The organism is Myxococcus sp. SDU36 (genome assembly GCF_030168875.1).
Lineage (GTDB): Bacteria > Myxococcota > Myxococcia > Myxococcales > Myxococcaceae > Myxococcus > Myxococcus vastator.
Genome location: NZ_CP077414.1, coordinates 3335001 through 3449550, shown reverse-complemented (window position 1 = coordinate 3449550; position 114550 = coordinate 3335001). Strand labels below are relative to the sequence as shown.

99 protein-coding genes and 1 tRNA gene (2 of these 100 only partly in view) are annotated in these 114550 nt (G+C 69.9%); 72 read left to right on the top strand and 28 right to left on the bottom strand.

Translation table 11 applies throughout. The features are described 5' to 3' along the window. Both tssJ and KGD87_RS13380 read right to left on the bottom strand, forming a co-directional pair. Nucleotides 1-551, bottom strand: the 5' portion of a protein-coding gene (gene tssJ / locus KGD87_RS13385) for a type VI secretion system lipoprotein TssJ (protein ID WP_284667818.1). The gene continues 34 nt to the left of window position 1, outside the view; only the first 551 of its 585 coding nucleotides appear in the window; the start codon lies at nucleotides 549-551; its stop codon lies beyond the left edge, outside the window. 179 nt (nucleotides 552-730) lie between these two features. Beyond that, nucleotides 731-2995, bottom strand: coding sequence for a type VI secretion system tip protein TssI/VgrG (locus tag KGD87_RS13380; RefSeq protein ID WP_284667817.1), 2265 nt, complete (start codon nucleotides 2993-2995; stop codon nucleotides 731-733). Between the two features lie 229 nt (nucleotides 2996-3224). Between KGD87_RS13380 and KGD87_RS13375 the strand changes: the two genes are divergently transcribed. The 4 genes from KGD87_RS13375 (at nucleotide 3225) to KGD87_RS13360 (ending at nucleotide 12445) form a co-directional block, all read left to right on the top strand. Next, nucleotides 3225-5072: an OmpA family protein gene (locus KGD87_RS13375; RefSeq protein WP_284667816.1), complete on the top strand. Its 1848-nt coding sequence runs from the start codon at nucleotides 3225-3227 to the stop codon at nucleotides 5070-5072. A 27-nt stretch (nucleotides 5073-5099) separates the two neighbouring features. Further along, nucleotides 5100-10826 carry an adventurous gliding motility protein AgmC gene (agmC, locus tag KGD87_RS13370; RefSeq protein WP_284667815.1) on the top strand — a complete coding sequence of 1909 codons (5727 nt, stop codon included), beginning with the start codon at nucleotides 5100-5102 and terminating at the stop codon, nucleotides 10824-10826. Nucleotides 10827-10953: 127 nt separating this feature from the next. Next, nucleotides 10954-11027: transfer RNA gene (locus KGD87_RS13365), tRNA-Arg, on the top strand. 200 nt (nucleotides 11028-11227) lie between these two features. Further along, on the top strand, nucleotides 11228-12445 hold the full coding sequence (locus KGD87_RS13360) for a fibronectin type III domain-containing protein (protein WP_284667814.1): 1218 nt from the start codon (nucleotides 11228-11230) through the stop codon (nucleotides 12443-12445). Nucleotides 12446-12468: 23 nt separating this feature from the next. On the opposite strand, the gene KGD87_RS13355 is transcribed toward KGD87_RS13360, so the two are convergent. The 9 genes from KGD87_RS13355 to KGD87_RS13315 form a co-directional block, all read right to left on the bottom strand. Further along, nucleotides 12469-13752 (bottom strand): hemolysin family protein, encoded by a 1284-nt coding sequence (locus KGD87_RS13355; protein ID WP_284667813.1) that lies wholly within the window; start codon nucleotides 13750-13752, stop codon nucleotides 12469-12471. A gap of 78 nt (nucleotides 13753-13830) precedes the next feature. Further along, complete coding sequence (locus KGD87_RS13350) at nucleotides 13831-14211, bottom strand: response regulator (RefSeq protein ID WP_176420384.1); 381 nt, start codon at nucleotides 14209-14211, stop codon at nucleotides 13831-13833. A 118-nt stretch (nucleotides 14212-14329) separates the two neighbouring features. Next, nucleotides 14330-15538 carry a ceramide glucosyltransferase gene (locus KGD87_RS13345; RefSeq protein ID WP_284667812.1) on the bottom strand — a complete coding sequence of 403 codons (1209 nt, stop codon included), beginning with the start codon at nucleotides 15536-15538 and terminating at the stop codon, nucleotides 14330-14332. 143 nt (nucleotides 15539-15681) lie between these two features. After that, the gene (gene phoU, locus KGD87_RS13340) at nucleotides 15682-16368 is read right to left on the bottom strand and encodes a phosphate signaling complex protein PhoU (RefSeq protein WP_163784444.1); all 687 of its coding nucleotides are present in this window, start codon (nucleotides 16366-16368) and stop codon (nucleotides 15682-15684) included. A gap of 25 nt (nucleotides 16369-16393) precedes the next feature. Then, nucleotides 16394-17137 carry a phosphate ABC transporter ATP-binding protein PstB gene (gene pstB, locus KGD87_RS13335; RefSeq protein WP_217917689.1) on the bottom strand — a complete coding sequence of 248 codons (744 nt, stop codon included), beginning with the start codon at nucleotides 17135-17137 and terminating at the stop codon, nucleotides 16394-16396. 46 nt (nucleotides 17138-17183) lie between these two features. After that, nucleotides 17184-18095 (bottom strand): phosphate ABC transporter permease PstA, encoded by a 912-nt coding sequence (pstA, locus tag KGD87_RS13330; RefSeq protein WP_284667811.1) that lies wholly within the window; start codon nucleotides 18093-18095, stop codon nucleotides 17184-17186. Next, nucleotides 18092-19072 carry a phosphate ABC transporter permease subunit PstC gene (pstC, locus tag KGD87_RS13325; RefSeq protein ID WP_284667810.1) on the bottom strand — a complete coding sequence of 327 codons (981 nt, stop codon included), beginning with the start codon at nucleotides 19070-19072 and terminating at the stop codon, nucleotides 18092-18094. The genes pstA and pstC overlap by 4 nt, the downstream gene beginning before the upstream one ends. Nucleotides 19073-19133: 61 nt before the next feature. Next, nucleotides 19134-19955 (bottom strand): phosphate ABC transporter substrate-binding protein, encoded by an 822-nt coding sequence (locus KGD87_RS13320; protein ID WP_284667809.1) that lies wholly within the window; start codon nucleotides 19953-19955, stop codon nucleotides 19134-19136. Nucleotides 19956-20088: 133 nt separating this feature from the next. Further along, a complete protein-coding gene (locus KGD87_RS13315) occupies nucleotides 20089-20778 on the bottom strand; it encodes a response regulator (RefSeq protein ID WP_284667808.1) in 690 nt (229 codons plus the stop codon). A 195-nt stretch (nucleotides 20779-20973) separates the two neighbouring features. On the opposite strand from KGD87_RS13315, the gene KGD87_RS13310 reads away from it, so the two are divergent. From KGD87_RS13310 to KGD87_RS13285, 6 genes are all read left to right on the top strand, one after another. After that, the gene (locus KGD87_RS13310) at nucleotides 20974-22623 is read left to right on the top strand and encodes a sensor histidine kinase (protein ID WP_284667807.1); all 1650 of its coding nucleotides are present in this window, start codon (nucleotides 20974-20976) and stop codon (nucleotides 22621-22623) included. Then, nucleotides 22620-23963: a sigma-54-dependent transcriptional regulator gene (locus tag KGD87_RS13305; RefSeq protein ID WP_284667806.1), complete on the top strand. Its 1344-nt coding sequence runs from the start codon at nucleotides 22620-22622 to the stop codon at nucleotides 23961-23963. The genes KGD87_RS13310 and KGD87_RS13305 overlap by 4 nt, the downstream gene beginning before the upstream one ends. Nucleotides 23964-24169: 206 nt before the next feature. Next, nucleotides 24170-25717, top strand: coding sequence for a SulP family inorganic anion transporter (locus tag KGD87_RS13300; RefSeq protein ID WP_284667805.1), 1548 nt, complete (start codon nucleotides 24170-24172; stop codon nucleotides 25715-25717). Next, complete coding sequence (locus KGD87_RS13295) at nucleotides 25714-26454, top strand: carbonic anhydrase (protein WP_284667804.1); 741 nt, start codon at nucleotides 25714-25716, stop codon at nucleotides 26452-26454. Before KGD87_RS13300 ends, KGD87_RS13295 begins: the two co-directional genes overlap by 4 nt. A 96-nt stretch (nucleotides 26455-26550) precedes the next feature. Then, entirely contained in the window at nucleotides 26551-27393 is an 843-nt protein-coding gene (locus tag KGD87_RS13290) for a sulfite exporter TauE/SafE family protein (protein WP_284667803.1), read from the top strand. Beyond that, on the top strand, nucleotides 27390-27845 hold the full coding sequence (locus tag KGD87_RS13285) for a DUF1634 domain-containing protein (protein WP_284667802.1): 456 nt from the start codon (nucleotides 27390-27392) through the stop codon (nucleotides 27843-27845). Before KGD87_RS13290 ends, KGD87_RS13285 begins: the two co-directional genes overlap by 4 nt. Nucleotides 27846-27851: 6 nt before the next feature. Here KGD87_RS13285 and KGD87_RS13280 read toward each other — a convergent pair whose 3' ends face one another. The 6 genes from KGD87_RS13280 to KGD87_RS13255 are packed head-to-tail and all read right to left on the bottom strand — an operon-like array spanning nucleotide 27852 to nucleotide 32882. After that, a complete protein-coding gene (locus KGD87_RS13280; protein WP_284667801.1) occupies nucleotides 27852-28346 on the bottom strand; it encodes a SixA phosphatase family protein in 495 nt (164 codons plus the stop codon). A gap of 59 nt (nucleotides 28347-28405) precedes the next feature. Further along, a complete protein-coding gene (locus tag KGD87_RS13275) occupies nucleotides 28406-29350 on the bottom strand; it encodes a metallophosphoesterase family protein (RefSeq protein WP_284667800.1) in 945 nt (314 codons plus the stop codon). 12 nt (nucleotides 29351-29362) lie between these two features. Then, nucleotides 29363-30727, bottom strand: coding sequence for a sensor histidine kinase (locus KGD87_RS13270; protein ID WP_284667799.1), 1365 nt, complete (start codon nucleotides 30725-30727; stop codon nucleotides 29363-29365). A 13-nt stretch (nucleotides 30728-30740) separates the two neighbouring features. Further along, nucleotides 30741-31421 (bottom strand): response regulator, encoded by a 681-nt coding sequence (locus KGD87_RS13265; protein WP_284667798.1) that lies wholly within the window; start codon nucleotides 31419-31421, stop codon nucleotides 30741-30743. 25 nt (nucleotides 31422-31446) lie between these two features. Then, complete coding sequence (locus KGD87_RS13260; protein ID WP_284667797.1) at nucleotides 31447-31950, bottom strand: hypothetical protein; 504 nt, start codon at nucleotides 31948-31950, stop codon at nucleotides 31447-31449. After that, nucleotides 31947-32882 carry a tetratricopeptide repeat protein gene (locus tag KGD87_RS13255; protein WP_284667796.1) on the bottom strand — a complete coding sequence of 312 codons (936 nt, stop codon included), beginning with the start codon at nucleotides 32880-32882 and terminating at the stop codon, nucleotides 31947-31949. Before KGD87_RS13255 ends, KGD87_RS13260 begins: the two co-directional genes overlap by 4 nt. 163 nt (nucleotides 32883-33045) lie before the next feature. On the opposite strand from KGD87_RS13255, the gene KGD87_RS13250 reads away from it, so the two are divergent. Beyond that, the gene (locus KGD87_RS13250) at nucleotides 33046-33648 is read left to right on the top strand and encodes a YceD family protein (RefSeq protein ID WP_284667795.1); all 603 of its coding nucleotides are present in this window, start codon (nucleotides 33046-33048) and stop codon (nucleotides 33646-33648) included. Nucleotides 33649-33780: 132 nt separating this feature from the next. Here KGD87_RS13250 and rpmF read toward each other — a convergent pair whose 3' ends face one another. Then, on the bottom strand, nucleotides 33781-33969 hold the full coding sequence (gene rpmF / locus KGD87_RS13245; RefSeq protein ID WP_011554760.1) for a 50S ribosomal protein L32: 189 nt from the start codon (nucleotides 33967-33969) through the stop codon (nucleotides 33781-33783). 444 nt (nucleotides 33970-34413) lie between these two features. Here rpmF and plsX point away from each other — a divergent pair, with 444 nt between their 5' ends. From plsX to KGD87_RS13120, 25 genes are all read left to right on the top strand, one after another. Continuing rightward, on the top strand, nucleotides 34414-35475 hold the full coding sequence (gene plsX / locus KGD87_RS13240; protein WP_284667794.1) for a phosphate acyltransferase PlsX: 1062 nt from the start codon (nucleotides 34414-34416) through the stop codon (nucleotides 35473-35475). 67 nt (nucleotides 35476-35542) lie between these two features. Beyond that, nucleotides 35543-36484, top strand: coding sequence for an ACP S-malonyltransferase (fabD, locus tag KGD87_RS13235; RefSeq protein ID WP_284667792.1), 942 nt, complete (start codon nucleotides 35543-35545; stop codon nucleotides 36482-36484). Continuing rightward, nucleotides 36481-37230, top strand: coding sequence for a 3-oxoacyl-[acyl-carrier-protein] reductase (fabG, locus tag KGD87_RS13230; protein WP_176410816.1), 750 nt, complete (start codon nucleotides 36481-36483; stop codon nucleotides 37228-37230). Before fabD ends, fabG begins: the two co-directional genes overlap by 4 nt. A 104-nt stretch (nucleotides 37231-37334) precedes the next feature. Then, complete coding sequence (gene acpP / locus KGD87_RS13225; protein ID WP_090495523.1) at nucleotides 37335-37577, top strand: acyl carrier protein; 243 nt, start codon at nucleotides 37335-37337, stop codon at nucleotides 37575-37577. A gap of 84 nt (nucleotides 37578-37661) precedes the next feature. Next, on the top strand, nucleotides 37662-38915 hold the full coding sequence (fabF, locus tag KGD87_RS13220; protein WP_176410815.1) for a beta-ketoacyl-ACP synthase II: 1254 nt from the start codon (nucleotides 37662-37664) through the stop codon (nucleotides 38913-38915). A 20-nt stretch (nucleotides 38916-38935) separates the two neighbouring features. Continuing rightward, nucleotides 38936-39379, top strand: a complete 444-nt coding sequence (gene rpiB, locus KGD87_RS13215) for a ribose 5-phosphate isomerase B (RefSeq protein ID WP_284667790.1) — start codon at nucleotides 38936-38938, stop codon at nucleotides 39377-39379. A 36-nt stretch (nucleotides 39380-39415) separates the two neighbouring features. Next, nucleotides 39416-40672: a serine hydroxymethyltransferase gene (gene glyA / locus KGD87_RS13210; RefSeq protein ID WP_284667788.1), complete on the top strand. Its 1257-nt coding sequence runs from the start codon at nucleotides 39416-39418 to the stop codon at nucleotides 40670-40672. A gap of 21 nt (nucleotides 40673-40693) precedes the next feature. Next, nucleotides 40694-41200 carry a transcriptional regulator NrdR gene (gene nrdR, locus KGD87_RS13205; RefSeq protein ID WP_163782124.1) on the top strand — a complete coding sequence of 169 codons (507 nt, stop codon included), beginning with the start codon at nucleotides 40694-40696 and terminating at the stop codon, nucleotides 41198-41200. A gap of 9 nt (nucleotides 41201-41209) precedes the next feature. Continuing rightward, a complete protein-coding gene (ribD, locus tag KGD87_RS13200; protein WP_284667787.1) occupies nucleotides 41210-42373 on the top strand; it encodes a bifunctional diaminohydroxyphosphoribosylaminopyrimidine deaminase/5-amino-6-(5-phosphoribosylamino)uracil reductase RibD in 1164 nt (387 codons plus the stop codon). A gap of 51 nt (nucleotides 42374-42424) precedes the next feature. Continuing rightward, nucleotides 42425-43087: a riboflavin synthase gene (locus KGD87_RS13195; RefSeq protein WP_176410814.1), complete on the top strand. Its 663-nt coding sequence runs from the start codon at nucleotides 42425-42427 to the stop codon at nucleotides 43085-43087. A gap of 40 nt (nucleotides 43088-43127) precedes the next feature. Then, nucleotides 43128-43631 (top strand): 6,7-dimethyl-8-ribityllumazine synthase, encoded by a 504-nt coding sequence (gene ribH, locus KGD87_RS13190; protein ID WP_163786472.1) that lies wholly within the window; start codon nucleotides 43128-43130, stop codon nucleotides 43629-43631. 3 nt (nucleotides 43632-43634) lie between these two features. Further along, a complete protein-coding gene (nusB, locus tag KGD87_RS13185; RefSeq protein WP_163786473.1) occupies nucleotides 43635-44057 on the top strand; it encodes a transcription antitermination factor NusB in 423 nt (140 codons plus the stop codon). Between the two features lie 30 nt (nucleotides 44058-44087). After that, complete coding sequence (locus KGD87_RS13180; RefSeq protein ID WP_176418414.1) at nucleotides 44088-44579, top strand: M17 family peptidase N-terminal domain-containing protein; 492 nt, start codon at nucleotides 44088-44090, stop codon at nucleotides 44577-44579. 55 nt (nucleotides 44580-44634) lie between these two features. Beyond that, on the top strand, nucleotides 44635-45009 hold the full coding sequence (locus tag KGD87_RS13175) for a response regulator (protein WP_176410813.1): 375 nt from the start codon (nucleotides 44635-44637) through the stop codon (nucleotides 45007-45009). Further along, a complete protein-coding gene (locus KGD87_RS13170; RefSeq protein WP_284667786.1) occupies nucleotides 45006-47360 on the top strand; it encodes a chemotaxis protein CheA in 2355 nt (784 codons plus the stop codon). The genes KGD87_RS13175 and KGD87_RS13170 overlap by 4 nt, the downstream gene beginning before the upstream one ends. Before the next feature lie 43 nt (nucleotides 47361-47403). Then, the gene (locus tag KGD87_RS13165; protein ID WP_284667785.1) at nucleotides 47404-47970 is read left to right on the top strand and encodes a chemotaxis protein CheW; all 567 of its coding nucleotides are present in this window, start codon (nucleotides 47404-47406) and stop codon (nucleotides 47968-47970) included. Further along, on the top strand, nucleotides 47967-48491 hold the full coding sequence (locus tag KGD87_RS13160; RefSeq protein ID WP_284667784.1) for a chemotaxis protein CheW: 525 nt from the start codon (nucleotides 47967-47969) through the stop codon (nucleotides 48489-48491). Before KGD87_RS13165 ends, KGD87_RS13160 begins: the two co-directional genes overlap by 4 nt. 21 nt (nucleotides 48492-48512) lie before the next feature. Beyond that, nucleotides 48513-48890: a hypothetical protein gene (locus tag KGD87_RS13155; RefSeq protein ID WP_284667782.1), complete on the top strand. Its 378-nt coding sequence runs from the start codon at nucleotides 48513-48515 to the stop codon at nucleotides 48888-48890. Continuing rightward, the gene (locus KGD87_RS13150) at nucleotides 48887-50866 is read left to right on the top strand and encodes a HEAT repeat domain-containing protein (RefSeq protein WP_284667780.1); all 1980 of its coding nucleotides are present in this window, start codon (nucleotides 48887-48889) and stop codon (nucleotides 50864-50866) included. The genes KGD87_RS13155 and KGD87_RS13150 overlap by 4 nt, the downstream gene beginning before the upstream one ends. A gap of 9 nt (nucleotides 50867-50875) precedes the next feature. After that, nucleotides 50876-51748 carry a CheR family methyltransferase gene (locus KGD87_RS13145; protein WP_284667779.1) on the top strand — a complete coding sequence of 291 codons (873 nt, stop codon included), beginning with the start codon at nucleotides 50876-50878 and terminating at the stop codon, nucleotides 51746-51748. Next, nucleotides 51745-52782: a protein-glutamate methylesterase/protein-glutamine glutaminase gene (locus KGD87_RS13140; protein WP_284667778.1), complete on the top strand. Its 1038-nt coding sequence runs from the start codon at nucleotides 51745-51747 to the stop codon at nucleotides 52780-52782. Before KGD87_RS13145 ends, KGD87_RS13140 begins: the two co-directional genes overlap by 4 nt. A gap of 41 nt (nucleotides 52783-52823) precedes the next feature. Then, complete coding sequence (locus KGD87_RS13135) at nucleotides 52824-53204, top strand: response regulator (RefSeq protein ID WP_011554738.1); 381 nt, start codon at nucleotides 52824-52826, stop codon at nucleotides 53202-53204. Nucleotides 53205-53220: 16 nt separating this feature from the next. Next, on the top strand, nucleotides 53221-53970 hold the full coding sequence (locus tag KGD87_RS13130; protein ID WP_284667777.1) for an ABC transporter ATP-binding protein: 750 nt from the start codon (nucleotides 53221-53223) through the stop codon (nucleotides 53968-53970). Further along, the gene (locus KGD87_RS13125) at nucleotides 53967-55697 is read left to right on the top strand and encodes a putative ABC exporter domain-containing protein (protein WP_284667776.1); all 1731 of its coding nucleotides are present in this window, start codon (nucleotides 53967-53969) and stop codon (nucleotides 55695-55697) included. Before KGD87_RS13130 ends, KGD87_RS13125 begins: the two co-directional genes overlap by 4 nt. A gap of 94 nt (nucleotides 55698-55791) precedes the next feature. Continuing rightward, entirely contained in the window at nucleotides 55792-56682 is an 891-nt protein-coding gene (locus KGD87_RS13120) for an NAD(P)-dependent oxidoreductase (protein ID WP_284667775.1), read from the top strand. 66 nt (nucleotides 56683-56748) lie between these two features. Here the strand turns inward: KGD87_RS13120 and KGD87_RS13115 are convergent, their stop codons facing one another. Continuing rightward, nucleotides 56749-58092, bottom strand: coding sequence for a RagB/SusD family nutrient uptake outer membrane protein (locus KGD87_RS13115; protein ID WP_284667774.1), 1344 nt, complete (start codon nucleotides 58090-58092; stop codon nucleotides 56749-56751). Between the two features lie 3 nt (nucleotides 58093-58095). After that, nucleotides 58096-60987 carry a SusC/RagA family TonB-linked outer membrane protein gene (locus tag KGD87_RS13110; RefSeq protein WP_284667773.1) on the bottom strand — a complete coding sequence of 964 codons (2892 nt, stop codon included), beginning with the start codon at nucleotides 60985-60987 and terminating at the stop codon, nucleotides 58096-58098. A gap of 467 nt (nucleotides 60988-61454) precedes the next feature. Here KGD87_RS13110 and leuS point away from each other — a divergent pair, with 467 nt between their 5' ends. The 3 genes from leuS to lptE all read left to right on the top strand — a co-directional run bounded on the left by leuS (nucleotide 61455) and on the right by lptE (nucleotide 65127). Next, nucleotides 61455-63956 carry a leucine--tRNA ligase gene (gene leuS / locus KGD87_RS13105; protein ID WP_284667772.1) on the top strand — a complete coding sequence of 834 codons (2502 nt, stop codon included), beginning with the start codon at nucleotides 61455-61457 and terminating at the stop codon, nucleotides 63954-63956. Between the two features lie 96 nt (nucleotides 63957-64052). Then, the gene (locus tag KGD87_RS13100) at nucleotides 64053-64565 is read left to right on the top strand and encodes a hypothetical protein (protein WP_284667771.1); all 513 of its coding nucleotides are present in this window, start codon (nucleotides 64053-64055) and stop codon (nucleotides 64563-64565) included. Between the two features lie 31 nt (nucleotides 64566-64596). Next, nucleotides 64597-65127, top strand: a complete 531-nt coding sequence (gene lptE / locus KGD87_RS13095; protein WP_284667770.1) for an LPS assembly lipoprotein LptE — start codon at nucleotides 64597-64599, stop codon at nucleotides 65125-65127. A 71-nt stretch (nucleotides 65128-65198) separates the two neighbouring features. Here lptE and rpsT read toward each other — a convergent pair whose 3' ends face one another. Both rpsT and mazG read right to left on the bottom strand, forming a co-directional pair. Beyond that, on the bottom strand, nucleotides 65199-65474 hold the full coding sequence (rpsT, locus tag KGD87_RS13090; RefSeq protein WP_163779232.1) for a 30S ribosomal protein S20: 276 nt from the start codon (nucleotides 65472-65474) through the stop codon (nucleotides 65199-65201). 139 nt (nucleotides 65475-65613) lie between these two features. After that, nucleotides 65614-66804, bottom strand: a complete 1191-nt coding sequence (gene mazG / locus KGD87_RS13085; RefSeq protein ID WP_284667769.1) for a nucleoside triphosphate pyrophosphohydrolase — start codon at nucleotides 66802-66804, stop codon at nucleotides 65614-65616. 116 nt (nucleotides 66805-66920) lie between these two features. Here mazG and KGD87_RS13080 point away from each other — a divergent pair, with 116 nt between their 5' ends. From KGD87_RS13080 to KGD87_RS12995, 18 genes are all read left to right on the top strand, one after another. Further along, nucleotides 66921-69119 carry a hypothetical protein gene (locus KGD87_RS13080; protein WP_284667768.1) on the top strand — a complete coding sequence of 733 codons (2199 nt, stop codon included), beginning with the start codon at nucleotides 66921-66923 and terminating at the stop codon, nucleotides 69117-69119. Between the two features lie 6 nt (nucleotides 69120-69125). Beyond that, complete coding sequence (locus KGD87_RS13075; RefSeq protein ID WP_284667767.1) at nucleotides 69126-70241, top strand: DUF4388 domain-containing protein; 1116 nt, start codon at nucleotides 69126-69128, stop codon at nucleotides 70239-70241. An 87-nt stretch (nucleotides 70242-70328) separates the two neighbouring features. Next, nucleotides 70329-71414 carry a PhoH family protein gene (locus KGD87_RS13070; protein ID WP_284667766.1) on the top strand — a complete coding sequence of 362 codons (1086 nt, stop codon included), beginning with the start codon at nucleotides 70329-70331 and terminating at the stop codon, nucleotides 71412-71414. A gap of 133 nt (nucleotides 71415-71547) precedes the next feature. After that, entirely contained in the window at nucleotides 71548-74052 is a 2505-nt protein-coding gene (locus tag KGD87_RS13065) for an HD family phosphohydrolase (protein ID WP_284667765.1), read from the top strand. Further along, nucleotides 74049-74933, top strand: a complete 885-nt coding sequence (ybeY, locus tag KGD87_RS13060) for an rRNA maturation RNase YbeY (RefSeq protein WP_284667764.1) — start codon at nucleotides 74049-74051, stop codon at nucleotides 74931-74933. Before KGD87_RS13065 ends, ybeY begins: the two co-directional genes overlap by 4 nt. 71 nt (nucleotides 74934-75004) lie before the next feature. Then, a complete protein-coding gene (locus tag KGD87_RS13055) occupies nucleotides 75005-76327 on the top strand; it encodes an Lnb N-terminal periplasmic domain-containing protein (protein WP_284667763.1) in 1323 nt (440 codons plus the stop codon). An 18-nt stretch (nucleotides 76328-76345) separates the two neighbouring features. Then, nucleotides 76346-77468, top strand: a protein-coding gene (gene prfB / locus KGD87_RS13050) for a peptide chain release factor 2 (protein WP_284667762.1) whose coding sequence is annotated in 2 segments (ribosomal slippage) — nucleotides 76346-76414 and nucleotides 76416-77468 — 1122 coding nt in all. Because the reading frame shifts where the segments join, the coding sequence is not laid out codon by codon here. 145 nt (nucleotides 77469-77613) lie between these two features. Beyond that, complete coding sequence (locus tag KGD87_RS13045; RefSeq protein WP_284667761.1) at nucleotides 77614-78243, top strand: RNA polymerase sigma factor; 630 nt, start codon at nucleotides 77614-77616, stop codon at nucleotides 78241-78243. Between the two features lie 38 nt (nucleotides 78244-78281). Beyond that, nucleotides 78282-78623 carry an anti-sigma factor family protein gene (locus tag KGD87_RS13040; RefSeq protein WP_163779252.1) on the top strand — a complete coding sequence of 114 codons (342 nt, stop codon included), beginning with the start codon at nucleotides 78282-78284 and terminating at the stop codon, nucleotides 78621-78623. A 74-nt stretch (nucleotides 78624-78697) separates the two neighbouring features. After that, nucleotides 78698-80251, top strand: a complete 1554-nt coding sequence (gene lysS, locus KGD87_RS13035; protein ID WP_284667760.1) for a lysine--tRNA ligase — start codon at nucleotides 78698-78700, stop codon at nucleotides 80249-80251. A gap of 12 nt (nucleotides 80252-80263) precedes the next feature. Then, on the top strand, nucleotides 80264-82636 hold the full coding sequence (locus KGD87_RS13030) for an FtsX-like permease family protein (RefSeq protein WP_284667759.1): 2373 nt from the start codon (nucleotides 80264-80266) through the stop codon (nucleotides 82634-82636). A 2-nt stretch (nucleotides 82637-82638) separates the two neighbouring features. After that, nucleotides 82639-83313, top strand: coding sequence for an ABC transporter ATP-binding protein (locus tag KGD87_RS13025; protein ID WP_163779258.1), 675 nt, complete (start codon nucleotides 82639-82641; stop codon nucleotides 83311-83313). A 130-nt stretch (nucleotides 83314-83443) separates the two neighbouring features. Then, nucleotides 83444-85846, top strand: coding sequence for an outer membrane protein assembly factor BamA (gene bamA / locus KGD87_RS13020; RefSeq protein ID WP_284668634.1), 2403 nt, complete (start codon nucleotides 83444-83446; stop codon nucleotides 85844-85846). A 107-nt stretch (nucleotides 85847-85953) separates the two neighbouring features. Then, entirely contained in the window at nucleotides 85954-86508 is a 555-nt protein-coding gene (locus tag KGD87_RS13015) for an OmpH/Skp family outer membrane protein (RefSeq protein WP_284667758.1), read from the top strand. 31 nt (nucleotides 86509-86539) lie between these two features. Next, nucleotides 86540-87589 carry a UDP-3-O-(3-hydroxymyristoyl)glucosamine N-acyltransferase gene (gene lpxD, locus KGD87_RS13010; protein WP_176410256.1) on the top strand — a complete coding sequence of 350 codons (1050 nt, stop codon included), beginning with the start codon at nucleotides 86540-86542 and terminating at the stop codon, nucleotides 87587-87589. After that, nucleotides 87589-88050, top strand: coding sequence for a 3-hydroxyacyl-ACP dehydratase FabZ (fabZ, locus tag KGD87_RS13005; protein WP_284668633.1), 462 nt, complete (start codon nucleotides 87589-87591; stop codon nucleotides 88048-88050). Before lpxD ends, fabZ begins: the two co-directional genes overlap by 1 nt. Nucleotides 88051-88079: 29 nt before the next feature. Further along, complete coding sequence (gene lpxA, locus KGD87_RS13000) at nucleotides 88080-88856, top strand: acyl-ACP--UDP-N-acetylglucosamine O-acyltransferase (RefSeq protein WP_284667757.1); 777 nt, start codon at nucleotides 88080-88082, stop codon at nucleotides 88854-88856. Between the two features lie 28 nt (nucleotides 88857-88884). After that, nucleotides 88885-89691 carry an LpxI family protein gene (locus KGD87_RS12995; RefSeq protein WP_176410257.1) on the top strand — a complete coding sequence of 269 codons (807 nt, stop codon included), beginning with the start codon at nucleotides 88885-88887 and terminating at the stop codon, nucleotides 89689-89691. Nucleotides 89692-89718: 27 nt separating this feature from the next. On the opposite strand, the gene KGD87_RS12990 is transcribed toward KGD87_RS12995, so the two are convergent. Then, nucleotides 89719-90498: a hypothetical protein gene (locus KGD87_RS12990; RefSeq protein ID WP_284667756.1), complete on the bottom strand. Its 780-nt coding sequence runs from the start codon at nucleotides 90496-90498 to the stop codon at nucleotides 89719-89721. Between the two features lie 238 nt (nucleotides 90499-90736). Here KGD87_RS12990 and KGD87_RS12985 point away from each other — a divergent pair, with 238 nt between their 5' ends. Next, complete coding sequence (locus KGD87_RS12985; RefSeq protein WP_284667755.1) at nucleotides 90737-93967, top strand: protein kinase domain-containing protein; 3231 nt, start codon at nucleotides 90737-90739, stop codon at nucleotides 93965-93967. Here the strand turns inward: KGD87_RS12985 and KGD87_RS12980 are convergent. Beyond that, a complete protein-coding gene (locus tag KGD87_RS12980) occupies nucleotides 93956-95080 on the bottom strand; it encodes an ADYC domain-containing protein (RefSeq protein ID WP_284667754.1) in 1125 nt (374 codons plus the stop codon). The genes KGD87_RS12985 and KGD87_RS12980 overlap by 12 nt on opposite strands. A gap of 185 nt (nucleotides 95081-95265) precedes the next feature. Between KGD87_RS12980 and KGD87_RS12975 the strand changes: the two genes are divergently transcribed. From KGD87_RS12975 to KGD87_RS12965, 3 genes are all read left to right on the top strand, one after another. Next, nucleotides 95266-96630, top strand: a complete 1365-nt coding sequence (locus tag KGD87_RS12975) for a sigma 54-interacting transcriptional regulator (RefSeq protein ID WP_284667753.1) — start codon at nucleotides 95266-95268, stop codon at nucleotides 96628-96630. Nucleotides 96631-96820: 190 nt separating this feature from the next. Beyond that, on the top strand, nucleotides 96821-97843 hold the full coding sequence (locus KGD87_RS12970) for an OmpA family protein (RefSeq protein ID WP_284667752.1): 1023 nt from the start codon (nucleotides 96821-96823) through the stop codon (nucleotides 97841-97843). A 29-nt stretch (nucleotides 97844-97872) separates the two neighbouring features. Continuing rightward, nucleotides 97873-98340 (top strand): hypothetical protein, encoded by a 468-nt coding sequence (locus tag KGD87_RS12965; RefSeq protein ID WP_284667751.1) that lies wholly within the window; start codon nucleotides 97873-97875, stop codon nucleotides 98338-98340. Here the strand turns inward: KGD87_RS12965 and KGD87_RS12960 are convergent. The 3 genes from KGD87_RS12960 to lpxB are packed head-to-tail and all read right to left on the bottom strand — an operon-like array spanning nucleotide 98333 to nucleotide 100845. Continuing rightward, on the bottom strand, nucleotides 98333-98959 hold the full coding sequence (locus KGD87_RS12960; protein ID WP_284667749.1) for a MarC family protein: 627 nt from the start codon (nucleotides 98957-98959) through the stop codon (nucleotides 98333-98335). The genes KGD87_RS12965 and KGD87_RS12960 overlap by 8 nt on opposite strands. 12 nt (nucleotides 98960-98971) lie before the next feature. Further along, complete coding sequence (locus KGD87_RS12955) at nucleotides 98972-99676, bottom strand: polyprenol monophosphomannose synthase (RefSeq protein WP_284667748.1); 705 nt, start codon at nucleotides 99674-99676, stop codon at nucleotides 98972-98974. 17 nt (nucleotides 99677-99693) lie between these two features. Then, on the bottom strand, nucleotides 99694-100845 hold the full coding sequence (gene lpxB / locus KGD87_RS12950) for a lipid-A-disaccharide synthase (RefSeq protein ID WP_284667747.1): 1152 nt from the start codon (nucleotides 100843-100845) through the stop codon (nucleotides 99694-99696). Between the two features lie 59 nt (nucleotides 100846-100904). Here lpxB and KGD87_RS12945 point away from each other — a divergent pair, with 59 nt between their 5' ends. Genes KGD87_RS12945 through KGD87_RS12905 form a run of 9 tightly spaced genes read left to right on the top strand, consistent with a single transcriptional unit; the run spans nucleotide 100905 to nucleotide 111734 of the window. Next, nucleotides 100905-102788 carry a DUF4388 domain-containing protein gene (locus tag KGD87_RS12945; protein ID WP_284667746.1) on the top strand — a complete coding sequence of 628 codons (1884 nt, stop codon included), beginning with the start codon at nucleotides 100905-100907 and terminating at the stop codon, nucleotides 102786-102788. Between the two features lie 2 nt (nucleotides 102789-102790). Beyond that, entirely contained in the window at nucleotides 102791-104575 is a 1785-nt protein-coding gene (locus tag KGD87_RS12940) for an ABC transporter ATP-binding protein (RefSeq protein WP_284667745.1), read from the top strand. A 5-nt stretch (nucleotides 104576-104580) separates the two neighbouring features. Beyond that, nucleotides 104581-105741, top strand: a complete 1161-nt coding sequence (locus KGD87_RS12935; protein WP_284668632.1) for a PHP domain-containing protein — start codon at nucleotides 104581-104583, stop codon at nucleotides 105739-105741. Nucleotides 105742-105762: 21 nt separating this feature from the next. Next, complete coding sequence (locus KGD87_RS12930) at nucleotides 105763-107046, top strand: 3-deoxy-D-manno-octulosonic acid transferase (RefSeq protein WP_284667744.1); 1284 nt, start codon at nucleotides 105763-105765, stop codon at nucleotides 107044-107046. Further along, nucleotides 107043-108050 carry a glycosyltransferase family 4 protein gene (locus tag KGD87_RS12925; RefSeq protein ID WP_284667743.1) on the top strand — a complete coding sequence of 336 codons (1008 nt, stop codon included), beginning with the start codon at nucleotides 107043-107045 and terminating at the stop codon, nucleotides 108048-108050. The genes KGD87_RS12930 and KGD87_RS12925 overlap by 4 nt, the downstream gene beginning before the upstream one ends. 4 nt (nucleotides 108051-108054) lie before the next feature. Continuing rightward, on the top strand, nucleotides 108055-109083 hold the full coding sequence (locus KGD87_RS12920; protein ID WP_284667742.1) for a glycosyltransferase: 1029 nt from the start codon (nucleotides 108055-108057) through the stop codon (nucleotides 109081-109083). Then, complete coding sequence (gene lpxK / locus KGD87_RS12915; protein WP_284667741.1) at nucleotides 109080-110204, top strand: tetraacyldisaccharide 4'-kinase; 1125 nt, start codon at nucleotides 109080-109082, stop codon at nucleotides 110202-110204. Before KGD87_RS12920 ends, lpxK begins: the two co-directional genes overlap by 4 nt. A 31-nt stretch (nucleotides 110205-110235) precedes the next feature. Continuing rightward, a complete protein-coding gene (locus tag KGD87_RS12910; RefSeq protein WP_284667739.1) occupies nucleotides 110236-111249 on the top strand; it encodes a bifunctional heptose 7-phosphate kinase/heptose 1-phosphate adenyltransferase in 1014 nt (337 codons plus the stop codon). Beyond that, on the top strand, nucleotides 111246-111734 hold the full coding sequence (locus KGD87_RS12905) for an adenylyltransferase/cytidyltransferase family protein (protein ID WP_284667738.1): 489 nt from the start codon (nucleotides 111246-111248) through the stop codon (nucleotides 111732-111734). The genes KGD87_RS12910 and KGD87_RS12905 overlap by 4 nt, the downstream gene beginning before the upstream one ends. A gap of 196 nt (nucleotides 111735-111930) precedes the next feature. On the opposite strand, the gene KGD87_RS12900 is transcribed toward KGD87_RS12905, so the two are convergent. After that, on the bottom strand, nucleotides 111931-113025 hold the full coding sequence (locus KGD87_RS12900; protein WP_284667737.1) for a glycosyltransferase family 9 protein: 1095 nt from the start codon (nucleotides 113023-113025) through the stop codon (nucleotides 111931-111933). Nucleotides 113026-113109: 84 nt separating this feature from the next. On the opposite strand from KGD87_RS12900, the gene KGD87_RS12895 reads away from it, so the two are divergent. Next, the gene (locus KGD87_RS12895; protein WP_284667736.1) at nucleotides 113110-113988 is read left to right on the top strand and encodes a YicC/YloC family endoribonuclease; all 879 of its coding nucleotides are present in this window, start codon (nucleotides 113110-113112) and stop codon (nucleotides 113986-113988) included. Continuing rightward, a protein-coding gene (gene gmk / locus KGD87_RS12890; protein ID WP_284667735.1) for a guanylate kinase crosses the window boundary here: on the top strand, nucleotides 113985-114550 show its 5' portion. The gene runs 64 nt beyond the window's last position; 566 of the gene's 630 nt are visible here — the first part of the coding sequence; its start codon is at nucleotides 113985-113987; its stop codon lies off the right edge, out of view. The genes KGD87_RS12895 and gmk overlap by 4 nt, the downstream gene beginning before the upstream one ends.

The following is a 114550-nucleotide window of genomic DNA, read 5'->3' as shown; positions in this document are numbered from 1 at the left end:
GCTTGGGGTTGGAGTCGAGGCCCCGGCGCCTGCGTCATGGGCCGGAACATCAGGTCAATCTGATAGCCTTGCAGCCGGTAGCGGAAGACCTCGTCTCCCGGCTTCGGGTCGCCCTGGTCACCCGCGGGGCGCTCCACGCAGCGCGCCTCCTCCACCACGGGGAGCGCCGCCACCGTCCGCCACGAATAGCCCAGCGGCTGCCGGAAGTGCCCCATGGCCAGGACGAAGCGGGCCTTGGGATCACGCTGCACCCAGCGCTTCACCTTGTTGCCGGGCGGAATCACCAGCTCGGCCACCTGGAGCAGGTCCTCCTTGAGGAGCTCCTCCGGCTTGCCCCACAAATCCTTGAAGCCCGCGCGCTCCAGGCGGACGCTGTCCTTGAGCTGGACGATCTGCACCACGGTAGGCAGCGAGCGCCCGCGCGCGTCGGGATTGAGCTGCTCCGACGCATCCACCACCACCTGGAACGGCGGCGGCGTCTCACACGCCTGCGACACGCGCTTCACGCAGCCCGCGCTCCCGCTCAAGGCGGCCGCGAGCGCGATGACCACACCCCACCGAAGGTTCCGGCCGGCACGCTTCACCCGACCGGCGCCTGTGTGTCCTAGCGCCAAGATTCGTATTCCTTGAAAGAACGCACGGGTCCTTACAACTTCCGTGCGAAGCGTAAACTGCCAGACAGGACGGACAGGATTCAAGCCACCCCCAGATGGCGGCTCCCTGCCTGCTCCTAGTTCTCGGAAATCTTGGAGCCCTTGATGATGACGTCGCCTGACGCGTTGACCTCAATCTTGGCGCCCTTGATGACCACGTCCCCGTTCTTCTTCACCTGGAGCGTGGCGGAGCCCACCTTGAGGGTGAACTGCTCCTGGGCAACCAGTGAGATTTCCTTGGCGGACAGCGTGTAGGCGTCCTTGGCGGCGTGGTTCACCTTGCCCGCCACGCTGACGAGCATGTCCTTGTCCACCTTGAGCGTGCGGGACTTCCCCACCTCTTCGGAGAGGTCCCCGCCCACCTGGAGGGTGCGGGCGCCCTTGACTGTCTCGGACTTCTTGGCGCCGACGACCTCCACCTTGGCGCCGCCCACCTGTTCGGACTTGAGGCCGCCCACCAGCTCGTTGAAGGCGGCGCCCACGGTGACGGCGAGCGCCCCGCCCACGTTGAGCATCTTCCCCAGGGCCACCGTCTCCGCGGAGGCCATGGCCACCGTGAGGGCCTGGTTGCCGCTGACGCTGATGGACTGGTCCCCGGCCACCGCCTCGGTGTGGTTGCCGCCCACGGTGGTGGAGCGGTTCTGCGTGACGGCCAGCGTCTGGTTGCCGGTGACGGTGCTGTCGTCGTTCTTCTTCACCAGCAGGGCCTGGTTGCCTTCAATGACGCGGGAGCGGTCCTTGCGCACCAGCAGCGTCTCGTTGCCGCGGACCTCCTGCGTCTTGTCGTTCTCCACGACGATGTTGAAGTCCTTCTGCGCGTGCAGGTAGACGAGCTCGCTGCCGGCCGCGTCCTCGAAGCGCAGCTCGTTGGAGCCCGCGCCGCCGGGGCTGGAGCTGGAGCGCAGCGTGCTCTGCGTCTTGTTGCCGGGCAGGTCGATGGGCGTCGGGTTCGCGCCGTTGTAGACGCTGCCGGTGACGATGGGCCGGTCCGGGTCGCCCTCGAGGAACTCGACGACGACCTCATGGCCGATGCGCGGCAGGTACAGGGCGCCCCAGCCCGGGCCCGCCCAGGCCTGGCTGACGCGAATCCAGCAGCTGCTCTTGTCGTTGTTCTTGCCCTCGCGGTCCCAGTGGAACTGGACCTTGATGCGGCCGTGCTCGTCGGTGTGGATCTCCTCGCCGCTGGGGCCCACGACGATGGCCGTCTGCGCGCCCGGAATCACCGGTCGGGGCGTCACGCGCGGCGGGCGGAAGGGCACCTCCGCGGGCTGGCAGAGGAATTCGTTGCGGTAGTCCTCCCGGCTGCGCAGCGAGCCCTGCTCGATGCTCAGCGCCTCCGACTGGTGGCCCAGGTGCCGCACGGAGACGGGCAGGTACTGGCGGTTGGCGGCTTCGTCCGGATGCTCCGCCAGCTCGAAGGAGTGGCCCACGCAGACGCGGCGGCTGTAGCTGGCGCCCGTCACCGTCTCCGCCCGCGCGCGCAGCTCCTCCAGGCGCACCTTCGCCAGGCTGCGGCCGGGCGCGGGCTCTTCGTAGCGGCCGGGGTAGTCGTAGATTTCGAGCGCGGCCTCGCCGTCCTCCGCCTCGGAGCTGGCGCCCAGGTCCTGGGCGGGGCGCAGGAAGTTGTAGTCGCGCAGGGCCACGGCGCCGGGCTGCACCTCCGTGCGGGAGACCAGCTCGTGGACGTACTCCTGCGAGGCGACCATCTGGCTGCGCTCGCGGAAGACGAGCTTGGACTCGCCCTGCATCGCGGGGTTGGCGGAGGCGCCGTCGCCAATCACCATCATGTGGGCGTCCTCGCCGTGCTCGAAGAAGTAGAAGATGCCTTCTTCCTCCAGGAGGCGGGACACGAAGTCGAGGTCGGACTCGCGGTACTGCACGCAGTAGTCGCGCTTGGGGTACTCGCCGGTGAGCGCCAGCCGGTGCTCCACCTTGGCCTCGTCCAGCACCTTGTGGACGATGTCCGGGACGGTCATCTCCTGGTAGATGCGGCTCTTGCGGCGGTGGCGGAGCGTCCACAGCCGCGGCACCACGGTGGCGCGGTAGCGGCGGCGCTCCGGGCCGCTGCCTTCGTCCCACCGTGACATGCGCGACACGATGCCGTGGAAGAAGCGCGCGGTGCCGTCTCCGAGCATGACGGTGAGCCGCGCGTCCTGGCCCAGGAGCGCCTTCTCATCCACGTCCACGTCCGGCCGGGCGGCCAGCGCCACCTCCACCGCGTAGGGCTGGGACAGCGTCTCCTCGGCTTCAAAGCCCAGGACGGCCAGCTCCCCGGCGGTGAAGGCCCCTGCCTGGAACTCGAACTCAGCCTGGTTGGCTTTCAAGGCGGCGTTCGCGATCATCCACAGACCCCCGGCGCTGGGCCTCGTCCAGAGGAGGAGGCCCGATAGTGGTGCGGCAGCATGCCACGAATTGCGTACCAGCGGGGCCTGACACGAAATTTTCATTGCCGGCGTGCGCTGACGCTGGGGCCATCCCATTCCAGGTCGGACTTCGGTGTAGAGTGGAAAAGGGGGGCTGGCTTGAAACTGCGGGTCTTCCCGGGGTACCCAGACGGCTTCGGGGAGAACCATGAGAAGAAATGAGCTCCTGCACCGCGGGCTCGCGCTGGCACTCGCGCTGACGTCCCTGTCCGCCGGGGGGCAGGAGGGGCCCGTGCTGCGAGGCTTCGACCTGGAGCGCCTGGAGCTGAATCCTGGCGCGGAGGGGTCGCTGCTCGTCGGCATGGGCGAGCTGCTTCCCGCGGGGGCCTTCCGCGCGACGGTGATGATGCATTACGCGCATCAGCCGCTCGTCTACATGGACAACCTCATCCGCGAGCAGCCCGAGGTGGCCGTCGTCTCTGGACGGACCACCGCGCACCTGGCCGCCGCGTACGCCCCGCTGGACTGGCTTCAGGTGGGGCTGCAGGTCCCCATGGTGGCGCTCCAGGGCGGAGACGACGTGGGCATGGGGCGTTATGGCATCGCCGTGCCCGCCAGCCAGGCGCTGTCCACCCCGATAGTGAGTGCGCGCTTCGGCGTGCTGACGCAGACGGACGCGGGGGGCGTGGATTTCGCGGTGGAGCTGGCCGCGGGGCTGCCGCTGGGAAGCCAGGGGGCCTTTACCCGGGATGACGGCGGACTTCGCCTGTCGCCCCGGGTGATGGTGGGGCGGCACTTCGGCTTCATCCGTGCGGGGCTGGAGGCGGGCTACGTGCAGCGCCCGCGCGTGCTGCTGACGGACCGGACGGGCGACACGGAGGATGAAGTGGGGCGCGAGCTGCGGCTGGGCGTGGCGTTGGCCACGACGGGCAAGCGGCTGCGCTGGGAGCTCAACGTCCGGGGCATGTTGCCGATGACGGACCAGCCGACTTCGGTGGAGCTGCTGCCGGGCGCGCGCTACCTGGCGGGCTCTTCGCTGGAGCTGTTCGCGCTGGCGGGCGTGGGCGTGGGCGCGGCGCCCGGCACGCCGCTGTTCCGGCTGATGGTGGGCGGAGCCTTCGGCAACGTGACGCCGCCGCGGGGACCGGGTGAGTCCTCGGTCCGCTGCGAGATGGGGTTGCCACCCGAGGCGAAGATTCAGGAGTGCCCCGACCTGGACGAGGACGGCGACGGCGTGCGCAACGCCGACGACAAGTGTCCGCTGGTGCCGGGCGACGTGGCACGGCAGGGGTGCTCGGCGCAGGACACGGATGGCGACGGCATCGAGGACATGCTGGACGCCTGCCCGCTGGAGCATGGCCCCGCGGCGCGCCAGGGCTGCCCCATCCCGGATCAGGATGGTGACGAGGTCCCCGACGAAATCGACAGCTGCCCCTCGGACCCGGGGCCCGCGGACAACCGGGGCTGCCCGGTGCGGGACACGGACGGCGACGGCATCGACAACGACAAGGACGAGTGCCCGAACGAGGCGGGTCCCCTCGAGCGCAATGGCTGCCCGGAGTCGGACACGGACAAGGATGGCGTGCCCAACCGCGCGGACAGTTGCGTGAACGAGCCGGGGGACGCCAAGAACCTGGGCTGCCCGCTGCACGTGCTGCCGCTGGTGGAGATTCGTCCGGACCGCCTGGTGGTGATGGGCAAGGTCTTCTTCGAGCCGACGCAGGCGCGCATCCAGAAGCGCTCCTTCGAGCTGCTGGACTGGGTGGCGCGCGTCATCCGGGAGCACCCGGAGATTCCGGTCGTCGTGGTGGGCGCGCACACGGATGACCGGGGCTTCCCGGACAGCAACCGCCGCCTGTCGCAGGCGCGTGCCGAGGCCGTGCGCCAGTACCTCATTGGCCGGGAGATTGCTCCCGAACGACTGAAGGCCCTGGGCTATGGCCAGGAGCGCCCCATTGACAGCAACGCGACGTCGAACGGCCGTGAGAACAACCGCCGCGTGGAGTTCCTGCTGGCGGACCCGCAGCAAGACAAGTCCGAGCGCGGCCAGCACTGACGTGCGCCTCCGCGGAGAACCATCTCGATGAGAACGAACGCTCTGACGAAGGCGCTGACGGCGGCGATGGTGCTCTGGGCCCTGCCGGCCCTACCGGGCCCGGATACCTATCTGGTGGGCAATGGGCAGGATGGCGCCCGGAACATCACCAACGTGAATGGTGGCACCGTCATCAACAACTACGCCCAGGTCCTGGAACCGCTGGCGCCGGGGGACACGACCCTCAGAACGTCGCTGGCCACCGACACGTCAACGACACCTGACATCCCAGACTTCAACGGTCCTGAGGGAGGCGGCGACATCCACGGTGACCTGGTGATGATCATCCAGACGACCGGACTGGTCCCCGCGGCGACCGCTGGCAGCGCTGCGCCCATCAACCTCGAGGGAAGCGCGGTCGGGCGGTGGGAACTGGCGCGAATCATCAACGTCGACCGCAGCGTGGAGGATGAGCTCACGCTGACGTTGGACCGGCCCCTGAAGCACTCCTACGCCGTGGAGGTGACCCAGGTTGTTCGCGTGCCGGAGTACACGACGCTGTCGCTCGCTGGGAACGCGGAGGTACGGGCGCGGACGTGGGATCCGGAAACGTATACCGGGGGCGTGCTGGCCTTCCTGGCGACGGGCAATGTGACGCTGGCGAATGGGAGCCGCCTGAGTGCGAAGGGCGCCGGCTTTCGTGGCGGAACGTACGCCCGGGATACGACGGTCGATGGTGATGACGAGCCGCTCAAGGGGTGTCCCGCGAGCGGGCGGCCCGATTCGACGCGGGCGTTGAGCGGCGAGGGCTTGAACGCCGCCACGAATTCGCCGCGCGGGGTGGACAATGTCGCCAACGGCGGCGGCGGTGGCGTCTGCCTGCAAGCAGGGGGCGGCGGTGGTGGCAATGGGGGCGCGGGAGGACGCGGGGGAAGTTCGGAGAGTGTGACAGACGATGGGCGGGGAGCGGCGGCGGGGAAGGGGGGCGCCGCGCTCAACGCCTCGCCTTTGATGCAACTGCTCATGGGGGGCGGCGGAGGCGCGGGTCATGGTCGGAGCGCGTCGCCCACGCCCCATGGTGGTCACGGAGGAGGAATCGTCTTCGTTCGGGCGCAAACCCTGTCAGGGGGCGTGATGGAGGCTTCTGGCAACGTGGGCGTGGCGAGCGACGAAGACGGAGCGGGAGGCGGTGGTGCCGGCGGCACCATCCACGCGCGTTTCCTGCAAGCCACGGCGTGCGGTACGAACAACTTCCTCGATGTCCGAGGCGGCGCTGGTGGGGCCACGACGCATAATGATGGGGAGGTTTTGCGAGGGCCGGGCGGCGGTGGTGGTGGCGGGCGGGTGCTCTTTCAATCCCAGAACACGGCGACGTGTGGGGTCAACACTTCAAGTGGTACCGCGGGGCTCGCCGTCACTGGGAACCGTCATGGCGCGGTGCCGTCCGCCAGCTCGTTTCCTCATACAGGCGTGGTGACCCTCATGGGCACGGAGTTCGTTGCCCCTGCGTCACCGACAATCACCGATCCCGCGGGCGCCATCGTGACGAGGAATCCTCTTCCGACGCTCAGTGGCACCGGCACTGCGAACGCGGAGGTGGTCATCTATGCGCTGAATGGCGGTGTCGTGTCGGGGCTGGAATTCGGACGCGGCGTCGTGGGAGCCAATGCGTCTTTCTCCGTCACGCTTTCCCGGCCGCTGCCGACGGGGCCCACGACGCTCGTGGCCGTAACAGAGGCGCAGGGGCTGCAAGGACCACCGAGCAACTCGCGTGTCTTGACGGTCGATACAGATGCCCCGGATACGTTCTTTGCCGAGGGAGGCGTTCCGGTGACTCCCACCAAGGAAGCCTCAGTGACGTTCACCTTCGCGTCGAACGAGGCGACGGGCATCACCTACCAATGCCAGGTCGTTCCTGGGAGCGGTACGACGGCGCCATCTTCGGGTTGGGCGACCTGCCTCAATCCGTACACGACGCCGAACCCGGATGACACCACCTACACGATCTGGGTCAAGGCCGTGGACGCGGCGCAGAACGAGGACCCGACGCCCGCCCGGTATACATGGCTCGTGGACCAGGCGCGGCCCGAGACGGCCTTCGCATCAGAAGGTACACCCGGAGCGTTCTCCAACCTTGTCAATCCGGTGTTCAGGTTTACCTCCGAGGCGAATGCCACGTTCGAATGCATTCTGGTTTCCCCTGGCTCGGAGACGGTTCCCGAGGAGACGGACGCCCGGTGGGCCGCGTGCACGAATCCCTATGTCGCGCCTGCGCGGACGCACGAAAGCACTAACACGCTTTGGGTTCGTGCGAAGGACCTGGCGGCCAATGTGGACGACACACCCGCCAGTCATCCCTGGACGGTGGACCTCGTGGACCCAGGCACGGACCTCGTGGAGCCCCTTCCCGCGCCGGTGAACAATCTGGGGTCGGTGAGCTTCACCTTCAGTTCGAACGAGTCGAACGTCGACTTCGAGTGCAGCCTGAACAATGGGCCCTTCGACGCCTGCCCGAGCGGAGGCAACTTCGCGACGCCGGACCTGGAAGCCTCCTTCTCGCTGCTGGTGAGGGCCAGGGACCGCGCAGGCAACGTGGACAAGACGCCCGCTCGGTTCGCGTGGAGGACGGACAAGTCCCGCCCGGACACGGAGTTGCAGACGACGATAGGCGGCTTGAGCGGCGCGCATGCGGGCTTCGACTTCAACTCGCCTGACGCGGACGTCGTGGGTTTCGAGTGCATCCTTTTGTCGTCCATGTCGGCCCCGGAGCCGGACGAAGAGGATGATGACTGGGCGTCCTGCGCGGCGTCGTACCTGACGCCTGCGTTGACGAACAGCACCTACCGGCTGTGGGTGCGGGCGGTGGATGCGGCGGGGAACGTGGACGACACGCCGGCGAGTCACGGCTGGGAAGCGGACGTGACTCCACCGAACACGAACTTCATGGGGCCCTTGCCAGCGCCGGTGAACAACCTGGCGTCGGTGATCATCGCGTTCAATTCGAACGAGTCGAACGTCGACTTCGAGTGCAGCCTGAACAATGAGCCCTTCGCCGAATGCACGAGTGGGAGCAGCATCGCGACGCCGGGGGTCGATGCGGAGTTCCGGTTCCTGGTGAGAGCCAAGGACCGCGCAGGCAACGTGGACCCGACGCCCGCCGCCTATGCGTGGAGGACGGACAAGTCCCGCCCGGACACGGAGTTGCAGACGACGATAGGCGGCTTGAGCGGCGCGCATGCGGGCTTCGACTTCAACTCGCCTGACGCGGACGTCGTGGGTTTCGAGTGCATCCTCTTGTCGCCCATGTCGGCCCCGGAGCCGGACGAAGAGGATGATGACTGGGCGTCCTGCGCGGCGTCGTACCTGACGCCTGAGTTGACGAACAGCACCTACCGGCTGTGGGTGCGGGCGGTGGATGCGGCGGGGAACGTGGACGACACGCCGGCGAGTCACGGCTGGGAAGCGGACGTGACTCCACCGAACACGAACTTCATGGGGCCCTTGCCAGCGCCGGTGAACAACCTGGCGTCGGTGATCATCGCGTTCAATTCGAACGAGTCGAACGTCGACTTCGAGTGCAGCCTGAACAATGAGCCCTTCGACGAATGCACGAGTGGAAGCAGCATCGCGACGCCGGGGGTCAATGCGGAGTTCCGTTTCCTGGTGAGAGCCAAGGACCGCGCAGGCAACGTGGACCCGACGCCCGCCGCCCATGCGTGGAGGACGGACAAGTCCCGCCCGGACACGCAGGTCGCGGCTCTGGTCGATGCGCTGAGCAACGTGCGCCACGCCCGGTTCAATCTGAGTTCGACCGACGGGGACGTGGTGGGCTTCCAGTGCATCCTGGTGGGCTTGTCGTCGACCACGCCGCCCGACGAAGGCGATGACGACTGGGAGGCCTGCGCGGCGTCGTACCTGACGCCCGAACTGACCACCAGCGCGTACACGCTCTGGGCGAGAGCCGTTGACGCCGCGGGGAACGTGGATGCTTCGCCCGCACGGCACGAATGGACGGTTGACCTGTTGTCTCCAGACACGAGGATTACGGCCAAGCCGGTGGCGCTGACGCGCGAGCAGACGGCGGTGTTCGAGTTCGATTCGCTCGACCCAGATACCGTGGGCTTTGAATGCAGCTACGACGGAACCCCATTCTCGCCGTGTGAGAGCCCCTACACCCTTCCGAATGAGGACATTTCGATCATCACGGAGGGTGAGCACACCATGCTCATCCGGGCCGTCGACGCGGCCGGGAACCGGGATGAGACCCCCTCCAACCACAATTGGCGAGTGGTGGTGGCGGAAGTGGAGACCGAGATTGTGGACGGGCCCACGACGGTGACACGGCAGACCACCGCGTCGTTCGCGTTCACCTCCAACCTGTCCAACGTGATTTATGCGTGCCAACTGGACAGTGAGCCGCGGGAGGATGACTGCGCGACGTCCGCCGACCCCACCAAGACGTATACCGACCTCTCCGAAGGGGCCCACACCCTGAGGGTGTGGGCTCGAGAAGGCGCGCGAGAGGACCCGTCGCCCGAGATATTCGACTGGACCATCGACCAGACGGGGCCGGTGGCTCCCGTCGTTACCAGTCCGTCGGCGAACGGGGCCTACGTCAACATCCGGCGGCCCACCATCGCGGGACAAGCCCCCGAGAGCGGGACCATCATCATCCGCATCAACGGCGACATCGTGGGGACGCTAGCGGGGGTGGTGTCGACGGTGGGGTGGACGTTCACCCGCCCGGTGGACATGGCGGATGGGACCTACGAGCTGGCTGTTTCGTTGACGGACGAAGTGGGCAATGCGGGGGCGCAGACCTTCCGGACGTTCACGCTCGACGCGACGAAGCCGGAGACGCAGCTGACCGTGATGCCGCCCACCCTGACGAATCAGCCGCGGGCGGTGTTTCAGTTCGAATCAAATGAGGAAGGCTCGACGTTCGAGTGCAGCCTGAATGGCGGTACCTTCGCGGCGTGTACTGGCGCCAACTCCCATGAAGTCACGGTGGGAGATGCAACTCACACGTTCGTCGTTCGCGCGAAGGACCGCGCTGGCAACGTCGCGGACGTACAGGGATCGCACACGTGGCGAGTGGACTCGCTGGCCCCGGTTACAAACATTGTCGAATTCCCCGCAGCGGACACGAACGTGCCGCAGGCGGTCTTCCGATTCGAATCCGATGAGGCGCCCGTCACTTTCCAGTGCAGCATCGACGGCGCGGCGTTCGACAACTGTCCCTCTGCGTACACCTGGGATGGCGTGCCCGAAGGCGAGCACCGCATCGAGGTTCGTGCTCACGATGAGGCGGGCAACGTGGATGCTACGCCCGCAGTGCATGTCTGGCGTCTGGACATGACGCCCCCCGCTGCGCCGGTGGTGAGTTCGCCCGCGCCCGATGCGGTGGTGGGCTCGCTCACGCCGACGTTCCAGGGGACGGCCGAGCCTGGGACTGAAGTGCTGCTCTTTATCGACGGGCTCGACTTCGGCAGTGTCCGTGTCGAGCCCTCTGGGCAGTGGCGCCTGACGTTGACCCGGGCCATCAGCGAGGGGGACCACACCGTCAGTGCCCGCACCCAGGATGCCGCGGGGAACATCGGCGAGCGCTCTGGCGAGAGCGCCTTCAAGGTAGACCCCTCCATCAACATTGTTCGGGAGGTCAGCTCTCGTGGTGGTGGCTTGAGCTGTGCCGCGGGCGGGCAGGGGAGTGCACCCCTGATGCTCCTGGGGTGGGGCGCCCTGGTGCTGATGGCTGCCCGGAGGCGACGCGTGTGAGCGAGCGGACGAGGCAGCTCCCGCTCTGAAAGGAGGGCACGTCGTCTGGCGTCCGTTGTAGGATTGCGTGCTTGCTTCGGCGGGGGAGTTCGGCTACTTGTGGCCCCGCTTCATCCGGAAGACGGTTGCGCGATTAGCTCAGCTGGATAGAGCGTTGGCCTCCGGAGCCAAAGGCCGCAGGTTCGAATCCTGCATCGCGCGCTGGTGGAAGTGCCCGGGATTCAAGGGGTTTTCCTCTCGAATCCCGGGCGCTGCCCCCCTTCTTTGAAGCGTGCCTCCCCATTGCCTGCCCCAGACGCAGGGTTGCTTCCTTTCGTAGGGCCGGGTCTCCACGGCCTCTTCACGGTCGCACGCCTCTTGCGGTACGGAGCGAATGCCCGGTTTCCGGGGGGAGGACTGTCATGATGAACGGACGAATCCGGCTGGTTGCCGCAGCGTGGTTGAGCATTGTTCTGGGGTGTGGTGGCTCCGACGAGAAGCCGCCACCGCAGGGGCCCCATGCGACGTTGCCGCAGGCGCCCTCACTCGTGATTGCGGTGCCGGGTGACGGGCAGGTCACCGTGACGTGGGACGCCCCTGGGGACGGAGGCAGCGCCCTGCTCGACTACGCTGTGCATGTCCATTCCGACGAGGCGGAGGTCCGCGTGGTGACGGTGCCCGCGTCGGAGCGCCGGGCCGTCATCACAGAGCTGGCGAATGGTGCCGGCTACGCGTTCAGCGTCGTCGCCAGGAATGCCCGTGGCAGGAGTGCCGCCTCGGAGCGCTCCGACCGTGTCGTGCCCCATGTGACGCCTGGTGCGGTGGGGAACCTGGTGGCCGTCGAGAGCGACCAACGTGTGACGCTGAGCTGGGATGCCGCGGATGACAAGGGCATGCCGCTGGACAGTTACTTCATCACGCCCTACTTCGGCGCGCAGGAAGGCGAGGCGGTGAGGGTGCCCGCGAGCGAACTGGGAATGACCTTCCACCCGATGACCAATGGGGCGGCGGTGAGGTTCGTTGTCGTTGCCTATAACGGGCACGCGAGGGGGCCCGAGGCCTCCATCGAGGCGACGCCCTTCACGACGCCCGGTGTGCCGGTCGTCACGGCCGTGCCCAGTGGTCAGCGCGTCCGTCTGTCCTGGAGCGTCGAGGACACCGGTGGCAACCCCATCACGTCCTACCGGGTGACGGTGTACCTGGGGGACGAGGTGATTCGCACCGTGGAAACCTCCGAGGCGCGCGCGCTCGTGGAAGAACTGGAGAACGCCACGACGTACCACTTCACCGTCGAGGCGGCGAACGCAGCGGGCTGGGGCGAGGCCTCGGAGCGCATCGCCGCGATGCCCACGCGGTACCCCTCCATGCCCCTCAACGCGATGTGCCAGGGAGGCGACGGGTGGATCTCCTTTTCATGGGAACCACCGGAGTTCGACTACGGCCACCCCGTGACGGAGTACCGCATCAGCACCGTCGTCAATGGGAACAGCACGGACTGGTACACCACTGACTTGAGCTACCACCTCACGGACATTCCCAACGACGGCAAGGCCCTCTCCTTCTTCATCTCCGCACGGAGTGCCGTTGGGTTCGGGGAGTCCGCCGACCTCACGTGCTTCACGCGGCCCGAGCGTCCGTAGAGCGGCGGGGCGTGGTACCGCCCTCACGCCTCCGCGGGCTCCTCGCGCTTGGGCATGTGGAAGCGCACGGAGTCCACGCGGCGGGGGGAGGACGCGACGACCTCCAGCACGAGGCCTCCCTCCGTCTTCACCTTGGTGCCCGGCTCGGGGATGGCGCCGCCGGACAGGGAGATGCACAGGCCGGCCACCGTGGCGTAGTCCTGGTCCTCGTCCAAGTCCAGGGACAGCTCCCGGTTGACGTCGCGGATGCTCGCCGTGCCGAGCACCAGGGCGGTGTCCGGGCCCTCGCGCTTGACGAACTCCTCCGGGACCTCGGACTCGCTGAGGATGTCGCCCACCAGCTCCTCCACGAGGTCCTCCACGGTGACGAGCCCCACCACGCCGCCGCGCTCGTCCACCACCACCGCCAGCTGCATGCGCCGCCGCTGCAGCTCCTTGAGCGCGTCCATGGCCCGCATCGTCTCCACGACGAAGAAGGGCGGACGCATCACGTCCTCCAGGATGATGAGGTTGCCCTCCCACGCCACCCCCAGCAGGTCCTTGGCGATGACGTAGCCGACGATGTTGTCCAGCGTGTCCTCGTACACCGGCATGCGGGAGTGGCCACCCTCCAGCAGGATGCGGCGAATCTCCTCCGGGCTGGAGTGCCGCCGCAGGGCCACCATCTCATCCCGGGCCACGGACAGCTCGCCCACCGTCACGTCGCCCATCTCGAAGGCGCGGGACGCAATCTCACCGGCGTGGGGATCCAACGTGCCCTGCTTCGCCGCCTCCTCCACCAACTGCTGGAGCTCCTCCGTGGACAGGCGGCCTTCCGTGAAGTTCGTCCGGTCGCCGAACAGACGCAGCACCACGTTGGAGCTGGCGGTGAGGAACCACACCACCGGCCGCATCAGCCAGGACAGCCCGCTCAGGGGCCGGCCGATGAGCAACGCGTAGCGCTCTCCGGCGCGCAGCGCGAGCGACTTGGGCACCAGCTCGCCCAGCACCAGCGAGAGGTAGGAGACGAAGGCCACCACCCCGGCGAGGGCCACCTCGTCCGCCTGCTGCTCGGGGACGCCGAATCCGGTGAGCACCCCGCCCAGGCGGGTGGCCATGCTGGCGCCACCGAACGCGGCCGCCGTGGCGCCGATGACGGTGATGCCAATCTGCACCGTGGCCAGGAAGCGCTCGGGGTTGCCGCGCAGGGCCTCCACCGCCTTCGCGGAGGTGCTGCCGTCTTCAATCAGTTCCCGCAGCCGCGTCCGACGGACAGAGATGATGGCCAGCTCCGCGCCGGCGAAGACGCCGTTGGCCAGGACCAGCAACAGGATGATGAGAAGCTCGGTGACGATGATGGCCCTCCTCTCAGGGGCCCCCTACCCTATACGCCAGCGGCGAGCCGCTCACTCACCAAGTGACTGCAAGAGGAGTGACAGTTGGTCGCGGCTCGCACCTTTTGGAAGGTAGTAGTGCGGCCCTGAGAGCAGGGCACTGCCTACATCCTGCGCCGCCGCGGACGTCAGGAAGACGATGCGGGGATGCGGCCCGCGCGGCAGATGCTCCACGACCTCCAGCCCGGACATGCCCGGCATGTTGAGGTCCAGCAGCATCACCCCGTAGCGTCCGCCGCGCCTCAGCGTCTCCAGGGCCTCTTGCCCATCCGAGGCCTCGGTCGTCTCGTAGCCAAGGTCCTCCAGGCTGAGGCGGAGGAACTCTCTCCAGTCCGCGTCGTCATCGACGACCAGGATCCTTCTTGCGCCGTTGTCCGTTGCCAGTCGCGCCAATCGTCCTCCCCCGACCTGAGATGAACGCTGCTGAAGGGCGCCATCATTCTCCGCGAGCGGTGACAAGGTGCTCGCCCAGCATGCGGGCAGGCGGGCCCTGGAAGGGCGCTTCGCCGGGTCAGCCCGCGAGGATGCGGTCGCCCTGGGGGAGCGCGGGCTCGGGCGGCAGGCCCGCGGTGGGCACTGGCATCAGCCGCGTGCCCCGGCCCACGCGCAGCCGGGTGCCGCGCCAGCGCACCGTGCGGGAGAAGAGCGCGTAGCTCCAGGCCGCGAAGAGCAGGGCGTCCTTGGCGAAGACGGCGGGCACCGCGTCCCACGACAGGGGCTGGGGCCGCAGGGCGCGCACGGTGGAGAGGTCCACCGCCACCTTGCCCAGCGCCACCACCAGGCAGAGCGCCGCGGTGTCGGGAGAAGGGGCCAGCATCGCGCCCAGCAAGGCCAGCGGCGTGGGGTTCAGCAGGGCCTGGGCCAGGTACGTGCTCGGAGACACCGCGGTCCGGTGAATCACGCTCCAGCGCAGATAGCGCTGGAAGAAGGACAGGACGCTCTTGCGCAGCGACACGTTGAACACGGGCGTGTGCGCCATCACCACGCGGCGGCCCAGCTTCCGCGTCACCCACTGGCCGATGACGTAGTCCTCCGCCAGCACGTCCTTCACGGAGAAGAAGCCGCCCAGCGCGTCCACGTCCGCGCGGCGCAGCGCCATGGACTTGCCCACCACGAGGTCCTGGCCCGCCAGCCGCTTGGCGGCAATCATCCCCGCCGCCGCGCTGGCGCCCAGGTGCAGGTTGTCCAGGAGCGAGCCGAAGGTGCGCTCGCCAATGCCCGACACCGGGTGGGTGACACAGCCCACCTCCGGGTCCGCGAAGGCCTGGGCAAGCTCCTCCAGGTAGCCCGGCGCCACCCGCGTGTTGCTGTCGCTGATGACCAGCACGTCGTGGCGCGCCCGGTCCGCCAGGGTGATGAGCTGGTTCACCTTCGGGTTGAGGCCCGGCTCGCCCTCCTGCACTTCCAGGCGCATGACGTGGGGCCAGCGGGCGACCGCCGCGCGGGCCACGGCGAAGGCCGGGTCCCTGGCATCCTTGACGCCGAGCACCACCTCGTACTCGCCCGCGTACTCCAACTCCGCGAACTGCGCCAGGTTGGCGTCCAGGTCGTCGTCCACGCCGCACAGCGGCTTGAGGATGGAGATGCCCGGGCGCGGTGTGCCCGGCTTCACGGCGACAGACGGCTCATGCCGGTGGCGCAGCACGAGCGCGAACTGGACGGTGAGGATGAACAGTCCGAGGCAGGCGGCAAGCAGCAGGACGGTGGAGGCGAGCAACATTCGCGGGCAATCCCCGGGGCCGGTGCGCCGTCATGGCGCGACCACGGTTGCCACGCTAGAGGCCTTCCACGTCAGCTCCGCGAAGCGCCCGGGGCGGGCCGGGCAATTCGCGGTGACAGGCCGGTGAAGCCCGCGCCCGCGGGCTACTCCGCCAGGTTGCGGCTCCGCGGGTGACGGATGTCCTTGCCGCGCACCATGTAGACGACCATCTCCGCCACGTTCAGCGCGTGGTCGCCAATGCGCTCCAGGTGCTTCGCGATGAACATCAGCGCCGTGGCGCGGCGGATGTTGCGCGAGTCCTCCATCATGTAGGCGAGGAGCTCGTTGAAGATTTTGAGGAAGAGGGCATCCAGCAAGTCATCGCCCCGGAGCACCTCCTCCGCCTTGGCGACGTCGCCGGAGACGAAGGCGTCCAGCGACATGCGCACCTGCCGCTGGGCCAGGTCGGCCAGCCGGGGCGTGTCCACGTAGGGCGCCAGCGGGGGGACCTGGTTCAGGTCCATGGAGCGCTCGGCGATGTTCACCGCCAGGTCGCCGATGCGCTCCAGGTCGGTGACGATCTTCAGCGCCGTGGTGATGAGCCGCAAGTCGCTGGCGGCGGGCTGGCGCAGCGCGAGAATCTTCCGGCACAGCTCGTCAATGTCCACCTCCAGGCGGTTGACGTCCTTGTCGGCGGCGACGACCTTCTCGGCCAGGGCGCTGTCGCGGTCGGTGAGCGCCTTCATGCTCTGGACGATGAGGGTCTCCACCTTCGCGCCCATCGCGAGCAGCTTCTCCCGCAAATCCCTCAGGTCGGCTTCGAAGGCCTTGTCCGTGTGCGTCGACGGCATGTGTCCGGTCCCCTTTTTCTTCCGCTCACCCGAACTTGCCGGTGACGTAGTCCTCGGTGCGCTTCTCTCGCGGGTTGGTGAAGATCTGCTCGGTGGGGCCGCATTCCACCAGCTCGCCCATGTAGAAGAAAGCGGTGCGGTCGCTGACGCGCGCGGCCTGCTGCATGTTGTGGGTGACGATGGCGATGGTGTACGTCGCCTTCAGCTCGTGGATGAGCTCCTCGATTTTCGCGGTGGCGATGGGGTCCAGCGCGCTGGCGGGCTCGTCCATCAGCAGCACCTCCGGCTCCACCGCCATCGCCCGGGCGATGCACAGCCGCTGCTGCTGGCCGCCAGACAGGCCCAGGGCGCTCTCGTCCAGCCGGTCCTTCACCTCGTCCCAGAGCGCGGCGCCACGCAGCGACTTCTCCACCCGCGAGGCCAGCTCCGCCTTGTCCTTCATCCCGCCCACGCGCAGGCCGTAGGCGACGTTCTCGAAGATGCTCTTGGGGAAGGGGTTGGACTTCTGGAAGACCATGCCCACGCGCCGGCGCAGGTCCACCACGTCCACGCCGCGGTCATGGATGTCCATGCCGTCCAGCAGGATGGTGCCCGAATGCGTGGTGCCGGAGATGAGGTCGTTCATCCGGTTGAGCGAGCGCAGGAAGGTGGACTTCCCGCAGCCGGAGGGGCCGATGAGCGCCGTCACCCGCCGGTCGAGGATGGCCAGGGACACCTTGTGGATGGCCGTCTTGGAGCCGTAGCGCAGGATGAGCTCCCGCGCTTCCATCTTCGCGCGGGGATTCTGGGGTTGGAGGGACATGGCAGGCGTACCGTCAGTGGGCGCTGGCGGCCTTGCGGCGCGTGCGCGTCCGGATGATGACCGCGACGAGGTTGAGGGCGAAGGTGAGCGCCAGCAGCACCAGCACCGTCGCATACAGCGGACCGCTGGCCTCCGTCACGTTCGGTGACTGGGTGGCCATGACATACGTGTGGTAGCCCAGATGCATGAACTGGGAGTTCAGCTGCGTGGGCAGGTCCGGCAGGAAGTAGGCGGCGCCGGTGAAGAGGATGGGCGCCACCTCGCCCGCGCCGCGGGAGATGGCCAGCACCGCGCCGGTGAGGATGCCGGGCAGGGCGCCGGGCAGCACCACTCGCGCCAGCGTCTGCGACTGGGTGGCCCCCAGCGCCAGGCTGGCGGTGCGCTGCTCCAGCGGCACCGCGCGCAGCGCCTCCTCCGTGGAGACGATGACCACCGGCAGCGTCAGCACCGCCAGCGTCAGCGAGGCCCAGAGGATGCTCGGCTGGGCCCAGTGCATCTCCTCGTAGCCCAGCAGCCGGTCCAGGTTGCCGCCGACGAAGAGGATGAAGAAGCCCAAGCCGAAGAGGCCGAAGACGATGGAGGGCACGCCCGCGAGGTTGACGACCGCTACGCGCACCCAGCGGGCGAAGCGGGACTCCGGCGGCGCGTACTCGTGGAGGTACACGGCGGTGAGCACGCCCACCGGCATCACCGCCAGCGTCATCAGCAGCGTGAGCGCGGCGGTGCCGAAGATGGCGGGGAAGATGCCGCCACCCATCATGCCGTCGCTGGGCGGCTGGGTGAGGAAGGTCCAGGAGAGGTGGCGGGCGCCGTTGCGAGCGACGTCCAGCAGGATGAGGGCCAGCATGCCCACGATGAAGAAGGCCGCGAGGGCCGTCAGTCCGGTGAGGCCCAGCCCCACCGCCCGGCGCGTGGTGTACTTCACGAGGCGCTCCCGGTCAGCCGCTGGAGGACCTTCTTCGTCCACGTGGAGGCGACCATGTTGAGGACGAAGGTGAAGATGAACAGCTCCACGCCAATGAAGAACAGCAGTGAGTAATGCGGGCTGCCCACCACGACCTCACCCATCTCCGCCGCGATGGTGGCCGACAGCGAGCGCGCCGAATCTCCCAGGTTCCAGGACACGATGTCCGCGTTGCCTGACGCCATGAGGACAATCATCGTCTCGCCAATGGCCCGGCCAAAGCCCAGCACGCACGCGGCGAGGATGCCGGGGGCCGCCGCGGGCAGCACCACCTTCCACGCCGTCTCCCAGAGCGTGGCGCCCAGCGCCAGCGAGGCCTCGCGGTAGCTGCGGGGCACCGCGGTGAGCGCGTCCTCGGACACGGTGAAGATGACCGGGACGATGGCCAGCGCCAGCGCCAGTCCCGCCAGCGTGCCGTTGAGCGGCCGGTCCAGGTGGAACAGGTTCTTCACCATGGGGGACAGCACCATCAGCGCGAAGAAGCCCAGCACCACGGAGGGGATGCCGGCGAGCAGCTCGATGACGGGCTTGAGCAGCTCGCGCAGGCGGCGCGGGGCGAACTCCGCGACGAAGAGCGCGCTGAAGACGCCCATGGGCACCGCCACCACCATGGAGACCAGGGTGATTTTCAGCGTGCCCACGAACAGCGGAATCATGCTGACCTTGGGCGTGTCCGACACGGGCTGCCACCGGAACGGGTAGCGGCCCTCCTGCGGCAGGAACATCTTGGAGAGGCTGGCCTCGTGGCGGGCCTCCGCGTCGGTGAAGAGCGTCAGCGCCTCCTTGGCCACGAAGACGATGATGAGGACGAGCGCGGCGATGCCGGTGAACGCCATCAGCGTGATGAAGCCCGCGACGGCCTTCTCCCGCAGCTGCCGCCTCCGCGCCGCCGCGGACAGGCGCGGCGCGGCCACGCGTTGCGTGAGACCCTGCTCCATGGTCGCCTGTCTATCCATTGTGACTCAGGGCCTCTTGTGACATTCGTGTGACGCTCCGCGGCTACTTCACGGGGAAGTAGCCGACCTGGGTGACGATGGCCTGACCTTCGGGGGAGAGCGCGAAGTCGATGAAGGTCTTGATGTCGCCCGTCGGCTCGGCGCGCAGGTAGAAGAAGAGGTCGCGCGCCAGCGGGTATTTGCCGCTCTTGATGTTGTCCGCGCTGGGGGCGATCTCCTCGGTGCCCTTCTTGACCTTCAGCTCCTTGATGCCCTCCGCGTAGGCGGCGCCGCCGTAGCCCAGGCTGTTCTTTTCCTTGGAGACGGCGTTCACCACCGCGGCGGTGCCGGGCAGCGTCTGGATGGCGGGCGCGAAGTCCTCGCCGTCCAGCACCATGTCCTTCACGAAGACGTAGGTGCCGGAGGAGTTCTCCCGGGAGTACGCGACGATGGGCGCGTCCGCGCCGCCCACCTGCTTCCAGGTGGTGATGTCGCCCATGTAGATCTTCATCAGCTGCTCATGGGTGAGCGCGCCCAGGGGGTTGGCCTGGTGGACGTAGAAGGTGACGCCGTCCTTGGCCACCGAGCGCTGCACGGGCGGCGCCTTGTAGCGCGCGCGGAGCTTGTCGGACTCCGCCTTCTTCATCTCCCGGCTGGACATGGCGATGTCCGTGGTGCCGTTCTGGAGCGCCGCCAGGCCCACGCCAGAGCCGCCGCCGGTGACCTGGACCTTGATGGTGGGGTGCTTCTTCATGAACGCCTCGGCCCAGCGCTGGCCGAGGATGACCATGGTGTCGGAGCCCTTGATGGTGACGGTGCCCGCCTGGGCAGCGGCGGGGAGCGCCAGGAGGAACACCGCGAGCAGGGGCTTGAGGAGCGATTTCATGGAGGACTTCTCCTGGCTGGAGTGATGCGGATCGGAATCTGGCCGCGGTGTGAGGCGTGCGCGAAGACGCCGCGCTTCTACGTGACGTGGGTGTCCGTTTCGCGTCCGCCGTGTGACATCGCCGTCACGACGCTCAGCCCGCGGTCGGGTCCAGCATCCGGTAGCCGACACCGCGGACCGTCTCCAGCAGCGCGCGCGCCGGGCCCAGCTTGTCGCGCAGGCGCATGACGTGGGTGTCGATGGTGCGCGTCTCCAGGGAGGAGGACAGGCCCCACACTTCTTCCAGCAGTTGCTCGCGCGTCTGCACCCGGCCCAGACGGGCGAGCAGGTGCTCCAGCAGCCGGAACTCCAGCGCGGTGAGGGCCACCTCGCGCTCCTCCACGAAGAAGCGGTGGGACGCCGCGTCCAGGCGCAGGGGCCCCAGCGCCAGCGGCGCCGTGCTCCCGGCCGTGGGCGCGCCGCGGCGGAGGATGGCCTTCAGGCGCAGCACCAGCTCCCGCACGCTGAAGGGCTTCACCACGTAGTCGTCCGCGCCCACCTCGAAGCCGCGGATGCGGTCGGGCTCCTCGCCCTTGGCGGTGAGCATGACGATGAGGACGCCCCGGGACTGGGGGTTTGCCCGCAGCTGCCGGCAGACGTCGATGCCGGACATGTCCGGCAGCATCAGGTCCAGCAGCACGAGGTCGGGGTTCTGCTCCCGGGCGGCCACCAGCGCTTCTTCGCCGGTGTGGGCCACGTGCGTGGTGAGACCAGAACCCCGCAGGTTGAAATCAATGAGCTCCGCGAGGTCGCGTTCGTCGTCGATGATGAGGACATGGGGCATGGCGGGCAGTCACTCTGCGCGCCCCCGTTTCCGAACGTGTGACTCGTGTGCAACAACTTCGTCAGGGCTGGAACACGCGCGGGAACGGGCGACACGGGGCGGTGGCCGGCCCTCCAGCGAGCGTGCCCCCGGCCAGGTGGCCCGTTTGAGCGTGAAGGCGCTGCCGTGCCGGGGTAAACCCCAGGGCGCCCTGTCATGACCTCCGCCCACCCGCCGCCGACCCCACCTCCGCTTCCCACGCTGACTCCCACGCCCGGCGAGCTGGCCCACGCGCAGCGGCGAGGGGGGCGCTCCGCGCTCGTCGGCCTGGGGCTGGTGGGGCTGGTGGCGCTGACGAGCCCCGTGCTGGGCTACGTGGAGGACGTGCGCAACGCGCGCGAGGAGCTGCTGAGCCGGCTGCTCAACCAGGCGCAGGTGCAGTCGGAGGCGCTGGGCGTCCACCTGGGGCTGCTGGAGGCGGAGCTGGCCCGCGTGGCCGGGCACCCCGCGCTGTATCCAGAGAACGGCATCTCCCCGGCGGAGCTGGCCCTGCTGGAGAGCGCCTTCTCTCATTCGTCCCTCTTCTCGGAAGGCGTGGCCCTGCTGACGCCCGCCGGCGAGCGCGTCTGGAGCGACCCTCCGGACATGCCGCTGGGGCGCTCGCCGCTGACGCTGCGGCCCTGGTTTCGCCGGATGGTGGAGGGGAGCCAGCCGGAAATCGACCTGCTGGAAGGGGAGGGGGGGCCCATCGTGGTCGCCGTCCCCATGCTCCAGGAGGGCCGCGTCAAGGGCGTGCTGTTGGGAGAGCTCCGCGCCAGCGCGCTGCCCACACGGCCCACCGCCCAGACGTCGCTGGTGTTGATGGATGACCACGGTCAGCTGTTGATGCCACTGGGGCTCAAGCTGGGCGCCGGGGACACCACGGGGCGGCTGCGCGCGCTGGCGAACATGCCGGGTCCGCTGACGCTGGATGACAAGCAGATGCTGGGCGCGGGCGCGTGGGTGGGCAAGAGCGACCTGCTGCTCGTCGTCCTGGAGGAGGAGACGGCCACCGCGGGCCTGCGGGCGCGCTTCCTGCGGCAGCTGGCGTTCCACATCGCCCTGCTGAGCAGCACGCTCATCATCTTCATCCTCCTGCTGCGGCACTCCTACCGTTCGCTGCTGGCGGCCGAGGAGCGGCTGAGACGCCAGGAGACCATGGCCGCGCTGGGGACGGCGGCCTCGCTCATCGCGCATGAGGTGAAGAACGCCCTCAACGGCATCCAGGCCGCGCTGTCCGTGCTCCGGCACACCCCCGCGGGCAGCGAGCTGCCCGTGGGCGCGCTGCGCTCGCAGGTGGAGCGCCTGAGCCACCTGGCGCGCTCGCTGCTGTCCTTCGGGGCGCCTCGTGCCGCGCTGCGCCGCAGCTGCGAGGTGCACCTGCTGGTGCAGGACGCGCTCCAGGGCGTGAAGCTGCTGCCGGAGTCAGAAACCGTGGCGCTGACGACGTCCCTGGAGGAGTCCCTGTGGGTCCAGGGGGATGCCGCGTTGCTGGTGTCCGCCATCGACAACCTGCTCCGCAACGCGGTGGAGGCGGGCGCGGTGGCGAAGGACACGGGGATGCAGCTGGCGCCGTGGGTGAGCGTGCGTCTGACGCGGGACGACCATGACGCCGTGCTCGTGGTGGAGGACAATGCGGGCGGCGTGGACCTGCGGCTCGAGCCCAGGTTGTGGGAACCTTTCGCCACCGGGCGGGCCAAGGGCGTGGGGCTGGGGCTGCCCATGGCGCGGGCCTCCGTGGAAGCCCACGGTGGCAGTCTGAACTATGTCCGGAGTCCGCTGGGGAGCCGCTTCACGCTGCGCCTTCCGTTGGAGGTGGCCAGATGAGCACCTATCTGCTGCTGGTGGATGACGACCGGACCTTCGCCTCGCTGGCGGCCTCCGTGCTGCGCCACGAGGGCTTCCGCGTCACGTTGGCGCATTCACTCCATGACGCGCGCGCGGCCATGTCCCGCGAGGCGCCCGACCTGGTGGTGTTGGACCGGCGCCTGCCGGACGGGGACGGCATCGACTTCCTGCCGGAGCTGCGCGCCCAGCTCCCGGACACACCCGTGTTGATGGTGACGGCGCACGGCGACATCGCCAGCGCGGTGGAGGCCATCCAGGCGGGCGCGCGCGACTACCTGTCCAAGCCGGTGGAGCTGGATGACCTGGTGCTGCGCGCCCGCCGCGCCGCCGCGGACCTGCAGCTCCAGGAGCGGCTGCGTCAGGCGGAGAGCGAGCTGGGCGGAAGGCGGCGCCTGTCGCGTCCGCACTCGCCGAAGATGCTCGCCGCGCTGCAGATGCTGGAGCGCATCGCCAAGGCGCCGCGCAGCCCGGTGCTGCTGCTGGGCGAGACGGGCGTGGGCAAGGAGGTCATCGCGCGCCACCTGCACGCGCTGCAGGGCGGGCAGGGCTCGTTCGTCCACGTCAACTGCGCCGCGCTGCCCGCCACCATGGTGGAGAGCGAGCTCTTCGGCCATGAGCGCGGCGCCTTCACCGACGCGCGCACCGCCCGCCGCGGCCTGGTGGAGGTGGCCGCGGGCGGCGTGCTCTTCCTGGACGAGGTGGGCGAGCTGCCTCTGCAGCTCCAGGCGAAGCTGCTCACCTTCCTGGACAAGGGCGCCTTCCGCCGCCTGGGTGGCACCGCCGAGCTGAGCAGCAGCGCGCGCGTGGTGACGGCCACCAACCGCGACCTGACGAAGGAGGTCGCCGAGGGCCGCTTCCGCGAGGACCTCTACTTCCGCCTGAGCGTGTTCCGGGTGGACATTCCGCCGCTGCGCGAGCGCCGCGAGGACCTGCTGCCGCTGGCGCAGTCCCTGGTGGCGGAGCTGTGCGCCGAGCTGGGGCGCCGGCCCGTGGGCTTCTCCAGCGCCGCGCGCGCCCGGCTGGAGGGCTATCCGTTCCCCGGCAACGTCCGCGAGCTGCGCAACGTGCTCGAGCGGGCCCTGGTGCTGGAGGCCGGACCCGAGCTGGAGCTCGCCTCCCTGGAGCCGCAGGGCGCCAGCGGCCCGCCCGCCGTGGACCCCGACGCCTTCGTCGTCCCCGGTGCGCCGCGGCCCTTGCAGGACGTGGAGCGGTTGTACGTCCGGCACGTCCTCGCCCGCCTGGAAGGGCGCCGCATGGAGGCCGCCCGGGTGCTGGGGCTCTCCTATCCCACCTTCCTCCGCCGGCTCGAGGAGGAGTAGGCGCGGGGCACTTCAAGATTCTTGAGGCCCGTGACCTCAAGAAACTTTAAGTCCGGGTCCGGGACTTAAAATCGCTTTCATATTCCCAGCCGCAATCAAAATGCGTTCCCTCTGAGCCAGGCGGAAGGGGGACGGCACGCTCTTTGCGGAGGGCCTCCACGTGATTCTGCGCGCGCGGCAGTCGCGGCGACTTGTGTGGAGGTGTGATGTCGACTTCGAAGAGCCCTGAGGGCGCTGCTTCCCCCTGGAAGACGCTGGGCGCGGACCTGCCTGCCTCCCTGGTGGTGTTCCTGGTGGCGTTGCCGTTGTGCATGGGTATCGCGTTGGCGTCGGGCGCGCCCATCGTCAGCGGACTCATCGCGGGTGTGGTTGGCGGCATCGTGGTGGGGCTCTTCGGCGGCGTGCCCCTCCAGGTGAGCGGTCCGGCGGCCGGCCTCGCGGTGATGGTGTTCGGCTTCATCCAGCAGATGGGGCTGGCCATGACGTGCGCGGCGGTGGCCGTCGCGGGCGTGCTTCAGATGATTCTCGGTGGGCTGAAGGTGGCGCGCGGCGCGCTGGCCATCTCCCCCGCCGTCATCCACGGGATGATGGCCGGTATCGGCATCCTCATCGTCCTGGGGCAGGTCCACATCGTGATGGGTGGCTCGCCCCAGTCGAGCGCGTGGCAGAACGTGAAGGAGCTGCCGGGGCAGATCGCGGACCTGCATGGCGCGGCGACGCTGCTGGGCCTGCTGACCCTCGGCCTGATGGTGGCGTGGCAGTTCGTTCCCGGGAGGCTGAAGAAGGTCCCCGGTCCGCTCGTGGCCGTGGTGGGCGCGACCGCGGCGGCGACCTTCCTGGGCGCGGACGTGGCGCGGGTGGAGCTGCCGGAGAACATCCTCTCCAGCATCCAGCTGCCCACCTTCCCCAAGGGGGACTGGGTGGCCTTCGGCACGGCGGTGCTGTCGCTGGCGCTGGTCGCGAGCGCGGAGTCGCTCTTGAGCGCGGTGGCCACGGACAAGATGCACACGGGCCCCCGGGCGAACCTGGACAAGGAGCTCTTCGGCCAGGGCCTGGCGAACACGATTTCGGGGCTGGCGGGCGGCCTGCCCATCACCGGCGTCATCGTCCGCAGCGCCACCAACATCACCGCCGGCGCGAAGACGCGGCTGTCGGGCACGCTGCACGGCGTGTGGCTGCTCCTGTTCATCACGCTGCTCGGCTCGGTGGCGGGGCTCGTTCCCCTCACGGTGCTGGCGGGTCTGCTCGTCTTCGTCGGCGCGAAGCTGGTGAACGTGCACCACATCCGTGAGCTCCATAAGCGCGGCGAGCTGGCGGTGTACCTGGTGACGGTGGCCGGCGTGGTGGGCGTCAACCTGCTGGCCGGCATCGGCATGGGCCTGGCGTTCGCGGTGCTGCGCCTGCTGTGGCACCTGGGCAGCGTCAAGGTGGACGTGCACCCGCAGGCGGACGCGTCCTATCTGGTGCGAATCTCGGGCGCGCTGACGTTCGTCGGTGTCCCCAGGCTGTCCGTCGCGCTGGCGCAGGTTCCTTCGGGCTCCAAGGTGGAGCTGGACCTGGCCGTGCAGACGCTGGACCACTCCGGGCACGAAGCCCTGGAGAGCTGGTGCGACACGCATCGCAAGACGGGTGGCACGGTGTTCACCGAGTCGCTCGAAGACGTCTGGAGCCGCAAGGGCACGCTCAAGTCGAGCAGCCCCGCGGTCGTCGAAGGTCCCAATCACAACTCGCTTGTCTCTGGAGGTGCGCAGTGAGGAAGCTCATCCGCGGTCTGTTGGACTTTCAGCTCAACGCCCGTTCCAAACACCGGGAGAAGTTCGAGCTGCTGGCGCAGGGGCAGACGCCGGATTGCCTCTTCATCGCCTGCGCGGACAGCCGCGTGGTGCCCAACCTGCTCGTGTCCACGGACCCGGGTGACCTGTTCGTGATCCGCAACGTCGGCAACATGGTGCCGCCGTCGGACTCCAAGGGGCAGTCCACGGGCGACCAGTCCGAGGCGGCCGCGCTGGAGTTCTCGCTCCGCAACCTGCCGGTGGAGGACATCGTCGTGTGCGGCCACTCGAGCTGCGGCGCGATGAAGGCCGTCCTCGCTGGCGGCGTGGGGCCGGAGAACCCGAACCTCAGCGGCTGGCTCGAGCACGGCAAGGCCGCGCTCCAGCGGATGGAGGCGAACCCGAAGCTGGGTGAGGGCCGGTCGGACTACGACCGCCTGTCCCAGAACAACGTGCTGCTGCAGATGGCGCACATCTCCAGCTATCCGTGGGTGAAGGCGCGTCTGGATGCGGGCACCCTGCGGCTGCACGGCTGGTGGTTCGACATTGGCACGGCGCAGGTCCACGCCTGGCGTCCGGCGCTGGGCCGCTTCGTCCCCATGGACGAACTGGTGGGCGAGGCCCTGCTGCGCGAGCTGGGCACGGACACCCACGACCACGGCGTGCTCGCCCACGGCAACGGTGCTCAGCGCCCGGCGGCGGCGGCCCGCGCGCAGTAGCCCGGTGGAAGCAGGCGACCAGGGGAGCGGCTCGAATCGAGCCATTCTCCTGGTGGCCAAAGGCCGGTGAGGGGGAGAGGATGGGGAGCGGCTTCAATGACTCCCTTCCTCTTCATGATTGTCGTCCTGGGGTTCTCCGTGGGCGCGGGACTGCTGGGCTCGCTGCTGGGTATCGGCGGCGGGCTCATCCTGATTCCCGTGCTCACGCTGCTCCTGAAAGTGGACATCCAGTACGCGGTGGGGGCGTCCATCGTCTCCGTCATCGCCACGTCCAGCGGCGCGGCGGCGGCCTACGTCCGCGACCGGATGGCCAACACCCGCGTGGCCATGTTCCTGGAGCTGGCGACCACGGCGGGCGCGCTCAGCGGCGCGTTCATGTCCGGGCTGGTGGGTGGGCGCGGGGTGTACCTCGTCTTTGGCTGCGTCATGGCGGGGTCGGCGCTGGTGATGTTGCGGCGGATGCGCGCGCGCGACGAGGCCCCGGTGCCCGCGGACGCGCTGGCGGACCGGCTGGCGCTGCACGGCAGCTACTGGGACGAGTCGCGGGGCCGTGAGGTGCCCTACCGCGTCACGCGGCCGCTGGCGGGCCTGGGGCTGATGTACGTGGCGGGCACGGTGAGCGGCCTGCTGGGCATCGGCTCGGGCGCGCTCAAGGTGCCGGCCATGGACCTGGCCATGCGGTTGCCGCTGAAGGTGTCCACGGCCACCAGCAACTTCATGATTGGCGTGACAGCGGCGGCCAGCGCGGGCGTCTACTTCGCGCGCGGCAACATCGACCCGTTCATCGCGGGGCCGGTGTGCGTGGGCGTCACGCTGGGCGCCTGGCTGGGCTCACGCCACCTGATGGCCCGGGTGAACAGCACGTGGCTGCGCGCGCTCTTCGTGGGCGTGCTGCTGTGGGCGGCCTTCGAGATGCTGCGCAAGGGGTGGGCGCCATGAGCGAGGCCCCGAAGCCGGAGCCGCGAAGCCCCGACGCCGCCACCGTGGCGGTGCAGGACGGCGGCGAGGACGCCTCGCTGCTCCAGCCGGAGCTGCTCATCAGCGACCTGCTGCGGTACGGCGTGGCCGCCAGCCTGGCGCTGGTGACGCTGGGCACCGTCGTGACGTTCTTCCGCCACCCGGACTACCTCGTCTCATCCGAGGCCTTGCAGCGCCTCACCTCACCGCACCCGGTGCCGCACACGCTGGGGGACGTCGTGACGGGGGCGCTGGCCGCCCGGGGCCAGGCGTTCGTCATGGCGGGGCTGCTGGTGATGATGGCCGTGCCGGTGATGCGGGTGGCCCTGTCGCTGCTCATCTTCCGCCAGCAGAAGGACCGGCTCTACATGGGCATCACCGCCACGGTGCTGGCCATGCTCATCCTGTCCTTCCTGCTGGGCGCGGTGCACTGAGGCGCGTCAGCGCAGGTCGCCGGGGCGCTTCACGGGCTTGCCCTGCATGGCCCACCACGCGAGCGTGAAGCCGCCGTTCTTCAGGGGATGGAGCGCCAGCGCCGCGCCCTTGCGCAGCTTGTCCGGCAGCTCATGCTCCAGGGCGCGAATGGCCGCGCGCTCCAGCGAGGGGTTGTGGCCCACCAGGGCCCAGCCCGCGCCGCGCTCGCGGCCCAGGTCGACGATGCGCTTGTGCGCGCCGCGCTGGGGGAGCAGGGCGGGGTGGACCTCCACGCCGGACACGCCGAAGGCCTCGGCGAGCAGCTCCGCCGTCTGGACGGCGCGCACCAGCGGACTGGTGATGATGCCGCGCAGGGGCGTGAGGCGTGCCAGCTTGCGTGCGTGGTGGCGGAAGGCGGCGCGGCCTTCCGGGGTGAGGGCGCGCGCCTCATCGCCCAGGACGTGAGAGTCCTCCGCGACGGCGTGGCGGATGAACAGCAGCGGCAGCTCGCGTGAAGACATGGTGAGCGCCGTGAATCACCCCTGGCGGCCTCGCGCAAGCAACGGACTGGCGACAACGTCTACCCTTCAAAGTCGTTGAGCGCGTCCGGGGGCAGCGGCGCCGCGCCCGTCACGGTGCCGTCCATGTCCGTGGGCAACGAGGCGGGGTCGACCGCCGGGGAGGGGCGACTGTCCATGGGCGTGGCCGCGGCGCGCGAGGCGGCCCCCGGCGGCGGACGGAGCACCGGGCCCGGCGGCGGCAGCCCGGAGTGGCGCCGCGCGGCCTCCAGCAGCGCGTTGTGGTGGCGGTAGCGCGCCTCCACCAGCTTGTGGACCAGCAGCGGCCCGCCGGGGACGCGGCGCGCGGTGAGGGCCTGGGTGGCCTTGCGCACCGGGTAGCGCACCCGGCGAATCTGCACCCGCCAGCCCTTGGGCGTGAAGGTGAAGACGCCGTAGGCGGGGCGCAAGTCTCCGTCCCGGGGGATGCCCGCGCTGGCCACGTCCGCGATGAGCATGCGACCCACGCGGCGGCGGTAGGGGAAGTGCAGGTGCCCGAAGGCGCAGGCCGCCGCGTCCAGGTGGCTGAAGAAGCGGCGCACCGCGACGTCATCCAGCGTGGGGTCCAGCGACTCCTCGAGGTTGCGCGGGTTGGCGTGGCAGACGAAGAGGTCCTGGCCCTTGCGCGGCGTGTAGCGCACGGAGAAGGGCAGGGCGCCCAGCTTCTCCAGCAGCGCGCCGCCCAACTGGTCCCTCGTCCAGCGCAGCAGCTCCGTCTTCCAGTGGTCCTTCTCCCGGTAGGCCCCGCCCAGGTAGTTGCCCGCCAGGTAGCAGTCGGTGTTGCCCATCAGGATGGAGTCACACCGGTCGAAGAGCAGGTCCACCGTCTCCCGGGGATGGGCGCCACGCAGCGCCAGGTCACCGGCCGCGACGATGTAGTCGGGCGCCACAGAGCGCGCGATGTCCTCGAGGACGGCCTCGCAGGCAGGAAGATTGCCGTGGATGTCCGCGAGGATGGCGACCCGCATGGTGCCGCCATCCTACCCTGTCGCCGCGCCTGATGAAGCCGCCAGGGGCAGAAAAATGGTGAAGGTGCTCCCCTCGTTGGGTTGGCTCTCCACCTTGACCTCGCCATCCATGGCCTGCAGCAGATGCTTGACGATGGACAGCCCCAGGCCGGTGCCGCCCATGTCCCGGCTGCGGCCCTTGTCCACCCGGTAGAAGCGCTCGAAGATGCGCGACAGGTGCTTGGGCTCGATGCCCACCCCCGTGTCCTTCACCCGCACCACGCAGCGGCCTTGCTCGCACGCACCGTAAACCTCCACCCGGCCACCCGCGGGCGTGTACTTCACCGCGTTGTCCAGCAGGTTGAGCAGCACCTGCTCCACGGCCCGGGTGTCACCCACCGCGAGGAGCCCTTGGGGGACATGGAGTGAAACGACCTGGCCCTTGCTCTCGGCCTTGGGGCGCACGGTGTCGGCTGCGCGGGCGGCGGCGTCGGCCAGGGGGACGTGGGCGAGCTTCAGGCTCACCTCGCGCGACTCCAGGCGGGACAGCTCCAGCAGGTCCTCGACCAGCTCGGACAGGCGTTCGGACTGACGGTGGATGATTTCCACCATCTTCGGCGCCATGACGGGGTCATTGAGGGCGCCGCCCTGGAGCGTCTCCGCGTAGCCGCGGACGGCGGTAATCGGCGTGCGCAGCTCGTGCGACACGTTGGCCACGAAGTCCTTGCGCACCTTCTCCAGCCGGCGCAGCTCGGTGACGTCGTGGAAGACGGCGGCGCTGCCCGGCAAATCCTTGGCCAGCGGCGTCACCCGGATGGAGAGCGTGCGCGGGAAGAGGCCGTCCAGCGTGAGCTCCAGGTGGCTGGACGCGCTCTCCCGGCAGGCGCGCATCACGGCGTCGTGCAGCGCCTCGTTCCGGATGAGGGCCAGGGGGCGCTGGCCGGTGAGCGGGTTGCTCGTGGAGTCCAGCATGGCCCGGAGGGCGTCGTTGTGGCGCACCACCGTGCCCTCTTCGTCCGTCACCCAGATGCCCTCCGCCATGCCGTCCAGGACGGCGGTGAGGGTGCGCGCGTCCTGGTTGAGCACCGTGTTTCGCGCGGACAACTGGGCGTGCAGCGAGTCAATGGCGCCTTCGAGCCCGGCCACCTCGTCCAGCCGCTCGGGGACGACGGGGGTCGACGTGGGGGGGCCGCCATCGGCGCGGTCTCGGGTGTGGCGGGCCAGCAGGTCGAGCTGCCGCTGCAGCGTTCCGCGGCTCACGCCCAGGGACATGAGAGAGCCGGCGAGCGCGACGAGCGCCGCGGCGACGACCTCCTTCGGCCCGTCGAGGAGGGCGACGAGCGTCGCGACGACGACGGCGGGCAGCAGGAGCGGGAGGAGCGTGGCGCGCAGGGGCATGGGCGGGGCGGCCTTACGCGGGGCTGAGCTTGTAGCCCACGCCGCGCACCGTCTCGATGATGTCTCCGGCGGGGCCCAGCTTCTCGCGCAGCCGCTTGATGTGCGTGTCCACGGTGCGGGTGTGAATCTCCGCCTGGATGCCCCAGACGTCCGACAGCAGCACCTCCCGCGTCTGCACCCGGTCCGAGCGCTCCAGCAGCGTGCGCAGCAGGCGGAACTCCAGCGCGGTGAGGAGGACCTCCTCGCCCTTCACGCGCACCTGGTGGCGGGTGGTGTCCAGGCTGATGTCGCCGGAGGCGAGCACCGCGGCGGGTCCGTCCTCCGCGTCCGCCCGGCGCAGCACGGCCTTGACGCGCAGGAGGAGCTCCCGGACGGAGAAGGGCTTCACCACGTAGTCGTCCGCGCCCAGCTCCAGGCCCTGCACCCGGTCGGTCTCCTGGCCCTTCGCGCTGACGATGATGACGGACGCCTTGCGCAGCTCGGTGTCCGCCTTGAGCATGCGCAGCACCTCGCTGCCCGCCACGTCCGGCAGCATCAAGTCCAGCAGCACCAGGTCCGGCGGATGCGCGCGCGCCTTGGCGAGCCCGCTCGCGCCGGTGTTGGCCGTCTCCGTCTCGAAGCCCGCGGCCCGCAGGTTGTAGTCGACGAGGCCCGCCAGGTCCTGCTCGTCCTCGATAATCAGGATGCGCGACATGAAGTCCTCTTGAGTCCCGCCGCGCTCAGGGCGCGATGGACGGATTGCAATCTCCACCGGTCAGCGTCAGGGGCGCGGCAATCACCGGGGCGTTGTCGCCCGCGTTGACCTCGCGGAGGTAGTTGCAGGAGCTCCCCAGGAAGCCGGGCGGGGTCCCCGTGGTGATGGCCTCGATGACGAGCGCGTAATCTCGGCCCACCGGCACGTCCACCGCCAGCTCCAGGCTTCCACCCGACTGCAGGGTCGCCAGGTCCACCGGGAAGCGGAGGGCCCGGCCCTCGCGGCCCTGGGTGTCCTTCAGCACCACCAGGTCATCACGCCGCACCTGGGTGCCCAGGCACGTGCGCTGAATCTCGGTGCAGCTGCGGCTGGAGCCCCGCGTCACCACGGCCACCTGCAGCGCCTGGACGTCGTTGGCCACCGCGCGCTCCATCGTCAGGGCGAGCGGAAAGCGGCCTGAGGGCTCGGCGTCGGGGCCACACGCGGCAAGGCCGAGCAGCAACAGCGCAGGCAGGAGGCGCAGGCTCATGGGACGGGGGGCTCCACGCGGATGGTGATGGGGACGCGGCCTCGCTCCTCGGAGGAGGTCAACGCCACGATGCCGGCGGTGGCGCCAATGGCCACCGCGCCCACGCCCACCCAGAGCCAGGGGCTCTTGTACCAGGGGCGGGAGGACGCGGCGTCGGCGGCGCCGGCGCGCACGGCCTGGGGCGCCACCTGGAAGATGAGCGGCTGGAAGGAGTCCCCCCGGCCCGCGAGCCGGCGCTGCGCCGCGTCCGCGACCTCGATGTAGTACTCCATCTCGTAGGCCTCGGCCTCGGTGGGGACCTCGTAGGCCGGCAGCACCGCGCGGTAGCGCTCGCGGGGGCGGCCGTCGGGACCTCGCTCGCGCGCGAAGTCCACCGAGTTGTAGGCCTCGTCACCGGCGCGCCGGTAGAAGAGGCGCGCGCGGGCGCCCAGCGCCAGGTCCTGGATGTCGGCCTCCACGACGACGGGCTCGCCACCCGGCGGATCCGGAATGGGGTCCACGTCCAGGGTGACGGGGCGGACGCGCCGGCTCTTGATGTCCTCGCGGATGCGGGCGTAGAGCGCGCGCAGCTTGGGCGGGGAGCTGCGGGGGAGCTCGTACTCCGGCCGGGCCTGGAGCAGCTTCTCGTAGGCGTCGCGCGCCTGGGGCTCGTCCCCCAGGTAGAGCGCCGTGAGGCCCAGCAGCCGGTACATCTCCACCAGTTGATCATCCGTCAGGTCCGGCGCGTCCAGGCCTTCCAGGAGGGTGCGCCGCGCCTCTTCGAAGTCGCCCTGGTCGAACTGCTCGCGGGCCTCGGTGATGGCCGGACTGGCCGGGCCGAGCTGCGAGAGAACAGGCTCAGGAAAGAGGGGCCGGCTCCAGCCCGGTCGGGCTCCCAGGCCCAGCACCAGGAGGAGGGCCCACCCGCGCAACCGCCAGCCGTGTCCGTGCATCGATTCGAACCTATCAAAACGTTATCGAGAGAATCCACGACGGCCGGCCCATTGGGGGTGACGGCGCGGTGACATCTTCGTGGCGGTGTTGCACGAGGGCGTGTTGACGCTGGAGGGGCCGCCCTCTATGTTGCGCGCCCCTTTTTGCCTGGAAGCAGCGTAAATGCTCGTAAAGGTTGATCAAATCAAGGACGCAGGGCTGAAGCTCGAGGAGCCCGTCAATCTCGAGCTGCTCGGTGAGACGCTGGGAGGCGCGGCCTCCGGCGAGGATACCGGATTCCGGGCCACGGCCCCGGCGACATTGAAGGCGTCGCTGCGCAAGCTGAGCGGCGGCGTGCTGCTGGAGGGGCGCTTCACGGTGGACGTCACCAGCCCCTGCAAGCGCTGCCTCGCCGACGTGGCCACGCAGGTCCCCGTGGAGTTCACCCTCAACCTGGTGCCGGAGTCGGTGGCGCGCGGCGACGACTTCAAGAATGACGACGAGAAGGCCATGGAGAAGAAGGAGCGCAGCCAGGGAGAGGCTGGCGGCTCCTTCGGGCTGGACGACGCGGATCAGGAGCTCTTCGACGGGAAGGTCATCAACCTGGACCCCATCGTCCGCGAGCAGCTCCTGCTGGCCCTGCCGATGAGCGCCGTGTGCCGGGACGACTGCAAGGGCCTGTGCTCGCAGTGCGGCGCGAACCGCAACGACGTCGCCTGCGCCTGCGAAACCCGGCCCGTGGACCCGCGGCTGGCGCCGCTGAAGAACATCAAGCTCAGCAACTGAAGTGCGCCTGGCACGCGGGGCCGCCTCGTGAGAGGGGGCTCCGGAACGACAAGGGCCGCGGCCTCCACAGGATGGAGACGCGGCCCGTCGTGTTTCACAGCACCCGGGAAGGGCGCTGTCTTCGGCAGTGCGTCAGGCCTCGGCCTGAGCCACGACTTCACGGCCCTTATACTGGCCGCAGGACGTGCAGGCGCGGTGAGGCATCACCGGCTCCTTGCAGTTCGGGCACTTGGTCACCTGCACGGCGCTCCGCAGGTTGTTGTTGGCCGCACGGCGGCGGTCACGACGCATCTTCGAAGTACGCTTCTTGGGGACACCCACGGCTCACCTCTATATTCGACTCCGACCCGGAGCGTTCGCGCCGGTCCGGACCGGTTGAGTCCAAAGTCTTTCGCGCTGTGCCGGGGTCCCCGGCTCCGTGCGCAACACTCTCTCTGCTCGAAACCGGCCTGGGGCGGTCGCACGAAGGCTCCCGTACTCCATGTCCGGCTTCGGAAGGCGGCGGACCCTAGCGGCTCGAAGCCCCCGAGTCAATGCGGCAACGCGGGAGGGCCCGACAACTCCCGGGCACCGTCTATCCCGGACGGTGCCCGGTGACAACGCCCATGGCGCGGAGGCCATTCTTCTGGCCCTGCCCCAAGGCGTGTCAGCCAGTCGTTGCCCCCCTGGAGGGTTCCTGCTGTGCTGCGCGCCGCCCGCCCCCGGCGGGTGGGATACCGACACCAACAGCCGCCGGGACGCCTGGCGGGCAAGGAGAGGGTGGGGATGAGGCTGGTGCTGGATGCCATGGGCGGCGATCACGCGCCCGCCGCACCCGTGGAGGGTGGGGTGCTCTTCGCGCGGGCCCACCCCGGCCATGAGGTGCTCCTGGTGGGGGACGAGGCGAAGTTGGCGCCCCTGCTGGGCAAGCTGAGGCCTCCGGCCAACCTCCAGGTCCACCACGCCTCGGAGGTCGTGGAGATGGACGAGCACGCCTCGGCCGCCTTCCGCCGCAAGCGGGACTCCTCCCTCCGGGTGGGCTTCGAGTTGGTGCGGGACGGCCGGGCGGAGGCGCTCGTCTCGGCGGGCAACTCCGGCGCCGTCATGGCCGGGGGGCTGCTCTCGCTGGGGCGGCTGCCGGGCGTGGAGCGTCCGGCCATCGCCGCGCTCTTCCCCGCGCTCAAGGGCGGCGGCCGCTGCCTGCTGCTGGACGCGGGCGCCAACGTGGACTGCCGCCCGTCGCACCTGGCCCAGTTCGCCGTCATGGGAGAGGCCTACGTGCGCGCGCGCATGGGCGTGGCCCGGCCCCGGGTGGCCGTGCTCTCCAATGGAGAGGAGTCCTCCAAGGGGACGCCGCTCACCCGGGAGGCCAGCGAGCTGCTGCGGCGCTCGGACCTGGACTTCGTGGGTTACGTGGAGGGCAAGGACCTCTTCTCCGGGGAGGTGCAGGTGGTGGTGACGGACGGCTTCACCGGAAACGTCGTCCTGAAGACATCCGAGGGCGTGGGCATGGGCGTCATTGGTCTGCTGCGTCAGGCCATCGAGCGGCGCGGAGGGCTGGCGGAGAAGGTGGGGGCGATGCTGCTCCAGCCCGCGCTGGCCGGGCTGCGCCGGGTGGTGGACTACGCCGAATACGGCGGGGCGCCCCTGCTGGGCATCCAGGGGGTGGGCATCGTCGCGCATGGGCGCTCCACGCCCCGGGCCCTCTTCAACGCGCTGGGCGCGGCGCTGGCCATGGCGGAGGGCGGCGTGCAGGCGGAGTTGACGCGTTGCATCGAGCGCGCGGGGGCGTGGCTTCCGACCCACCCGAAGGGAAAAAGGGCGACAGACGCGGGCGTTTCCGATTAGAGGCTGCGGCCCCGGCCGCTGAATTAGAGGCTGCGGCCCCGGCCGCTGAAGAGGAGGCAGAGTCCGCATGTCGAAGGTCGCGTTCGTGTTCCCCGGGCAGGGCAGCCAGGCCGTGGGGATGGGCAAGGACCTGTATGAGAAGTTCCCCGAGGCCCGGGCCGTGTTCGACGCGGTCGACGCCGCCCTGGGGGAGACGCTCTCCACCCTCTGCTTCGAGGGCCCGGACGAGGCCTTGAAGCTCACGGCCAACACCCAGCCGGCCATCCTCACGGTGTCGCTGGCGGCGCACGCGGTGTTCGCGAAGCGGGGGCCGGCGCCGTCCTTCGTGGCGGGGCACTCGCTGGGCGAGTACTCGGCGCTGGTGGCGGCGGGCGCCATGGACCTGGGCGACGCGGCCCGGGCGGTTCGCGCGCGTGGCACCTTCATGCAGGAGGCGGTGCCCGCGGGCGTGGGCGCCATGGCCGCGGTGCTGGGCCTGGCTCCGGAGAAGGTGAAGGCGGCCTGCGACGCGGCGGCCGAGGGGCAGGTGGTGTCGCCGGCGAACTACAACTCGCCCGAGCAGACGGTCATCGCCGGTGACGCCGCGGCGGTGGAGCGCGCCGGGGTGAAGTGCAAGGAGGCGGGTGCCAAGCGCGTGATGCCCCTGCCCGTGTCCGCCCCCTTCCACTGCGCGCTGATGTCGCCGGTGCAGCCCCGGCTGGCGGAGGTGCTGGGCCGCATCCCGGTGTCCGCGCCGTCCGTGCCGGTGGTGACCAACGTGGAGGCCCGCCCCAACGCGGACGTGTCGCGGGTGGTGCCGCTGCTCCTGGAGCAGGTGAGCTCGCCGGTGCGCTGGATTGAGTGCGTGGAGGCGCTGAAGGCCGAAGGCGTCACCCGCATCATCGAGCTGGGGCCGGGCAAGGTGCTGGTGGGGCTGGTCAAGCGCATCACCAAGGACATCGAGCTGTTCAACGTCGAGGACTCCGCGAGCCTGGACAAGGCGCTCGCGGCACTGGGGGTGGCACCATGAGCGGCTTCAAGGACAAGGTCGTGCTCGTGACGGGTGGCTCGCGCGGCATCGGCCGGGCGTGCGCGGTGGCCTTCGCCAAGGCGGGGGCCTCCACCGTGGTCATCAGCTACGCGGGCAATGAGGCGGCGGCCCAGGAGACGGTGGCCCTGCTCCAGGCGGAGGGCGCCAAGGCGGAGGCCATCCGCTTCGACGTGTCCGACAGCGCCGCCTGCGCCAGCGCCGTGGACGGCATCGTCAAGGGCCACGGCCGGCTGGACGTGCTCGTCAACAACGCGGGCGTCGCGGTGGACGGCCTGGTGATGCGGGTGAAGGACGAGGACTGGGACAAGCAACTGGACACCAACCTCAAGGGCGCCTTCTCGCTCATCCGCGCCGTCAGCCGGCCCATGATGAAGCAGAAGGGCGGCGCCATCATCAACATCACCTCCGTGGTGGGGGAGATGGGCAACGGCGGTCAGGCGGCCTACTCGGCGTCCAAGGCGGGGCTCATCGGCCTGACGAAGTCCGTGGCCCGCGAGCTGTCCAGCCGGAACATCCGCGTCAACGCCGTGTCCCCCGGCTTCATCGGGACGGACATGACGCATCAGATCAATGACGAGATGCGCCAGAAGATGCTGGAGGGCATTCCCCTGGGGCGGCTGGGGAACCCGGAGGAGGTCGCCGGCGCCGTCGTCTTCCTGGCCGGGGACGCCGCGTCCTACATCACCGGCGAGGTCCTGAAGGTCAACGGCGGCATGTACATGTAACCCACGGTTGGATTGCCGCCGGGCGTGGGATATACCGCGCCCGCTTTCGACATGGTCCGGGAAGCCAGCCGGGCCACATCTGGTTCCTGGAGGGTTCTACACTTATGTCGACGTCAACCATTGAGGCCAAGGTCAAGTCCATCATCGCCGACCAGCTCGGTGTCGGAGAGGATGAGATCAAGCCGGAGTCCTCCTTCATCGAGGACCTGGGCGCGGACAGCCTCGACATCGTGGAGCTCGTCATGGCGATGGAAGAGGAGTTCGAGGTCGAGATTCCCGACGAAGAGGCGGAGAACATCAAGACCGTCGCCGACGCCACCAACTACATCAACACCCACAAGAAGTAGGTAGCACCACGGCGTGCCGGGGTGCGGGGCGACGCCGCGTGATGCGCGGCGTCCCCGGTGTCCCAGGCGCCACCGGAGAGGACCGTGTCACAACGTCGAGTCGTCGTCACCGGAACCGGGCTCGTTTCGGCTCTGGGAACCGGAACCGAGAAGAACTGGCAGGCGTTGATCGCCGGCACGTCGGGTATTGCCCAGGTCACGCGCTTTGACGTTGGGAAAATCGACACGCGCATCGCGGGTGAGGTGAAGGACTTCGAGCCCGAGAAGTTCATCGAGAAGCGCGAAGTGCGCCGGATGGACCTCTATGCGCAGTTCTCGCTCGCCGCCGCGCAGATGGCGGTGGAGGAGTCAGGGCTGCCCGTTGGTCCAGACAAGCCGCACGGCTACATTCCCGAGAAGGTCGGCGTCATCGTCGGCTCGGGCATCGGCGGTATCTCTTCGCTGGAAGAGCAGCACCGCAAGGGGCTGGAGAAGGGGTTCGACCGGTTGTCGCCCTTCTTCATCATCCAGATGATCATCAACATGGCGCCGGGCCTCATCTCCATGCGGTACAACTGCAAGGGGCCGAACTGGGCGCCGGTGTCCGCATGCGCCACCAGCGCCCACGCCATTGGCGAGGCCTGGAAGTCCATCCGCCTGGGTGAGACGGACGCGGTCATCGCCGGCGGCGCCGAGGCGGCCATCACCCCGCTGGGGCTGGGTGGCTTCTCGGTGATGAAGGCGCTGTCCACGCGCAATGATGATCCGGCCGGAGCCAGCCGTCCCTTCGACAAGGAGCGTGACGGCTTCGTCATGGGCGAGGGCGCGGGCATCCTGGTGCTGGAGGAGATGGAGGCCGCGAAGAAGCGCGGCGCCAACATCCTGGCGGAGGTGGTGGGGTACGGCGCCAACTCGGACGCGTACCACGTCACCCAGCCGGCGCCGGAAGGCGAGGGCGCGGCGCGCTGCATGCGGCTGGCGCTCCAGTCCGCGGGGATGAACCCGGAGGACGTGGGCTACATCAATGCCCACGGCACCTCGACGCCGTTCAACGACGCGAACGAGACGAAGGCCATCAAGGCGGTCTTCGGTGACCACGCGCGCAAGGTCGCCGTGTCGTCGACCAAGTCGATGACGGGCCACATGCTCGGCGCGGCGGGGGGCTTCGAGGCCGTGGTCAGCGCGCTGGCGCTGACGCGCAACCTCCTGCCGCCCACCATCAACCAGACGTCGCCCGATCCGGACTGCGACCTGGACTACGTGCCCAACCAGGCGCGTGAGGCCCGGGTGGACGCGGTGATGAGCAACTCGTTTGGCTTCGGCGGCACCAACGCCGTGCTGGTGTTCAAGCGCTTCTAGCCGTCCCAGGAGAACCCCGCGTGAAAGTCATCCTCGCTTCAGACCACGCGGGCCTGGAGCTCCGGCAGGAGCTGGTGTCGGCGCTCACCGCGCGGGGCGTGGCCCACGAAGACGTGGGTCCCGTCACGCGGGACTCGGTGGATTATCCGGACTTCGCCGCGCGGGTGTCCCGCGCCGTGGCGTCCGGGCAGGCCACCCTGGGCGTGCTGGTGTGTGGCACCGGCATTGGCATGAGCATCGTCGCCAACAAGCACCCGGGCATCCGGGCGGCCCTGTGCACCACGGAGTTCGAGGCCCGTATGGCCCGGGCCCACAATGACGCCAACGTGCTGTGCCTGGGCCAGCGCGTGGTGGGGGCCGGCGTGGGCCGCGCCATCCTGGAGGCGTTCCTCAGCACTGCTTTCGAAGGCGGCCGCCACGAGCGGCGCGTCCAGATGATTCGCGAGGCCGAGTCCCAGGGCTAGCGGCCCCGCCGTACCCGTCGTTCGAGGGAATCCGCCATGGAGAACATCCGTACGCTGGCCGAAGTGGACCCGGAGATTGCCCGCGTCCTCCGCGAGGAGACCCAGCGCCAGGAGGAGGGGCTGGAGCTCATCGCCTCGGAGAACTTCGTCTCTCCGGCGGTGATGGAGGCGGTGGGCTCGGTGCTCACCAACAAGTACGCGGAGGGCTACCCCGGCAAGCGCTACTACGGCGGCTGCGAGGTGGTGGACGTCGCGGAGGGCCTGGCCATCGCCCGCGCCCGGGACTTGTTCGGCGCGGACGCGGTCAACGTGCAGGCGCACTCCGGCAGCCAGGCCAACATGGGCGCCTTCATGGCGCTGATGAAGCCGGGCGACACCATGCTGTCGCTGGACCTCAACTCCGGCGGCCACCTCACCCACGGCGCCACGTTCAACTTCTCCGGCAAGCTCTACAAGGTCGTCCACTACGGCCTGACGCGTGACACGGAGACCATCGACTTCGCGCAGGTGGAGTCGCTGGCCCGGGAGCACAAGCCGAAGGTCCTCGTCGTGGGCGCCAGCGCGTACCCGCGCACGCTGGACTTCGCGAGGTTCCGCGAGATTGCCGACGCGGTGGGCGCGGCCATGCTGGTGGACATGGCGCACATCGCCGGCCTGGTGGCCGCGGGCGTGCATCCCTCGCCGGTGCCGGTGGCGGACATCGTCACCAGCACCACGCACAAGACGCTGCGCGGCCCGCGCGGCGGCCTGGTGCTGAGCCGCGAGCAATACGCCAAGAGCATCAACAGCCAGATCTTCCCCGGCATCCAGGGCGGCCCGCTGATGCACGTCATCGCTGGCAAGGCGGTGGCCTTCAAGGAGGCCCTGTCGCCGGAGTTCAAGGCGTACCAGCAGCAGACGGTCGCCAACGCGAAGGCGCTGGCGGAGGCGCTCCAGCGCGCGGGCCTGCGGCTGACGTCCGGCGGCACGGACAACCACCTGATGCTGGTGGACCTGCGCCCCAAGCAGCTCACGGGCAAGGTGGCCGAAGAGGTGCTCGGCAAGGCCGGCATCACCGTGAACAAGAACATGATTCCGTTCGACCCGGAGAAGCCGATGACCACCTCCGGCGTCCGGGTGGGCACGCCGGCCATCACCACGCGCGGCATGCGCGAGGCGGAGATGGCGGTGGTGGGGCGGCTCATCGGCGAGGCGCTGGACGCCGCGCGGGACGACGCCGCGCTGGCCCGCATCAAGGGGCAGGTGAAGGAGCTCGCGCAGGGCTTCCCGCTCTACGCCTCGCGGTTGAAGTAGACTGGCGGGCCGTCCCCTTCCATGCGCTGCCCCTTCTGTCAGGACGCCGAGAACAAGGTCATCGACTCCCGCGAGTCACACGAGGGCTCCGTCATCCGGCGGCGCCGCGAGTGCCTGGCCTGCAAGCGCCGCTTCACCACGTATGAGCGGGTGGAGGAGCTCTACCCGCTCATCGTGAAGAAGGACGGGCGGCGCGAGGCGTTCGACCGGGAGAAGATCGTCAACGGGCTGAAGAAGGCCTGTGAGAAGCGGCCCGTGTCCGCGGATCAGCTCGAGGAGACGGTGGTCGCCATCGAGCGGCAGCTTCAGGGCATGGGCGAGAAGGAAGTGCCTTCGTCCGTCATCGGCGAGGAGATCATGCGCCGGCTGCGGCAGCTGGACGAGGTGGCCTATGTCCGCTTCGCGTCCGTGTACCGCAGCTTCCGTGACATCGCGGAGTTCATGGACGAGCTGAAGGCCCTGCGCGAGGCCGAGGCGCTCGAGCAGCGCCAGGCGCCGCCCACGGCACCGGTGGACAAGGGCGGTTAGAGAAAGCACATGCGGCTGCTGACACGGGCAAGGTTGGAAGCGACACGGGCGCCCCGGGCGAAGCGCGCGGCGGACTTCGACCAGGCGGTGGCTGAGTTCTTCATGCGCATCGCGCTGGAGGAAGCCGCCAAGGGCCTGGGCCGCACCAGCCCCAACCCCGTCGTGGGCGCGGTGCTGGTGAAGGGCGGGCGCATCATCGCCCGCGGCTACCACAAGAAGGCGGGCACCGCGCACGCGGAGGTCGTGGCGCTGGAGGCCGCCGGCGCGCGCGCGAAGGGCGCGGACCTCTACACCACGCTGGAGCCGTGCGACCACTACGGGCGCACCCCGCCGTGCAGCATGGCCATCATCGAGGCGGGCGTCCGGCGCGTCATCTGCGCGTCGGCGGACCCCAACCCGAAGGTGAGCGGCAAGGGCGTGACGCGGATGCGGCGCGCGGGCCTGAAGGTCCTCACGGGCGTGCTCGCGGAGGAGGCGGACCGCCTCAACCGGCCCTTCTTCAAGATGATTCGCACCGGCCTGCCCTGGGTGACGCTCAAGGCGGCGGTGACGCTGGACGGAAAGCTGGCCACCGCCACCGGTGACTCGCGCTGGGTGACGGGGGCGCCGGCGCGCGCCTGGGTCCACCGGCTGCGTGACTCGGTGGACGTCATCCTGGTGGGCGCCAACACCGTCCGGAAGGACGACCCGAAGCTGACCACGCGGCTGCCCGGAGGCGGCGGGAAGGACCCGCTGCGCGTGGTGGTGGACAGCCATCTGCGCCTGTCCCCGGGCTACACCGTCTTCACGCAGCGCAGCCCGGCGCGCACCGTGGTGGCCACGCTGGAGGACCCGGAGGGCCGCAAGGCGCGGCGCTTCCTGGCCCAGGGCGTGGACGTCTGGCAGCTGCGCCAGAAGGTGGGGCAGGTGGACCTCAAGGCCCTGCTGCGGCGGCTGGCGAAGGGGGGCCACAACCACGTCATGGTGGAGGGCGGCGCGGAGATGTACGGCTCCTTCCTGCGCGGGCACCTGGCGGACTCGCTGTCGCTGTTCCTGGCGCCCAAGCTGATTGGCAGCCCGGGCCTGTCCTGGGCCGGCGACCTGGGCGTGAAGGAGATGGCCCAGGCCCTGGCGGTGAAGGACCTCACCTTCGAACGCCACGGTGACGACATCCTGCTCCAGGCGCTGCTGTAGGACACGCGCGGCCGTGGGCGCGGGCGGGGCGGGTCCGTTATAAGCGGCCCCATGTTTACCGGCCTCATTCAGGACCTCGGCAGGGTGGAGCGCGTCATCCCCGGCGGGATGACCGACCTGTGGATTCACACCTCGTTGGGCGCGGCGGCCTTCGAGCTGGGCGAGTCGATTGCCGTCAACGGCGCCTGCCTCACGGTGGTGGAGCGCACGGGTGACAGCTTCCGCGTGCAGGCCGCGCCGGAGACGCTGCGGCGGACGACGCTCGGCGCCGTGAAGCCGGGGGACGGGGTGAACCTGGAGCGGGCCCTGGCGCTGGGGGACCGGCTGGGCGGGCACCTGGTCTCTGGCCACGTGGACGCCGTCAGTGAGGTGCTGGAGACGTACCCGGAGGGTGGCTCCTGGGTGATGGGGTTCCGGCTGCCGGAGGCGCTGGCGCCGTACTTCATCGAAAAGGGCTCGGTGGCCATCGACGGCATCAGCCTCACCGTCAACACGCTGGAGGCGGACCGGTTCCGGGTGCAGCTCATCCCGGAGACGCAGGAGCGCACCACCTTGAAGGCGCGAGGCGTGGGGGCGAAGGTGAACCTGGAGGCGGACCAGATAGGGAAGTACGTGGCGCGGCTGTTCGCGCTCCAGCGGGGCCCGGGGGCCCCCGGGGGCGGAGGCGGGCTGACGGCGGCGGCCATCGCGGCCGCGGGGTTTGGCACGCCGTAGCAGGCGACGCCGGGCCCCGGGGTGGTGTAGGAAGCGCGGCATGCCTCGCTACTTCGACGGTGACTTTCTACCCCCCAAGGGCCGCTTCGCCATCTGCGTGGCCCGCTTCAACGGCTTCATCACCGAGGAGCTGGCCAAGGGCGCCGTGGACACGCTGGTGCGCCACGGCGTGGCGGACGCGGACATCGACGTGTACCGCTGCCCCGGAACGTATGAGCTGCCCGGGCTGGTCCGGCGCGTGACGGAGACGCGGCAGTACGTGGGCGTCATCACCCTGGGCGCCGTCATCCGGGGCGGGACGCCGCACTTCGACTACGTGGCCGGCGAGTGCGCCAAGGGCATTGGCGCGGTGGCCTTCGAGGCCGCCGCGGCCACACCGGCGACGACGGTGACCTTCGGCGTGCTGACGACGGACACGGTGGAGCAGGCCATCGACCGGGCGGGCGTGAAGGCGGGGAACAAGGGAGCGGAGGCCACGCTGGCCTGCATCGAAATGGTCAATCTGTACGCGAAGCTGTCGGCGACGGACGGAAGGAAGGCGTAGGCCATGGGCGCGCGAAGAACGGGACGTGAGCGTGCGCTGCAGGCGCTCTACCAGTTGGAGATGGCCACGGCGACGACGGCGGAGGCGCTGGAGTCGGCCTGGTCGGCCGCCGAGGAGAGCGACAAACGGGACCCGGACGCGGTGAAGTTCGCCCGGGAGCTGGTGGAGGGTGTGCAGTCCCACCGGGATGAAATCGACCAGCTCATCGAACGGCACAGCCACAACTGGCGCCTGGACCGCATGTCGCGCATTGACCGGAACGTGCTGCGCCTGGGCATCTTCGAGCTGAAGTACCGCCCGGACATCCCCCGCAAGGTGTCCATCAACGAGGCGGTGGAGCTGGGCAAGAACTTCGGCAACGAAGAATCGAGCGCGTTCGTCAACGGGCTCCTGGACCGCGTCGCGGTCGCCTTGAACAAGCCGTGATTCGCTGACGCCAGCCGCGAGGGACGCGCCGTGAGCCAGACGACGACGCACGATATCGGATTGGAGGGCCTGGACTCGCTCGGCGGGGTGGACGCGCTCTGCCTCTTCATCGCCGAGGATGACCGGCCCCTGCCGTCCTCCGCGGGCTTCGTGGACTGGCGGCTGTGTGGCTCGCTCTCGCGGGTGCTCAAGGCCGGCTTCTTCACGGGCGCGAAGGATGACTGGCTGCTGCTGCCCTCGGACGGGAAGCTGGCGGTGCCCCGCATCTTCGTCGTGGGGCTGGGCGCGCGTCAGCGGCTGGACGCGGGCTCGCTGAACGACGCGCTCGCGGAAGCGGGCCGGGTGCTGTCCAAGGCCCGAGTGGAGTCCGTGGCGCTGGAGGTGCCCGCCGGGGGCCAGGTGGAGGACGCCGCGCGGGCGGAGGCTTTCCAGAAGGGCTTCTTGCCCGCGTTCAAGGGCGGACGGGTGGCCGTCCTGGCGGACAAGGGACTCGTCAAGTCGCTGCCTGCACGCAAGGGCTGACGCTCGGCGGGCGGGCGGGCCTTCTGCTAGCATGCCTCGCCCGGGGCGAGCGCACATGCGTGTCAAGGTCTTGATTGTCGAGGACTCGAAAGCATCGCGCGAGTACATCGCCGCGATGGTCGAGGCCGTGGAGGGCGTCGAGGTGGTGGTGACCTCGAGCGGCTTCGAGGCCCTGAAGCTGCTGCCGCGTCACCGCTTCGAGCTCATCATCACCGACATCAACATGCCCGACATCAACGGGCTGGAGCTCATCAACTTCGTCAAGAAGAACCCCAACTACCGCGACGTGCCGCTCTTCATCATCACCACGGAGGGGCGAGAGCAGGACCGCGAGCGCGGGCTCGCGTTGGGCGCCGTGGAGTACCTGGTCAAGCCCTTCATCCCCGGGAGCCTCGAAGCGCTCCTGCGGCGCTACCTGAAGCTGCCGTGAGTCCGGGAAGCAAGGCGCTGGCGGAGTTCGTCGCCGAGGCGACCGAGATTCTCGACGCCCTGGCCAGGGATTTGCTCGTGCTCGACGAGCGCCGGGGCCACGAGGCGGATCCGGACCTGGTCAACGGCATCTTCCGCGCGGCGCACTCGCTCAAGGGGTTGTCCGGGCTGTTCGGCCAGGAGCGCATCTCCCGGCTGGCGCATGGGACGGAGGACCTGCTGGACCGGTTGCGGCTGGGGAAGCTGCTGCTGGACGGCGCCGTCCTGGATGCGCTGATTGAAGTCCTGGATGCGTTCCAGGCGCTGTTGGGCGAGGCCGCGCACGGCACGGAGAGCGAAGGCCTGTCCGCCCGTGTGGAGACGATGGCCGCGCGGATGGCGTCGATGGGCGCTCCGGCGGAGGTCGCGGAGGACGACCCGCTGGACCGGTTGGAGCTGGAGGCGCAGGTCCGCTCCGTCTTCACGGAGTACGAGGAGCACCGGCTGCGGGAGAACGTGCGGCGGGGCGTGGCGCTGTGGCGCGTGCGGGCCGCCTTTGATTTGTCCGACTTCGACAAGGGACTGGCGGAGCTCAACGCGAGGCTCAAGCCCCTGGGCGAGGTCATCAGCACGCTGCCGTCCGCGCAGCCGGGTGGCGCGCATGGCATCGCGTTCGACCTGATTTTCGGTGCGCAGGTGGACCCTGCGTCCCTGGAGACGGGGTTGAAGGGGACGCCCGCGGAGCTGTCCGCGCTGACGGTGCGACCGGCCGCGGCGGCTGCGACGAGCGCGCTGCTTCAGGCCGCGCAGCCCGTCGCGGCGGGGCGCTCGACGTCGCCCAAAAGCGGCGGCAAGAAGAAGAAGGGGGTGCGCGCAACGCCCGCCGCGCTGCCTCCCGAGGCGCAGCAGCCGCTGCTTCCGCAAGGGGCGGAAGACAGGGAGTCCGGGCCCCTGGAGTGGCCCACGTCGGACGCCGACCTGCCCGCCGATGCTGGCGGCGCGCCTTCACCGCCTCACGTGCCTGGGCCCTCCAGCGTGCCGGTCGTCGCCTACCTCCAGGGCGCCGCCAAGGCCACACCCAAGGGGCTCTCGGTGGCCCCAGCGCTACCGGCCGGGGCTCCCGTGGGTCCCCAGGCGACGCTGACGGCGGACACGTCGCTGCGCTCCCTGACGCAGACGGTGCGCGTGGACATCGGGCGCCTGGATGGCCTCATCAACATGGTGGGCGAGCTCTTGCTCATCAAGGCCAACCTCCAGCGGCTCGCGGAGTCCGCGAGGCAGGACGGCGCGGTGGCGCTCTCCAAGCTGTTCGGCCAGGAGCTGGCGCGCGAGACGCGAGGCCTGGAGCGCAAGCTGGAGGCCCTCCAGGAAGGGCTCCTCGAAGCGCGGATGGTCCCCGTCGGCCAGGTGTTCGACAAGCTGGCACGGCTGGTGCGCCGCATCACCCGCGAGGCGGGGAAGGAAATCGAGCTCGCCATCAGCGGCGGCGAGGTGGAGCTGGACAAGCTCATCGTCGAGGAGCTCAGCGACCCGCTGATGCACCTCATCCGCAACGCCATCGACCACGGCGTCGAGTCCCCCGACGCCCGTCTGGCCGCTGGCAAGCCCCGCCGCGCGGTGGTGGGCCTGCGCGCCGAGCAGAAGGGCAACCACGTCGTCATCGAGGTGAGTGACGACGGCGCCGGCATCGACGAGGTGCGCGTGCGTGAGGTGGCCATCACGCGAGGCGTCATCACCTTCTCGCAGGCCCAGGAGCTGAGCCGGCGGGAGCTGCTCAACCTCATCTTCCAGCCCGGCTTCTCCACCGCCCGCAGCGTGTCCGAGCTCTCCGGCCGGGGCGTCGGCCTGGACGTGGTGAAGAACAACCTGGGGAACCTGTCGGGCATCATCGACGTGTGGAGCGAGCGCGGAAGGGGCACCGCCTTCCACCTCACGCTCCCCGTCACGCTGGCCATCATCCGCGCGCTGCTGGTGGGCGTCAGTGGCCGCACCTACGCGGTGCCGCTCAACAGCGTGCTGGAAATCATCTCCGTCCAGCCCAGGGACATCCGCACCGTGGAGCGGCGCGAGGTCCTGGACCTGCGCGGCCAGACGCTGCCCTTCGTGCGGCTGGCGCGCATGTTCGCCCTGCCGGAGCGTCCGGTGAGCCGCCACTTCGTGGTGGTGGTGGGCCTGGCCCAGGAGCGCCTGGGAATCGCCGTGGACGAGCTGCACGGCCAGCAGGACATCGTCACCAAGCCCCTGGGGGGCCGGCTCCAGTCCGTCCGGGGCATCTCCGGCGCCACCGACCTGGGCAACCGGCGCACCGTCCTGGTGCTGGACGTGGCGGCGCTCATGGAAGAGGGCATGGCCGTGGAGCGGCGTCGCGCCTGACCCTCGCTGCGGACAGGCGCGCCGGCTGCTATCCTTCGTCGCTGTGTCCCGGTTCTCGGAGCTGCTCGACGACTTCTTCTACCGTCCTGACGAGGACGTCTCCGGGCTCCAGGATTTCGCGGCGGGCAGCGACGGCGTATTGCCCTTGGTTCCGGAGGAGGTGCCCGAGGAGTACCTGGCCTTCCGCCTGGAAGGGGAGTGCTACGCGGTCCCCATCCGAGGGGTGCGTGAAATCTCCAAGGTTCCGCCGCTGACGGAGATTCCCCGGGCCGAGCCCCAGCTCCTGGGCGTGATGAACCTGCGCGGCGAGCTGCTGCCCGTGTACGACGTCAAGATGCGGCTTCGGCTGGCGGAACGGGCGCCCCTGGTCGCCGGTCCCGACGCGCCTGCTCCGCCCCGGAGCGCTCGCATCCTCGTGCTGCGCACGGAAACGGGGCCCGCGGGAGTGTGGGTGGATGGCGTGGTGGGCGTGGTGAAGCTCAAGCCGTCCATGCTGGAGGCCCCGCCGCCGGGGATGCGCTCGGGTGACAGGGATTGCGTGGTGGGCATGGGCCGGCGAGGCCCCATGCTCTACATCCTCTTGGACGCCGAACAGGCGCTCGCCCCATGAAGGACTCCGTCAACCTGCTGCCGCGGCGTCCTCACGCGCTCCCGGATGAAGCGGCCTCGGCCGCGGACACGGTGGTGCAGCTCTGTGCCTTCTTCATCGGCGCGGAGGAGTACGTGTTGGACATCATGCGGGTGGAGGAAATCCTCCCGCTCCAGCGCATCACCTCCATCCCGCACGCCCCGGCGTTCGTGGAGGGCGTGCTCCACCTGCGTGGCCTCATCCTTCCCGTGGTGGACCTGCGGAACAGGCTCATGGGGGCACCGGGCCTCCAGACGCCGAAGACGCGGCTCCTGGTCTGCAAGCTGGGCACGCGGCGCATGGCGGTGAAGGTGGACCGGGTGGCGGAGGTGCTGCGCGTGCGGCGCGGCGACATCAAGCCCGCGCCCGCGTTGGTGGTGGCCGGACACACGCCCTTCGTCGTTGGCGTCTGCGGGCCACCAGACCGGCTCCGGCTGCTGCTGGACCTCAAGGCCTTGCTGCGCGTGGAGTTGGAGCGCGAGTCTTCAAGGAACACGACGTAGGCACACACATGGGGGATTGCAGTGGGCCATCAAGGACTGGAGCAGCACCGGAGAATCCTCGGCATCCTCTTCATCGCCATCAACGGGCTGTCGGTGCTCGTCGCCGTGGGCGTGATGCTGTTCCTCGGGGTGATGGGCGGGCTGTTGCCAGGCGCGAAGCCCGAGGAGCGGGCGCTGATTGTCGCAGTGGGCATGGGCGTGGGCGGGTGCCTCGCGCTGCTGGGGCTGCCAGGTGTCATCACCGGCTTCGGGTTGCTGAACCGCAAGGCCTGGTCGAGGACGCTGACCCTGGTGCTGGGCATCCTCGCCATTCCCAACGTTCCGCTGGGCACGGCGCTGGGGGCCTACGCCCTCTGGTTCTATCTCCAGCCAGGCTCTGACCAGGTCTTCGACACATGAGCCCCCACGCCGAGCCCCCGGTCGCCGAAGAGGCGCGCTACCTCGCGCTCCAGTCGCTGGACCCGTGCGCGGCGGGCGTTCTGGAGGTTCTCGTCGTCGGCTTGCATGACGAGAGCTGGCGCGTGCGCCATGTCGCGGCGGAGGCGCTCAAGCGGATGCCCGCCTCCAGCGAGCTCGCGGCCCGGCTCATCTCCGTGCTGGGGGAGCGAGGGGAGACGGGGGCTCGGAACGCGGCGGCGGAGGCGCTCGCGGGGCTGGGCGGCGCCGCGTTGGGCCCGTTGGTGGGCCTGCTGGCCCATCCAGACCCGGACCAGCGCAAGTTCGCCGCGGACATCCTTGGACAGCTGGGGCATCGCGAGGCGGAGCTCCCCCTGGTGCGGTCGCTCTCGGACGCGGACCTCAACGTGCGCGTGTCCGCGGCGGAGGCCCTGGGGCGCATCGGCGGCGCGCAGGCCGTCACCGCGCTGGAGTCGCTGCTGGCGGAGCCGGAGCCGCTGCTTCGCCTGTCCGCCCTGGAAGGGCTGACGCTCCTTCAACACGCGGCGCCCCTGCCGGTGGTGAAGTCCTTGCTGGCGGACCCTCGGCTGCAGCGGAGCGCCTACCGGATGCTGGGCCTCATTCCGGAGGCGGACGCCACGGTGCGCATCTGCCTGGGCCTCACGTCGGAGCCGCGCTCGGTGCGAGAGGCGGCGCTGTCCGCGCTGGGGACCCAGGCCGCGCGAGTCGACGGTGCGCGGCGCGGGGACCTCGAAGCGGTGGTTCGTGAAGCGCTCTTGTCCCTGCCCGGCGTGACGCAGCGACTGGCGGAGGCGCTGGCGTCCGAGGACGTCCTGGTGCGCGCGGGCTCGCTGGTGGCGGTGGCCTCGCTGGGTGATGCGTCGCTGGCCGTGCCCGTGGCGGAGTGCGCGCGCGAGGCGCGGCTCCTGCGGGAGGTGCTGCACACGCTGGGCAGGCTGGGGCCGGATGGCGGGCGCACCTTGCTTCAGTGCCTGCAGGACCTGTCTCTACCGGGGCGGGCCGCCGCGGTCGAAGCGCTGGTGGACCTGGTCGACGCCTCGGCGGTGGCGCCGCTGTGCGCGTTGCTGGAGTGGGTGGAGGACGAGCTCCGCGCGGTGGTGGTGCGTGCCTTGGGGCGCACGGGCGCGGCCTTGGCGGTGCCGCCGCTCGTCGCCCTCCTGGAAGAGCCGTCCCTCGCGGGAGCGGCGACGCGCTCCCTGGCGGGGCTGGCGGAGTCGTGTCGGCCGGCGGTGCTGGCGGCGTTGGAGGACGCGGTGGCGCGCAGGGCCACGCCCGCGGCGGTCGCCGCCCTGGCCCGCGTGGGCGGCGTGCCGGCCCTGCCCACGTTGAAGCGGCTGGCGCGGGACGAAGAGCCTCGATGGCGCGCGGCGGCGGTGGTGGCGGCGTGTGAGCTGGAGGGTGACGTCGGCCGGGAGTGGGTGCGCGCGGCGCTCGCGGATGAGTCCGTGCCGGTGCGCATCGCGGGTACGCGGGCCCTGGCGCGGCTGGGCGGGCTGGACGTGGGCGCGCTGCTTTCACCGGTGCTGAGGGACGAGGACCCCTCCGTGCGGGTGGCCGCGGTGGAGGCGGCGGGGGACTGCGGTGCGTTGGACCGGGTGCCGGACCTGGTGGCGCTGACGCGGGACGCGGACGGCGCGTTGGCGGTGGCCGCGGTGCGGGCCCTGGCGCGGCTGGGCGCGGCGGGCCCAGGGGTGCTGCGGGAGGCCGCGGGCCATCCGGACGTGGAGGTGGTGAAGGCGGCGCTGGATGCGGGGGCGGAGTCGTCGGCCGGGGTGACGCTGGCCCTGTCCCTGCTGCGTCATGCGCGCTGGGACGTCCGCGCGGCGGCCGCGCGGGTGCTGGGAGAGTCGGCGGGGCCAGAGTGTCTGTCCGCCGCCCGGGAGGCGCTGGAGGCGGAGTCGGACGCCCTGGCGCTGCGAGCCCTCACCGACGCCGTGGAGCGCCTGCTCCGGCGCTGAGAGGCCTCCATGGCACGCTTCGACGACGGACGTCCGGAGATGTCAGCGGAGGAGTTCCGTCTCCTCCGGGACCACGTGTATTCGCACTGCGGCATCCTGGTGCACGAGGACATGAAGTTCGTGATGGAGCGCCGGCTGTGGCCCCGGCTGGAGCTGCTGGGGCTGCCGGACTACGGCGCGTACCACCGCTACCTGCGCTACGACGCCAACCGGCACGCCGAACTGGAGGCGGCCGTCGAATCCCTCACCACCCACGAGACGTACTTCTTCCGCGAGCCCACGCAGCTCAAGGCCTTCACGGACGAGCTGCTCCCGGTGGTGGAGCAGCGCAACGCGCGGCTGCGGCGGCTGCGGGTGTGGTCCGCGGGGTGCTCGTCCGGGGAGGAGGCCTACACGCTGGCGATGCTCCTCAAGGACAGCCGCCGCTTCGACGACTGGGACGTGGAGGTCCTGGGCACGGACATCTCCCGGCGCGTGCTGGCCATGGCGCGGCGGGCGGAGTACGGGCCCTCCGCGCTGCGCGCCACCTCGCCGGAGTTGCTGGAGCGCCACTTCGTTTCGCTGGGCAACCACCGCGTGCGCGTCCGGGACGAAGTGCGCGCCTGGGTGTCCTTTGGCCACCACAACCTGCTGGACGAGGTGGGGAGCCAACTGGTGCCCCGCATGGACGTGGTGTTCTGCCGCAACGTGCTCATCTACTTCGACCTGGCGGCGCGCCGGAAGTTCCTGAGCATCGTTCGGGACCGGCTGGTGCCAGGGGGGCACCTGCTACTGGGACACTCAGAGAACCTGCTGAACCTGGGCTCGGACTTCGAGTTCGTTCACCTGCGCGGGGACCTGGTGTACCGGAGGCCGGAGCTGGACGAAGGAGCGCGTCGATGAGCAGCAAGGGCGTCATCTCCGTACTCGTGATTGACGACTCGGCCCACAACCGGCGCACCCTCTCCACGATGCTGGAGTCGGAGCCGGATGTGCGGGTGGTGGACCGCGCGGCGGATGGCGAAGAGGGGCTGAAGAAGGTCGTGGACCTGAAGCCGGACGTGGTGACGTTGGACCTGGAGATGCCGAAGCTCGGGGGCTACACGTTCCTCCGCCTGCTGATGCGCACGGCGCCCACACCCGTCATCGTCATCTCCAGCTATTCGCACCGCTCGGACGTCTTCAAGGCGCTGGAGCTGGGGGCGTTCGACTTCATCGCCAAGCCGCAGCACCCGACGTTCGAGGCCATGGAGGCGCTTCGGGGGGAGCTGCTGGAGAAGGTCCGGGCGGCGCGGCACGTGCGCCCCGGGTACCGGCACGCGGCGCCAGGGGCCCGCGCCATGGCGGTGGCGGGCGAGCCGCCGCTGGTGGTGGCCGTGGGCGCCTCCACGGGCGGTCCCCCCGCGGTGCAGCGGGTGCTGGAGGGGCTGGCCGTGGAGCCCACGCCGTGCGTGTTGGTCTGCCAGCACATGCCGCCGCAGTTCACCCGCGCCTTCGCGGACCGGTTGGACCGCATTGGCCCCTTCACCGTGACGGAGGCCCGTGACGGAGACCTGGTGCAGCCAGGGCATGTGTACATCGCTCCGGGAGGGCGGCACCTGGTGGTGGCGGAGCGGGGCTCCCGGCTGGAGCTGCACACGCCGCCGTCCACGCCCGTGGACAAGTACGCGCCCAGCGTGGACCGCCTCTTCGCCAGCATGGCGCAGGTGCTGGGCGCCAAGGCCCTGGGGGTGGTGCTGACAGGCATGGGCGCGGACGGCGCGGAGGGCGCGCGCGAGGTGCACCGCGCGGGCGGCGAGGTCTGGGCGCAGTCGGAGGAGACCTCGGTGGTGTTCGGCATGCCGGGCGAGGCCATCGCCACCGGGGCGGTGAAGCGGGTGATTCCACTGGGTGACATCGGCCCGGCGCTCGCGGCCCTGGCGCGGCGGCGGCGCTGAAACTCCGGCACCGGGCGCACGGGTGCTAACGTCCGCGGCCCATGACGCAGCAGATTCGAGCCTTGGTGGTGGATGACTCGCAGGCCATGCGGCGCAGCATCATGTACGCGCTGCAGCGCCTGTCCGGCGTGGTGTGTACCGAGGCGCAGGACGGCGCCGAGGGCCTGAAGAAGCTGACGCAGGGCCGCTTCGACCTGGTGCTCACGGACATCAACATGCCGCTGATGGACGGGCTGAAGCTCATCAGCCACATCCGGCAGGCGACCGAGTACCGCAACGTCCCCATCATCGTCGTCACCACGGAGGGCGCGGCGGCGGACCGGGAGCGCGCGATGAAGCTGGGCGCCAGCGCGTACCTGGTGAAACCCGTGCAGGCGAAGGTCGTGCTGGATACCGTTCGGGACCTGCTGAAGCTGGACTGAAGGCGAGCGCGCACGAATGGATTCCGTCCTGCGGGTGGAGGGCCTGGAGAAGGCGTATGGCGAGGTGAAGGCCGTGCAGGGGCTCGCCTTCGAGGTGGCGCCTGGCGAGGTGCTCGGGCTCGTGGGGCCCAACGGCGCGGGGAAGACGTCCACGTTGCGGTGCCTGGCGGGCATCCTGCCGCCCAGTTCGGGCCGCATCCTGGTCGCGGGGCATGACTTGTCGCGCACGCCGGTGGATGCGAAGCGCGCGCTGGCCTTCCTGCCCGACGAGCCGCGCTTCTTCGAATACCTTACGGTGTGGGAGCACCTGAACTTCACGGCGCGGCTTTATGGCGTGGAGGACTGGGAGGAGCGGGGCCGCGCGCTGCTGGAGGAGATGGAGCTGACGGGCAAGGAGAAGTCCCTGCCGGGCGAGCTGTCGCGAGGCATGAAGCAGAAGCTGTCCATCGCCTGTGGCTTCCTGCACTCGCCCAAGCTCATCCTCCTGGACGAGCCGCTCACCGGCCTGGACCCCATCGGCATCCGGCGGATGAAGGCGTCGCTGCGGCGCCGCGCGGAGGAGGGCGCGGCCCTGGTGTTGTCCTCGCATCTGCTGCCGCTGGTGGAGGAGCTGTGCCACCGGCTGCTCGTCATCGCTGGCGGCAAGGCCATGGCGCTGGGCAGCCTGGACGACATCCGCGCGAGGCTGAGCGGCGCGGAGGGGGAGCACGCCTCGCTGGAGGAGCTCTTCGTCCGCATCACCAGCGCGGGGACGCAGGCGCCGTGAGCTTCCCTCGCGCGGTGGCCTTCCTCTGGGCCGCGACGTGGCGCAACCGCATCCGGCGGCAACTGGAGCGACTGCGCAAGCCGCGCTACCTCCTGGGCGCGCTGGTGGGCGTGGCGTATCTCTATTCCGTCTTCTTCCGGCGCCTGGACTTCCGGGGGCCGGTGGGCACGGTGTCCGAGGGCGTGCGCCTGTTCGCCGAGCTGTCGCTGGTCGGCTCCGCGCTGGGGACGCTGTTCGCCGCGTGGGCGCTGGGCAGGGACCGGCCGTCGCTGAGCTTCTCGGAGACGGAGGTGGTGCAGCTCTTCCCCGCGCCCGTCGCTCGCCGGGCCTTGCTGCAATACAAGCTGGTGCGCGGGCTCGTGGGCACGTCACTGGGCGCGCTGTTCGCCACGTTGTTCCTCGGGCGGACCGTCAGCCCGCATCCCGTCCTCTTCTTCGTGGGGGCGTGTCTGGCATTGGGCACGCTCTATCTGCACTCGACGGCGGCGTCCTTCGTGCGCACGCGGCTGGCGGCGTGGGGCCCCTGGGGCCAGGGGGTCCGCTGGGGCGTAGTGGGCGGCGTCCTGGCGCTCGTGGCGCTGGCGGTGTTGACGTCGCTGCGTGAGCACCCGGTGCCCGAGGACCTGTCGTCCGGCCGGGACCTGCGCGCGTGGTTGCAGGCGCTGATGGCGTCACCTGGCGTGGAGGCCGTGTTGTGGCCGGGCCGGCTGCTGGTGGCGCCCGCGCTGGCGCGGAGCGTGGGCGACTTCCTGCGGGCCCTGCCACCGGTGTTGGCGCTGATGGTGGCGCACTACGGCTGGGTGCTCTGGGCCGAAGTCCCGTTCGAGGAGACGGCGGTGGTGCGCGCGGAGTCCCGCTCACGGGAGCGCATGCTGCGGGCCTCGGGGCGGATGACGCGTGTGGGTTCGCTCACGTTGCGCCGCCCGCCGTTCCGGCTGATGCCGCGAGGCCGTCCGGAGGTGGCGCTCATCTGGAAGAACCTGATTGCGCGCAAGCGGATGGGCGGCGGGTTCGCGGTGTTCCTCGCCTTCATCATCCTGGGCGGTGCCATCGCGGCGATGATGGGCGACACGCGCCTGTTCACGGACACGCGGCGGGTGCTCGGGCCGGTGGCGCTGACGTTGTCAGTGATGCTGACGGTGGTGGGGCCGAGCGCCTTCCGCATGGACCTGCGGATGGACCTGCCCAAGCTGGACCTGCTGCGCGCCATGCCGCTGACGGGGCGGCAGATGGTGAGCGCGCAGCTGGCGGCGTCCTCCCTGGCCCTGGCTTCGTTCCAGCTCGCGCTGTTGGCGGTGGCGCTCGTCCTGGGGCCGGGGGTGGAGGCCTCGCGCCTCGGCGGTTGGTGGTGGCCAGGAGGGTTGGCGCTGGCGTTCCTGCTCCCGGCCGTGTCGCTGTCGGGCCTCTTCGTGCAGAACGCCGCGGTGGTCCTCTTTCCTTCGTGGGTGCCGGCGGACACGGGCGAGCGGGCGCGCGGCATCGAGGCGATGGGCCAGCGCCTGCTGGCCGTCGTGGGCACGTTGGTGGTGATGCTGGTGGGGTTGATTCCCGCGGGGCTGGTGGCGCTCGTGGTGGGCCTCCCGGTGTCGACGCTGCTGGGCCCCTGGGCCCTGCCCGTGGCGGGCTTCGTCGCGGCGGCGGTGCTGGTGGGGGAGGTGTGGCTGGGCGTCATGGCGCTGGGCCACGCCTTCGAGCTCCTGGATGTCTCCGAGGACCGGCCGGAGTAGGTCGCGCCGCGTTCGCTCCTGGACGTGCGCGTGCTTTGCGATGGTGGGGCTCCTGGGCGCGGATTATCCGGGCCGCTTTCGGGAGGAGACGCGCATGAAGGTGGGATTCATTGGCCTGGGCAACATGGGACTGCCCATGGCGGCGAGCCTGGCGGCGGCCGGGCACGAGCTGGCGGTGTGGAACCGCACCGAGTCCAAGGCCGCGCCGTTGAAGGAGCAGGGGGCGCGCGTCGCCCGCAGCCCCGCGGAGGTGGCGCGCGGCGCGGAGGTCGTCTTCAGCATGCTGGCGGACGATGCGGCGGTGACGTCGGCGGTGTTCGGTCAGGACGGGCTCCAGGCGGGACTGGCGCCAGGGGCCGTGCACGTCTCTTCGAGCACGCTCTCCGTGGCGCTTTCCGAACGGCTGGCAAAGACGCATGCGAGCGCCGGTCAGCGGTATCTCTCCGCGCCGGTGTTCGGCCGTCCCACCGCGGCGGCATCGAAGCAGCTGTGGGTGGTGGCCGCCGGCCCGAAGCAGGACGTGGACCGCTGCCGCCCGCTGCTGGAGACGCTGGGGCGCGGCCTGACCGTGCTGGGGGACAGTGCGCCGGCGGCCAACGTCGTGAAGCTGTCGGGCAACTTCCTCATCGCGTCGATGATGGAGGCGCTCGCCGAGTCCTTCGCCCTGACGCGCAAGTCTGGCATCGAGCCGAAGGTGTTCCTGGAGGTCTTCCAGTCCGTCTTCGCGCGCTCGCCCATCTTCGAGGGGTACGCGCAGCTCATCGCGGAGGAGAAGTACAGCCCGGCGGGCTTCAAGATGAGGCTGGGGCTCAAGGACGTGGAGCTCGTCCTGGGCGCGGCGCGTACGGCCGAAGTGCCCATGCCGCTGGCCAGTCTGGTGAAGGACCAGTTCCTGGGAGGCGTCGCGCAGGGCCATGGCGACTTGGACTGGTCCGCGCTGGGGGCGCTCGTCGCCGAACGGGCCGGGTTGAAGCAGGGCGGCTGAGCGCCCTCGCACCAGGTGCACGCCCGACTGCCGTGCACCTGGAGCTTCAGGGATTGCGAAGAGCGCCTACTGCCGCGCGTTCATCTCCGCGGCGGGGATGGGGAAGTACTCGTGGGGCTCGATGTCCGGGCCCAGCACGCGGGGGAGCGTGTCGAGCCGTCCATAGCGCCGCAGGTCAATCCAGCGGTGGCCGCCCTCGAACAGGAGCGAGTACCGCTTCTGCTTCAGCAGCTCGTCCAAGGCATTGTTCTCATCGATGTCCAGGCGCGGGGGCAGCCGGCCAGAGGTGGTGCGGATGAAGTTGAGGTCGTCCGCGGCCGGGCCGAAGTTCCGAGCCCCGATGTTGGCCTCGGCGCGCAGGAGGATGAGCTCCTCGTTGCGGATGATGGGCACGGGCGAGTTGTTCGCGGGGTAGATGCGGAAGCGCCACTCCGTCGACACCTTCCCTTCCGCCGCGGTCCTGGCCTCGGGCAGGCGCGTGAGCTTCCGGACCACGCGGTCATCCACGGTGCCGTTCTCCTGGAACTCCGCGTCGGCGACGATCGACGGGTGCGCGTAGACGTTGACGCTGATGAGGCCGTTGTCGGTGTCGCCGGAGTTCGTCCCAAAGGAGTGGTAGACGCCCAGGTCCAATGACGCGCTCGGGTTGAGGAAGGACTGGCTCAGGGCGGTGAGCGCCTCGGGGTAGCGTCCCCGGTACACCGCCACCCGCGCGGCGAGCGCGCGGTTGAACTGCCGGAACGTCGTGGGCGTGTTGAAGCCGGTGAAGCCCGGGCTGAGCTGGAAGGGGAAGGTCTCCCCCGCGCTCCCCAGGTGGGCGTGGCCCTCGTCGAGCAGCGCGGCGATGCGCTCGAACACCGCCTCCTTGCCCACGATGGGGGCCAGTTGGCCAATGGGCAGGTTGACGTCGATGGGGGCCCCTTCGGTGTCCCGCGTGTTGATGACCACGAGGAAGTCCAGGGCTTGGATCGTCTTCGCGAAGCCGCGGATGCCTTCCTTCTCGGCGTCAGGCGTGTTGGGGACCCTGTCCAGGGCGTCCTGCAGCGCGTTGGCGTTGCGGATGTTCAGGTAAGGGTTGGTCCAGTGATTGCCGCCGAACGCCGGGCCGCCGGGGTCCAGCGTGGGTCCCAGCAACTCGTCGATGGAGCGCGGGTCCGCGGGGTCGATGACGTACGCCTCGCGCCCGATGATGCCCAACTGGGCCACGTAGCCGTTGGGCGCAGCGACGCCCGCGCGGTGGCCGACGAGCAGCCCCGTGGCGGCGGTGAGCACCGCGGGGCGCGTGGGCCGCTCGCGGAAGCTGTCCAGGCTGGGGTTGTTGAGGTCCGGGACGTCCAGGCTCCCGCAGCCGCTCAGGCCCAGGACGGTGACGAGCCCCACGAACGTCTTCTTGGTCAATTGGATGGTCATGGCTCAGAACCCGACGTCGATGGAGGTCCAGAAGCTGCGGCTGGGAGGGAAGGGGGCCACGTCGATGTTTCGGGCGATGGCCTGGTTGCCGAAGTTGCTCACCTCCGGATCCAGCCCGGAGTACCCGGTGAACATGAGGAGGTTGCGTCCGCTCAGGCTCAGCCGGGCGGACTTCACCGCTGGGACCATGGACACCCAGTCCTTGGGCAACTGGTACATGAAGGTCACCTCACGCAGCTTGAGGAAGCTGGCGTCTTCGAGGTACGCGTCCGCGTGCGCGCTGCGCCGTGCGATCCGCTCGCGCCCGCCCGTCGTGTAGTCCGGTGACGTCCCGGCGCCGTCGTAGATGTACCGCGTCAGGTTGATGACGTCGCTGCCCTGCTGCCAGTCGAACAGGAAGGACAGGCTGAAGTCCCGGTACTTGAGGCTGTTGGTGAAGGACATGCGGAAGGTGGGCTCGGTGTCGCCAATCTTCCGGACAATCGGGCGGCCGTTCTCATCGACGCCGTCGTTGCCGACAATCTGTGTCGCCGTCGCGCCTTCCTCGATGCGGAAGGCGCCCAGGCTGGTGCCGAACCCGCCGGCGAGGAACGCGGGTACGGGCAGGTCCGTCACCCGGCTGCGGTTGAGAGCGAACGTGGCGCCGCTGGTCCACTCGAAGCCGCCGCGCACGGGCGTCACCTGGAGCATGGCCTCGACGCCACGGTTGCGCAGCGAGCCGCCGTTGAAGATCTGCGTGGCGAAGCCACCGGACGGGGCCAGGGCGCGTTGCAGCAGCAGGTCGCTGATGTTGCGCTGGTAGATGGAGACTTCCGCGACCACGTCGCCGCCGAACAGGAGGGCGTCCACGCCGGCCTCAAGCTCGCGCTGCCGCTCTGGCTGGACGTTCGGGTCACCCGCGATGCCGGTGCCCACCAGACCCGGGCTGCCGGCGATGTTGCCGGTGGCGCGCAGGCCGTTGAACTTCATGCCGTACAGCGGCAGGTTGCCTGTCTCGCCGTAGGCCGCGCGGACCTTGAATTCGTTCACCTTCGGGTGGAACGAGGGGACCCGGTAGGCGGTGGCCAGCTTCGGGTACAGGAACAGCGCGTTGGGGTTGCCGTTGGCGCTGCTCTGCTCGGCGCGCAGCGCGCCCACCAGCGTCAGCCGCTGGTCCAGCATGAGCACCTCCTCCTGGACGTAGTAGCCCCGGTCTCTCACCAGCGAGCGGTTCTGCCGCAGGTTGACCACCGTGCCGCTATCCACGTTCTGCTGACCCGCGTTCAGGTTCTTGCTGACGATGTAGACGGAGTCGATGTTGCGCTCTTCGAACTGGAGGCCGCCAGACGTGGTCGCCACGATGCTGCCCGACGTGGGCTTGTAGGTGTGCACCAGGTTCAGGCCGGAGTTCAGGTTGCGCACCTGGCTGGTGCCGAAGAGCGACGAGCCCGGAAGACCGTCATCCAGCGGCTCGAAGTTCAGCTCGGGTGGGAAGAAGAGCGAGTTCTCCTGCTGAAAGCGGTCCACGCCCGCGTTGGCCAGCACGCGCAGGTGATGGGCCTCTGTCTTCCACAGGTGCCACGTCAGGTCGCCGGACCCGATGAAGCGCCACACGTTCTCGTCGTTCTTCACCAGCGCGGCCGTCTGCAAGGGGTTGGCGCCGTTGGAGAGGAAGGGGTTCTGCGGGTACACGCCGTCCGAGTTGGCCTCCAGCGGGAGGAACTCCGGCGCGTGTGGCAGCACCATGTAGTTGCTGATGCTCGCGTTGTCGTTGTTCGTCAGTCCGCGCTGGCCCAGGGAGTGAATCAGGTTGGTGGCGACGTTGACCTCCACCGCCTCACCCAGCTTCTGGCCCAGGTTCAGCCGGAACGACTGCTTCTCGTACCCGGTGTTGGCGATGATGCCTTCGTCGTTCTTGATCATCGCCGACGCGAAGTACTTCGTGTTGCCCGTCACGCCGCTGACGCTGGCCAGCGTCTCCGAGGACAAGTCGCGGCGGCCAGCCAGGGCGGACTCGTGGTCGAACCGGCGACCCTCCACGTAGTACTGGGTCGCGGCCTCGTCGTACGTGTCGCGCACCTCGTCCACGCTGTTGAAGCGGCGGGTGCCAATCTTGTTGGCCAGCGTGTACATGCCCAGGCGCTGCGTCACCGCGAACTCCGGCTCGCTGGAGCGGCCCCGCTTGGTGTTGATGATGACCACGCCGTTGGCGGCCTTGGAGCCGTAGATGGCGGCGGCGGACGCGCCCTTGAGGACCTCGATGCTCTCGATGTCGTTGGGGTTGATGTCCGCGATGCGGTTGACCTGGTTGTCCTGGGTGGGGTTCGCGTTGGCGCCGGCCACGGACTCGGTGACGGCGAACACACCCGACGCAATGGCCACGTCACTGACGAGCACTCCGTCGATGACGTAGAGCGGGGCGGAGGAGCCGTTGATGGTGGACACGCCGCGCAGCCGAAGCTGGAGGCCGCCACCGGGCGCGCCGCCGTTGCTCTGGATGTTGGCGCCGGCGACCTTGCCCTGGAGCGCCTGGTCCACCGTTTGGGCGGGGGCGCGGTTGATCTCCTCGGCGTTCACCGAGGCCACCGAGTTGGCCAGGTTCTTTCGCGCCACTTCACTGGCGCGGCCCACCACGACCATCTCCTCCGAGAAGATGTTCTCCAGCGCGACCTCCACGGTGCGCTGGTTGGCGCCAATCTGCACCTCCCGCTCGCCGTAGTCCTGGCTGGAGAAGAGCAGCGTCACCGCGCGGGCGGGCACGTTGGGCAGGGTGAAGGTGCCGTCCAGCTCCGTCTCCACGCCCTGCGTGGTGCCCTTGATGATGACACGCACCAGGGGCAGTCCCTCGTTGGTGAGGCGGTCGGCGACGCGGCCCTTCACCGTGCGCCCGCTCACTGGCGCGGGGGCGGGGGCCATGGGCGCCGGCTGTGGCGCGGGAGCCGCCGGTGTCTGTGTTTCGGGAACAGGCGGCGCGCTATTCGCGTCTTGCGCCAGCGTTTCCAACGAGAAGAGTGCAAACACGCACCCCGGAATCAACGCCCTTCTCAGCGTCATTCAGTCCTCACTCGCTGCGGATGGACGGCTCCCCCCAAGGCAGGATGCCGGCGAGGGGAATCGTCACCGGGTCAACGATTGGTCGTCAACGGCATATCCTCACTTTTGCTGCTAATCTTTGAATGCAGGTTGACGAGAATGTTTGCCCGCCGCTGGAGCCCACGCGATTTACGTCTGTCATCTGGGGGAGGCGCGGCGCGTCACCGGCCAAGGAGGCGAGGTCATCCTTGGAGGGCCGACGACTTGGGTCCGCCGTCCGTTCAGGACGGATTTGTCCCGGCAAGACTAGTTGCCCGGGGCACGTCCCTCCTCTAAGAGACTCGATAGATATGGCGATGAACGAGCGTTACGAGCCGCAGGCGATTGAAGGTAAGTGGCAGACCCGTTGGGACGACGCGGGCGTCTTCCGGGCAGGCAGACGCCCCGGTGCACCCAAGAAGTACGTGCTCGAGATGCTGCCGTACCCCAGCGGGAAGATGCACATGGGGCACGTCCGCAACTACCTGCTTGGGGACGTGTACGCGCGTTACTTCTGGATGAAGGGCTTCGACGTGCTGCATCCCCTGGGCTGGGATGCGCTCGGCCTGCCGGCCGAGAACGCGGCCATCAAGGACGGCGTGCACCCGGCGGTGCGCACGGCCGAGAACATCGCGTCCTTCAAGAAGGAAGTGAAGAGCCTGGGCTACTGCTACGACTGGGAGCGCGAGGTCAACACGAGCGACCCCGAGTACTACCGCTGGAACCAGTGGTTCTTCATCCAGATGCTGGAGCGTGGGCTCGTCTATCGCCGCTTCAGCAAGGTGAACTGGTGTACCGGCTGCCACACCGTCATCGCCAACGAGCAGGTGAAGGACGGCGTCTGCGAGCGCTGCGACTCCCCCGTGGTGGACAAGGAGATGCCCGAGTGGGCGTTCCGCATCACCCGGTACTCGCAGGACCTGTTGGACTCGCTGGATACGCTCACGGAGTGGCCCCACCGCATCACCGCCGCGCAGCGGAACTGGATTGGCCGTTCGGACGGCGCCGAGGCCGACTTCCGCGTGCAGGGGCATGACGCCTTGCTGCGCGTGTTCACCACCCGCATCGACACCCTCTTCGGCTGCACCTACGTGGTGCTGGCGCCGGACCACAAGCTGGTGGCCCAGGTGACGACGCCCGAGCGCCGCGCGGAGGTGGAAGCTTTCGCCAAGCGGATGGCCGCCCAGTCCAAGACGGAGCGCCTGGGCGAGGGCACGGAGAAGGAGGGCGTCTTCACCGGCGCCTACGCGGAGAATCCCTTCACCGGACAGGCGGTCCCCATCTGGATCGCCAACTTCGTGCTGAGCGACTACGGCACCGGCGCGGTGATGAGCGTGCCCGCGCATGACGAGCGAGACTTCGCCTTCGCGCGTAAGTACAGCCTGCCCGTGAAGGTCGTCATCCAGCCCGCGTCCGGTGACAAGCTCCCGCCGGGTGACAAGCTGGAGGCGGCCTATACGGAGTACGGCGTGCTGGAGGACTCGGGCGCCTACACGGGCCAGACGTCCGAGCAGGCGCGTCAGGCCATGGCCGCGTCGCTGGAGAAGGACGGCAAGGGCAAGGCGACGGTGACGTACCGCCAGAAGGACTGGGGCTTCAGCCGCCAGCGCTACTGGGGCACGCCCATCCCCATCGTCTACTGCGAGAAGTGCGACCCGGACCGCAACGGCCTCCCGGTGCCTTTGGACCAGCTGCCCGTGCGCCTGCCGGAGATTGACACCCAGGCGGTGCTCACCGGCAAGGGCGAGCCGCCGCTGGCGAAGGTCGCCTCGTGGGTCAACACCACCTGTCCGAAGTGCGGCGGGCCTGCCCGGCGCGAGGCGGAGACGATGGACACCTTCGTCGACTCCTGCTGGTACTTCGCGCGCTACCTGTCACCGCACTACGACGCCGCGCCGTTCGACCCGAAGGAGGCCCAGCGCTTCCTGCCCGTGGACATCTACGTGGGAGGGCCCGAGCACGCGGTGATGCACCTGCTCTATTTCCGCTTCTGGACGCGGGTGATGAAGCTGTTGGGGCTCAGCCCCGTGGATGAGCCCGTCACGCGCCTCATCACCCAGGGCATCGTCAACGGTCCGGATGGCCGGAAGATGTCCAAGCGCTGGGGCAACGTGGTGGCGCCTTCGTCCATCGTCCAGAAGTACGGTGCGGACACGGCGCGGGCCTACGTGCTGTTCGCCGGCCCGCCGGAGCGCGACTTCGACTGGTCCGATGACCAGGTAGAGGGCGTCTTCCGCTTCCTCAAGCGCGTCTGGACGCTGGCCGCCACGCACCAGGCTGCCACGGCGGGTGCCACCCATGATGGGCCCTACGAGGGCAAGGCGCTGGAGATTCGCCGCGCCGCCCACAAGACGCTCAAGCGGGTAGGGGAGGCCATCGAGCGCCTGTCCTTCAACACGGCCATCGCCGGCATCATGGAAGGCGTCAACGCGCTCTACGCCCAGGGGACACCCGAGACGGCCGCGGAGAAGGCCGCCATGGCGGAGGCCGTGCGGCTTCTGGCTGCGGTGCTCACGCCGTTCGCGCCGCACATCGCGGACGAAATCTCGGAGGCCTATGGCAGCAAGGACTTCACCGTCGCGCAGGCCTGGCCGGAGTTCGACCCGGCGCTGGTGGTGGACGACGTCATCCCCTACGCCGTGCAGGTGAACGGCAAGCTGCGCGCGGAGATTCGCGTGGCGGCGGACGCGGCGGAGGCGGACGTGCGCGCCGCGGCGGAAGCGGATGAGAAGGTCCAGGCGGCCCTGGCGGGCAAGACGCTGCGCAAGTTCGTCTTCGTCCCCAAGCGCCTCGTGAACTTCGTCGCCACCTGAGTGGGGACCCGGGTGCCGGCCGAGGTCCTCGTCATGTGCGGTGCATGTGGGCGGCCCCAACCCGCGGGCCGCCCGCGGTGCATTGCCTGCGAGGCCGTGCTCCCCGAAGCGCCCCTTCCCGGGGGCCCGGCACCCGGGGAGCCTTTCTTCGTCGCGAACCTGGGCGGAGGGCGCACGCTCTCCGGTCAGGGGACGCGGCTCTCCTATCAGCCGCACCCGTCGGTCATGGTTCCTCCCGTGGAGCTGGACTCGCTGCGGGAGGCGCGGCTGGAGTCTCGCTACTTCCGAGAGGCGCTGGCGCTGACCGTCTTCGCCTTGCTGGGCCTGTGGGCGCAGCCCGTCGCGCTGAAGGTGCTGGGGTTGGGCATGGCGGCGCTGGGTGTCCTGCTGGCGCTGACGTGCCGCTCACACGGGCTCGTGCTGGTGCCTCGGCAGGGGCCGACGGTGCGCTGGCCCCTGGGGTTGGCGCGGCGGGGGTCGTCCCGGGACACGCGGCTGCTGGCGGCGTGGACGTCGTTGGCGGAGGCCCTGCGGGTGCGCGGCGTGGCGGTCGACGGTGAGCCGCCACCGCCGCCTCCGCCGATGCGCGACGGTGGCCCTCTGGCTTGACGGGCGGATCGGGCCGGGTAGGGTGCCGCGCATGTCGCGACCCTGCGCTGTCGGACCCCGGCGCCTTCGGATTGGCGTGGTGGTGGGAATGTGGGTGGCCGCGGGCTGTGGCTACCGCCTGGCGCCTCGCGGAGACGGTCTACCGCCCGGCGTGACGTCCCTCTGCGCGCCCGTCTTCGTCAACGCCACACCCGAGCCCACGCTGGAAACAGTCTTCACGCGCTTCCTGCGGCAGGAGCTGATCCGCGTGGGCCGGCTGGGCAGCGCGGCGTCCTGCGACGGGCGCATGGAGGGCACGGTGCTGTCGGTGGCGAACACGCCCACGACGGTGGTGGGCAAGAGGACCAGCCCAGGCTTCTTCTTCCGCGTCTCCGCCCGGGCGCAGCTCCGCGTGGTGAAGGACGGACAGGTCCTCAAGCAGACGGAGGTCTTCGGCACGGAGGACTACGTGCTGGGGAGCGGAGACATCCTGGAAGCGGAGGCGAACCGACAGGTCGCGCTCGAGCGCCTCGCGGAGGTCTTGATGCGGGACGGATACGACCGGCTCGCGGGCGCCTGGTGAGGAGGCAACAGCCTCCTCCCGGCAGCCTGCACGGATGAAGCAGGGCCACCGAGGTGGCCCCAAGGCTTCGACTAGGCCTGCGCGCGGGCGGCCTTGGTGGCGGCCTTCGCGAGACGCGAGATGCGGCGGGAAGCGGTGCGCTTGTGCAGCACGCCCTTGGTGGCGGCCTTGCTCAGCGCCTTGGAGGCCGACTTGATGGCGTCCGTCAGCTTCGCCCCATCCTTGCTGCCGAGCGCCTCGCGAGCGGACTTGACGGCGGTCTTCACCTCACCGCGCACGGTGACGTTGCGCGCACGGCGCTTCAGGGACTGACGGTGACGCTTCTCTGCGGACTTGGTGTTGGCCAAGAGAAATCTCCAGCGGTAATGGCAGGCTAAAAGAGGGGCCGTCCTTACTGCGACGCCTCGCGGGCGTCAAGGCGGGTGTTGGCCTCCAGCCGGGATTTCCGGGCTCTGGACGCCCCGCCGAGGGCACCTGCGAGGAAAATCACTCTACCGAAGTCGTATATTCCCACACCAGCCCTGATGGATCCTCAAAGGTCAGTCGGTCGGCCTGGTGCTGGATCAGCCGGCCCCCCGGAATCTCCGCCAGGATGCCGGGGAGCCGCTCCACGGCCGCAGGGGACGGGGCCGTCAGGGTCAGCCTCAGCCCCGTCGTGGGCGCCCCCGCCGCTTCGAAGGCGATCCGGAGGCCCCCGTCTTCATAGAGGGCCTGATCCGCGGCGGGAGTCCGGCGGGAGGTCCACCCCAGCCGAGGCGCCAGGGCATCCCAGAAGGCGCGCTGCGTGGGGAGATCCGCCACGCCCAGCCGCAGCGTGGTGACGGGCGCGCGAGGAACCCAGGTCGGAGACGGCAGGGCCTTCTCGCGCGCCTTGGCGTCTTGCCAGTGGCGCTCCATGTGCTCCAGGGTGGCATCCCCCAGGGCGACACCCTCGGCGCGCAGGGCGGACTCGATGTGCTGGAAGCGGGCGGTGAAGCGGCGGATGGCCATGCGCAGCGCGTCCTCGGCCGGGGCTCCGACGAAGCGCGCGAGGTTGGCGAGCGAGAACAGCACATCTCCCAGCTCGTGCTCGATGGCGTCCCGATCATTCGCGGCGATGGCCTCGTCCAGCTCGCCCAGCTCCTCTGTCAGCTTGGCGCGCACGCTGGCGACGTCCGGCCAGTCGAAGCCGATGCGGCTGGCCTTCTCCGTGAGCCGCTCGGCCCGCATCAGCGCCGGGGCGGCGACGGGGACGCCGTCCAGCACCGAGCCCTCCTGGCCCGTCTTGCGCTTCTTCTCCGCGGCCTTGAGCTTGGCCCAATTGTCCAGGACCTGCTCGGCACCCTCCATGCGCTGGCCGTCGCCGAAGACATGGGGGTGCCGGCTGACCAGCTTGTCGCCAATGGCCTTCGCCACGTCGGCCAGGGAGAATTCCCCCAGCTCCGACGCGAGCTGGGCATGGAAGACAATCTGGAAAAGTAGATCTCCCAGCTCTTCGCAGAAGGTCCGCCAGGAGCCGCCGTAGGCCACCCGGTCCATCTCCTCCAGGACCTCGAAGGCCTCTTCCAGGAGGTAGGGCCGCAGCGAGCGCAGGTCCTGTTCGCGGTCCCACGGGCAGCCGCCTTCGGCGCGCAGCCGCCGCATGATGTCGACCAGTCGCTCCAGCTCCGCCCCGGGGTTCAGCGTCGTGTCCGCCATGCACATTCCTGTAGCACGCACGGGTCTGGTGCTGTCCGGCAAACGCGGCAGGTGGGCGGCCTGACTGGCGTTGGTTTTCGCGGTTGGCCCTGGGTCGCCTACAATCCACCCCCTGGATGATCCGCCTGCCGCTTCTCGCCCTCCTTCTCTGTGGATTCACGCTCCTGGTGCCCGTCGTGGCATCCGCGCAGCTGGAAGCCCCCACGCGCCTTCCCGAGGTGGATCCGGGGCCCATGGAGCCCGACCTGCGGGATGAGTCCATGGATCCGATGGATGACGCCGCCTACGCGGAGGACGTGCCGGAAGAAGACGTCCCCGCGGAGGAGGATGCCTCCATCGAGGACGCCGACGAAGCGCCCGCGCGCAACGTCAGGGCCTCCGGAGCGGTCCCCGGCAATGGCCGGCCGCCCGCGGCGGCCAGTCCTCCGCCGGTCGAGGAACCCACGGTCATCACCCCCAGGCCGGTGACGCTGAGTCCGGTGCTGGCGCCGCGCGTGACGGATGCGGACCTGGAAGCCCTCTGGAACCGGTGGCGGCAGGCCCGGGCGACGAATGACCGAGACGCGGCGGCGGCGGCCCTCAAGGAGCTACGGACGTTGCGCGTCGAGCTGGCCGCCACGGACCTGGAGCCCCTGAGCGCGGGCTTCCTCCGCGAAGCGGCCGTGCGCCGCCGCGCGGGGGACATGGCCGGCGCGGTGCGGCTGGCGGAGGTGGCGGTCGAGCTGTCGCCGGGGCTGCCCTACGCCCGCTTCGAGCTCGCCGAGCTCTACGCCTTGGAGAAGCCGGGTGACGTGTCCCGCCCCCTGGGGCAGGTGCGGCAGGCGCTGACGACACTGGCGCGAGATGCCCGCTATCGCCGGCCCGCGTTGGCGGACCTGGGCGCCCTGGTGCTGCTGGCCTGGGGCGCCACCGCGGTGCTGCTGATGGGCCTGTTCTTCCTACGGAAGCTCCGTTACGCGCTGCATGACTTCCACCACCTGCTGCCGCGAGTCGTCTCCCGGTGGCAGTCCCTGGTCCTGGGACTGCTGCTCTTGAGCCTGCCATGGGTGCTGGGGCTGGGCGTGTTGCCCGCGCTGCTGGTGATGCTGGCCACCGTGTCGCTCTATCTCTCGCGCATGGAGCGGGTGGTGGCGGCGGTGCTGGTGGCGGGCGTGGGGCTCCTGCCGCTGGCGGCGGGCCAACTCGCGCGCGTCACGGCGTTCGCGGGCACGCCGGCCGAGGACGTCTATCTCCTGGAGCGGGGCGGCCTGTCCGCCGAGGAGGCGCGGGCGCGCGTGCTGACGCGGCTGGCGTCCCGCACGGCGACCTTCGTGGAGGTGCTGTCGCTGGCGTACTTCGAATCCCGGCGCGGCCTGCTGGAGGAGGCGAGGACACACTTCAAGGCGGCCTCGGCGCTGAAGAACTCGGATGCGCGCCTGCTCACGCGCTTCGGCAACACCCTGGTCGCGCTGGGAGACGCGGACGGCGCGGCGCTGCTCTACGTGCAGGCCTCGCAGTCGGCGCCGGACCTGGCGGCTCCGCACTACAACCTGGCGCAGGTGGTCCGCCGCCGGGCGAAGACGCTGCCCGACTCGGAGGTCGGCAAGGAGCTGGACCGCGCCGCCACGGCCATGGCCTCGGCGCAGGCGCTGGATGGAGCGCTGCTGGTCCGGGACCCGCCACCGGAAGACCGGCTCCTCCTCAACCTGCTGCTGCTGTCCCCGGCGCTGGGAGAGTCTGACTGGCTTCCGCTCGCGGAGGGCACGGGAGCGGGGCGTCAGGTGGAGACGCAGCTGTCGCGCTGGCTGCTCCCGGGGCTTCCGCCCGGGCCCATGGCCTCCGCGGGGGCCGCGGCGCTGGCGGCGCTGTTGGCCCTGTGGGGCTTCGCGGGTGACCGCTTGAAGGCGGCCAAGGTGTGTGAGCGCTGTGGCCGCGCGGTGTGCGTGCGCTGCGACCCGGAGCTGGGGGTGGGCAGCAAGCAGTGTGGCCAGTGCGTGAACGTCTTCGCCCGCCGGGGGCTGGTGCCGCAGCAGCTGCGGGCGCGAAAGCAGCTCCAGGTGGACCGGCATCAGGCCTGGACGGGCCGCGTGGCGTACGTCCTGGGCGCGGCGTTGTCCGGCGCGGGGCACGTGGCCTCGGGTGTTCCGGTCCGCGGCGCCCTGTATGCGTTCGGCTTCCTCTTCGCGCTGGCCGCGGTGCTCCTGCACCAGGGGCTGGTGCGAGGGCCGTACGGTGAAGCCCCCCTGTACCTCAAGCTCGCGCCCGCGGTGTTGCTGCTGCTGGGCGTCCACCTGCTGTCGTTGCGCGGTCTGCGCCGTCTGCGGCGGGGGGAGTGAACGGCGATGTCCCTGCAAGGCACCCTGAAGGACTTTGGTATTGGCGACATCCTGCAGCTCATCGGGCAGCAGCAGAAGACGGGCACGCTCCACGTCCGCGCCAGGGACCAGGAAGTGCGCATCGGCTTCAACGATGGCCACATCATCAAGGCGGAGAGCGTCACCCGGAAGCGCAAGGAGCTCATCGGCGCCATGCTGGTGCGCTCGGAGCTCATCACCGAGACGCAGCTCGAGGCGGCCCTGGAGACGCAGCGCCGCACACTCAAGCGCCTGGGGGACGTGCTCGTCTCCAGCCAGGCCCTCACCGCCGAGCGCTTCCAGGCGATGATGCAGCTTCAGGCCACGGAGACCCTCTACCGGCTCTTCACCTGGAAGTCGGGCACCTACGAATTCGTCCAGGAGCCGGTGGAGCCTGACGCGGAGGCCATCCATCCGTTGCGCGCCGAGACGGTGCTCATGGAAGGCTTCCGGATGGTGGATGAGTGGCCCGTCATCCGGCAGAAAATCCACCGCGACGACCTGACCTTCGAGCGCATCAAGGCCCTGCCTCAGCCGCGCGCGGAAGAGGGCGGGGAGCTGGGCGCCATCGGTCCTTCGGAGCGGCGCATCTACGATGAGCTCTCCCCCGGGAGGGACTTGCGCAAGCTGGTGGACATCTCCTGCCTGGGCGAGTTCGAGACCTGCAAGGCGCTCTACAACCTGGTGAAGGGCGAGTACGTCCGCCCGATTCTTCCGGAGGGCGCCCCGGCCCCCGTTCCAGGGGACCAGCGCCTGCTTGCTCGCGTGGCGGGGCCGGTGGGGCGCCTCTTCGCCACCGTGGGGGTCCTGGCGGCGGTGGCGCTGGTGGTGCCCCGGGCCGTGAGCAGGGAGCCCGCGGCGGGCGTTGCCGCGGTGTTCGCGGATGCCGCGGCCCAACGTCATGTTTCCCAGGCCCAACGCGTCCGCATCGAGGCCGCGCTCGAGGTGTTTCGTCTGGAACGCGGTGAGCTGCCCGAGCGTCTGGATTCTTTGGTGCAGGCTGGACTGTTGAAGCCGGGCGAACTGAAATATCCGTGGCGAGAAGAGTACTATTACCGGCGGTTGGCCGCTCGGCAGTTCATTCTCCTGCCACCCTTGCGCTAGTCCTGACACAAAGTCGTCTTTCGCGGCCCTGAGGGCGGCGTTACGTTGGTGTCAGCCGTAGCGACATAGACCGAGGAAGAATCCGCATTGCGAAATCCCGCCACGTTGGAAGCGCCCGAAGTGCTCACCGCCTCCGCCAAGGTGGACGTTCGTGACAACGCGACCGCCCTGGCCCTCTGCGGCAGCCAGAACGAAAACCTCAAGTTGATGGAGCGGCGCCTCGGGGTCCGGGTGGGACAACGCGGCACCGAGTTCCACCTCTCCGGCCCGTCCGACGCCGTGGCGTTCTCCGTCCGTCTCCTGGAGAACCTGGAGGAGATGATCCGCGCCGGCCGTCCCGTCTACCGCGAGGACGTGGAGCAGGGCATCAAGGTGCTCGGCCGCGGCGCGGAGTCCCTGCAGGAGGTCATGCTGGGCCCGGTGCTGAAGAGCTCCGGCAACCGGCAGATCGCCCCCAAGAGCATCAACCAGAAGCGCTACGTGGACGCCATCCGCTCCCACGACATCGTCTTCGGCATCGGTCCCGCGGGCACGGGCAAGACGTACCTCGCCATGGCCATGGCGGTCGCCTTCCTCCAGGAGCGCAAGGTCAAGCGCATCATCCTGGCGCGTCCCGCCGTGGAGGCGGGTGAGAAGCTGGGCTTCCTGCCGGGCGACCTGCAGGAGAAGGTGAATCCCTACCTGAGGCCGCTGTACGACGCGCTGAACGACATGATGGCGGCCGAGCGCGCCGCGCAGCTGCTGGAGCAGGGCGTGGTGGAAGTGGCCCCGCTGGCCTTCATGCGTGGCCGCACGCTCAATGACGCGTTCGTCATCCTGGACGAAGCCCAGAACACCACCGTGGAGCAGATGAAGATGTTCCTCACGCGCCTGGGCTACAACAGCAAGGCCGTCATCACCGGTGACGTGACGCAGGTGGACCTGCCCACGGGGAAGATGTCCGGGTTGAACCACGCGCGCGCGGTGCTGAAGAACATCGACGGCATCCACTTCGCGGAGTTCTCGGATGTGGACGTGGTCCGCCACCCCCTGGTCCAGGAGGTCATCCGCGCCTATGACCGGGCGGACGTCGCCCAGCGCGAGGCCCAGGCGGCTCGGGAAGCAGCCACCACTGCCGCCCGGGCGCCCACCGTGACGCCGGCCGCCGCCACCGAGCCCGTTGCCGTCGAGTAGCGGTGCTGAAACCTACTTGCGCCCACCCGCGCGTACCCTGCCGGGCGGGCGTACCCCATCCCACCCTTGCGAATATTCCCAGGCGCAGCGTCCTTGAAGGATCCGCGACGCCTTATCTAGGGTGAGGACCCCCATGGCCGAATCGGAAACGCAGCCCCCTGGGCGCAGTCCACTGGACGCGCTCGCCGAACGCCTCGGACTGGACAACGGCGTCTGGGGGCGGCGCGCCATCCAGGTCCTTCTCCTGCTGGCCGTCTCCATTGGCGCGGGCTTCGTCATCTCGCCGGGCCTCTACAGCCAGCAGATTCCGGCGTTGGCGGAGGAGAACCTCGGCAAGCCGTTCCGGGCCAGCTCGCCCGCGGGCTTCAAGGCCGCGCGGGACTACGAGGTCGTCCACCGCGCCATGACGCAGCAGCGGCGCCAGGACGCGCGCGCGGCCGTCAAACCCGTGTACGACCTGAACCCCGCCGTCCTGGGGCAGCTGCGGGCGACGGTGAGCTCCGCCTTCTCGTCCATGCGCCTGCATCTGGACGAACTCGCGGAGGCGCAGACCGAGTCGGAGCCCGAGGACCGCGAGGCGCCCCGCCGACGCAAGCCCGCCGCGTCTCCGGAGATGGTGGAGCTGGAGCGCGGCACCCGCGAGAAGATGCGGGCGGAGCTCCAGGAGCGCCTCTTCGGCAAGCGCGACGCCGTGCTGGAGGCCGAGGACTTCCAGGCGCTCTACGCCACCCGCTTCTCACAGGAGGCGGAGACGGCCACGCTGCTGGTGCTGGAGCGGGCGTACCGCTCCGAGCGCGGCGCGGTCCATGTGGCGGGCTCCCGGGAGGAGCTGGTGCGGGAGGCGCATCAGGGCCTCACCGTCCGCGACGTGGTGAACAAGGCCGAGGAGTCCCTGTCCGGGGGCTCCACCCAGGTGGTGGACGTCCCCGAGGCGCACCAGGAGATGGAGCGCTTCGCCTCGGTGCCCGGCAACCTGATGCCGGACGCGCCGGGCGTCCAGCGCCGCGCCATCCTCCGGCTGGCCCAGCGGCTGGTGCGGCCGAACCTCACCATCAACATCGCGGAGTCGGACGCGCGCCGGACTCAGGCGGCCCAGGCGGTGAAGGACGCCGTCATCTCCATCAAGAAGGGCCAGCGTGTCATCGGCGACGGTGAGCTGGTCAATGAGTCGCACCTGGTCATCCTGCGCGGCATGCGCGCGGAGACGGACCGGCTGGACCTGGTCCAGCTCCAGGCGGGCGGCACCGGCCTGGTGGGCCTGCTCATCGTGTCGTTCTACTTCTTCTGCCGCGCCGCCTTCCGGCGCTTCCGGCCCACGCGCAAGGACGGCGTGCTGCTGGGCCTGCTGCTCTTGGGTCTGCTGGGCCTGCTGCAAGTCTGGGTGTCCATCGCGGACGCGGTGCAGGACCGCTACACCGCGCTGCCCATCGAGGCATTCTATTACGCCTTCCCCGTGGCGGCCGGCGCCATGCTGGTGCGCTTCATCCTCACGCAGGAGTTGGCGCTCTTCTTCGCGCTCGTCTTCTCCTGTCTCACCGGCGTGATGCTGGGCAACTCGCTGGCCTTCGGCGTCTTCACGCTGGTGGGCTCGCTGGTGGCGGCCGACCGCATCGTGAAGGCGAAGGACCGCGTGGGCATCTTCCGCGCGGGTCTGGTGACGGGCGCGGTGAACCTGGTGGCGGTGCTCTTCCTCTTTCTCGTGGAGGGCAAGGGCCTGTCGGCCGACACCCTCCTCACCGCGCTGTGCGCCTTCGTGGGCTCCTCGCTGGCGGTGCCGGTGATGGTGATGGCGCTCACGCCGCTCATCGAGGCCACCTTCGGCTACGCGTCGGACATCAAGCTGCTGGAGCTGGCCAACCTGAACCACCCGGCGCTCAAGGAGCTCATCGTCCAGGCGCCCGGCACGTACCACCACTCCATCATCATCGGCTCGCTGGTGGAGAACGCGGCGGAGACGATTGGGGCCAACCCGCTGCTGGCGCGCTCGTGTGCGTACTACCACGACATCGGCAAGGGCCGGAACCCGCTCTACTTCGGGGAGAACCAGAAGGGTGAGAACCGCCATGACGCGCTCGCGCCGGCGATGAGCGCGGTCATCATCAAGCGCCACGTGACGGAGGGCCTGGAGATGGCCCGTCAGTACCGGCTGCCCAAGCTGGTGGCGGATGCGATTCCGCAGCACCACGGCACGCGCACGGTGGGTTACTTCTACCACAAGGCCTTGAAGGAGCAGGAGGGCAAGGAAGGCGCTCCGCCCATCGACGAGAGCATCTACCGCTACCCGGGTCCGAAGCCTCAGTTCCGCGAGGCGGCGCTGGTGATGATCGCCGACGCGGTGGAGGCCTCCACGCGCTCCATGACGGACCCCACCACGCCCAAGCTCCACGCGCAGGTGCAGAAGATCATCAACCTCATCTTCTCCGAGGGTCAGCTCGACGAGTGTGACCTGACGCTGAAGGACCTCAACCTCATCTCGCAATCCTTCCTGCACACGCTCGAGGGCATCTACCACACGCGTCCGGCCTACCCGGCGGGCGCCGTGGGTGGAGGCAAGGCGCCGCCGTTGGTGGTGGCGGGCGCGGTGCCTCGGCCCGTGGAAAGCAGCAAGGACAAGGCGCGGACCGCGGGGGGGGCATGAGCGGTGCACGAAGGGGCAATGGCGTGAGATTGCGCAAGGGGAAGCTGATTCCCCGTGACGACGGCAAGCGCATCGAGGAGTTCGTGGGCGCGGCCACCACCCACACGGACGCGGCGTCCGTCGCGCGGATGCTGGCCCCCCCGGGCTGGTCCGAACCGGCGCAGCGCCCCGAGTTCGACGAGGTCGTCATCGTCCTCACGGGCGAGCTGACCGTCGTCGTGGAGGGCCGCCGCGAGCGCATCGCCGCGGGCGAGGTCGGACTGGTGCCGCGCGGCAAGCGGGTGGTGTACCGCAACGACGGCCAGGGCGCGTGTGACTACTGGTCGGTGTGCGCGCCCGCGTTCCGCCCGGAGCTGGCGCACATGGAGGCGCCCAAGCCCCGCGTCCAGGAGAACCACGTCGTCATCCAGGTGGCCCATGGCCAGGGCCGCGACTTCGCGCGCCTGCTGACGACCTGGGCCAAGGACTACCTGGTGCAGCTCGAGCTGTCCGGCGTGGAGCTGTCCCTGTCCCTGGTGGATGACCGGGCCATCCGCCGGCTCAACCGCACCTGGCGCCAGAAGGACAAGGCGACGGACGTGCTGAGCTTCCCCGCGGGCGACCTGCCCAAGGGCACGCCCGGACCGCGCCCGCTGGGGGACGTGGTCATCTCCCTGGACACGGCGAAGCGGCAGGCCAAGGAGTACGGCCGCACGCTGGAGTCGGAGCTGGCGCGCTACCTGGCGCACGGCCTGCTCCACCTGCTGGGGCACGACCACGAGCGCCCCCGGGACGCCAAGCGCATGGCGGCCCTGGAAGAGCAGCTCCTGGGCGAGCGGGGCATGGTGGCGGACTCGCTCCAAATGGATGCCAAGGCCCGCCGCGTCCGCAGCCTCATGTAGGCAGTATCCATCCCGTTGAGCCGGGCGGCGCGCGTGATAGGTAGGCGGCCTCCCGCGTGTTGGACCCAGCCATGCTCCGCCCATCACTCATCGCCTCCTGCCTGCTCGGCCTGCTGCTCCTGGCGGCGCCCGCGCGCGCGGCCACCCCGCCGCCGTGGGGCACGGGAGAGAGCCAGGGCGAGGACCTGGCCATCCTCCTGGTGACGTTCAGTCCCGGGGATGACGTGCCCTCGTGGTGGGGCCACGGCTCGCTGGTGGTGGAGGACCGGCGGCGGCGGCTGTCGCGCCTCTACAACTACGGCATGTTCTCCTTCGATGAGGCCATGCTCGCGCGCTTCGCCATGGGCCGGCTGGAGTTCTGGGTGGGCCAGTCGTCGGTGGGCGGCACCTTCCGCCACTACCAGGCCGAGGACCGCGACGTCCGCGTGCAGGAGCTCAACCTCACGCCCGAGCAGCGCGTCGTCGTGGCGAAGCGGCTGGCGGACAACGTGCTGCCGGAGAACCGCGAGTACCTGTACCACCACTACAACGACAACTGCGTCACGCGGCTGCGGGACATGATTGACGTGGCCACGGGCGGCCAGCTTCGCGAGGCGGACCGGGCCCCGGGGCGGATGACGCTGCGCGAGCACACCCGGCGCTACACCGCGGTGAACGCGCCCATGAGCGTGCTGCTCGACTTCATGATGAACGACGAAATCGACCGTCCCATCACGAAGTGGGAGGAGGCCTTCCTCCCGGACGAGCTGGAAGCGCAGGTCGCGGCGCTCCAGGTGAAGGGCGCGGATGGGCAGCGGGGTTCGCTCGCGGCGAAGAGCTGGAACCACTACGAATCCTCCAAGCGTCAGCGTCCGCCGGCGGAGCCGCCCCCGTGGGGGCCGTGGCTTCTCGCGCTGGGCCTGGGCCTGGGCGGCCTGGCGGTGGGCCTGGCGGTGTGGGAGCGCCAGCGGGGCAGCCGCGTGGCCCGCCTGCTGCTCGGGCTGGAGAACGCCGTGGTGGGGCTGGCGCTCGGGTTGCCGGGCACCGCGCTGTTCATCATGTGGCTGGTGACGGACCACACGGTGACCTACCGCAATGAGAATCTCTTCCTGGCCAACCCGCTGACGCTGCTGGCGCTGCCCTTCGGCGTGGCCCTGACGTGGGGCAGCCAGAAGGCCCGCGCGCGCCTGTTCAAGGTGTGGACGCTGCTGGCGGCGCTGGGGGTGCTGGGCGTGGTGCTCAAGGTGTTGCCGCCCTTCGACCAGGACAACTGGCGGCTCATCGCGCTCATCCTGCCCATCTCCCTGGGCATGGCGGGCGCATTCGGTCTGGACCGGGTGCTGGCGCGCCTCCCCGGGGCGGACCGCGCGTCAGCCGGACGGCGGGATGCCGTCGCATCGCTGAAGACTCCCTAGAGGACACGGAAAGAAGCCATGGCGAACGATTCGATGGAGAAGATCAACGTCCTGAGGGAGCGCGTGTTGGCGCTCCGGGGGCATCTTTGACCTCGACCGCAAGCGGTCCCGCATCGCGCTGATTGAACGCGACTCCACGCAGCCCACCTTCTGGGACGACAACACCAAGGCGCAGGCGCTCCTGAAGGAGAAGTCCACGCTGGAGGCCAGCGTCGGCGCCTACGACAAGGTGATGCGCGGCCTGGATGACGCGCAGGCGCTCTTCGAGCTGGCCGCCGAGGCCAATGACGAGGCCACCACCCAGGAGGCCGAAGGCTCCCTCACGGGGCTGGAGGGCGACGTCGCCAGGCTGGAGCTGGCGCGCATGCTGGCGGGCGAGCAGGACCGCAGCAGCTGCTTCATGGACATCAACGCCGGCGCCGGTGGCACGGACTCCATGGACTGGGCGGCCATGCTGCTGCGCATGTACACCCGCTACTGCGAGCACAAGGGCTGGAAGGTCGAAATCAACGACGAGGTGCCGGGGGAAGAGGCGGGCTTCAAGAACGTCTCCCTGCGCATCGAAGGTGACTTCGCCTACGGCTACCTGAAGGCGGAGGTGGGCGTGCACCGGCTGGTGCGGATTTCGCCCTTCGACGCCAACGCGCGCCGGCAGACGGCCTTCGCGTCCGTGGACGTCTATCCGGAGGTGGATGACACCATTCAAATCGACATCCCGGAGAAGGACATCGACTTGAAGTTCATCCGCGGCGGCGGCGCGGGCGGCCAGAAGGTGAACAAGACGTCGTCCACCGCGCAGCTGCGCCACCTGCCCACCGGCATGATCATCACCTGCCAGACGGAGCGCTCGCAGTCGGCCAACAAGGACATGGCCTTCAAGATTCTGCGGGGCCGCCTGTACGAGCTGGAGATGAAGAAGCGCGAGGCCGCGCGTGACGCCGCCGAGGCGCAGAAGAAGGACATCTCCTTCGGCTCGCAGATCCGCTCCTACGTGCTGGCGCCGTACCGCATGGTCAAGGACCTGCGCACCGGCATCGAGACGGGCAACGTGGACGCCGTGCTGGATGGGGAGCTGGAGGAGTTCGTCACCGCCCAGCTCCTGGGCGTGAAGAACCCCAACCGCAGCGCGGGCGCGGACTGAGCAGGCGCCGCGCCTCACCGGCTCCTCGCCTTCGCCCGGAACCTTTTCCGCGGCCCTGCTGTCGGAGGGCCGCGGGGCAGGGGACGGAGGTAGGCTTCAGGGACGGTGGCACCTCCTGCGGAGGGGCTGTCGCGGGAGGACACGGGTGGCATCGGGCGGCGTGCTCGAAATCGGACAGGAAGAGGCCGCCGCCGCGGCCGCGTCCGAGTCGCGCCGTCAGGACGCCGCGCTGCTGGCCCGGCTGCGCCGAGGAGAGCCGGACGCCTTCGAGCTGCTGGTGCGCACGCACCAGGACCGGCTCTACGACTTCTGCGTCCGCATGGTGGGAGACCGTGAGGAAGCCCACGACCTGGTGCAGGAAATCTTCGTCAGCGTGCACCAGAACGTCCGCCGCTTCCGCGAGGACTCGAAGCTGTCCACCTGGCTGTTCCGCATCACCCGCAACCACTGCATCAACCGGCTCAAGTACCTGAAGCGCCGGGGCCGCGGACGCTCCGAGGTGTTCGACGAGGCCGCGGCCCTGCGCTCCGAAGGTGGGGGCACCGCGCCTGGCCCGGACGCGGCGCTGGAGTCCGCGCGCGAGCGCGCCCGGGTGCAGTGGGCCATCTCCCAACTGGAGCCGGACGCGCGCATGCTGGTGGCGCTGCGCGACATCGAAGGCCTCAGCTACGACGAAATCATCGACATCACCGAGCTACCGGAGGGAACGGTGAAGAGCCGGCTCCACCGGGCCCGGGAAAAACTGGCGGACCTCCTGGGGCGGCTTGAGCCATGAACGGCATTCATCGCAGACTGAGGGACGTGGAACCGCGGATGAACCATCGCGAGGCGAGGGCCCTGTTCCTCGCGCTCGCCGACGACGAGCTTCCCGCCCCCAAGGCGCAGGAGGTTCGCACCCACCTGGACGGCTGCGACGACTGCCGCCAGGGCTGGCAGCGCTATGCCAGCACGGTGCAGCGGCTCCAGCACGTGGCGCGTGAGAAGGCCCCGCCCGCGCTCGCTTCCCTGGTGATGAACCGGGTGCGCCGCAAGCGCCGCTTCGGTCTGCGGGGCCTTCACACCGCGCACATGAACCACCGCCTCCCGGTGGAGGTCCTCATCCCGTTGCTGCTGGCGGCCGCCGTGGCCGCCTTCCTGGCGCTGGTCGCTCCCTGAGCGGCCTTCCGCTGTGTTGCGTTGCTTCCCGGGGGAGCCTTGGCTACGGTGCCGCGCCTTTGGGAAAGCGCGTCATGGCCGAGACCGAGAACAAGAGCGAGAAGAGCGTGGGCGAGGGCGACCTCGGGACGAAGGAACAGGAAATCTACGACCAGCGGCTGGAGAAGGCCGCCAGGTGGCGCGAGGCCGGCTTCAATCCGTACGGCAACGGCTACCGTCCCCAGCACCAGGCCGCCGAAATCCACGCGAAGCACGCCGCTCAGTCCGCCGAGGAAATCGAGCAGGCCGCTCCTCCGCCCTATGACGTCGCCGGCCGCGTCGTGGCCATGCGCTCCTTCGGCAAGGCCGCCTTCATCAAGCTGAGAGACGGCTCGGGCGAAATCCAGGTCCACATGAAGAAGGACGCCTTGGGGGACGCCTATGAGACCTTCAAGCTGTGTGATTTGGGCGACTTCCTGGCCGCCACCGGCCCGGTGTTCCGTTCGAAGACGGGCGAGCTGACGCTGTCCGCCACGAAGTTCACCCCGCTCACCAAGTCTCTGCGGCCCCTGCCGGAGAAGTGGCACGGCCTGACGGACGTGGAGATTCGCTACCGTCAGCGCTACCTGGACCTCGTGTCCAACCCGGACGTGAAGCAGACCTTCCTCCGGCGCAACAAGCTCATCCGCTTCATCCGCGACTTCCTCGACACGCGTGACTTCGTCGAGGTCGAAACGCCGATGATGCACCCGCTCGTGTCCGGCGCGGCGGCGCGGCCCTTCACCACGCACCACAACGCGCTCGACATCGACCTGTACATGCGCATCGCCCCGGAGCTGTATCTCAAGCGCCTGGTGGTGGGCGGCCTGGAGCGCGTCTACGAGGTCAACCGCAACTTCCGCAACGAAGGCATCAGCACCCGGCACAACCCCGAGTTCACGATGCTGGAGTTCTATCAGGCGTACGCCACGTACGAGGACCTGATGGACCTCTCCGAGGAGATGATTTCGGAGGCCGCCAAGGCCGTCACCGGCGACACGAAGGTGAAGTACGGCGACCACGTGCTCGACTTCGGCAAGGGCTGGAAGCGCATCTCCATGACGGAGGCCATCCGCGAGGTGGTCAGCGGCCTGTCCGACAAGGACATGGCGGACGCGGACCGGCTGCGCCACGAGCTGCTCAAGACGCGCCACTCCGAGGCCGAGCGGCGGGCCATCGACACCATGAACCACGGTGAGCTGGTGGGCGCGCTCTTCGAGCACCACGTCGAGCACACGCTCATCCATCCCACCTTCATCACTCATTTCCCCACCGCCGTCTCGCCGCTGGCCCGGCGCAATGACGCGAACCCGGACGTGACGGACCGCTTCGAGCTGTACGTGGCGGGCCGCGAAATCGCGAACGCGTTCTCCGAGCTGAACGACCCGTTGGATCAGAAGGGCCGCTTCCAGGCCCAACTGGACGCGAAGCAGCGGGGCCAGCAGGAGACCATGGACTACGACGAGGACTACATCCGGGCCCTCGAGCACGGCATGCCGCCCACCGCCGGTGAAGGCATCGGGATTGATCGGCTCGCCATGTTGTTCACGGATTCGCAGAGCATCCGAGACGTCATCCTGTTTCCCCTCCTCAAGCCACTGGCGAAGTAGCCAGGAGGCCGCGTGCACTCCGCCGAACGGCAGACCGTCCATCGCTGGACCTTCATCTGGATTGGGGCGCTGGTCGCCCTGGTGGGCTTCAGCCTGCTCGGGGTGGCGCTCACGTCCTCTCAGGCCTGGCTGGAGACCAGCCCCTCCCTGGGGCTGTCCCTGCTGGGGTGGGGCGGCCTGGTCCAGGTCCTCAACGCGCTGCTGCTCGTGTCCGAGCAGCCCGTCGCGCCGGTTCCCAACACGGGCCTCCTCGTCGCGGGCTCCGCTGTCTGGCTCGCGGGGTGGGCGCTCATCGCCGCCGGCATCCGCCGCGCGCCGGAGCCCACCGAAGGGCCCAGCCCGGCCGCGGGCGCCACGCTGTACCCGCGCCTGGCGCGCTACCGGGACTTCTACTGGAGCACCCTGGGCGCCTACGGCGGCGGCATGCTGCTGGCGGAGGTGGTCCTCATCCTCCTGCAGACGGTGCTGTCCAGCGGCGTGTCCGCCACGGAGCTGGGCGCGGCGGGGAAGGGCGCGAGCAGCGGCCTGTCGCTGCCGCCCACCGGCGCCTTCGCCATCGCGCTGCTCGCGGGCGGCATGGTGGCCTTCATCTCCGGCTTCATCGGCGCGTCGCGGGCGCAGCGGCTGTCGCTGCCCGAGGCCACCATCGGCGTGCTGTACCTGGGCCTGCCCATCCCCATCATCCTCACGTTGATGGAGCGGCTGCCCGGGCTGCAGCTCGCGCTGGGCTACCGGCTGCGCGAGGTGACGTACGTCGCGGGGCTGATTGGCCGCCCGGAGCTGGGGTACTGGCTCGTCTTCACCTTCCTGGTGCTGGCGCTGGTGCTGGGCATCAACACCGGCTTCATCGCCGCCGGCAGCGGCCGGGTGGACCTGAAGCTGGGGTTCGAGCTCTTCGTCGCGCGCCGGCACGTGGCGGTGTTCCGGCCGTCACTGCTGCTGGGGACGCTGGCGGTGCTGATGTTCGGCATCATCCCCCCGCTGCTCATCTACTTCATCATCCGCTCCGCCGAAGCGGCCGTGGAGCGCACCCGCATCCGCGCGCTGGGGCTGAAGGATCCGCTGGCGGCGGCCTCCGACCTCAACCGCCTCAAGCTGCGGGAGCAGTCGCCCACCATGATGATGACCGCCCTGTCGGTGGGCGGCGTGGGCGTGGGCGTCATGGCGCTCATCATCGTGCTGTCGGTGATGAGCGGCTTCGAGGCCGACCTGCAGCAGAAGATTCTGGGCACCAACGCGCACGCCGTGGTGTCGAAGTACGCGGGCGACCTGCCCGAGTACGCCAAGGTCATGGAGTCCGTCCGCAAGGTGCCTGGCGTCGTGGGACAGACGCCCTTCATCATCAACCAGGTGATGATCGCCTCCGAGGGCAACGTGGACGGCGTCATCATCAAGGGCATCGACCCGGGCACGGTGGGCGAGGTGACGGACCTGCCCAAGAACATCCTCGGTGGCGGCTCGCTCGACATCCTCTACACGCCGGAGAAGATCGTCCACCGCGGCCTGCCGGACGACGAGGAGCCCGCGGAGGAGAGCGGGGTGGAGGAGGACGACATCATCCGCCGCTCCGGGACGCCCAAGAAGGCGCCGGTGCTGCCGGGCATCGTCATTGGCCGGGAGCTGGCGGCGTCGCTGCGCGTGGTGGTGGGAGACCGGGTGAACGTCGTCTCCCCGCTGGGCACCGAGCTGAGCCCCTCTGGCCCGATTCCGAAGAGCCGCGCCTTCCGCGTGGCGGCCGTCTTCTATTCGGGCATGTACGAGTACGACTCCAAGTTCGTCTACATCCTGCTCAAGGAGGCCCAGGATTTCTTCGGCGTGAAGGGGGCCACGGGCATCGAACTGAAGGTGGCGGACATCGACGACGCGCGTCGCATCGCCTCGCAGGTGGTGAAGGTGCTGGGGGGCTATCCCTACCGGGCACGTGACTGGGGAGAGATGAACAAGAACCTCTTCTCCGCGCTGCGTCTGGAGAAGCTGGTGATGGGCATCATCCTCTCCATCATCATCATCGTGGCCGCGGGCCTTATCGTCGCCACCGTCATCATGCTGGTGCTGGAGAAGCGCAAGGAGATTTCCGTCCTCAAGGCCCTGGGCGTCCCGGATGGCGGCATCGTGAAGATATTCCTCGCGGAGGGCCTGCAGATTGGCGTCGCGGGCGGCTTCCTCGGACTGATTTCCGGCCTGTCCTGGTGCCTCTTCATCGAGAAGGCCGGCATCAAGCTGGATCCGGACGTCTATTACATTCCGGCGGTGCCGGTGCGAATCGAGCCGGTGCAGACCGTGCTGGCCGTCGTCATCGCGGTGCTCGTCACCTACCTCGCCTCCATCTACCCGGCCCTCAAGGCCAGCAGTGTGGAGCCGGTGGAAGGCCTCAAGGCGGAATAGCCATGGCGCTCTTGTCCATCCGCAACGTCTTCAAGAGCTACTTCCTGCACGGCAAGCGCATCGACATCCTTCGGGGCGTGTCGCTGGACATCCAGCGGGGAGAGCTCGTCTCGCTGGTGGGTGCGTCCGGGGCGGGGAAGAGCACCTTCCTGCACGTCCTGGGCACGCTGGATGCCCCGGCCGCCGGCGAGGTGCTGTTCGAGGACCGCCCCGTGTTCTCCATGAACGACGCGGAGATCGCCGAGTTCCGGAACCAGACCATCGGCTTCGTCTTCCAGAGCCACTTCCTGCTGCCGGAGTTCACCGCCTTGGAAAACGTCGCCATGCCCGCCCTCATCCGGCGACAGGACCGCACCGGCGCCTACGCCTATGCCCGTGAGCTGCTGGAGCGGGTGGGCCTGGGACACCGCGTGGACCACCGTCCGGGAGAACTGTCGGGTGGTGAGGCCCAGCGCGTGGCCCTGGCGCGCGCCCTGGTGCTCAAGCCCGCGGTGTTGCTGGCGGACGAGCCCACCGGAAACCTCGACCCGGCGACGGGCGAGGGCATCCACCAGCTCTTGCGGGAGGTCAATCGCGAGCAGGGAATCACCGCAGTGGTCGTCACCCACAACGAGACGCTTGCCCGCTCCATGCCCCGCCGCCTCAGGTTGGCCGGCGGCGAGGTGTCGGAGGCGTGATGTCCCGGCAATTTTGCATTGAGGCCCTCAGGGGCCTTCCCGTAGATTGCCCCGCCTTTTCCTGGCCGGTCTCCCCTTGAGGCACCCCGTTCTGTCGCGCAAGTCACTGCTCCCGCTGCTGGCGGTCGCCATGTGGTCCCTCGTGCCCGGCTCCGCGCTGGCGCAAGAGGATGAAGGCGCTGGCGCGCCTTCAGTCGTGCCCGAGGTCACCGCCCCCGCTGCTCCTGCCGACGAGGCCTCCGAGCCCGCGCTCCCCGATGACGCCCCGGTGTCCCCGGAGGATGCCCGCCGGGTGGTGGAGGTCCGTGTCGAAGGCAACCGGCGCGTCGAGGCCGAAGCCATCCGCCGCGCCCTCCGCACCCGTGTGGGCGACGAGCTGAGCCCCACGCGCACCGCCCAGGACCTCCGGGCGGTGTGGGCGCTGGGCTACTTCCAGGACGTGGAGCTGCTCGTCCAGCGGCTGGCCCGCGGCGTCGCCTACGTGGTGCGGGTGGAGGAGCGCCCCACCGTCCGGCTCGTGCAGCTCGTGGGCAACGAGGAGCTGAACAAGGACGACCTGAAGGAGGAGATTGACGTCAAGCCCGCCACCATCCTGGACATGGAGCTGGTGCGCTCCAGCGTGCAGAAGATCCAGGCGAAGTACGTGGAGAAGGGCTACTTCCTCGCCGAGGTCAGCCACCAGATCAAGCCCGTCGAGGGCGGCGCCAACGTGGATGTGGTGTTCAACATCAACGAGCGCGCCAAGGTGATGGTGAAGCAGATCACCATCCTGGGGGCGGACAAGGTACCCGCCGCGGAGCTGAAGGAGACGATGATTACCCGCGAGGGCGGGTTCCTCTCCTTCTTCACCGGTGAGGGCACCTACCGCGAGGAGGCCTTCCAGCGCGACCTGGCCGTCATCCAGATCGCCTACTACGACAAGGGCTTCATCAACGTCCGGGTGGACAAGCCCACCGTCCAGCTCTCCGCGGACAAGCGCTTCATCTTCATCACCCTCCGGGTGACGGAGGGTGAGCCGTACGACATCGGGAAGATCGACTTCTCCGGTGACCTGCTCGACGACGTCACCAAGGAGCAGATGGCGGCGCTGATGAAGTCCGCCACCGGCGGGCGCTTCAACCGCTCACAGCTGTCGCAGGACATCCTCTCCGTCTCGGACGTCTATTACGACCGCGGCTACGCCTACGCGAACATCAACCCCATCACCAGCGTCAACGCGGACAACCGCACGGTGGACCTGACCTTCGACGTGCAGAAGGGGCCCCAGGTCACCATCGAGCGCATCGACGTGGTGGGCAACAGCAAGACGCGCGACAAGGTCATCCGCCGCGAGCTGCGCGTCTATGAAGGCGAGCTCTACAACGGCACCGGCGTGCGCCGCAGCCGCGAGCGCGTCACCGCGCTGGGCTTCTTCGAGACGGCGGAAATCACCCAGCGCCCCGGCTCGGCGGACGACACCATCATCCTCCAGGTGGAGGTGAAGGAGAAGGCCACCGGCACCTTCCAGGTCGGCCTCGGCTTCTCCAACGTGGAGAACTTCATCTTCACGGCGCAGATCGCCCAGAACAACTTCCTGGGCTGGGGGCAGAGCGTCTCCGCGTCCGCGCAGATCTCCGGCCTGCGCTCCCTGGTGCAGCTGTCCTTCTACGACCCGTACTTCCTGGACACGCGCTACCTGCTGTCGGCCGAGTTCTTCCGCATCCAGGCGGACTACGAGGGCTTCATCCGCAGCTCCACCGGTGGCACGGTGTCCATCGGCTACCAGTTCATCGACGACCTGCTGGGCACCATTGGCTACTCGCGTGAGTGGGTCAACGTGGAGGCGGGACAGAACCTGGGCGCGGTGCTGCTGGCCAACCAGTTCCTGTCTGGGACGACGAGCGCCGCCCGCCTGTCGCTGTCCTTCGACCGGCGCAACAACCGCCTGTTCCCGTCGGACGGCTTCATCCACTACGGCTCGGTGGAGCTCGCCCCGGACTTCCTGGGCGGCACGTTCCTCTACAATCGGTACACGGCCTACTCGCGGCTGTACTTCCCCATGCCGCTGGGCTTCGTCTTCAAGACGAACGCCACCATTGGCTACATCCAGCAGCTGGACCAGAACAAGCCGCTGCCCATCTCCGAACTCTACTACGTGGGCGGCATCAACAGCGTCCGCGGGTACTTCCTGCGCAGCATCAGCCCCTCCGTGAAGGTCCCCCGCTCCGGCAATCCGGACGCGACCGTCACCGATTTCCGGGTGGGCGGCAACAAGCAGCTGACCTTCAACTTCGAGCTGGAGTTCCCCATCTTCGAGAAGGCCGGCCTGCGCGGCGTCGTCTTCTACGACGCGGGCAACGCCTTCGCGGCGAACGAGCGCTTCTTCGAGGACCGTCAGGAGCGGCTGCCGCTCGGCCTCTTTCACTCCGCGGGCTTCGGATTCCGCTGGTTCTCGCCCATTGGCCCCCTGCGCTTCGAGTGGGGCATCCCGCTCAACAGGCGGCCGGAGGACGACAACATCCTGTTCGAGTTCACTATCGGCAACTTCTTCTGATAAGCCCTTCGCCTGTCGTCCGGCGTCCGTCCTCACGGGCGGAGGGAATTGAAGCTGCCCGATAGGCGTACGTCGGAGCCTGTACCTTTCTTGAGGAGTCGCTGAACATGTCGCTTCGCACCACCATCGCGGCCACGGCCGCCGCTCTGTCGCTCGCCCTCCCGGTGGCCGCCTCGGCCGCCGAGCTGAAGGTCGCCTACGTGGACCTCCAGAAAGTCATGCTGGAGGTGGATGACGGAAAGGCCGCCAAGTCCCGTCTCCAGAAGTGGCTCAACGACCGCCAGAAGGAAATCGACAAGGAGCAGAACGCGCTCCGCGCCGAGAAGGAGACGCTCGACAAGCAGGCCAGCGCCATGAGCGCGGAGATCAAGGCCCAGAAGGAGGCCGAGCTCCAGCGCAAGGTGATGGTGCTCGCCCAGAAGTGGGAGAAGAGCCGCGCCGAGGCCGCCAACAAGGAGCAGCAGGAGATGAAGCCGATCATCGACAAGATCGACTCCATCATCAACACCATCGCCGAGCGCGATGACCTGGGCTTCGTCCTCGAGCGCCGCGACTCCGGCATCGTCTACGCCCGCTCCCTGCACGACATCTCCAACGAAGTCATCCGGGCGTACAACAGCTCGAAGAAGACGGCGGCGAAGGACGCCCCGACGAAGAAGTAGCCGTCACTCCCAACTCGTGCAGACCGCTCCCATGCCCCGCCAGCTCGGGGAGCTCGCCGCCCACGTGGGTGGAGAGCTCCTCGGTGATCCCTCACAGCTCATCCACGGACTCAACGGGCTTGAAGAAGCCGGCCCGGGAGACGTGTCTTTCTACGGAAACCCGCGCTACCGCCGCCAGTTCGAGGCCTCCCGTGCCTCGGCGGTGCTGGTGGGCGCCGACGTGCCACCCCGCGAGGGCGTGGCGCTGGTCCGGGTGGCCAACCCCCACCTGGCGTACGCGAAGCTGCTGCGCCTGTTCCACGCGCCCCAGCGCCCCGCCGCGGGCGTGAGGCCCGGCGCCTGGGTCCATCCCGAGGCCACCGTCCATCCGGAGGCCGTGCTGCTGCCCGGCGCGTCGGTGGACCGGGGCGGACGGGTGGGCGCGCGCACGGTGCTCTATCCGGGCGCCTACGTGGGCGAACAGGCCGAGGTGGGGGAGGACTGCGTCCTGTACCCCAACGTCACGGTGCGCGAGCGCTGCATCGTGGGCGCGCGCGTCATCCTCCACGCCTCCAGCGTGGTGGGCGCGGACGGCTTCGGCTTCGCCTTCAACCCGGAGGGCGAGGCGGGGCCGGAGCACTTCAAGATTCCCCAGGTCGGCATCGTGCGCATCGAGGACGACGTCGAGGTGGGGGCGTGCACCTGCATCGACCGCGCGACGGTGGGCGAGACGGTGGTGGGGCGCGGCGCGAAGCTCGACAACCTGGTGCAGGTTGCCCACAACGTGCGAGTGGGCCCGCTGTCCCTCATCTGCGCTCAGGCTGGCGTGTCCGGCTCGGCGGAGATTGGGACGGGCGTGGTGCTCGCGGGGCAGGTCGGCGTGGTGGGGCATATCCGCGTGGGTGACCTGGCCAAGGTGGGCGCTCAGTCCGGCGTCGCGCACGACGTGCCGGACGGCCAGGTGGTGAGCGGGAGCCCCGCCGTTCCCCACCGGGAGTGGCTGCGGGCCAGCGCCGCGGCGGGCCAGATGGCGGACCTGCTCAAGGAAGTGCGCGCCCTGCGGCGCCGCGTAGAGACGCTGGAGAAGGAAAAGGGGCCGTGATGGACATCGGAGAGATTCTCAATCTGCTGCCGCACCGGTACCCGTTCCTGCTGGTGGACCGGGTGGTGGAGATTGTCCCGGGCCAGAAGCTGACGGCCTACAAGAACGTCACCATCAACGAGCCCTTCTTCAACGGACACTTCCCCGGTCACCCGGTGATGCCGGGCGTGCTCATCCTGGAGGCGCTGGCGCAGGCGACGGCCATCCTCGCCTACAAGAGCGAGAACATGGACCCGACGCGCAAGCTCACGTACCTGATGGGCGTGGACGGCGCGCGCTTCCGCAAGCCGGTGTTGCCGGGGGATCGCCTCCAACTGGACATCGAAGTGGTGCGTCACAAGGGCGCTGTCTGGAAGACGAAGGGCCTGGCGACGGTCGACGGCGCGCGTGTCGCCGAAGGCGAGTTCCTGGCAACCGTCGTGGACAAGGACGCCAACGCGGCACAGAGCGCGGCATCCTGATTCGCGCCCCGCGAGCACGAGGAGACTTCATGGCTCAGGTTCATCCCACCTCGGTGGTCCATCCCAGCGCCCGCCTTCACGACACCGTCGAGGTCGGCCCCTACTCCATCATCGGTCCCCAGGTGACGATTGGGGCGGGCTCCCGCGTGGGGCCCCACGTCGTCATCGAAGGCCGCACGACGCTGGGCGAGCGCAACCGCATCTTTCAGTTCGCCTCCGTGGGCGCCGACCCGCAGGACCTCAAGTACGCGGGCGAGGACACGGAGCTGGTGCTCGGCGACGACAACCAGGTTCGCGAGTTCGTGTCGCTGCACAAGGGCACCGCGGGCGGTGGCGGCGCCACCCGCGTGGGCAGTGGCAACCTCTTCATGGCCAACTGTCACGTCGCGCATGACTGCGTGGTGGGCAATGGCTGCCGCATCGGCAATGGCTCCGCGCTCGCGGGCCACGTGACGATGGAGGACCACGTCATCATCAGCGGCCTGGCGGCGGTGCATCAGTTCACCCGCCTGGGCCAGCACGCCTTCATCTCCGGCGGCGCCATGGTGACCATGGACATCCCGCCGTACGCCACCGCCCAGGGAGACCGGGCGGAGCTGGTGGGCCTCAACACGGTGGGCCTGGAGCGCAGTGGCTTCTCCAAGGAGCAGATTGAGCGGGTGAAGGAAGCGCACCGCATCCTGTTCCGCTCGAAGCTGACGCTCCAGGAGGCCATGGTTCGGCTGCGCGCGGAGCTGGCGGGCCACTCCGAAGTGGACCACCTCATCCAGTTCATCCAGCAGAGCAAGCGCGGCCTCACGCGCTGACACCGTGAGTGACGGAGGAAAGTCGGCGGTGGAGCGGATTGGCCTCATCGCGGGCAACGGCCGGCTGCCCTTTCTCTTCGCGCGCGCCGCGCGGAAGCAGGGCCTGGAAGTCGTGGCCGTGGCGCACCGTGGAGAGACGGACCCGGCGTTGGCCGCGGAGGTGGACCGGCTGACGTGGGTGCGCGTCGGCCAGGTGGACCGCATCCAGAAGGCCTTCCGGGAAGCGGGCGTGAAGCAGGCGGCCATGGCGGGCGGCATCGGCCGTGTGCGGGCGCTGGCGGAGGCGCGGCCGGACCTGGGCGCGGTGCGCATCATCTCCCGGCTTCGCAGCTTCCGGGATGACGCGCTGCTGCGCGCGGTGGCCTCGGACTTCGAGGCGCGCGGCGTCACCATCATCGCCCCCACGGACTTCCTGGGCGAGGTGCTGTGCCCGGAGGGCCACCTGGCCGGGCCCAGGCTGCACCCGGCGCAGGAGAAGGACGTGGCCCTGGGCCGCGAGGTGGCGGTGCTGCTGGGCCAGGCGGACGTGGGACAGACGGTGGTGGTGCACAACGGCCACGTCCTGGCGCTGGAGGCGGTGGAGGGCACGGACGAGGCCATTCGCCGGGGCGGCAGGCTGGGCGGCAATTCAGGCGCCGTGGTGGTGAAGCGCTGCAAGCCGCAGCAGGACCTCCGCTTCGACCTGCCGGCCGTGGGCCCTCGCACCCTGGACGTGATGCAGGAGGTGGGCGCGCGCGTGCTGGCGCTCGAGGTGGGGCGCACGGTGCTGCTGGATGCCCCAGCCCTCTTCGCGGGCGCCGAGGCCGCGGGCATCACCCTCATCGGCGTGCCCTGAGCCCCGGCGCCTCCGTGCGCGGTGAGACTAGAAGCAGCGCGCGCGAGCGGACACGCCGGTCTGCCCCGAGGCGCCGCCGAGGTACCACGAGCCGTACTGCTGGTACGTACGGACGTACTCGCCGCCGCCCTCGAACTTGCCCCGGACATACGTCAGGGCGCAGGAGCGGTTGTCGGCGGCGCCCATGGCCCGGGCCCTGGCGCCCTGGCTCCAGCTGAACTCCTCGCTGAACGTGTTGCCGGCGCCCAGGGAGATGCACCGCGCGCGCCCTTGCACGCCGCTCTGGCTGGAGTTGCCCGTCATGTACCAGCTCCCGGCCGTCTCATAGACGTGGAGCCACTCGCCGGTGCCATGGAACTTGCCCTTGACGCCCGTCAGGTAGCACACGCGGTTGGCGGAGGAGCCCAAGTACGTGGGGTAGCTCGACGACTGGCTCCACGTGTACTCGGTCCCCGTGTCCGCCACGTTGATGCAGCCCGCGGCGCCGTTGATGCCGGTCTGCCCCGAGGCGCCGCCCAGGTACCACGAGCTGCCCGTGTGGAAAATCTCGACGCGCTCCCCGCCACCCTCGAAGTTGCCGCCCACGCGCATGAGGTAGCAGGTCCGGTTCGACGTCGTGCCCATGGGCGTGGCGAGGTTGCCCTGGCTCCAGGTGTACGTGTTGGCCGTGGCCAGCTCCTGACCCTGCGTCGTCAGGTCCTGCGCGGCGGGGGGCTCGGCGGAGACATCCATCATGTCCTCGGGACCGCAGCCCCACAGGACGGCGGGCATGGACAGGGCAATCAGTGCGTGACGCAGCTTCGACATGGGTGTTTTTCCTGTGGTGTGAGGTGTTGAGACGGCGCGGTGCGTGTGGCGGAGGGCCGCGCACCCGTCCTTGCCGTGTCGCTGCTTGAGCAAGGCGTATGCCGCGCCGTGTGGCCCCGTGGTTCCCTCTGGAGACGTGCTCGAGACACCTGGGGTGGCACACCCTCGCGTGGCACGGTGGCACAGGCCACGGTGTGCCCACCGTGCCGCGGCTGTATGCGTTTGATAGGCTTTGCCCATGTCCCGCCTCGTGCCAACCCTTCCGTCGGAGACGGCCGCGCGGCCGGCCGGGGAGGGGGCCACGGTGGCGGGCGTTCCGTCCGAGCCGCCGGGCACCGTGCCCGCCGCGCCGGGGGGCCGCTACGAGGTGCTGGGGCTGCTGGGCCGAGGCGGCATGGGGGACGTGTACCGCGCGCGGGACAGGACGCTCGGGCGGCCGGTGGCGCTCAAGTTCCTGCGGGGCGCGGACCCGGAGCGGGCCATGCGCTTCCTGCGGGAAGCCCGCGCCCAGGCGCGCATCGACCATCCGAACGTCTGCAAGGTGTTCGACGCGGGGGAGACGAATGGCCAGGCCTTCATCGCCATGCAGCTCGTGGAGGGCGAGCGGATGGACGTCGCCGCGCGGGGCCTGGCGCCCCTGGAGAAGGCGCGGTGGCTGAAGGCCGCGGCGGAGGCGGTGGAGGCGGCCCATGCGCTGGGCGTCATCCACCGGGACCTCAAGCCCTCCAACATCATGGTGCTCCCGGGCGAGGGCGCGCGCCGCGAGCCCGTCATCATGGACTTCGGCCTCGCCTACGAGGCGGGGGAGGGGCACGGCCTCACGTCCACCGGCGCGGTGATGGGCACGCCCGCGTACATGGCGCCGGAGCAGGCCCGGGGTGAGCTGGAAGCCATCGGCGCGCACACGGACGTCTACGGCCTGGGCGCCACGCTCTACGAGCTGCTCGTCGGCGAGCCGCCCTTCACGGGGGCCACGCCGCTGGAGACGTTGAACCGGGTGCTCCACGACGACCCGGTGCCACCCCGCGAGCGCGTGCCGGAGCTGGACGCCGACCTGGAGACGGTGTGCCTCAAGTGCCTGAGCAAGGAGCCGGCGCTGCGCTACGCCTCCGCCCGGGCGCTGGCGGAGGACCTGGGCCGCTACCTGGACGGCGCGCCCATCCTCGGACAGCGGCCCCGCCTGACGCACCGGCTGCGGCGCGCCGCGCGCAGGCATCGCGGGGTGGTGTTCGTCTCCGGCGTCTCGCTGGTGGGCATGCTGCTGCTCGCGGGCTTCGGGGCCCGGGCCTGGCTGGCGGAGCGGGACCTCCAGGCGCGCACGGCCTCACGCGTCCGGCTGGCCGAGCAGCTGGGCCAGCAGGTGCAGGAGGTCGAGGCCTTCGTGCGCGCCTTCCAGGCCCTGCCCCTGCACGACACGCGGCCCGAGCAGCAGCGCGTCCGGGAGCGAATGGCGCGCATGGGCGCCTTGCTGCCTGGCCTGGAAGCGTTGGGGGAGGGGCTGGTGCGGCAAGCGCTGGGACGGGGCCACCTGGCGATGCGCGACTTCGAGCAGGCGCACCGGGAGCTGACGCGGGCGCGCGAGCTGGGCGTCGACTCGCCGGGGCTCCACTACGCCTTGGGGAGGGTGCTGGGGGAGCAGTACCGCCTGGCCGTGGAGGACGCGCGGCGCAGCGGCGGCGCGGCGTGGGTGGCCGCTCGGCGGCGGCAATTGGAGGCGCGCTACCTGACGCCCGCGCTCGACTCCCTGGAGCGCAGCGGCGGCGTGGAGCTGGAGTCGCCGCGCTACCTCGAAGGGCTCATCGCGCTGTACCGCAAGGACTACGAGGGCGCGGAGCGGGCCGTGAGCGAGGCCGTGGCGCAGGCGTCGTGGATGCCGGAGGTGCGCAAGCTCGCCGGAGACGTGGCGCTCGCGCGGGCAATGGCCTTGCTGGAGCAGGGGGACTACGCGGCCGCGCGGGCCGGGCTCATGGAGGCGGAGTCCCGTTATCAGCAGACCGTGGAGCTGGCGCGCAGCGACGCCTGGGCCCACGAGGCGCTCGCGGAGGTGTGGCTGCAACTGTCGGAGCTGGACAAGCGGGAGGGGCGCTCACGCAAGGCCGCGCTGGACCAGGCGGAGGCCGCCGCGGACCGGAGCCTCGTGGCCGACCCGGACCGGGCCTCCGGCCACACGAAGAAGGCCCAGGTGCTGATGAACCAGTACCGCGCGGTGACCTTCCAGGGGGCGTCGGACGCGCGCGGCGCGGAGGCCCTGCTCGATGCCTGGACGGACGCGGCCTCCCGGGCGGGGACGTTTGAGCCGCGCAACGTGCTCGCGCACGACTCGCTGGGGTACAGCTACTTCATGCGCGGCCTGCGTCAGGCGCGCGCGGGAGCGGCGCCCGAGGCGTCCTGGGCACAGGCCATTCAATGGCTGGAGCGGGCGATTGAGCTGGAGCCGCACTACCCCTGGGCACTCAACGACCTGGGGCTCGTGCACCGCTGGCGGGGCAACTACCAGCGGGAGCACGGGCAGGACCCGCTTCCGGCCTACGCCGCCGCGGAGCGCGCCTTCCAGCGGGCCGTCCAGGCGGACCCGAACTACCTGTTCGCCCAGTCCAACCTCGCGGAGCTGTACGCCGCCCGGGCGGCCCTCCTGCTCTCCCGCGGGCGCGACCCGGAGGCCGACGTGCACGCGGCGCTGGAGGCCAGCACGCAGGCGCTGACCCTCGACGAGCGCTTCCACTCCGCCCACGACCATGCCGCCGCCGCGGAGCTGACGCGCGCGCGCTACCTCCTGGAGACCGGCGGAGACGCGCGTCCGGCCCTGGCGCGCGCGCTCCAGGCGACGGAGCGCTCCCGGGGCGTCAACGCCCGGTCCGACCGCGCCTGGCTCCATGCGGCCAGCGCGCACCTGCTCGAAGCGCTCCAGGCCCTGCGCGGGGCGGGTGACGCGAGCGCGGCGCTCACCAGCGGGCAGCGCGCGTTGGCGGAGGCGTACCGGCTGAGCCCCACCTGCGCGGACTGCCGGAGCCTGGGGGCGGAGCTGGCGCTGGCGGCGGCGGAGCAGGCGCGGCGCGAGGGGCGCTCCGGTGAGGCCCCGCTGCGCAAGGCCCTCGCCGAGGCCCGGCGGGCCGTGTCGCTCTACCCCTACTACGACAGCCACCTCACCCTGGCCCGGGCGGCCTGGCGGCTGGCGCGGGACACCGGCGCGCCGTCCGCCCTGGTGGAGGAGGGACTGGCGCAGGTGGAGTTCGCGCTGAAGCTGGACCCGGGCCTGCCGGAGGCCCACGCCGTGCGGGGCGCGCTGCTGCTGTTGCGTGCCCGGCGCCAGCGGCCGGCGGAAGGGTGGGAAGCGTCCCTCCGCGAGGCTGACGCGGCGTGGCGCCGCGCCACGGCCCAGGTGCCCTGGCTGCGCCGCTACGTGGGCCCCCTGGACGACGCGGAGCACGCCGCCCTTCGCGTCGCCGGGGCTCCGGACTCAGGGCATTGAGGGCTGCTTCACGCCCGTCGCGAACCGCGCCTGGGAGCTCCAGCTGGGCGACGGCGAGCAGGCCGGCAGCGTGAGGCCATTCCGGATGGGCGCCTTGGCGCGACGGTTCGCCAGGTTGAGGCACTCCGCGCCCCGGGGGCTCCACAGGGCCTCCAGGTATTCGAGCTGCTGGAGGTCGTCGTTGCTGTCTCGCCCGAACCCGTGGGCGTCGCGCCGGAGAATCTCCGTGCCGCTGACGGTGTACGTGCTCAGGTCGCCATGGCCCACGAAGTAGGCGGCGCGCTTTGCCTGGAGGCAGGCGCCGAAGACGAACTCACGGTCCGCGTCGGCCCGGCGCGACTCGGGAGACCACGGCTGGTAGCCCCAGTCCATGCATGCGGCAATCGCGCCTGTCTCACAGGCCACGGTGAGCGTTTCCTCGTGGGGCCGCACCGCGGCGTTCAGCCCGTCGACCTGGCGGTACGGAAGGAGGACGGACGCGACGTCCGGTTCCTTTGGCGACCGGCACTGCCGCAGCCAGACGGTGCTGGGGGTGGGCCGGTAGCGCACGACGAGGCGGTTGTCGGACACGGGTTCCAGCGACAGCTCGTAGAGGAGACCCTCCAGGGTGCCGGTGCCGTCCAGGTCCACCGGGAGCCTGAACCCGAACACCAGCCGCGACACCGCCTCGCCTCGCAGCTTCCGGCCGTCGTCCCCCTGGCGGATGGCGACGAAGAAGTCGCCGACGTTGCCGTGAATGGACTCCAGTTTCGGGGTCTCCCCGCCGTCGGGCCCGGTCGGATTCCGGAGGTGCAGGGGGAGCTGGAGCGTCTGGTCTTTCTGGTACATGGAGCGCACGCGCAGCGCCACGCCCTCGGGGGTATTGACGAAGCCCTCCAGGCACGCCGCTGGCGTCTTCTCATGCAAGAAGCAGTAGCTGTGTCCCTCGGCGACGTAGATGCCCAGGCCGTTCGGGTCGGGGTCGCACTGGCCCGTCGGACAGCTCCCGCCGCCGGACGGGGAATCAGGGCGGGCGCCGATGGGGGGCTTGGCACCGGTGATGGGGAGGGTGCAGCCCGCGGCGAAGGCCAGCATCAGCGGGCCCATGAGCCAGGTGGGGAAGGTGTTGAGCACAGGTGTCTCCTCGAAGTGACGGCGGCTGCCGTGGTCCGGCCCCGCGCCATAGCGAGGGGCATGCCAGCAGCGGCCCGGTCCTGTACACCAGTCGCCACGGCGGCGCGCCGCGAAGCTGGGCCCGGGTGGCACAGCCCGCTGGCACGGTGCCGTGTGCCCGTGACACACGCGTAGGATGGAGGCACATGGAACACGACCGGTCGACCTTGCAGCAGAGCGACGCCAGGGGGCGAGGGGCGGACTCCGGCGAGGCCCCGGTGCCGGGCCTGCTTCGCGTCCTGTGCGCGGGGAGCGCGATGGCGGTGGCCCTGCCGCTGGACGGCGAGCTGTTGCTGGGGCGGGGCGCCGCTTCGTTGGGGACGGACCAGGATCCGCGGATGTCTCGCAGCCACGCGCAGGTTCGGTACGACGGCCGCCGCTTCTGGGTCACCGACCAGGGCAGCCAGAATGGCACGTTCGTGGACGGGGCACCTCTGGTGGCCGGCACGCCCCGCGAGGCCCAGCGCGTCATCCGCATGGGGGACTCGCTCTTCATTCCCTGCGCGGACGTGGGGCCGGTGGCCCGGCGCGGCGTCATCCGGACGCGCGACTTCGTGCGAGGGCCCGCGATGCAGCGGCTGCTGGACCAGGTCGCGCGCACCGCGGAGCACGGCTTCACGCTGCACATCCACGGGGAGAGCGGCACCGGCAAGGAAGGCATGGCCCGCGCGTTCCATGAGCGCGGCCCGCGCGCGTCGGGCCCCTTCGTGGCCGTCAACTGCGCGGCCATTCCGCAGGGGCTCGCCGAACGGCTCCTCTTCGGCGCGCGGCGCGGCGCTTTCTCCGGCGCGGACGACGCGGAGGGCTACCTCCAGGCCGCGGATGGCGGGACGTTGTTCCTGGACGAGGTGGCCGAACTGGAGCTGGCCGTGCAGGCCAAGCTGCTGCGCGCGCTGGAGACGCGCGAGGTCCTCCCTCTGGGGGGCTCCAAGCCGCGGAAGGTGGACGTGCGGGTGTGCTCCGCCGGAAACAAGGACCTGCGCGCGCAGGTGGCCAGCGGCCGGATGCGCGAGGACCTCTACTTCCGCCTGGGCAGGCCGGAGGCGGGCTTGCCGCCCCTGCGCCGTCGCCCCGAGGAGGTGCCTTTCCTGGTGGAGCGCTTCCTCGAGGAGATTGCGGCGCGCCTGCCCGTGCACGTGGGCTTCCACGAGGCCTGCCTTTTGAGGGCCTGGCCGGGCAACGTGCGCGAGCTCCGCGTGGAGGTGCGCAGCGCCGCCCAGGAGGCGCTGCTTCACGAGGCGCCGCGCCTCGAGGCAAGACACCTGAGTCCCACCGCCGGCGCGGTGTTCGGCCCGCCGCTCGCGGAGCCACAGGTGGCGGCCATGGCCACTCCCGGGCAGGCGGCGCCCCGGGGCAGGCCGTTGGACGAGGCCGAGCACGCCCGGCTGGAGGAGGCGCTCCGGGCGAATGGGGGCAACGTCGCCGCCACGGCCCGGGCGCTCGGCATGCACCGGACGCAGCTGCGGCGCCTGCTGGAGCGCCATGGCCTGGCGGGCAGCGGGGAGGGGTGACGAGGGGCAAACGCCTCGCTCCCCTGGCTGGGCTCCCCTGGGACGGGGGGGATTGAATACCGTCGCACCTCCAACGTCCCCCGCGGGGAGCGTTTCCCTGCACGCCACCTCGTCCTACCCTCGCGGAGGAATCCGCTCACACGTGCCGCGGTTGGTCGCGGCCCGTGACGCCCGAGGCATACACCGCGCCATGAACGCCCGCCTGCTGCTCCTCACCTTTGTTCTGTCTTCGCCGATGCCGGTGCTCGCGGACGCGATTCGAGTCTCACTGGAGGGGCGCGCCGTGCTGGGGGAGAAGCTCCCGGCGCTGCTGGTCCACATCGAGGAGCCCATCGCGGGCTTCGAGGTGAAGCTGAAGCGCAGCGACGGGGAGTCAGTGGAGGTGAAGGGCGGCGGGAATCCGGGCCTCACTCGGCGCATCGAGCTGAAGCAGCCGGAGGGCCGTTTCCACTACGAGGGAGCGCTCACGGTGCGCTTCCCGGATGCGGAATCCGGCGTGATGCCGTTGTCCTTCGACACGGAGCTCTACGGCGCGCTGAAGCTGGACGTGCGCAAGGAGGACGTGGACGTGGCGGCGCGACGGCTGCGCTTCGTCCTGTCCCGGCCCGCGAAGCGCGCGGAGCTGACGGTGTTGATGGATACCGGGAAGAAGGCCTTCGAGGGCGAGGTGCCGTTCAAGGGAGAGGCGGCGGGGACGCCCCTGGAGCTGACGTGGCCGGCGGCGGGGGGGCGGGTGATGAAGATCTCCCTCCGTGCGTTCGACACGGCGGAGTTCTACACGGGCGTCGACCTGTATCCGTGGCAGGTGGACATTCCGCACGAGGAGGTGAACTTCGCCTCGGGCCGCGCGGACATTCCGGCGGCGGAGCGGGACAAGCTGGACAAGAGCCACGCCCTCATCGTGGACGCGCTGGCGAAGTACGGGCGCTTCGCGTCGCTGCGGCTCTACGTGATGGGCCACACGGACACCGTGGGGGCCGCGGCGGAGAACCTGGGCCTGTCGGTCCGGCGGGCGAAGAGTCTGGCGGCCTACTTCCGGAAGAAGGGGCTGCGGGTGCCCGTTTTCTACGAAGGGCTGGGAGAAGAGGCCCCGGCCGTCGCGACGCCCGACGAGACAGCGGAGGCGGGCAACCGCCGCGCGGAATACATCATCGCGGTGGAGGACCCCGTGCTTCAGCACGCGCCTCGCCCTCCGCGGTGGCGAAAGCTGTAGCGCAGTCACCGAGGGAGAGGAAAAGACGCATGGACCGATTCCACCAGAAGGTATGGGCGTTGCTCGGGCTGGGGATGCTGGGGAGCACGGGATGCGCGCACCCGTCGCGTGTCGCGGAGCGTCAGGGCGTGGAGGCGGAGAAGTGTGAGCTCGTGCATCGGCTGCTGCGGGAGCCGGTGCCGTCCCAGGTCGTCCGCGAGGTCGCCGCGTCCGGTCGCGATGAGCCCGCGCCGGTGGTGGTGTACGTGCGCCGTCCGGAGGAGGCGATGCTGGAGCGCTTCTTCTCCGGTGACGCGCCCAGCTGCGGTGACGCCACCTTCAAGGTGGTGCAGGAGAACGTGCTCGACGCGGTGGTGGTGTACCTGCAGGAGGTCCAGGACGGCTACGCGTACGACGCGCGCCGCGCCAGCCACGACGAGCTGTCACTGGAGGGCAAGCCGCAGGGCCTGCTGAAGCGCAGGGGCCCGGAGTGGGTGGCCATCCCCGGACCTACCTGAACAGCTCCTTGCCGCCGTCCGCGATGAACTGCACCGCGATGGCGGCCAGGATGAGGCCCATCACCCGCTCCACGATGGCCACGCCGGACTGACGCAGCACGCGCTGGATGAGCCCGGAGGCGCGGAGGATGAAGTAGCTGGCCACGAACGTCAGCACGACGGCGGCCAGCACGGGGATGGCGGAGACGAGCGTGTCGCCCTTGGCCATCAGCACCATGGCGGTGGCGATGGCGCCCGGGCCCGCCAGCAGCGGAATGGCGAGGGGGACGATGGCCACGTCCTCCTTCACCACGCCTTCCTGTTCCTCGGACGGCGTGGTGCGCGTCTCCGCCGGGCGGGCGCGGAGCATGTCCAGCGCGGTGATGAGCAGGAGGATTCCGCCGGCCACCCGGAAGGCGCCCAGCGACACGCCGAACACCTTGAAGATGACGCCGCCGAAGAGGGCGAAGAACAGCATCATCCCGCAGGCCACCAGGCAGGCGCGCATGGCGGTGCGGCGCACCTTCTCCTGTGTGTCCCCGGCCGTCATCGCCAGGAACAGCGGGACGACGCCAATGGGGTCCACCACGAAGAAGATGGCCGACAGCGAGACGAGGAACAGCGACGCGTATTCCGGCATGACAGCCCGTGCCTACACCGTGAGCCGCAGCTTCCACACCATGGTGAGAGCCTCGGCGAAGATTTTCTTGCTCATCTTGGAGTGACCCACGCGCCGGTCCTCGAAGACGATGGGCACCTCGCGCACGGTGAAGCCCTTGCGCAGCGTGCGGTAGGTCAGCTCGATTTGAAACGCGTAGCCGGTGCTCTTCACCGAGTCCAGCTCGATGGCCTCCAGCACCCGGCGGTGGAAGCACTTGAAGCCGCCGGTGAGGTCCTGGATGCCCACGCCCAGAATCGACCGGGCGTAGAGGCTGCCGCCGCGGCTAATGATTTGCCGCCCCACGCCCCAGTTCACCGTGCCGCCGCCCGTGACGTAGCGCGAGCCGAGCACCAGGTCCGCGCCGGCCTCGGCCGCATCCAGGATGCCGGGCAGGTAGCGCGGGTCGTGGCTGAAGTCCGCGTCCATCTCCAGGATGTACGTGTACTGCTCGGCCAGGGCCCAGCGGAACGCGGCGAGGTAGGCGCGGCCCAGGCCCTCCTTCTTCTCGCGGTGGAGGACGCGCACGCGCGAATCCCGCGCGGCGAGCCCGTCCGCGAGCAGCCCTGTGCCATCGGGCGAATTGTCGTCCACGATGAGGATGTCGACCCGGGGGTCGGCCTCCAGCACCGCCTGGACGATGGCCTCGATGTTTTCCCGCTCGTTGTACGTGGGGATGCAGACCAGGGCTGGGTTCATGACCCGGCCGACATACCCTAAACGCGGCCCGGGGGCAGCAGCTCCAGCACGGTCTCCGCCGCCCGGGTGGCCGCGCCCGTCTCGCCCAGCCGGCCGCGCATCTGCGCCAGCCCCTGGAGCATCTCCTCCCGGGGCGCACCGGGTATCCAGACGCGGCGGACCTCCTCGGCGATGCGCTCGGGCGTCATCTCCCCCTGGAGCAGCTCGGGGACGACGCGCCGGCCCGCCAGCAGGTTGATGAGGGACACGAACGCCACCTTCAGCATCAACCGGCCCACCCAGTAGGTGATGAGGGACACGCGGTAGACGACCACCAGGGGGCGCTGCATCAGCCCGGCTTCCAGTACGGCGGTACCGGAGGCCACCACCGCGGCGTCGCTGGCACCCACCACTTCGGGCGCCCGGCCCTCCACCAGGATGGGCGTCACGCCGCTACCCTCGAAGCGGGACGTGATTTCCGCCCGGTCGATGGTGGGCGCGACGGGGACGACGACCTGGAGTCCGGGCCGCTCGGCGGAGAGCCGCTTCGCCGCCTCCACCATGTCGGGGAGCAGGCGGCGGATTTCGCCCATCCGGCTGCCGGGCAGCAGCGCGAGCGTGGGGGCGTCCTTCGCCAACCCCAGCCGCTCGCGGAAGGCCGCGGCCGTGTCGGGGGCGGGGACCTGCTCCACCACCGGGCTGCCGACATAGCGGGCGCTGACGCCGGCCTCCCGGTAGAAGTCCTCCTCGAACGGGAGGATGCAGAGCATCCGGTCCACCAACCGTTTGATGGTGCGCACCCGGCCCCGGCGCCAGGCCCAGATCATGGGCGACACGTAGTAGGCGACGGGGATGCCCAGCGCCTTGAGCTTCTTGGCCAGGCGCAGGTTGAAGTCGGGGATGTCCACCAGGATGGCGACGTCCGGCTTGCGCTCGGCGGAGGCCTCGGCCAGTCCCTTCAGAATCTGAAGGATGCGGGGAATCCGGGGCAGGACCTCGGTGATGCCCATGACGGACACCTCCCGGGCGTCGAAGAGCAGCTCGACTCCCTGGGCGGCCAGGCGGGCACCGCCCATGCCAAAGAAGGTGAGGTCGGGACGGCGGGCCCGGAGGGCGGCGACGAGCTCGGCGGCGTGGGTATCGCCTGACGCCTCGCCGGCGACGACGAGGATTCGGGGGGGATTCGTCATGGGAGGGGCGCGCATCGTACCTGATGCGGGAGCGGGTGAAGGTGTAGACTGCGGCCCCCTTGAAGACGCTTCTGCTCGCCGAGAGCCACCCCCCCACGCTCGAGCACCTGAAAGGCCTGCTCTCCCAGGCTGGGTACACCGTTCGCGCGGTGAACGATCCGGTGACGGCGCTGGAGCACTTCGCGGCGGACAACCCGGATGTCGTGGTGTTGTCGGTGGACCTTCCACGCGTGGAAGGCGCCCACGTGGTGCACCTCATCCGAGGCCACGGCCAGGGCGGCAGGGTGCCCATTGTCGCCATCGACAAGGGACACCTGGGACGTGCGCGGGGCGTGAGCTCGGTGCTGGACCTCAAGGTGAACGCCTACGTGGCGGACCCGCTCAAGCCGGGCGAGCTGGTGCCCCGGCTGGAGTCGCTGGTGCGCGCGGCGCAGGCGGTGCCACTCACCGGGCTGGCGGCCACGTTGTCCCGGCCCGCGGTCAACTCGGGCGAGCTGAAGGGGCACCCGCTGCCCGCGCTGTTCCACTCCATCTACCGGCTGCGCCGGGACGGCGTGCTCGTGGTGGCGCACCGGGGCTTGAGCCGGCGCGTGTACTTCCTGCGCGGCGGGCCCGTGAGCTACGACTCCACGGCGAAGGCGGACTCGCTGCCTGGCTACCTGCTCGCCCGGAGCGTGCTCAACCCGCAGCAGGCGCAGCGGGTGTCGGAGGCGCTGGACTCCGGGCTGCGCATCGGCGCGGCGCTCGCGGACGCGGGCGTGGAAGCGGCGGGCGAGGAGCTGCTGCAGTTGTTGCGCGACTACAACCGGGACCGGGTGGAGCGGGTGCTGGGGATGCGCGAGGGCCGCTACGCCTTCTACGCGGGAGACGACTTCACGTCGGAGGTCGCGTCGGTGGAGGTTCCGCCGCTGGCGCCGGTGCTGGATGGCGCGCGCCGCTGCTTCACCATGAAGGTGATGGCGGCCTCGCTGCGGGCGCACATGGGGGACTACCCGGTGCGCTCGCAGGAGTTCGGGCGCGACCTGCAGGCCATGGGGCTGGACACGGATGACCTGAAGATTGCGATGCAGGTCAACGGCCGCATCGCGCTGAAGGACCTGCTGGCGCACGGGCGCGGCGAGCTGCGCATGGCGTACTCGCTGCTGTGGTTCCTGAAGCTGACGGGAGGGGTGACGTTCTCCTCGACGCCCGTGGCCACGGGCACGGATGTGCTGTCCGCGGCGGTGCTGCCGGACCGGATCGCCCCGCGCAAGCGCAAGGCCCTGCCGCCCGAGACAGCGGCCTCGCTGCGCGAGGAGGCGCTGCGCATCATCACCCGCAGCTACTTCGGAGGGCTGGGCCTGGACATCGCGGCGGACGCGGAGGCGGTGGAGCGCGCCTACCACGAGACGGCGATGCGCTTTCACCCGGACACCTACGCCGAGTTCGACATCTCCGACCTGAAGGACCTGCTGGAATCGGTGCAGGACCGGCTGTCCGCGTCGTACCGGGTGCTGAGCGTGGAGGAGAAGCGCAAGGCCTACCTCCAGTACCTCTTCAGCCGGATGGACGTGGGGCGGAACACGGCGGTGGTCGTGGACGCGGAAATCGTGCTGCGCCGGGGCGAGTCCGCCCTGAAGCGCCGTGACTTCCCGCTGGCGGCGAAGTCCTTCGAGGAAGCGGTGTCGCTCAATCCGGACGAGCCGGAGTATTACGCGTACCTCGCGTGGGCCACGTACCAGATGCCCACGGGGGCGCCGGTGGTGCGGGCGCAGAAGGCGCAGCAGGTGCTGAAGAAGGCGCTGTCGCTGGGGCCGTATGTGGAGCGGTTGCACATCATCTCGGCCATCATCGACATGGACCTGGGGGACGCGCCGCTGGCGCGAAAGAAGCTGCAGCGGGTGCTGGAGTACAACCCGTACTCCCAGCTCGCGAAGGCGGCGTTGCGCAAGGTGGGGCGCTAGCGATGCGGACGGTTCTCTTGCGGTTGTTGCGCTATGCGCGCCCGCATTTCGGTGTGCTCCTGCTCGCCTTCATCGGCATGGCGGCGGTGGGACTGACGACGGGCGCATACGCGTACCTCACGGGCCCGGCGCTGCGCTTCCTGTTGTCGGGCGGTGAAGCAGGGTTCGCCAGCGCCCAGCGCGTGCCCTGGCTGGCGGACCTGCCTCGCGACGCGGCCCTGTGGGGCTTCCCGCTGGTGATGGTCATCGTCGGCGCGGCGAAGGGCGTGGGGTACCTGGCGCAGTTCTATTTCATGGGCCTGTTCGCGCAGCGCGTGGTGAAGGACCTGCGGCGCGACCTGTTCCAGCGCCTCACCGCGATGTCGCCCGCCCAGCTCGCGCGCGAGCGAATGGGCGACTTGCTCAGCCGGTTCTCCTCGGACGTCAGCGCCGTGGAAGCGGCGGCCATGTACACGGTGGGCTCGTACCTGCGCGACAGCCTCCAGGTCATCATCCTGGCGGGGGTGGCGCTGTCCATGAGCCCGATGCTGGGCGGCCTGATGTTGCTGGTGATTCCGCTGGCGGCGCTCCCTGCCTCGAAGCTGACGCGCAAGGTGCTCAAGCGGACGCGGGAAGGCCAGACGCAGCTCGGCAACCTGGCGGGGCAGCTCCACGAAGGGCTGGGCGGTCTACGCACCATCCAGGCCTTCAACGGGCAGGAGGCGGAGCTGGCGCGCTTCTCCGCCTTCGCGCAGGCGCATGAGAAGGCGGTGGTGAGCGCGGCGTGGGCGCGGGGCGCGGTGCCGGGGCTGATGGAGGTGCTGGCCGCGGCGGCGCTGGCGGGCGCGCTGGCGTATGCGGTGAGCGCGCGGCTGATGGAGCCGGAGGCGCTGCTGTCGCTGCTGACGGCGGTCATCCTGGTGTACCAGCCGGTGAAGGACCTGGGTCGGGTGACGCAGTTCGCGGTGCAGGCGGGCGCGGCGGGCGAGCGGCTCTTCGCGCTGCTCGACATGAAGCACCCGGTGGAGGACGCGCCGGACGCGGTGCCCGCGCCGCCGCTGTCCCGGAGCATCCAGTTCGAAGGCGTGCGCTTCGCCTACGGAGACCGGCCCGCGCTGGACGGCCTGACGCTGGAATTGAAGGCAGGGCAGGTGACGGCGCTGGTGGGCGGCAGCGGCGGAGGCAAGAGCACGGTGACGTCGCTGCTGCTGCGCTTCGAGCGGCCGCAGAAGGGCCAGCTCTTCCTGGATGGCGTGGACGCGGACCGGTACACGGCCACGAGTGTCCGGGCCCAGTTCGCGCTGGTGACGCAGGAGCCGCTGCTGTTTCACGGCACGGTGCTGGACAACCTGCGCTACGCGAGGCCGGACGCCACGCGGGAAGAAGTGGAGGCGGCGGCGAAGGTGGCGCACGCGGACGGCTTCATCCGCGCGCTGCCCGAAGGTTATGACACGCGCATCGGCGAGCGGGGCGTGACGCTCAGCGGCGGCCAGCGTCAGCGGCTGTGCATCGCCCGCGCGGTGCTGGCGCGGGCGCCCGTGCTGGTGCTGGACGAGGCGACGAGCAGCCTCGACCCGGAGAGCGAGCGCGAGGTGCAGGCGGCGCTGGCGGCGGTGCTGCCGGGGCGCACGGCGCTGGTGATTGCGCACCGGCTCTCCACGGTGGTGAACGCGGACGTCCTCAACGTGATGGAGGCGGGGCGCGTCGTCGAGAGTGGCTCGCACGCGGACCTGCTGAAGCGGGACGGGCGGTACGCGGCGCTGTGGAGGATGCAGACGGAGGGCTCCTCGGAGCGGGGCGCGGCGTGAGCCGACTGACGGCAGTGGCGGGGAAGGGGCTCCGGGCCGTCCTGGGCTTGGTGCTGCTGGTCCTGGGCTACGCGGGCTTCTTCGCGCTCTCGGCGTCCATGGCGCGCTACCCGGTGGTGCTCCCGAAGGACGATGCGCCCCGTTGGGCGCGAGGGGCCTTTCACGTCCACACCACGCGTTCGGACGGCCGAGGCACACCTGAAAAGGTGGCGGCGGCGGCCAGGGCCGCGGGCCTGGACTTCGTGGTGCTCACCGACCACAACGACTTCGCGCTCCGAGCGCCGACCTACGTCCAGGGCGTGCTGCTGGTGCACGGCGTGGAGATTTCGACGTCGGACGGGCACCTCGTGGCCTTCGGCATGTCGCGCCCGCTGGAGGGTGTGCGCGCGTGGATGCCGCCGGGGGACGCGGTTCGCGCCGTGGCGGCGGCGGGAGGCACGGCGGTGCTGGCCCACCCCGTCCAGAAGCGCAACCCCTGGAAGGACGAGGCAAGCGCGAAGGAGGTGCCCGGCTTCGAGCTGTACTCGGCGGACACCTTCTTCCGGAACGCGGTGCGCAACCCGGTGCGCCGCCTGGTGCCCGCGGTGGGGGCCTCACTGACCAACCCGGTGCATGGTGTGATGCTGCTCGTCGCACCGGAGCCGGAGCCCACGGCCCGCTTCATGGAGCTGTCGCGTGAGCGGCCGCGCGTGGCGTTCTGCGCACATGACGCCCACGGCCTGCCGTCGTACCGGGCCGTCTTCGAGTCCCTGGCCATATACCTGCCGCCAGCGCAGGTGCCCTTCCCATTGCCCCCGGACGCGGAGGACGCGGCGAAGCAGGTCGGCCGGGCCCTGGGCGGTGGTCAGGCCCTGTGCGCCTTCCGCGCGCTGGGGGAGCCTGGGGGTTTCGCATTGGATGGGCTGGACGATGTGCGGCGTGAAGCGCATGTAGGCGACATTCTGACCGTCCGGCTACCGGGGCTGCCCGACGCGGAGTCGGTGCAGGTGCGGGTGTGGGGAGGCGCTCGCCTGAAGGCGGATGGCCGGTCCGTCGAGCTGACCGAGCCGGGTGTGGCGCAGGTGGAGGTGTGGGTGCGGGCTCCCGGGCGCTTCTTCGGGACGGAATGGCGACCCTGGCTGGTGCCGAGCCCCGTGCGCGTGCTGCCCCGCGGGCCGGGCATCTGATAGACGGCGCGAAAGCCGCCCATGCGCGTCCTCTACGTCCTCGCCACCTACCTGCTCTTCGCGGTCCTGTTCCCGGTGCTCGCACTGCACCGGAAGACGCGCCATGGGCTGAAGGAGCGCCTGGGCTTCTATGGCCCGGACAGCCACCTGCCTCCCGGGGACGGGCCCATCCTCTGGCTGCATGGCGCGAGCGCGGGAGACTTGCTGGCCCTCTCGCCGATGTTCGGCCCGCTGCGGGCTCGCTTCCCGGGCTGTCGCCTGGTGCTGTCGACCATGACGGACAGCGGCTACGCGATGGCGAAGGGCCGGCTGGCGAACGACATCGACGGGGTCGTCTACGTCCCCTACGACCTCTGGGGTGCGACGCGGCGCGCGGTCCGAGCCATCCGCCCGGACGTGTTGGTGCTGGAGTACACCGAAATCTGGCCCAACCTCATCCGCGCGGCGAAGCGGGGTGGGGCGCGAGTGGTGATGACGAACGGACGCTTCTCGCCAGCGAACGTGGGGAAGTACCAGACGCTGTTCCGCCTCATCGGCAACCCGCTGCGGGATTTGGACCTCCTCCTGATGCGCGAGGAGGAAGAGGCCGTCCGCGCGCGGCAGCTCGGTGCCAGGCCGGACTGGGTGAAGGTGACGGGGAACACGAAGTTCGACGCGCTCGCCGCGGGCCCGGCGCCCGAGGACGAACGCCTGCGCGCGGCGCTGGGCCTGACGCCGGGTGAGCGGGTGTGGATTGCCGGCAGCACACACGAGGGCGAGGAAGCCCCGCTTCTGGGCGTGTACGCGCGGCTGCTCAAGCGGTGGCCGGACCTGCGGCTGGTGATTGCCCCCCGGTACGTGGACCGGGCGGCGCGAATCGTGGCGCTCGCGCGCGAGGCGGGGCTGAGCGTGGGGCTGCGCTCGCAGGGCAATCCGGAGCGGGGCCAGGTCGTGGTGTTGGACACCATCGGTGAGCTGTCGAGGGCCTACCGGCTGGCGACGGTGGTCTTCGTCGGCGGCTCGTTCACGATGCGCGGCGGGCAGAACATCCTGGAGCCCGCGGGGCAGGGGAAGCCGGTGCTCTACGGGCCGCACATGGACAACTTCCGGGACAGCGTGGCGTTGCTGACGGGGCAGGGCGGGCTCCAGGTTCAGGACGCCGCGGCCTTGGAGCAGGCGCTCGTGTCGCTGCTCGAGTCACCTTCGCGGCTCGCGAGCCTGGGCGCCCGGGCGCTGGAGACGGTGGGCCGGATTTCGGGCGCCAGTGAAAGGAACGCGGAGGCGATGACGACGTTGTTTCCGCACGGGAGGCCGGACCCGCGATGACGCTCATCGTCCATCCGCATTTCCACCACCGCTACACGGGCGTGACGCGCCACGTGGAGACGGTGGTGCCCGCGCTCGTCCGGGACTCGGGCTCGGAGACGCGCGTCATCGGCTCGGGCTTGAGTGAGGGGCTGCCCAGAATCACCTGGCCGGAGCTGCTCCGCCGGCTGCGCCGCGAGCCCGTGGTGTGGCATGCGCACCGGAACAACGAGCTCCTGGTGGGCATGCTGCTGAAGCTGCTGGGCCGGGAGGTCCGCCTCGTCTTCACCCGGCACACCTCGATGGCGCCCAGTGGCTTCACCCGCTTCATCGCCAGGGGCGCGGATGCGCTCGTCTCGTTGACGAAGCAGGTCGCGGACGTCATCGCGCTGCCGTCCACGGTCGTCTCTCACGGCATCGACCTCACGCGCTTCCACCCGCCCGAGGACCGGGACGCGGCGTGGCGCAAGCTCGGCCTGGGAGGGCGCTACGGCATCGGCGTCATCGGACGCATCCGGAAGGAGAAGGGGCAGGGGGACTTCGTGCAGGCCATCCGCCCGCTGCTGCCCCAGCATCCTGACTGGCAACCCGTCCTGGTCGGGCTGGCGAAGGGGCCGGACCTGGACTGGCTGAATCAGCAGATGGCGGGCATCGAGAGCCGCATCGCGTTGCCCGGCGAGCAGTCCGTCATCGAGCCCTGGTACCAGGGGCTGAGCGTGCTGGTGCACCCCTCGTACGCGGAGGGTTATTCGCTGGTGCACGTGGAGGCCATGGCCTCGGGCTGCTGCGTGGTGGCCTCGAAGCTGCCGTACCTGGACACGCTCATCGAGCACGGCCGCACGGGCTTCTTCTTCGAGCCCGGAGACGTTCAGGGGCTGCGCGCGCTGCTGGACATGCTGATGCGGGAGCCCGAGCGCGCCAGGGAGGTAGGCCGTAACGCGGCCGAGGAGGCCCGGCGGCGGTGTGGCGTGGAGCACGAGGCGCGAGCCCTGGCCGACGTGTACCGGGCCGCCGGGGAGCGCTGACCGGATGCGAATCCTCCACCTGCTCGCGAGTCCCTTCTACAGCGGCCCGGCCGAGAACGTGGCGCTCCTGGCCCAGGCGCAGCGCGCCGCGGGGTGCGACGTCACGGTGGCGGTGGACCGTCGGCGCAAGGAGGTGCTGGCCGAGGAGCCCGCGGCTCCGCGCTTCGAGGAGCTCGACCTGCTGGACGAAGGGGGCATGGAGCTGTCGGTGAAGTCCCCGCCCTGGCGGATGTGGCGTGACCTGCGCCGCTTGAAGGCGCGGACGGTGGATGTGGTGCACTCCCACTTCAGCCATGACCACCTGCTGGCGAGGTGGGGACGGCCTGCGGGGGCCATCCTGGTGCGCTCGCTGCACGCCCCGCGCTCATTGCGCTCCTCGCTCCCGGCCGCGGACGCCTACACAGTCTCGGCGCGCGCCCTGCTTCCCCGCCTGTTGGAGAAGGGCGCGACGGCCCAGGTCCTGCCAGCGCTGGTGGACGCCCGGTTCCATCCGGCGCCGGACGCGCGGTCGCTGCGAGCAGCGCTCGGGCTCGAAGGCACCCCCCTCATCGGAATGGTCTCCACGTTCCAGCCTTCACGCCGGCACGCGGTGGGGGTGGACGCCTTTGCCCTGTATCGGAAGCAGCGTCCCGGGGCGCGCCTGGTGCTTGTGGGGGACGGCGGCCTGCTGGAGCAGACGCGCGAACAGGCCCAGGGCTTGGGACTGACGGATGCCGTCACGTTCGCGGGCTACCAACAAGGGGACGCCTTCGCGCGGTGGCTGCGAGCGCTGGATGAGGTCTGGCTGCTCGGCCTGGGCAATGACTGGAGTGCCCGCGCGGCGGCCCAGGCTCGTGCGTGCGGTGTCCGCGTGGTGGCGGTGGACGAAGGCGCCTTGCCGGACCTGGCGGACGCACGGGTGGAGGCACCGACGCCTGAAGCCGTTGTCGACGCGGCGCTGTCCGACCAGAGGGCGCCCGTGCGGCACCCGACGAACGAGCAGATTGCCGCGGAGGTCCTCGCGCTCTATGCGCGAGCGAGGCGCGCCCCGTGACGTCTCCGGAGGCCCCCACCGCCATCGAGCGGGTGTTCTACCCGTCTTCGCCGGAGCCCTGGGGCCGCCGTGCCCTGCTGTCGCCGCTCACGTTGGTGTCGTGGACGTATGCGGCCGCCGTGCACGTGCGGGGGGCGCTCTACGACGCGGGACTGCTGCGCGCGGAGCGGGTGGAGGGGCTCAAGGTCATCTCCGTGGGCAACGTCAATGTGGGGGGCACGGGAAAGACGCCCGCGGTGCTCCACCTGGCGGAGCAGTTGGTCCAAGCGGGCCGCAAGGTGGGCATCCTGACGCGCGGGTATGGCCGCGCATCGCGTGAGCCGCTGACCTTCCTCGGGACGGAGCCGCTTCCGTCCTCGGAGTTCGCGGGCGATGAGCCGCTCCTGCTGGCGCGTCGCTGTCCCCAGGTCCGGCTCTTCGTGGGCTCGGACCGGGTCTCGAGTGCCTACCGCGCGCGGGACGAGTTCGGCCTGGACACGGTGCTGCTGGACGATGGGTTCCAGCACCGCCGCCTCGCGCGAGATGAGGATTTCGTGGTCGTGGATGAGTCCGTGGGGCTGGGCAACGGCCACATGCTTCCACGAGGGCCGCTGCGTGAGCCCCCTGCGTCACTTCGCCGCGCGACGCTTTTCTGGCTGAGGGCGCCCGCCACGGCGGCGGAATCCGCTGTGCTCCCTCTCACGAAGGCCGAGGACACGCTCGGCGGGTGGTTGCCCTCGAGCCCGGGGATTCCCAGGGTGAGGACGCGCTATCGGCCCACGGCCTGGGTGGACCCGGAGGGCAACCTCCATCCCGTGTCAGCGCTCACGGGCCAGCCGGTATTCGCGCTGGCGGGCCTTGCCCGGCCGGGGGGCTTCCTGAAGACCCTGCAGGCACTCGGGACGGACGTGCGCAACGCCGCGTTGTTCCCGGACCACCATCGCTTCACGGCGGACGAGCTGCGCGACGTCCAGGCTCGAGCGGCGCGGCAGGGCGGCCGAGTGGTGACGACGGAAAAGGACGCGGTGCGTCTGCCGCCGGGCTTCGAGGCCTGGGTGGTCCGCCTGGGGGTCGAGGTCCTGGAAGGCGAGTCCCATCTGCGGCGGGCGCTTGGCTTGGAGGATGCACCGCGCGGCTTGTGAGGTGGGGACGCCTGTGGGACAAACCGCCGCCATGGCCGCAGTCTCGCCCGCTCGTTCGATGCCGTCGCTCGCTCGCCTGCCGCACGCGTTTGCCCGCCGCAAGGTGTTGCTGGTGGGCGACCTCGTTGCCGACCACTACATCTACGGACAGACGGACCGGGTGAGCCGGGAGGCGCCCGTGCTCATCGTCCGCTACGAGTCCGCGGAGGTGAAGCTCGGAGGCGGCGCCAATGTGGCGGCCAACGTGCGAGCCCTGTCCGGGCAGGTCTCCGCGGTCGGCGCGCTGGGCCAGGACGAGATGGGCAAGGAGCTGCGCCGCCTCTGCGCCGAGTCAGGCATCCAACTGGACGCGGTGAGCGGCCGGGGCATCGAGACGGAGACGAAGACGCGCATCCTGGCCGGTGGGGTGAGCACCACGCGGCAGCAGATGTTGCGGCTGGACCGGAGCCTGCGAGGCGCGCTCCCCCCGAAGATGCGCAAGGCGCTGGCGCGGCAGGTCGAACGCTCCGCCCAGGACGCGGACGCGGTGGTGGTGTCCGACTACGGCGCGGGTGTGCTGGGGGACGAGGTGCGCGAAGTGCTGCGTCGCCTGGCTGCGGACGGCATGCCCGTGTGTGTGGACAGCCGCTATGCCCTGTCCTCCTTCTCGGGGCTCACGGTCTGCAAGCCCAACGAGCCGGAGCTGGAGGCGCTCGCGGGGCGCCCCGTTCGGAGCCAGGAGGACATGCTGGAGGCGGGGCACGCCGCGTTGAAGCGACTGGCGTGCCGCGCGCTCCTGGTGACGCGAGGCCGCCATGGCATGGCGCTCTTCAATGCGGACGGAGGCGTGGACTTCATCCCCGTCCATGGCGCGAAGGCGGCGGTGGATGTGACGGGCGCGGGAGACACGGTGATTGCGACGTTCGCGCTGGCGCTGGCCGCGAAGGTTTCGTTCGGCGATGCGGCGCGGCTGGCGAACGTGGCGGGCTCGTTGGTGGTGCAGAAGCCGGGCACCGCGACGGTGTCCCGCGATGAACTGCTTGAAGAGCTTCGGAGCGCGAGATGAGCACCCTCGAGAAAATCCAACCGCTCGCGAAGGTGGCGGAGGAGCGCGAGCGCTGGCGGGCCGAAGGACGCACGGTGGCGCTGGCCAATGGCGTCTTCGACCTGCTGCACGTGGGGCACGTCCGCTACCTGGAAGGGGCCAGGGCCCTGGCGGACGTCCTCGTGGTGGCGGTGAACTCGGACGCTTCCACCCGGGCCTACAAGGGGCCCGGCCGGCCCTACATCCCCGAGGGCGAGCGGGCGGAGCTCGTCGCGGCGCTGGCCTGCACGGATCGGGTCATCGTCTTCGACGAGTCCAACGTTCGCGTCATCATCCGGGCGTTGAAGCCGGACGTGCACGTGAAGGGCACGGACTACACCCCGGACAGCATCCCCGAGGCCGATGAGGTCCGCGCCTATGGCGGGCGAACGGCCGTCTCCGGAGACCCGAAGGACCACAGCACCACGGACCTGGCCCGGCGGCTGGGCCGCGAGGGCACGGGTTAGCCGGTGTCATGGATTTCCGCGGAGGTGTGGGCCGTCCTGGGCTGCCCTCACTGCAAGGCACCGCTTCAAGCGCGGGCGGCTCCAGCTCGAGTCTCCTGCGAGCCGTGCCGCCTGAGCTGGCCCGTGGAAGTGGGAATCCCCAGGCTGACGCCCGAACACGCGGTGGTGGAGCCTCCCGTGTCCGGGACGTGAACCCTCAGGAGGAGAGGCTCGCCGCGAACGCCCGGACCTCTTCGGCGGCCCGCTCCTCCAACCCCTGCCTCCTGGCACCATCGACCAGGGGGGTGAGGTCCACCATGCGGTGGGGGGCGTACGCATGGCCCCAGCGCTCCATGTCCATCCGTAGGAAGAAGGCCAGCGTGGGGGCACCCACCGCGACGGACAAGTGCATGGGCCCCGTGTTGTTGCAGAGGGTGAACCCGGCCGCGCGCATCAGGGCGGCCAGTTCGTCCAGGTTGCTCGCGGGCGCGAACTCGGCGCCAGGGGCGGCATCCACCACCTCGCGTGCCAGTGCTTCCTCCCCAGGGCCCCATGTGACGATGGGGGTGCGCCCCAGCGCCACCAGTGCCCGAGCCGCGGCGGCGAAGGCCGCGGGTGGAATCCGCCGAGGTCCCAGCCGCCCACCGGGATTGATGACCGCGAAGGGTTTCCCGGCCAGGGCGTCCAGATAGGCGCGGATGGTTGGACCCACGGTGGGCTCGCGGAAGGACAATCCGCGCGCCACCTCGCCGTTCGTCAGCGGGGTGAGCAGGTGCGTTCGTTGAACGGCTTCGTTCCGCGTGTCCGTGCGCGCGGGGACGGGCAGGGAGTGCAGGCGGGACACCGGCCAGAGGTCGGGCCCGATGACGACAGCCTCGGGGCCCGCGAGCCGGGACACGAGCGCGCTCGTGACTGAGGGAGACTCCCAGTTGGCGCAGTCGACCACGACGTCATACCGGGCGCGTCGCAGCGCGGCGATGCCAGGCGCCAGGGGCCCCATCCAGATTCTGCGCCGGTCGAAGGGAATGATGACGTCCGCGTCCGGGTGCCCGTTCAGGGCTCGAGCGACCTTCGCGTGCACCAGGACGTGAACCTCGGGCACGGAGTGGAGGTGCGCCTTGAGGGTCCGCATCAACGGCGTGGTGAGGAGCGCCTCGCCCACGCGGTTGTCGGGCCGCACGAGCAGCACCTTTCGAGGAGCAGGAAGTGGGGTGCCAGGACGCCGCCGGCGGCCCGGGCGCCACAGCAGGGCGGACGCCACGAGCGCCAGTGCCAGCTTCGCCCATGATTCGAGCCGCTTGTGCCAGGACATCTCGCGGCGGGACCCTACACAGAACTGGAGGCGGTGCAAGCGCGCGGCTTGACCTCGGACCCGAAAGCCCCTAGCAACCGCCCAATGTTGAAGAGCATGACGGGGTTTGGCGCGGGCCGCGCGCGCGTGGGGGACGAAGAAGTCTCCGTGGAGCTGCGCTCGCTCAACCACAAGTTCTGTGAAGTGAAGGTTCGGCTGCCGCGGGAGCTGTCGTCCCAGGAACCGCTGGTGTCCAAGCAGGTGAAGGACCGGCTTGCCCGAGGCTCGGTGGAGTTGCTGGTGAAGCGGCACGCCCCCACCTCGTCGGGGACGGTCCCCACCGTGGACCTCGGATTGGCGCGGGAGTACGTGCGCGCGTTCCGGGAACTGGCTGGCGAGCTGGGACTCCCGGGGGACGTCGCCTGGTCGCAGGTGGCGAACCAGCCCGGCGTGGTCCGCCTGGAAGAGAAGGGCGTGGAGCTGGACTCCGCCTCCCAGGCGCTCCAGGCGGCGCTGGACCAGGCGCTCACGGCGCTGGAGAAGATGCGCCAGGTCGAGGGTGAGGCCATCTACGCGGACCTGGATGCCCGGGTGAAGCTGCTGGAAGGGTGGAGCAAGGAGGTGGCTCAACTCGCTCCGAAGGCCGTGCAGGAGTACCAGCAGCGGCTCACCGACCGGATCGCCGAGCTCGCGAGCGGCGTCGCGGTGGACCCGCAGCGGCTGGCCCAGGAAGTGGCGCTCTTCGCCGAGCGCACGGACATCGCCGAGGAAGTGACTCGCCTGGCGAGCCACCTGGAGCAGTTCCGGGCCCTCATGGCCAGCAACGAGCCCGCTGGCCGCCGAATGGATTTCCTCGTGCAGGAGATGCACCGCGAGGTGAACACGACCGGCTCCAAGAGCCAGCACGCCGAGCTCTCCGTGCGAGTGGTGGCGATGAAGGCCGAGGTCGAGCGCATCCGCGAACAGGTGCAGAACGTCGAATGAACGAGAATACCGTGCTCTCGCCTGGCTTGTTGCTCGTGCTCTCCGCTCCTTCCGGGGCGGGGAAGACCACCCTTGCGCACCGGCTCCTCAAGGAGACGCCGGATGCAGTGTTCTCCATCAGCGTCACCACCCGGAGGCCTCGGGGGAAGGAGCGCGAGGGGGTGGACTACAACTTCGTCGACGTCGCGACCTTCCAGTCGAAGATCGAGCGCGGCGAGTTCGTGGAGTGGGCAGAGGTCCACGGCCACTTCTATGGAAGCCCCCAGTCGGTGGTGGACGAGGCGCGTGCCCGAAAGAGCGCGGCCATCTTCGACATCGACGTGCAGGGCGGGCAGGCCATCAAGCGCAAGCACCCGGATGCGGTGACCATCTTCGTGCTGCCGCCCTCCATGGAGGAACTGGAACGGCGCCTGAGGGATCGTCAGACGGACTCCGACGAAACCATCCGGCGCCGGATGCTGGCGGCTCGTTCGGAGATCGAGCGGGGCATCGCGTCCTACGATTACGTCGTCGTGAATGACGACATCGAACGTGCCTACGGTGAGCTGCGCTCGGTGGTGGT

Bases quoted from the DNA above. Each gene is read 5' to 3' on its own strand.
- KGD87_RS13380 (WP_284667817.1), bottom strand. From the start codon at position 2,995: ATGATCGCGAACGCCGCCTTGAAAGCCAACCAGGCTGAGTTCGAGTTC.
- KGD87_RS13375 (WP_284667816.1), top strand. From the start codon at position 3,225: ATGAGAAGAAATGAGCTCCTGCACCGCGGGCTCGCGCTGGCACTCGCG.
- agmC (WP_284667815.1), top strand. From the start codon at position 5,100: ATGAGAACGAACGCTCTGACGAAGGCGCTGACGGCGGCGATGGTGCTC.
- KGD87_RS13360 (WP_284667814.1), top strand. From the start codon at position 11,228: ATGATGAACGGACGAATCCGGCTGGTTGCCGCAGCGTGGTTGAGCATT.
- KGD87_RS13345 (WP_284667812.1), bottom strand. From the start codon at position 15,538: ATGTTGCTCGCCTCCACCGTCCTGCTGCTTGCCGCCTGCCTCGGACTG.
- phoU (WP_163784444.1), bottom strand. From the start codon at position 16,368: ATGCCGTCGACGCACACGGACAAGGCCTTCGAAGCCGACCTGAGGGAT.
- pstB (WP_217917689.1), bottom strand. From the start codon at position 17,137: ATGGAAGCGCGGGAGCTCATCCTGCGCTACGGCTCCAAGACGGCCATC.
- pstC (WP_284667810.1), bottom strand. From the start codon at position 19,072: ATGGAGCAGGGTCTCACGCAACGCGTGGCCGCGCCGCGCCTGTCCGCG.
- KGD87_RS13320 (WP_284667809.1), bottom strand. From the start codon at position 19,955: ATGAAATCGCTCCTCAAGCCCCTGCTCGCGGTGTTCCTCCTGGCGCTC.
- KGD87_RS13315 (WP_284667808.1), bottom strand. From the start codon at position 20,778: ATGCCCCATGTCCTCATCATCGACGACGAACGCGACCTCGCGGAGCTC.
- KGD87_RS13310 (WP_284667807.1), top strand. From the start codon at position 20,974: ATGACCTCCGCCCACCCGCCGCCGACCCCACCTCCGCTTCCCACGCTG.
- KGD87_RS13305 (WP_284667806.1), top strand. From the start codon at position 22,620: ATGAGCACCTATCTGCTGCTGGTGGATGACGACCGGACCTTCGCCTCG.
- KGD87_RS13300 (WP_284667805.1), top strand. From the start codon at position 24,170: ATGTCGACTTCGAAGAGCCCTGAGGGCGCTGCTTCCCCCTGGAAGACG.
- KGD87_RS13290 (WP_284667803.1), top strand. From the start codon at position 26,551: ATGACTCCCTTCCTCTTCATGATTGTCGTCCTGGGGTTCTCCGTGGGC.
- KGD87_RS13285 (WP_284667802.1), top strand. From the start codon at position 27,390: ATGAGCGAGGCCCCGAAGCCGGAGCCGCGAAGCCCCGACGCCGCCACC.
- KGD87_RS13280 (WP_284667801.1), bottom strand. From the start codon at position 28,346: ATGTCTTCACGCGAGCTGCCGCTGCTGTTCATCCGCCACGCCGTCGCG.
- KGD87_RS13275 (WP_284667800.1), bottom strand. From the start codon at position 29,350: ATGCGGGTCGCCATCCTCGCGGACATCCACGGCAATCTTCCTGCCTGC.
- KGD87_RS13270 (WP_284667799.1), bottom strand. From the start codon at position 30,727: ATGCCCCTGCGCGCCACGCTCCTCCCGCTCCTGCTGCCCGCCGTCGTC.
- KGD87_RS13265 (WP_284667798.1), bottom strand. From the start codon at position 31,421: ATGTCGCGCATCCTGATTATCGAGGACGAGCAGGACCTGGCGGGCCTC.
- KGD87_RS13260 (WP_284667797.1), bottom strand. From the start codon at position 31,950: ATGAGCCTGCGCCTCCTGCCTGCGCTGTTGCTGCTCGGCCTTGCCGCG.
- KGD87_RS13255 (WP_284667796.1), bottom strand. From the start codon at position 32,882: ATGCACGGACACGGCTGGCGGTTGCGCGGGTGGGCCCTCCTCCTGGTG.
- KGD87_RS13250 (WP_284667795.1), top strand. From the start codon at position 33,046: ATGCTCGTAAAGGTTGATCAAATCAAGGACGCAGGGCTGAAGCTCGAG.
- plsX (WP_284667794.1), top strand. From the start codon at position 34,414: ATGAGGCTGGTGCTGGATGCCATGGGCGGCGATCACGCGCCCGCCGCA.
- fabD (WP_284667792.1), top strand. From the start codon at position 35,543: ATGTCGAAGGTCGCGTTCGTGTTCCCCGGGCAGGGCAGCCAGGCCGTG.
- fabG (WP_176410816.1), top strand. From the start codon at position 36,481: ATGAGCGGCTTCAAGGACAAGGTCGTGCTCGTGACGGGTGGCTCGCGC.
- acpP (WP_090495523.1), top strand. From the start codon at position 37,335: ATGTCGACGTCAACCATTGAGGCCAAGGTCAAGTCCATCATCGCCGAC.
- glyA (WP_284667788.1), top strand. From the start codon at position 39,416: ATGGAGAACATCCGTACGCTGGCCGAAGTGGACCCGGAGATTGCCCGC.
- nrdR (WP_163782124.1), top strand. From the start codon at position 40,694: ATGCGCTGCCCCTTCTGTCAGGACGCCGAGAACAAGGTCATCGACTCC.
- ribD (WP_284667787.1), top strand. From the start codon at position 41,210: ATGCGGCTGCTGACACGGGCAAGGTTGGAAGCGACACGGGCGCCCCGG.
- KGD87_RS13195 (WP_176410814.1), top strand. From the start codon at position 42,425: ATGTTTACCGGCCTCATTCAGGACCTCGGCAGGGTGGAGCGCGTCATC.
- ribH (WP_163786472.1), top strand. From the start codon at position 43,128: ATGCCTCGCTACTTCGACGGTGACTTTCTACCCCCCAAGGGCCGCTTC.
- nusB (WP_163786473.1), top strand. From the start codon at position 43,635: ATGGGCGCGCGAAGAACGGGACGTGAGCGTGCGCTGCAGGCGCTCTAC.
- KGD87_RS13175 (WP_176410813.1), top strand. From the start codon at position 44,635: ATGCGTGTCAAGGTCTTGATTGTCGAGGACTCGAAAGCATCGCGCGAG.
- KGD87_RS13160 (WP_284667784.1), top strand. From the start codon at position 47,967: ATGAAGGACTCCGTCAACCTGCTGCCGCGGCGTCCTCACGCGCTCCCG.
- KGD87_RS13150 (WP_284667780.1), top strand. From the start codon at position 48,887: ATGAGCCCCCACGCCGAGCCCCCGGTCGCCGAAGAGGCGCGCTACCTC.
- KGD87_RS13145 (WP_284667779.1), top strand. From the start codon at position 50,876: ATGGCACGCTTCGACGACGGACGTCCGGAGATGTCAGCGGAGGAGTTC.
- KGD87_RS13140 (WP_284667778.1), top strand. From the start codon at position 51,745: ATGAGCAGCAAGGGCGTCATCTCCGTACTCGTGATTGACGACTCGGCC.
- KGD87_RS13135 (WP_011554738.1), top strand. From the start codon at position 52,824: ATGACGCAGCAGATTCGAGCCTTGGTGGTGGATGACTCGCAGGCCATG.
- KGD87_RS13130 (WP_284667777.1), top strand. From the start codon at position 53,221: ATGGATTCCGTCCTGCGGGTGGAGGGCCTGGAGAAGGCGTATGGCGAG.
- KGD87_RS13120 (WP_284667775.1), top strand. From the start codon at position 55,792: ATGAAGGTGGGATTCATTGGCCTGGGCAACATGGGACTGCCCATGGCG.
- KGD87_RS13115 (WP_284667774.1), bottom strand. From the start codon at position 58,092: ATGACCATCCAATTGACCAAGAAGACGTTCGTGGGGCTCGTCACCGTC.
- KGD87_RS13110 (WP_284667773.1), bottom strand. From the start codon at position 60,987: ATGGCCCCCGCCCCCGCGCCAGTGAGCGGGCGCACGGTGAAGGGCCGC.
- leuS (WP_284667772.1), top strand. From the start codon at position 61,455: ATGGCGATGAACGAGCGTTACGAGCCGCAGGCGATTGAAGGTAAGTGG.
- lptE (WP_284667770.1), top strand. From the start codon at position 64,597: ATGTCGCGACCCTGCGCTGTCGGACCCCGGCGCCTTCGGATTGGCGTG.
- mazG (WP_284667769.1), bottom strand. From the start codon at position 66,804: ATGGCGGACACGACGCTGAACCCCGGGGCGGAGCTGGAGCGACTGGTC.
- KGD87_RS13080 (WP_284667768.1), top strand. From the start codon at position 66,921: ATGATCCGCCTGCCGCTTCTCGCCCTCCTTCTCTGTGGATTCACGCTC.
- KGD87_RS13075 (WP_284667767.1), top strand. From the start codon at position 69,126: ATGTCCCTGCAAGGCACCCTGAAGGACTTTGGTATTGGCGACATCCTG.
- KGD87_RS13065 (WP_284667765.1), top strand. From the start codon at position 71,548: ATGGCCGAATCGGAAACGCAGCCCCCTGGGCGCAGTCCACTGGACGCG.
- ybeY (WP_284667764.1), top strand. From the start codon at position 74,049: ATGAGCGGTGCACGAAGGGGCAATGGCGTGAGATTGCGCAAGGGGAAG.
- KGD87_RS13055 (WP_284667763.1), top strand. From the start codon at position 75,005: ATGCTCCGCCCATCACTCATCGCCTCCTGCCTGCTCGGCCTGCTGCTC.
- KGD87_RS13040 (WP_163779252.1), top strand. From the start codon at position 78,282: ATGAACCATCGCGAGGCGAGGGCCCTGTTCCTCGCGCTCGCCGACGAC.
- lysS (WP_284667760.1), top strand. From the start codon at position 78,698: ATGGCCGAGACCGAGAACAAGAGCGAGAAGAGCGTGGGCGAGGGCGAC.
- KGD87_RS13025 (WP_163779258.1), top strand. From the start codon at position 82,639: ATGGCGCTCTTGTCCATCCGCAACGTCTTCAAGAGCTACTTCCTGCAC.
- bamA (WP_284668634.1), top strand. From the start codon at position 83,444: ATGTGGTCCCTCGTGCCCGGCTCCGCGCTGGCGCAAGAGGATGAAGGC.
- KGD87_RS13015 (WP_284667758.1), top strand. From the start codon at position 85,954: ATGTCGCTTCGCACCACCATCGCGGCCACGGCCGCCGCTCTGTCGCTC.
- lpxD (WP_176410256.1), top strand. From the start codon at position 86,540: ATGCCCCGCCAGCTCGGGGAGCTCGCCGCCCACGTGGGTGGAGAGCTC.
- fabZ (WP_284668633.1), top strand. From the start codon at position 87,589: ATGGACATCGGAGAGATTCTCAATCTGCTGCCGCACCGGTACCCGTTC.
- lpxA (WP_284667757.1), top strand. From the start codon at position 88,080: ATGGCTCAGGTTCATCCCACCTCGGTGGTCCATCCCAGCGCCCGCCTT.
- KGD87_RS12990 (WP_284667756.1), bottom strand. From the start codon at position 90,498: ATGTCGAAGCTGCGTCACGCACTGATTGCCCTGTCCATGCCCGCCGTC.
- KGD87_RS12985 (WP_284667755.1), top strand. From the start codon at position 90,737: ATGTCCCGCCTCGTGCCAACCCTTCCGTCGGAGACGGCCGCGCGGCCG.
- KGD87_RS12975 (WP_284667753.1), top strand. From the start codon at position 95,266: ATGGAACACGACCGGTCGACCTTGCAGCAGAGCGACGCCAGGGGGCGA.
- KGD87_RS12970 (WP_284667752.1), top strand. From the start codon at position 96,821: ATGAACGCCCGCCTGCTGCTCCTCACCTTTGTTCTGTCTTCGCCGATG.
- KGD87_RS12965 (WP_284667751.1), top strand. From the start codon at position 97,873: ATGGACCGATTCCACCAGAAGGTATGGGCGTTGCTCGGGCTGGGGATG.
- KGD87_RS12960 (WP_284667749.1), bottom strand. From the start codon at position 98,959: ATGCCGGAATACGCGTCGCTGTTCCTCGTCTCGCTGTCGGCCATCTTC.
- KGD87_RS12955 (WP_284667748.1), bottom strand. From the start codon at position 99,676: ATGAACCCAGCCCTGGTCTGCATCCCCACGTACAACGAGCGGGAAAAC.
- lpxB (WP_284667747.1), bottom strand. From the start codon at position 100,845: ATGACGAATCCCCCCCGAATCCTCGTCGTCGCCGGCGAGGCGTCAGGC.
- KGD87_RS12940 (WP_284667745.1), top strand. From the start codon at position 102,791: ATGCGGACGGTTCTCTTGCGGTTGTTGCGCTATGCGCGCCCGCATTTC.
- KGD87_RS12930 (WP_284667744.1), top strand. From the start codon at position 105,763: ATGCGCGTCCTCTACGTCCTCGCCACCTACCTGCTCTTCGCGGTCCTG.
- KGD87_RS12925 (WP_284667743.1), top strand. From the start codon at position 107,043: ATGACGCTCATCGTCCATCCGCATTTCCACCACCGCTACACGGGCGTG.
- KGD87_RS12920 (WP_284667742.1), top strand. From the start codon at position 108,055: ATGCGAATCCTCCACCTGCTCGCGAGTCCCTTCTACAGCGGCCCGGCC.
- KGD87_RS12910 (WP_284667739.1), top strand. From the start codon at position 110,236: ATGGCCGCAGTCTCGCCCGCTCGTTCGATGCCGTCGCTCGCTCGCCTG.
- KGD87_RS12905 (WP_284667738.1), top strand. From the start codon at position 111,246: ATGAGCACCCTCGAGAAAATCCAACCGCTCGCGAAGGTGGCGGAGGAG.
- KGD87_RS12900 (WP_284667737.1), bottom strand. From the start codon at position 113,025: ATGTCCTGGCACAAGCGGCTCGAATCATGGGCGAAGCTGGCACTGGCG.
- KGD87_RS12895 (WP_284667736.1), top strand. From the start codon at position 113,110: ATGTTGAAGAGCATGACGGGGTTTGGCGCGGGCCGCGCGCGCGTGGGG.